The organism is Bifidobacterium sp. CP2, from assembly GCF_018555635.1.
GTDB classification, from domain to species: domain Bacteria; phylum Actinomycetota; class Actinomycetes; order Actinomycetales; family Bifidobacteriaceae; genus Bifidobacterium; species Bifidobacterium saguinibicoloris.
This window is the reverse complement of record NZ_JAFEJX010000001.1, coordinates 115343-230685: the sequence shown is the minus strand read 5'-3', so window position 1 is coordinate 230685 and position 115343 is coordinate 115343. Positions and strand designations below refer to the sequence as shown.

At 66.2% G+C, this 115343-nt stretch carries 87 protein-coding genes, 7 tRNA genes, 1 pseudogene and 1 riboswitch (1 of these 96 cut by a window edge); of the genes and pseudogenes, 56 read left to right on the top strand and 39 right to left on the bottom strand.

All coding sequences use genetic code 11. From position 1 onward, the window contains the following. Window positions 1-50: 50 nt before the first annotated feature. Both JS531_RS00890 and purB read right to left on the bottom strand, forming a co-directional pair. Window positions 51-2570, bottom strand: a complete 2520-nt coding sequence (locus tag JS531_RS00890; protein ID WP_214311294.1) for a lysylphosphatidylglycerol synthase transmembrane domain-containing protein — start codon at window positions 2568-2570, stop codon at window positions 51-53. 70 nt (window positions 2571-2640) lie between these two features. After that, window positions 2641-4077, bottom strand: a complete 1437-nt coding sequence (gene purB / locus JS531_RS00885) for an adenylosuccinate lyase (RefSeq protein ID WP_214311292.1) — start codon at window positions 4075-4077, stop codon at window positions 2641-2643. Window positions 4078-4281: 204 nt separating this feature from the next. On the opposite strand from purB, the gene JS531_RS00880 reads away from it, so the two are divergent. After that, window positions 4282-4950, top strand: coding sequence for an ECF transporter S component (locus tag JS531_RS00880; RefSeq protein ID WP_214311291.1), 669 nt, complete (start codon window positions 4282-4284; stop codon window positions 4948-4950). An 80-nt stretch (window positions 4951-5030) separates the two neighbouring features. Here the strand turns inward: JS531_RS00880 and JS531_RS00875 are convergent, their stop codons facing one another. Then, window positions 5031-5243 carry a hypothetical protein gene (locus tag JS531_RS00875; protein WP_214311289.1) on the bottom strand — a complete coding sequence of 71 codons (213 nt, stop codon included), beginning with the start codon at window positions 5241-5243 and terminating at the stop codon, window positions 5031-5033. 167 nt (window positions 5244-5410) lie between these two features. Next, window positions 5411-6142: a gamma-glutamyl-gamma-aminobutyrate hydrolase family protein gene (locus JS531_RS00870; RefSeq protein ID WP_214311287.1), complete on the bottom strand. Its 732-nt coding sequence runs from the start codon at window positions 6140-6142 to the stop codon at window positions 5411-5413. A 97-nt stretch (window positions 6143-6239) separates the two neighbouring features. On the opposite strand from JS531_RS00870, the gene JS531_RS00865 reads away from it, so the two are divergent. The 3 genes from JS531_RS00865 (at window position 6240) to JS531_RS00855 (ending at window position 10619) form a co-directional block, all read left to right on the top strand. Continuing rightward, the gene (locus JS531_RS00865; protein WP_214311280.1) at window positions 6240-7589 is read left to right on the top strand and encodes a hypothetical protein; all 1350 of its coding nucleotides are present in this window, start codon (window positions 6240-6242) and stop codon (window positions 7587-7589) included. Window positions 7590-7681: 92 nt separating this feature from the next. Next, entirely contained in the window at window positions 7682-8572 is an 891-nt protein-coding gene (locus JS531_RS00860; RefSeq protein ID WP_214311279.1) for an aldo/keto reductase, read from the top strand. A 169-nt stretch (window positions 8573-8741) separates the two neighbouring features. Continuing rightward, window positions 8742-10619 (top strand): oleate hydratase, encoded by a 1878-nt coding sequence (locus tag JS531_RS00855; RefSeq protein WP_214311276.1) that lies wholly within the window; start codon window positions 8742-8744, stop codon window positions 10617-10619. Between the two features lie 102 nt (window positions 10620-10721). Here JS531_RS00855 and JS531_RS00850 read toward each other — a convergent pair whose 3' ends face one another. The 5 genes from JS531_RS00850 to JS531_RS00830 all read right to left on the bottom strand — a co-directional run bounded on the left by JS531_RS00850 (window position 10722) and on the right by JS531_RS00830 (window position 18061). Continuing rightward, complete coding sequence (locus JS531_RS00850) at window positions 10722-11771, bottom strand: bile acid:sodium symporter family protein (RefSeq protein WP_214311274.1); 1050 nt, start codon at window positions 11769-11771, stop codon at window positions 10722-10724. A gap of 132 nt (window positions 11772-11903) precedes the next feature. Next, window positions 11904-15152 carry a glycoside hydrolase family 2 TIM barrel-domain containing protein gene (locus tag JS531_RS00845; RefSeq protein ID WP_214311272.1) on the bottom strand — a complete coding sequence of 1083 codons (3249 nt, stop codon included), beginning with the start codon at window positions 15150-15152 and terminating at the stop codon, window positions 11904-11906. Window positions 15153-15287: 135 nt separating this feature from the next. Further along, window positions 15288-16055 carry an ABC transporter ATP-binding protein gene (locus JS531_RS00840; RefSeq protein ID WP_214311270.1) on the bottom strand — a complete coding sequence of 256 codons (768 nt, stop codon included), beginning with the start codon at window positions 16053-16055 and terminating at the stop codon, window positions 15288-15290. Window positions 16056-16063: 8 nt separating this feature from the next. Then, window positions 16064-17080, bottom strand: a complete 1017-nt coding sequence (locus JS531_RS00835) for an NrtA/SsuA/CpmA family ABC transporter substrate-binding protein (protein ID WP_214311268.1) — start codon at window positions 17078-17080, stop codon at window positions 16064-16066. A 72-nt stretch (window positions 17081-17152) separates the two neighbouring features. Next, complete coding sequence (locus JS531_RS00830; protein ID WP_240541967.1) at window positions 17153-18061, bottom strand: ABC transporter permease; 909 nt, start codon at window positions 18059-18061, stop codon at window positions 17153-17155. Further along, window positions 18051-18200, bottom strand: a riboswitch (TPP riboswitch). It overlaps the preceding gene by 11 nt. Window positions 18201-18467: 267 nt before the next feature. Here JS531_RS00830 and eno point away from each other — a divergent pair. The 5 genes from eno (at window position 18468) to JS531_RS00805 (ending at window position 22203) form a co-directional block, all read left to right on the top strand. Then, the gene (gene eno, locus JS531_RS00825) at window positions 18468-19766 is read left to right on the top strand and encodes a phosphopyruvate hydratase (protein WP_214311266.1); all 1299 of its coding nucleotides are present in this window, start codon (window positions 18468-18470) and stop codon (window positions 19764-19766) included. Between the two features lie 103 nt (window positions 19767-19869). Then, window positions 19870-20445, top strand: a complete 576-nt coding sequence (locus JS531_RS00820) for a septum formation initiator family protein (protein ID WP_214311259.1) — start codon at window positions 19870-19872, stop codon at window positions 20443-20445. Next, complete coding sequence (locus JS531_RS00815; RefSeq protein WP_214311257.1) at window positions 20442-20996, top strand: DUF501 domain-containing protein; 555 nt, start codon at window positions 20442-20444, stop codon at window positions 20994-20996. Before JS531_RS00820 ends, JS531_RS00815 begins: the two co-directional genes overlap by 4 nt. 76 nt (window positions 20997-21072) lie before the next feature. After that, window positions 21073-22095 (top strand): Ppx/GppA phosphatase family protein, encoded by a 1023-nt coding sequence (locus JS531_RS00810; RefSeq protein ID WP_214311256.1) that lies wholly within the window; start codon window positions 21073-21075, stop codon window positions 22093-22095. A gap of 28 nt (window positions 22096-22123) precedes the next feature. Next, a tRNA-Leu gene (locus tag JS531_RS00805) sits at window positions 22124-22203 on the top strand. A 237-nt stretch (window positions 22204-22440) separates the two neighbouring features. On the opposite strand, the gene JS531_RS00800 is transcribed toward JS531_RS00805, so the two are convergent. After that, window positions 22441-23256, bottom strand: a complete 816-nt coding sequence (locus JS531_RS00800; RefSeq protein WP_214311254.1) for an HAD family hydrolase — start codon at window positions 23254-23256, stop codon at window positions 22441-22443. 199 nt (window positions 23257-23455) lie between these two features. On the opposite strand from JS531_RS00800, the gene JS531_RS00795 reads away from it, so the two are divergent. The 17 genes and pseudogenes from JS531_RS00795 to greA all read left to right on the top strand — a co-directional run bounded on the left by JS531_RS00795 (window position 23456) and on the right by greA (window position 45092). After that, window positions 23456-24154 carry a GntR family transcriptional regulator gene (locus JS531_RS00795; protein ID WP_214311252.1) on the top strand — a complete coding sequence of 233 codons (699 nt, stop codon included), beginning with the start codon at window positions 23456-23458 and terminating at the stop codon, window positions 24152-24154. A gap of 251 nt (window positions 24155-24405) precedes the next feature. Continuing rightward, window positions 24406-25767, top strand: a complete 1362-nt coding sequence (locus JS531_RS00790) for a PTS sugar transporter subunit IIC (protein WP_163197497.1) — start codon at window positions 24406-24408, stop codon at window positions 25765-25767. A 169-nt stretch (window positions 25768-25936) separates the two neighbouring features. Beyond that, the gene (locus JS531_RS00785) at window positions 25937-26236 is read left to right on the top strand and encodes a PTS sugar transporter subunit IIB (RefSeq protein WP_033889655.1); all 300 of its coding nucleotides are present in this window, start codon (window positions 25937-25939) and stop codon (window positions 26234-26236) included. 59 nt (window positions 26237-26295) lie between these two features. Then, window positions 26296-26622 carry a PTS lactose/cellobiose transporter subunit IIA gene (locus JS531_RS00780; protein ID WP_033889656.1) on the top strand — a complete coding sequence of 109 codons (327 nt, stop codon included), beginning with the start codon at window positions 26296-26298 and terminating at the stop codon, window positions 26620-26622. A 31-nt stretch (window positions 26623-26653) separates the two neighbouring features. Next, window positions 26654-28090 (top strand): 6-phospho-beta-glucosidase, encoded by a 1437-nt coding sequence (locus tag JS531_RS00775; RefSeq protein WP_214311250.1) that lies wholly within the window; start codon window positions 26654-26656, stop codon window positions 28088-28090. Between the two features lie 29 nt (window positions 28091-28119). Beyond that, complete coding sequence (locus tag JS531_RS00770; protein WP_214311248.1) at window positions 28120-28380, top strand: HPr family phosphocarrier protein; 261 nt, start codon at window positions 28120-28122, stop codon at window positions 28378-28380. Next, entirely contained in the window at window positions 28380-30005 is a 1626-nt protein-coding gene (gene ptsP / locus JS531_RS00765) for a phosphoenolpyruvate--protein phosphotransferase (protein ID WP_214311246.1), read from the top strand. The genes JS531_RS00770 and ptsP overlap by 1 nt, the downstream gene beginning before the upstream one ends. Before the next feature lie 99 nt (window positions 30006-30104). Then, complete coding sequence (locus tag JS531_RS00760; protein WP_214311244.1) at window positions 30105-32300, top strand: FctA domain-containing protein; 2196 nt, start codon at window positions 30105-30107, stop codon at window positions 32298-32300. 117 nt (window positions 32301-32417) lie between these two features. Then, a complete protein-coding gene (locus JS531_RS00755) occupies window positions 32418-33365 on the top strand; it encodes an ROK family glucokinase (protein ID WP_214311242.1) in 948 nt (315 codons plus the stop codon). A 474-nt stretch (window positions 33366-33839) separates the two neighbouring features. Then, window positions 33840-39209 (top strand): carbohydrate-binding protein, encoded by a 5370-nt coding sequence (locus JS531_RS00750; RefSeq protein WP_214311240.1) that lies wholly within the window; start codon window positions 33840-33842, stop codon window positions 39207-39209. Window positions 39210-39334: 125 nt separating this feature from the next. Beyond that, window positions 39335-40540, top strand: a pseudogene (locus JS531_RS10890) (glycoside hydrolase family 3 N-terminal domain-containing protein); the annotation flags it as partial. A 21-nt stretch (window positions 40541-40561) separates the two neighbouring features. Next, on the top strand, window positions 40562-41323 hold the full coding sequence (locus JS531_RS10885; RefSeq protein ID WP_276313065.1) for a glycoside hydrolase family 3 C-terminal domain-containing protein: 762 nt from the start codon (window positions 40562-40564) through the stop codon (window positions 41321-41323). A 117-nt stretch (window positions 41324-41440) separates the two neighbouring features. Further along, window positions 41441-41722 carry a hypothetical protein gene (locus JS531_RS00735; RefSeq protein ID WP_214311234.1) on the top strand — a complete coding sequence of 94 codons (282 nt, stop codon included), beginning with the start codon at window positions 41441-41443 and terminating at the stop codon, window positions 41720-41722. 141 nt (window positions 41723-41863) lie between these two features. After that, window positions 41864-42430: a cadmium transporter gene (locus JS531_RS00730; protein WP_214311232.1), complete on the top strand. Its 567-nt coding sequence runs from the start codon at window positions 41864-41866 to the stop codon at window positions 42428-42430. A 53-nt stretch (window positions 42431-42483) separates the two neighbouring features. Continuing rightward, a complete protein-coding gene (locus JS531_RS00725; RefSeq protein WP_214311230.1) occupies window positions 42484-43947 on the top strand; it encodes an L-serine ammonia-lyase in 1464 nt (487 codons plus the stop codon). A gap of 112 nt (window positions 43948-44059) precedes the next feature. Next, the gene (locus tag JS531_RS00720) at window positions 44060-44464 is read left to right on the top strand and encodes an FKBP-type peptidyl-prolyl cis-trans isomerase (RefSeq protein WP_214311228.1); all 405 of its coding nucleotides are present in this window, start codon (window positions 44060-44062) and stop codon (window positions 44462-44464) included. 148 nt (window positions 44465-44612) lie between these two features. Then, entirely contained in the window at window positions 44613-45092 is a 480-nt protein-coding gene (gene greA, locus JS531_RS00715; RefSeq protein ID WP_214311227.1) for a transcription elongation factor GreA, read from the top strand. 150 nt (window positions 45093-45242) lie between these two features. Here the strand turns inward: greA and JS531_RS00710 are convergent, their stop codons facing one another. Continuing rightward, complete coding sequence (locus tag JS531_RS00710) at window positions 45243-46121, bottom strand: hemolysin III family protein (RefSeq protein WP_214311644.1); 879 nt, start codon at window positions 46119-46121, stop codon at window positions 45243-45245. Between the two features lie 212 nt (window positions 46122-46333). Between JS531_RS00710 and JS531_RS00705 the strand changes: the two genes are divergently transcribed. Next, complete coding sequence (locus tag JS531_RS00705) at window positions 46334-47824, top strand: PAS domain-containing sensor histidine kinase (RefSeq protein WP_214311225.1); 1491 nt, start codon at window positions 46334-46336, stop codon at window positions 47822-47824. An 87-nt stretch (window positions 47825-47911) separates the two neighbouring features. Here the strand turns inward: JS531_RS00705 and JS531_RS00700 are convergent, their stop codons facing one another. The 4 genes from JS531_RS00700 to JS531_RS00685 form a co-directional block, all read right to left on the bottom strand. After that, the gene (locus tag JS531_RS00700) at window positions 47912-48190 is read right to left on the bottom strand and encodes a WhiB family transcriptional regulator (protein WP_003826822.1); all 279 of its coding nucleotides are present in this window, start codon (window positions 48188-48190) and stop codon (window positions 47912-47914) included. A gap of 102 nt (window positions 48191-48292) precedes the next feature. After that, window positions 48293-50179, bottom strand: coding sequence for an FtsK/SpoIIIE domain-containing protein (locus tag JS531_RS00695; RefSeq protein WP_346427744.1), 1887 nt, complete (start codon window positions 50177-50179; stop codon window positions 48293-48295). A gap of 144 nt (window positions 50180-50323) precedes the next feature. After that, window positions 50324-51793 (bottom strand): LCP family protein, encoded by a 1470-nt coding sequence (locus tag JS531_RS00690; protein ID WP_240541966.1) that lies wholly within the window; start codon window positions 51791-51793, stop codon window positions 50324-50326. Between the two features lie 144 nt (window positions 51794-51937). Continuing rightward, window positions 51938-53371, bottom strand: coding sequence for an LCP family protein (locus JS531_RS00685; RefSeq protein ID WP_338024107.1), 1434 nt, complete (start codon window positions 53369-53371; stop codon window positions 51938-51940). Between the two features lie 214 nt (window positions 53372-53585). Between JS531_RS00685 and JS531_RS00680 the strand changes: the two genes are divergently transcribed. The 3 genes from JS531_RS00680 to JS531_RS00670 are packed head-to-tail and all read left to right on the top strand — an operon-like array spanning window position 53586 to window position 58542. After that, entirely contained in the window at window positions 53586-53888 is a 303-nt protein-coding gene (locus tag JS531_RS00680; protein ID WP_214311221.1) for a WhiB family transcriptional regulator, read from the top strand. 23 nt (window positions 53889-53911) lie between these two features. Next, entirely contained in the window at window positions 53912-57037 is a 3126-nt protein-coding gene (locus JS531_RS00675; RefSeq protein ID WP_214311638.1) for a glycosyltransferase family A protein, read from the top strand. Further along, entirely contained in the window at window positions 57034-58542 is a 1509-nt protein-coding gene (locus JS531_RS00670; RefSeq protein WP_214311219.1) for a DUF5719 family protein, read from the top strand. The genes JS531_RS00675 and JS531_RS00670 overlap by 4 nt, the downstream gene beginning before the upstream one ends. Window positions 58543-58545: 3 nt before the next feature. Here the strand turns inward: JS531_RS00670 and JS531_RS00665 are convergent, their stop codons facing one another. Continuing rightward, the gene (locus JS531_RS00665) at window positions 58546-58974 is read right to left on the bottom strand and encodes a metallopeptidase family protein (protein ID WP_214311217.1); all 429 of its coding nucleotides are present in this window, start codon (window positions 58972-58974) and stop codon (window positions 58546-58548) included. 112 nt (window positions 58975-59086) lie between these two features. Here JS531_RS00665 and JS531_RS00660 point away from each other — a divergent pair, with 112 nt between their 5' ends. Continuing rightward, on the top strand, window positions 59087-59935 hold the full coding sequence (locus JS531_RS00660) for an HAD-IIB family hydrolase (RefSeq protein WP_214311215.1): 849 nt from the start codon (window positions 59087-59089) through the stop codon (window positions 59933-59935). After that, window positions 59935-60759, top strand: coding sequence for a phosphoribosyltransferase family protein (locus JS531_RS00655; protein WP_214311213.1), 825 nt, complete (start codon window positions 59935-59937; stop codon window positions 60757-60759). The genes JS531_RS00660 and JS531_RS00655 overlap by 1 nt, the downstream gene beginning before the upstream one ends. Here the strand turns inward: JS531_RS00655 and JS531_RS00650 are convergent. The 3 genes from JS531_RS00650 to glgB are packed head-to-tail and all read right to left on the bottom strand — an operon-like array spanning window position 60728 to window position 64818. Beyond that, window positions 60728-61792 (bottom strand): HAMP domain-containing sensor histidine kinase, encoded by a 1065-nt coding sequence (locus JS531_RS00650; protein WP_214311631.1) that lies wholly within the window; start codon window positions 61790-61792, stop codon window positions 60728-60730. The genes JS531_RS00655 and JS531_RS00650 overlap by 32 nt on opposite strands. Before the next feature lie 8 nt (window positions 61793-61800). Continuing rightward, window positions 61801-62535 carry a response regulator transcription factor gene (locus JS531_RS00645; RefSeq protein WP_214311211.1) on the bottom strand — a complete coding sequence of 245 codons (735 nt, stop codon included), beginning with the start codon at window positions 62533-62535 and terminating at the stop codon, window positions 61801-61803. Window positions 62536-62562: 27 nt separating this feature from the next. Next, entirely contained in the window at window positions 62563-64818 is a 2256-nt protein-coding gene (gene glgB / locus JS531_RS00640) for a 1,4-alpha-glucan branching protein GlgB (RefSeq protein ID WP_214311208.1), read from the bottom strand. 142 nt (window positions 64819-64960) lie between these two features. Here glgB and JS531_RS00635 point away from each other — a divergent pair, with 142 nt between their 5' ends. Both JS531_RS00635 and ispF read left to right on the top strand, forming a co-directional pair. Then, the gene (locus tag JS531_RS00635) at window positions 64961-65557 is read left to right on the top strand and encodes a CarD family transcriptional regulator (RefSeq protein ID WP_214311200.1); all 597 of its coding nucleotides are present in this window, start codon (window positions 64961-64963) and stop codon (window positions 65555-65557) included. A gap of 196 nt (window positions 65558-65753) precedes the next feature. After that, complete coding sequence (gene ispF, locus JS531_RS00630) at window positions 65754-66266, top strand: 2-C-methyl-D-erythritol 2,4-cyclodiphosphate synthase (RefSeq protein WP_214311192.1); 513 nt, start codon at window positions 65754-65756, stop codon at window positions 66264-66266. A 411-nt stretch (window positions 66267-66677) separates the two neighbouring features. Here the strand turns inward: ispF and JS531_RS00625 are convergent, their stop codons facing one another. The 4 genes from JS531_RS00625 to JS531_RS00610 form a co-directional block, all read right to left on the bottom strand. After that, a complete protein-coding gene (locus tag JS531_RS00625) occupies window positions 66678-67631 on the bottom strand; it encodes a hypothetical protein (RefSeq protein WP_214311190.1) in 954 nt (317 codons plus the stop codon). A gap of 438 nt (window positions 67632-68069) precedes the next feature. Further along, window positions 68070-68906, bottom strand: coding sequence for a metal ABC transporter permease (locus JS531_RS00620; RefSeq protein ID WP_214311188.1), 837 nt, complete (start codon window positions 68904-68906; stop codon window positions 68070-68072). A gap of 22 nt (window positions 68907-68928) precedes the next feature. Then, complete coding sequence (locus JS531_RS00615; RefSeq protein ID WP_214311186.1) at window positions 68929-69837, bottom strand: ABC transporter ATP-binding protein; 909 nt, start codon at window positions 69835-69837, stop codon at window positions 68929-68931. Window positions 69838-70132: 295 nt separating this feature from the next. Next, window positions 70133-71290 carry a zinc ABC transporter substrate-binding protein gene (locus JS531_RS00610; RefSeq protein WP_240541965.1) on the bottom strand — a complete coding sequence of 386 codons (1158 nt, stop codon included), beginning with the start codon at window positions 71288-71290 and terminating at the stop codon, window positions 70133-70135. Window positions 71291-71426: 136 nt separating this feature from the next. Between JS531_RS00610 and JS531_RS00605 the strand changes: the two genes are divergently transcribed. The 6 genes from JS531_RS00605 (at window position 71427) to pyk (ending at window position 79536) form a co-directional block, all read left to right on the top strand. Further along, the gene (locus JS531_RS00605; protein ID WP_214311178.1) at window positions 71427-72308 is read left to right on the top strand and encodes a bifunctional methylenetetrahydrofolate dehydrogenase/methenyltetrahydrofolate cyclohydrolase; all 882 of its coding nucleotides are present in this window, start codon (window positions 71427-71429) and stop codon (window positions 72306-72308) included. 129 nt (window positions 72309-72437) lie between these two features. Next, window positions 72438-73910 carry a 30S ribosomal protein S1 gene (rpsA, locus tag JS531_RS00600; RefSeq protein WP_214311176.1) on the top strand — a complete coding sequence of 491 codons (1473 nt, stop codon included), beginning with the start codon at window positions 72438-72440 and terminating at the stop codon, window positions 73908-73910. Between the two features lie 144 nt (window positions 73911-74054). Next, the gene (gene coaE / locus JS531_RS00595; protein WP_214311174.1) at window positions 74055-74708 is read left to right on the top strand and encodes a dephospho-CoA kinase; all 654 of its coding nucleotides are present in this window, start codon (window positions 74055-74057) and stop codon (window positions 74706-74708) included. Then, the gene (gene uvrB, locus JS531_RS00590) at window positions 74708-76819 is read left to right on the top strand and encodes an excinuclease ABC subunit UvrB (RefSeq protein ID WP_214311172.1); all 2112 of its coding nucleotides are present in this window, start codon (window positions 74708-74710) and stop codon (window positions 76817-76819) included. The genes coaE and uvrB overlap by 1 nt, the downstream gene beginning before the upstream one ends. Window positions 76820-76862: 43 nt before the next feature. After that, window positions 76863-77849 (top strand): TerC family protein, encoded by a 987-nt coding sequence (locus JS531_RS00585; protein ID WP_214311170.1) that lies wholly within the window; start codon window positions 76863-76865, stop codon window positions 77847-77849. A 244-nt stretch (window positions 77850-78093) separates the two neighbouring features. Beyond that, on the top strand, window positions 78094-79536 hold the full coding sequence (pyk, locus tag JS531_RS00580; RefSeq protein ID WP_214311168.1) for a pyruvate kinase: 1443 nt from the start codon (window positions 78094-78096) through the stop codon (window positions 79534-79536). 181 nt (window positions 79537-79717) lie between these two features. On the opposite strand, the gene JS531_RS00575 is transcribed toward pyk, so the two are convergent. Next, window positions 79718-79791, bottom strand: a tRNA-Leu gene (locus tag JS531_RS00575). 157 nt (window positions 79792-79948) lie between these two features. Here JS531_RS00575 and JS531_RS00570 point away from each other — a divergent pair. The 7 genes from JS531_RS00570 (at window position 79949) to JS531_RS00540 (ending at window position 88372) form a co-directional block, all read left to right on the top strand. Beyond that, window positions 79949-80554, top strand: a complete 606-nt coding sequence (locus JS531_RS00570; RefSeq protein ID WP_214311166.1) for an NUDIX hydrolase — start codon at window positions 79949-79951, stop codon at window positions 80552-80554. 135 nt (window positions 80555-80689) lie between these two features. Continuing rightward, window positions 80690-81475, top strand: a complete 786-nt coding sequence (locus JS531_RS00565; RefSeq protein ID WP_214311164.1) for a response regulator — start codon at window positions 80690-80692, stop codon at window positions 81473-81475. A 9-nt stretch (window positions 81476-81484) separates the two neighbouring features. Next, entirely contained in the window at window positions 81485-84343 is a 2859-nt protein-coding gene (polA, locus tag JS531_RS00560; RefSeq protein ID WP_214311162.1) for a DNA polymerase I, read from the top strand. A 52-nt stretch (window positions 84344-84395) separates the two neighbouring features. Beyond that, the gene (locus tag JS531_RS00555) at window positions 84396-85313 is read left to right on the top strand and encodes a Nif3-like dinuclear metal center hexameric protein (RefSeq protein ID WP_214311160.1); all 918 of its coding nucleotides are present in this window, start codon (window positions 84396-84398) and stop codon (window positions 85311-85313) included. After that, the gene (locus JS531_RS00550) at window positions 85310-85963 is read left to right on the top strand and encodes an NUDIX hydrolase (RefSeq protein ID WP_214311158.1); all 654 of its coding nucleotides are present in this window, start codon (window positions 85310-85312) and stop codon (window positions 85961-85963) included. The genes JS531_RS00555 and JS531_RS00550 overlap by 4 nt, the downstream gene beginning before the upstream one ends. A gap of 70 nt (window positions 85964-86033) precedes the next feature. Further along, entirely contained in the window at window positions 86034-88175 is a 2142-nt protein-coding gene (glgX, locus tag JS531_RS00545) for a glycogen debranching protein GlgX (protein ID WP_214311627.1), read from the top strand. Between the two features lie 109 nt (window positions 88176-88284). After that, a tRNA-Leu gene (locus JS531_RS00540) sits at window positions 88285-88372 on the top strand. Window positions 88373-88501: 129 nt separating this feature from the next. Here the strand turns inward: JS531_RS00540 and JS531_RS00535 are convergent. Further along, window positions 88502-89050: a type 1 glutamine amidotransferase domain-containing protein gene (locus tag JS531_RS00535; RefSeq protein ID WP_214311156.1), complete on the bottom strand. Its 549-nt coding sequence runs from the start codon at window positions 89048-89050 to the stop codon at window positions 88502-88504. A 132-nt stretch (window positions 89051-89182) separates the two neighbouring features. Beyond that, window positions 89183-89256, bottom strand: a tRNA-Pro gene (locus JS531_RS00530). A 159-nt stretch (window positions 89257-89415) separates the two neighbouring features. Here JS531_RS00530 and JS531_RS00525 point away from each other — a divergent pair. The 3 genes from JS531_RS00525 to JS531_RS00515 all read left to right on the top strand — a co-directional run bounded on the left by JS531_RS00525 (window position 89416) and on the right by JS531_RS00515 (window position 93340). Then, window positions 89416-90693, top strand: coding sequence for an ABC transporter permease (locus JS531_RS00525; RefSeq protein ID WP_214311154.1), 1278 nt, complete (start codon window positions 89416-89418; stop codon window positions 90691-90693). A gap of 186 nt (window positions 90694-90879) precedes the next feature. Further along, window positions 90880-91872: a hypothetical protein gene (locus JS531_RS00520; RefSeq protein ID WP_214311152.1), complete on the top strand. Its 993-nt coding sequence runs from the start codon at window positions 90880-90882 to the stop codon at window positions 91870-91872. Window positions 91873-91951: 79 nt separating this feature from the next. Continuing rightward, on the top strand, window positions 91952-93340 hold the full coding sequence (locus tag JS531_RS00515; RefSeq protein WP_214311150.1) for a 3-phosphoshikimate 1-carboxyvinyltransferase: 1389 nt from the start codon (window positions 91952-91954) through the stop codon (window positions 93338-93340). A 153-nt stretch (window positions 93341-93493) separates the two neighbouring features. Here JS531_RS00515 and JS531_RS00510 read toward each other — a convergent pair whose 3' ends face one another. The 9 genes from JS531_RS00510 to guaA form a co-directional block, all read right to left on the bottom strand. Beyond that, entirely contained in the window at window positions 93494-94723 is a 1230-nt protein-coding gene (locus tag JS531_RS00510; RefSeq protein ID WP_214311148.1) for an acetate kinase, read from the bottom strand. A gap of 149 nt (window positions 94724-94872) precedes the next feature. Further along, the gene (gene pta / locus JS531_RS00505; protein ID WP_214311146.1) at window positions 94873-96543 is read right to left on the bottom strand and encodes a phosphate acetyltransferase; all 1671 of its coding nucleotides are present in this window, start codon (window positions 96541-96543) and stop codon (window positions 94873-94875) included. Between the two features lie 205 nt (window positions 96544-96748). Continuing rightward, window positions 96749-97459: a histidine phosphatase family protein gene (locus JS531_RS00500; RefSeq protein WP_214311144.1), complete on the bottom strand. Its 711-nt coding sequence runs from the start codon at window positions 97457-97459 to the stop codon at window positions 96749-96751. Further along, window positions 97456-97839: a ribosome silencing factor gene (rsfS, locus tag JS531_RS00495; RefSeq protein ID WP_214311142.1), complete on the bottom strand. Its 384-nt coding sequence runs from the start codon at window positions 97837-97839 to the stop codon at window positions 97456-97458. Before rsfS ends, JS531_RS00500 begins: the two co-directional genes overlap by 4 nt. 136 nt (window positions 97840-97975) lie before the next feature. Continuing rightward, a complete protein-coding gene (gene glmU, locus JS531_RS00490; RefSeq protein ID WP_214311140.1) occupies window positions 97976-99367 on the bottom strand; it encodes a bifunctional UDP-N-acetylglucosamine diphosphorylase/glucosamine-1-phosphate N-acetyltransferase GlmU in 1392 nt (463 codons plus the stop codon). A gap of 140 nt (window positions 99368-99507) precedes the next feature. Further along, a tRNA-Gln gene (locus tag JS531_RS00485) sits at window positions 99508-99578 on the bottom strand. A gap of 41 nt (window positions 99579-99619) precedes the next feature. Further along, window positions 99620-100651 (bottom strand): ribose-phosphate diphosphokinase, encoded by a 1032-nt coding sequence (locus tag JS531_RS00480; protein ID WP_214311138.1) that lies wholly within the window; start codon window positions 100649-100651, stop codon window positions 99620-99622. A 107-nt stretch (window positions 100652-100758) separates the two neighbouring features. Beyond that, window positions 100759-102798, bottom strand: coding sequence for an acyltransferase family protein (locus JS531_RS00475; RefSeq protein WP_214311136.1), 2040 nt, complete (start codon window positions 102796-102798; stop codon window positions 100759-100761). Window positions 102799-103093: 295 nt separating this feature from the next. Beyond that, window positions 103094-104656 carry a glutamine-hydrolyzing GMP synthase gene (gene guaA, locus JS531_RS00470; RefSeq protein WP_214311129.1) on the bottom strand — a complete coding sequence of 521 codons (1563 nt, stop codon included), beginning with the start codon at window positions 104654-104656 and terminating at the stop codon, window positions 103094-103096. Window positions 104657-105114: 458 nt separating this feature from the next. Here guaA and JS531_RS00465 point away from each other — a divergent pair, with 458 nt between their 5' ends. After that, the gene (locus tag JS531_RS00465; RefSeq protein WP_214311127.1) at window positions 105115-107592 is read left to right on the top strand and encodes a phosphoketolase; all 2478 of its coding nucleotides are present in this window, start codon (window positions 105115-105117) and stop codon (window positions 107590-107592) included. A gap of 574 nt (window positions 107593-108166) precedes the next feature. Here the strand turns inward: JS531_RS00465 and JS531_RS00460 are convergent. The 3 genes from JS531_RS00460 to JS531_RS00450 all read right to left on the bottom strand — a co-directional run bounded on the left by JS531_RS00460 (window position 108167) and on the right by JS531_RS00450 (window position 108970). Continuing rightward, window positions 108167-108239 (bottom strand) — tRNA-Ala (locus JS531_RS00460). A gap of 32 nt (window positions 108240-108271) precedes the next feature. Continuing rightward, a tRNA-Ala gene (locus tag JS531_RS00455) sits at window positions 108272-108347 on the bottom strand. Between the two features lie 218 nt (window positions 108348-108565). Continuing rightward, on the bottom strand, window positions 108566-108970 hold the full coding sequence (locus JS531_RS00450) for a pyridoxamine 5'-phosphate oxidase family protein (RefSeq protein ID WP_214311125.1): 405 nt from the start codon (window positions 108968-108970) through the stop codon (window positions 108566-108568). 315 nt (window positions 108971-109285) lie between these two features. Between JS531_RS00450 and JS531_RS00445 the strand changes: the two genes are divergently transcribed. Together JS531_RS00445 and JS531_RS10880 are read left to right on the top strand one after the other, a co-directional pair. After that, a complete protein-coding gene (locus JS531_RS00445; protein WP_214311118.1) occupies window positions 109286-110221 on the top strand; it encodes a DMT family transporter in 936 nt (311 codons plus the stop codon). Between the two features lie 129 nt (window positions 110222-110350). After that, complete coding sequence (locus tag JS531_RS10880; RefSeq protein WP_236034408.1) at window positions 110351-111463, top strand: hypothetical protein; 1113 nt, start codon at window positions 110351-110353, stop codon at window positions 111461-111463. Between the two features lie 19 nt (window positions 111464-111482). Here JS531_RS10880 and JS531_RS00435 read toward each other — a convergent pair whose 3' ends face one another. Continuing rightward, a complete protein-coding gene (locus tag JS531_RS00435) occupies window positions 111483-112715 on the bottom strand; it encodes a class I SAM-dependent methyltransferase (protein WP_214311110.1) in 1233 nt (410 codons plus the stop codon). Between the two features lie 226 nt (window positions 112716-112941). On the opposite strand from JS531_RS00435, the gene JS531_RS00430 reads away from it, so the two are divergent. The 3 genes in view from JS531_RS00430 to JS531_RS00420 are tightly spaced (at most 54 nt apart) and all read left to right on the top strand, a layout consistent with a single transcriptional unit that may run on beyond the window. Continuing rightward, window positions 112942-113892: a magnesium transporter CorA family protein gene (locus JS531_RS00430; protein ID WP_214311103.1), complete on the top strand. Its 951-nt coding sequence runs from the start codon at window positions 112942-112944 to the stop codon at window positions 113890-113892. 14 nt (window positions 113893-113906) lie between these two features. Next, window positions 113907-114797 (top strand): transporter substrate-binding domain-containing protein, encoded by an 891-nt coding sequence (locus JS531_RS00425; protein WP_214311101.1) that lies wholly within the window; start codon window positions 113907-113909, stop codon window positions 114795-114797. A 54-nt stretch (window positions 114798-114851) separates the two neighbouring features. After that, on the top strand, window positions 114852-115343 hold the start of the coding sequence (locus JS531_RS00420) for a tRNA (adenine-N1)-methyltransferase (protein ID WP_214311099.1). It continues 567 nt past the right edge of the window; the window shows 492 of its 1059 coding nt (coding positions 1-492); its start codon is at window positions 114852-114854; its stop codon lies off the right edge, out of view.

The window sequence follows — 115343 nt, the reverse complement described above, 5'->3', positions numbered from 1 at the left end:
TTTCCGGATGTTGGTCACGTTGCCGGTCACGCTGTTGGTCACGTTGCCGGTCACACGAGGTTGCGCTTGTCCAGCCACTTCATGGCCAGCGCGCCCAGCGGGATGCGCAGCCAGTAGTAGAGCGCGCGGTAGAGCAGCGTGGCGGACAGGGCCACGCCGGCGGGTACGCCCGCGGCGCCGAACGAGAACGTCAGCGCGGCCTCCACGCCGCCCAGGCCGCCCGGCGTGGGCACGGCCGAGCCGATGGCGTTGGCCACGAGGAAGATGAACAGCGTCTCGAACGGATTGGTCATCTGGCCGAACGCCAGCAGCGCAGCCCAGAACTCCAGGCCCGTCGCCACGTTGAGCACCAGCATGCCCAGTACGCTGAACGCGAGCTGGCGCGGGTTGGTGAGCACGTCGACGAGCTGGCGCGCGTACGCCTTCACCCAGGGCAGCAGGCGGGTCACCGCATAGTGGCGCACCGGCGGGATCATCATGGCCAGCGCCAGCACCATGAGCACGATGCCGACGATGATGATGAGCGTGTTCGTCGGCACCATCGAGCTCAGGGCGTCCGATCCGGTGAACAGGCCGATCAGCACCAGCATGACCACGGTGCCGCCGTAGTAGACCGCCATGACGGCGCTCATGATGGCCGTGGCCGTGGTGTTCCGGTATCCGCTCTTGCGCAGGAACTGCAGGTTCACGAACGCCGGGCCCACGCCCGCCGGCATGGACACCATGGCGAAGCCCTGCGCCACCTGCGACATGAAGATGCCCATGGGCCTGCGCTTGTCCCGTTCGATGAACGCACCCAGCTCGAGCGAGGAGCCGAGCAGCGCCACCAATTCGAACACCAGACAGACGATCGCCATCACCGGGTTGGCGTTGCGCACCGCGGCGATCACCTCGTCCGGCTTGAGCTGGGTGAAGACCACCACCACGGCCACCATGAGCAGCACCATGCCGAGGAAGGAACGCAGGGAGAAGCGGGAGAGCTTCACCGGCGCCAGCGATTCGTTCGTCTCCTCGGGGGCGAGGGCGCGCAGACGGCCGCGCACGTCGTCCACCACATGCTTGTCCCAGCCGTCCAGGGCGCGCGTGTCGGACGGGACGGCGGCCTTCTGTACGAACGGCGTGAGCGCGATCATCGTGTCGTCGCCCCACACGTCGCGGCCCGCGGCCACGGCCCGTTCGGGGCCGATGAGCACGGCGAGCAGGACGAGCAGCTGCACATGGTCGAGCGCCACGTTGGGGGCGGCGCTCGCGTCGTCGCCGTTGTGCCATCCGGCGATGATCGGCGTGCCCGATTCGAGGCGCGCCAGCGTGTCCGGGGTGATGCGGCGGTGCGTGTACCCGCGCCGGTTCGCCACCGACAGGAACCGCATGAGCGCCTTGGCATCCGTGTCCGTCAACGTGTTGAGATTGCATTCGTGCATGATGTCGCTGCCCTGCAGCACGAGGATCGACGTCTCGCCCGTGTCCGCCACGCCCCACACGCGCGGCGTGGGCAGACCGCTGTTCTTCAGCCCCAGGATCATGGCCATGTGGTGCTGGGTGGCCTCGCGCGGGGAGCGGTCGCGGCGCATGGACACGCCGGTGAACCGGATCCACTGCCACAGCTGGCGCATGTATCCGGCCGTATGCACCTGGCTGTCCAACGCGGAGACGACGAACCTGCGGCCCTGACGGTCCACGGCGTCGTACAGGCGGGACCCCTCCACCAGGTCGTCGTCGAGCGAGGCGCGGAACGCGCCGTGGACCGGCTCGAGATCGAACCGTCTGGTCAGCGAGGTGACGTGCAGGCCCACGCCGGCCAGAGCCTGGGCGAGCTCCTCGCCCCATGCGCCCTGGTTCTTCGTGCCGATGGCGAACCGCAGGAGCATGCCGACGAGACGTCCCGCGGCGAACGAGACGAGCACGCCCGCCACCGAGTTCACGGACAGCAGGATGAGGATGGCCGCCACCACGTACAGGACGTTCCAACCCCATTTCACGGTGGAACGCGTGCGGCGGGGGCCGGCCACGGTGAGCAGCGCCCCGGCGCCCGCGTAGAAGTCCGGCAGGAGGCGCGCGCCGAACGTGGAGCTCGGCGAACTCAGCGCGGAAATCAGCGTGATGTTGTCGAACGCCGATATCGCCAGCGAAAGGCCCCAGACGGCGGCGAGCCCCGCGAACATGGCGAGGATCGACAGCACCGACAGCAGCCATTCGCGGCTGGCCAGCAGCTGCGCGATGACTATGAGCACGATGGCCACGATGGCGAGCTGCTGCAGCATGGTGGTGGGCAGGTCCACCATCCAGTTGAGCGCCTGCCCGGCGCTGTGGGCGTCGGATTCGACGCCCATCATGAAGCCGCTGAGATAGGTGGCGGAGAGCATGGCCACGGCGGCGAGCAACACCGCGCCGGTGGCGTGGATGAGATCGCCGAAATCGTGGATGCGCCGCGGCGGCACGTCGTCGATGTGCGGGGCGTCGCCCGTGGTCTTGCCTGGGGCGGCGTCCGGAATGTCCTGGAAACGCGTTTCCGGCGACGCGGGGGTCATCCCGTCGTCGCCGGAAACGGTCGCATGCGTATGTTCGGTCATGAAGAGCCTTTGTGACGCATTGTCATCGAGGGGAGGGGCCGCGGCGCGGCCCCTCCGTTGCGCGTATGGGTCAGCGGTCGAAGTCCACGAGCTTCGAGGCGACGCCCGTGTAGGTGGCGGGCGTGAGGGCCTTGAGACGCGCGGCGGTCTCGGGGTCGAAGGACTGCTGGTCGATGAACGCCTCGACCTGGGCCTGGCTGATCTCGTGGCCGCGCATGAGCTCCTTGACCTTCTCGTAGGGCTTGTCCATGCCGGGCAGGCCTTTGAGCTCGCAGGCGCGCATCGCGGTCTGGATCGGCTCGCCGAGCACCTCCCAGTTGGTGTCGAGCTCGTGGGCGATGGCGTGCTCGTTCGGGTGGATGGACTTCAGGCCGCCCATGAGGTTGTGCAGGGCGAGCAGCGAGTAGCCGAGCGCGGAGCCGATGTTGCGCTGCGTGGTCGAATCGGTCAGGTCGCGCTGCCAGCGGGATTCCACCAGCGTGGCGGACAGGGTGTCGAGCAGCGAGCAGCTGAGCTCGAAGTTGGCTTCGGCGTTCTCGAAGCGGATCGGGTTGACCTTGTGCGGCATCGTGGAGGAGCCGGTCGCGCCCTTGACGGGGACCTGCGCGAACACGCCGCGGGAGATGTACATCCACACGTCCACGCACAGGTTGTGCATGATGCGGTTCGCGTGGGAGACGGTCGAGTACAGCTCGGCCTGCCAGTCGTGGGATTCGATCTGCGTGGTCAGCGGGTTCCAGGTCAGGCCCATGCGGTTGGTGACGAACTCACGGGAGACGGCGATCCAGTCGACGTCCGGGCAGGCGGCGAGGTGGGCGCCGAACGTGCCGGTCGCGCCGTTGATCTTGCCGAGGTACTCCTGGGCCGTGAGGTGCTTCAGCTGACGGTTCAGGCGGTAGACGTAGACGGCGAGCTCCTTGCCGAGCGTGGTCGGCGTGGCCGGCTGGCCGTGGGTGAGGGAGAGGAGCGGCATGTCGCGGAACTCGTCGGCCTTGGCGGCAAGGTGGTCGACGATCTCCTCGAACGCCGGGGTCCACACGCGCTCCATCGCGTTCTTCACGCAGCGGGCGATCGAAAGGTTGTTGATGTCCTCGGACGTGCAGGCGAAGTGGACGAGGGTCTTGAGGCGCTCGTTGATGTTCGTGAGCTCGGCCGGGGCCTTGTCGATCTGGTCGTCGATGTAGTACTCCACGGCCTTCACGTCGTGGTGGGTGACGGCCTCGTGCGCGGCGTGGGCCTTGATGCCCTCGGCGCCGAAGTCCTCGGGGATCGCGCGGAGGAACGCCTTCTCGTCCTCGGTGAACGGGTGGACGCCGTCGATGATCGGCTGGTCGCCGTTGCCTTCGAAGCCGTTGGCCAGGAGGATCATCCACTCGACCTCGACGCGCATGCGCTCGCGGTTGAGGGCAGGCTCGCTCAGGTACTCGACGAGCGGGGCGGTGGCGGAGTGGTAGCGGCCGTCGAGCGGCGTCAGTGCGATTGCGGGGGAGATATCGGTAAGCTTCATAGCTCTTTAGGGTACTTGCAGCCGTGAACCGGGGATGAAGGCGCGATTTGTGCTGTTCTGTGCGGTTTCGCTGTGCGGTGTTGTGCGTTTACATGCCTGTGTTCGATGCTCGTATACTGGCGTGCGGCGTTCCCGCCCGAGCCGCACAGGTCAAGGAGCGTCGTCGTTCGTATCACTGTGTGCGGCCTTTCGGCAGGGGGAACCATGTCCGCGAACACCATCCATACCATCCATCCGTCATCCGATTCCGGCGACGCCCATGCCGCCGACGCGCCCAACCTCAGGTGGCGTCCGCTCGACATCGCCGTCGCCGCGGCGCTCGGCGCGGCCTGTGGCGTCATCTTCTGGGGCTTCGACTTCGCGTACATGCCGATCTCCTCGGTGCTCGGCGCCGTCCTGCCGGGCCTCGCGTCCGTCACGCACGCGATGTGGTACTTCTCCGGCACGCTGGCCCTGCTCGTGCTGCGCAAGCCGGGTGCCGCGATGTACGTCAACGTCGTCGGCACGCTCGTCGAGACGGTGATCGGCAGCCAGTACGGCATCGGGTTCGTCATCGTCTCCGCACTGCTGCAGGGCCTGTTCGCCGAAATCCCGTTCGCGCTGACCCGCTACCGCCGCTTCACGCTGCCGGTCGCCGTCGCCTCCGGCCTGCTCGTCGCACTCGAATACGGCCTCTACCTGCTGTTCTTCCGCTATCAGGGCGTGTCGATCGCAAGCCCGCGCGGCATCGTCCACATGATCTCCGAGCTGACCGGCGGCGCGCTGCTCAGCGGCGTGATGCCGTGGTTCCTCATGCTGGGCCTCGCGAAGACCGGCGTGCTCGACCGCCTCGCCTCCGGCCGCGCCCTGCTCGGGCGCCATCCGGCCGTCTGAGCGGATGAGTGTGAAGCGCGTGAGGGGCGTCCGGCCGTGCGGCCGGACGCCCCTCACGCGTCATGACGACGTACATGCCGTCAGATGCCGAACTCCTTCTCCGCCTCGGACTTGACCGAATCGCCTATCAGCTCGGCGGTGTCGGACTTGGCTTGTTCGATGCGGCCGAAGAACGCGTCGGCCTCCTCATAGGAGAGCGGGTGCCCCGCCTCCTCGGCGATCGCCATCACCTCGTCGATGGTCTGCGCCGCGGCCAGCTTGTCATCCAGTGTCTTCTCGTCAATGTCGGTCATGTCGACTCCTCGACTCGCGTCGCCCGCACATCCGACCCGGCATCATCGACGGCCGGCCGTGCGACGGCGACTGAGGGAACCCCGCCCTCGGAATTCCTTGGCTGGTTTCCGTTCTAGTCGTTTTCCGGCGGGGTGGGTAGCCGTTTCCGACGGCGTGTCCCGCCGGGTCATTCGGATGCGGCAGTGCCGTCGGCGTACCGGCGGCACGCCTCGACGAACGCGCCGGCGAGACGCCGGCTCGGCTCCGCCTCCGGGGTCTGCTCCGGATGCCACTGCACCGCCATGAAGAAGGGACGGTCCGGACGGTACGCGGATTCGACGATGCCGTCCGGCGCGCTCGCCTGCACCACGACGCCCTCGCCCGGATGATGCACCGCCTGATGATGCACGCTGTTGACCTCGAGCCGGTCCGTGCCCATGATCGCGTTGATGGGCGTGCCTTCGGCGAGCGTCACCGCATGCGAGGGCTCGCTGAACGGCGTGCGCTGCCAGTGGTCGAGCGCCCCGGGGACGTCGTCCCTGATCTGCTGGTAGAGGTCGCCGCCCGCCAGCACGCACATCATCTGCAGTCCGCGGCACACGCCCAGATACGGCATGCCGCGCCGGTACGCGGCCTCGAGCATCGTCTTCTCGGCGTGGTCGCGCAGCGGCACCGGCTCGTCCATGCCGGGCAGGTGCTTTCCGCCGTACAGGTCCGGGTCGATGTCGTTGCCGCCGGGGATGAGCAGTCCGTCCGCCCGGTCCAGCATGCCCATGAGATACGCGTCGTCGTCCGAGGGGTCGACGCGCAGCACGTCGGCGCCGGCGAGCTTCAGCATCCGCGGGTAGCCGGGGTCGATGTCGAACGCCCCCGGAACGGTCTCCGAATACTGCATCATCAACGCCACGACCGGCTTCATCAGGCCTCCGCCCCTCTCCGTCCTCTGTTTCGCCCGCACCGCCATGGCGGCGGCCGGATGTACCATGAATGCCACGATTATATGAGCGGAGGCACCCATGGACGAGCGGACAGGCAACACGGCATCCCCCGAAACCCTCAAGGAGAACACCGGCACGAGCGGCGGCGCGTCCCCGTTCCCCGGCGCCGACGCGCTGCTGCGCGAACTCGCAAGCTCCGATTTCCCCGTCTCCGAGGACGTCGTCGAACGGCTGCGCGGCGTCTACGCGCACCTCGCGTCCATCTCGCCGGACGACCCCGCGTTCGAACGCTACCTGCGCGAGAACGTCGTCTCCGCCGGCCTGTTCGACAAGGCCGACGCCATCGACCTGAGCGATTCCGTGCTCGACGTGAGCGTCCGCCACAAAGGCGACGTGGCGCTGCTGCCCGCCTACTTCATCGCCTTCGAATGGTTCCACCGCCGCGAGTTCGACACCGACGCCCGCCTGATGTACTGGCGGCGCTTCGTGCCGATGATGGCCGTGTGCCTCGGCGGCTTCTCCCTCTACCAGTACTCGCTGTCCATGTTCCACCGCTACGCGGGCGACACGGCCAAGGGCGAGGAGGCGGCGCGCCGCGCGCTCGACATCGCCCCCGCGCACATCGGCTTCCTCAACTCGTACACCGAGCAGATCGTGGGCCGCGTGGAGAACGAGCTCATCTCCTCCGGCAGGCAGCGCCCCGAGGACGACGACGAGGCGGCCCTCGAGCGCCTGCTCGAACGCTTCGACGCGCTCACCGACGACCAGTGGCACCCCATCTTCCACGTGAGCCGCGGACGCATCCTCGCATGCCTCGCCCGGTACGACGAGTCCCTCGCCGAATACGACCGCGCCGTCGACCTCGAGAACTCCCGGTACAACGACGAATGCGACGATTCGACCGACCCGCGCGAGACCGCCCTGCGCAACAGCACGTACGTGACCGAGATGAACGAGATCTTCGACGCGCGCAACACCTGCAACGTCCTGTCGAACATGCGCTCGCTGTCCGCCGTCATCGACGGCGCGCAGGAGTCGCAGGAGGAACGCGCCCGCATGCTGGACGACAAGATGGACGAGCTTGGCCGGCGCTTCGACAACGAACGCATCGACATGCTCGAGTTCATCGGCTTCTTCGCCGGCATCATCTCCTTCGTCATCGCCTCCATCCAGTTGGGCGACGGCCTGACGTTCCCCACACGCGCCCTCATGGTGCTCGTCGTCATGGGCTCGCTCCTCGTGGCGTTCGGCGCGTTCTCCGCGCTGCTCGAAAGCGGCAGGGCCGTCCCGCCCGCGGACCGCGCCGGGGAGGCTGCGGGGAAGGGCCGCGGGCATCCGTTCGGCATCCGGGCCGGACTGGTCACGGTCATCGTCGTCGGTCTGGTGGTGATCGCCGTGGCCATGCTGCTGTACCTCGTCATCCGATGACCGCCGTCACGGCGCGGCTGCGCCGACGCGACTAGCATGGATGGCGGAAGCGCGGCCCGCATCGGACCGCGCGCATGAACAGGGGGCATGTCATGACCGAGACGCAACAGACCGTCGAATCGCCGTCCGTCACGCTGGGCGACGCGAACCATACCGAGATCCCGCAGATCGGGTTCGGCACGTTCCAGATCCCGCCCGAGGACACGCAGCGCGCCGTCGAGGAGGCGCTGGAGATCGGCTACCGCCACATCGACACGGCCGCCGCATACTACAACGAGGAGCAGGTGGGCGACGCGCTCGCCGCCACCGGCATGGCCGGCAAGGTATGGGTGACCACCAAGCTGCGCAACTGCGACCAGGGCTACGACGCCGCGCTGGCCGCGTTCGAGGAGTCCCGCCGCAAGCTCAAGGTGGACGTGGTGGACATGTACCTCATCCACTGGCCGTTCACCGCCGCCGGCTTCACCCGCGAGACGTGGCGCGCGCTGCTGCGGCTGCGCGACGAGGGCGCCGTGCGGGTGCCCGGCGTGAGCAACTTCCTGCCCGCCCACCTGCGCTCCATCATCGACGACTCCGGTGAGACGCCCGCCGTGGACCAGGTCGAGGCGCACCCGCGGTTCAACCAGCCGGGCCTGCGCGCCTTCTGCGCGCGCCACGGCGTCACCGTGGAGGCGTACAGCCCGCTGGGACACGGCGCCGACATCGCCTCCGCGCCCGTCACGGCCGCCGCCGAGGCGCACGGCGTGACGCCTGCGCAGGTGGTGCTGCGCTGGCACACGCAGGAGGGACGCATCGTCATCCCGAAGTCGAAGCACGCCGCGCGCATGCGGGAGAACCTCGCCAGCGCCGGCTTCGACCTGACGCCGGCCGAACTCGCCGCCATCGACGCGCTCGACGACCCGCACGCCAACGTGAGCGCGGACCCGGAGACGTTCACGCATTCGCAGTCCTGGGCCGACCAGCACGTGCGCGGCAACATCTGACGCACGTCCCCGCCGCCGTCGAAGGCCGCCCTCCCCGCACGGGGAGGGCGGCCTTCTGGATATCCGACGAAACACGGCGTACTGTCTATGGCGAGAGGGAAGCGAATGCGACAGGATGTCCATCAAGCATGTTGACGCAATGTCAACATCGTCCCCAAGGAGGCGGAACATGTACTATTCCAACGGCAACTACGAGGCGTTCGCCCGTCCGAAGAAGCCGGAAGGCGTCGACGGCAAGTCGGCCTACATCATCGGCACCGGACTCGCGGCCCTGTCCGCCGCATGCTACCTCGTACGCGACGCGCAGATGCCCGGCGAGAACATCCACATCCTCGAGAAGGACTCCGTGCCCGGCGGCGCCTGCGACGGCGCCGAGATCCCCGGCCTCGGCTACGTGATGCGCGGCGGGCGCGAGATGGACAACCACTTCGAGGTCATGTGGGACCTGTTCCGCTCCATCCCCTCCATCGAGACCGAGGGCGTCTCCGTGCTCGACGAATACTACTGGCTCAACAAGGAGGACCCGAACTACTCGCTGTGCCGCGCCACCAAGGAACTCGGCAAGGACGCCGGGACGCAGGGCAGGTTCGGCCTCTCCGACAAGGCCTCGCAGGAGATCATGAAGCTCTTCTTCACCCCGGACGAGGAGCTCTACGACAAGCCCATCACCGACTTCTTCGACGACGAGGTGCTGGACTCCAACTTCTGGATGTACTGGCGCACGATGTTCGCCTTCGAGAACTGGCATTCCGCGCTGGAGATGAAGCTCTACATCAAGCGCTACATCCACCACATCGGCGGGCTCCCGGACTTCAGCGCGCTGCGCTTCACCCGCTACAACCAGTACGAGTCGATGATCCTGCCGATGGTCAGGTACCTGGAGGCGCACGGCGTCAAGTTCCATTACGACACCAAGGTCGAGAACGTCGAGTTCGCAATCGGCGGCGGCGACGGGCCCAGGCGCGAACGCACCGGCGTGGGGCAGGACACGATCCTCAAGATCCAGGCGACGTCCGGCGTGTTCAAGCGCAACCCGTACTCGACGCCCACCAAGAAGCTCGCCGTGCGCATCGACATCGACCACGAGGGCGAGAAGTCGTCCATCGACCTGACCGAGCACGACTACGTGTTCATCACCAACGGCGGCTGCGTCGAGAACTCCACGATGGGCTCCCAGCATGCGCCCGCCCCGTGGAACCCGGACCTGAAGCCCGGCGGCGGCTGGGACATGTGGCGGCGCATCGCCGCCCAGGACCCGAGCTTCGGCCACCCGGACACGTTCTGCTCCGATCCGAACGCCACCAAGTGGATGAGCGCCACCGTGACCACCCTGGACAAGGAGATCCCGCCGTACATCCAGCGCATCTGCAAGCGCGACCCGTTCAGCGGCAAGGTCGTCACCGGCGGCATCGTCACCGTCACCGACTCCAGCTGGCTGATGAGCTGGACCCTCAACCGCCAGCAGCAGTTCCGCGACCAGCCCAAGGACCAGCTGTGCGTGTGGGTCTACGGCCTGTTCCCGGACAAGCCCGGCGACTACGTGAAGAAGCCGATGAGCGAATGCACCGGCGAGGAGATCTGCCAGGAGTGGCTCTACCACATGGGCGTGCCGGCGGACAAGATCGAGGCGCTGGCGAAGAACCACGCCAACACCGTGCCGGTCATGATGCCGTACATCACCGCGTTCTTCATGCCGCGCGCCGCCGGCGACCGCCCGGACGTGGTGCCGGACGGCGCCGTGAACTTCGCGTTCCTCGGCCAGTTCGCCGAAACCCCGCGCGACACGATCTTCACCACCGAGTACTCGATGCGCACCGGCATGGAGGCCGTCTACACGCTCCTCGACGTGGACCGCGGCGTGCCCGAGGTGTGGGGCAGCGTCTACGACGTGCGCAACCTCCTCAACGCGACCGTCAAGCTGCGCGACGGCAAGCCGGTCACGGACATGAAGCTCAACTTCGTGGAGAAGGCCGTGCTGGGCAAGGTGCTGAAGAAGCTCGACGGCACCGACATCGCCACGCTGCTGCGCGAGTACCACGTGATCTGACGGTTGCCGTCTGATACGACGAGGCCCGTTGTGATGTCATCGACATCACAACGGGCCTCGTTCGCGTCAGCGCGGAATTATCGCGGAAGGCGACGGACCGGATCAGGCCACGGCCTTCGCGGCGACGGCCACCGGAGCGGCGGCAGCGGCCTTGGCCGAGCCCTTCTCGCCGTTCTCGGAGTCGTGCGCGATGGCGTGGCGGTCATCGTGGTTGCGCCACCAGCTGGACAGGATGGAGCCGGAGATGTTGTGCCACACGCTGAAGAACGTGGACGGCACGGCGGCCAGCGGGTTCGAGGCGAAGGAGGTCAGGGCGAGGGTCGCGCCCAGCGCGGAGTCCTGCATGCCCACCTCGAAGGTGATGGCCTTCTGCTGCGCGTACTTGAAGCCCTTCGGGTAGATGCGGTACATGAGCTTGGAGAAGCCGAAGCCCAGACCGTAGCCGCACAGGTTGTGCAGCATGACCACCGGGATGGCGAGCAGCGAGGCCGGGGCGAACAGCTTCGGGCCGTTGGCGGCGACCACCACGCCGATGATGAGCAGGATGGCCACCTGGGAGACGATCGGCAGCGCCACGGTGACCTTCTCGATTTTCTTGCCGAAGATCATGTGGCAGGCCACGCCGAGGGCGATCGGGAAGAGCACCACCTTGACGGCGTTGAGGAACAGGGACTCGGCCGGCACGGTCACGTACTGGGAGGCGAGCAGCTGCATGAGCAGCGGGATCATGAACGGCGCGCACAGCGTGGACAGGATGCCGATGGACACGTCGAGCGCCACGTCGCCGCGGGACAGGTAGCTCATCACGTTGGACGAAGTGCCGGACGGGCAGCAGCCCACGAGGATCACGCCCACGGCCAGCGGGCCGGACAGGTGGAAGATCGCGCACAGGGCCACGGCGATGAGCGGCATGATTACGAAGTGCGCCACCGTGCCGACGATCACCATCAGCGGCTGGGTGAGGATGCGCTTGAAGTCGTCAAGCGACAGGGTCAGGCCCATGCCGAACAGCACGATGCCCAGCAGGTAGCCGGTGTAGCTCTTGCCCCACAGCGAGGTCTGGGGCACGAAGTAGTTGAACACGGCCCACACGATCACGATCAGCGTGAACCATTTGGTCAGCCAGTCGGCGAATTTCTTCACATTGTCCATCACGATCACCGATTCCTCTCTTGTTCTCTCGTTGATCTACCGGGCAACGATACGAGGGAATCGGCGAGGGAAACGAAAAGGGTCACATGGCGGACATGTGACCCTTTTCGTGGATGGTCCCGGGGACGTGCGTCAGAGGAGCGAGAGCGTCACGTCGAGCGTGAGCGGCTCGTCGGCCTTGAGCTGGTACGGCTCATGCACGGGCGCGCCCCACGAGTCGTCGCCGCCGACGCCCATCTGCCCGGCGAGCAGACGCAGGAACGTGTGCCGCACCGGCGGCAGCTCGTTCATGTGCGTGGCGTCCTCCAGCATGAGTGAGGAGTAGGGCAGCAGGCTCGCCGCGAACGGCGCGGCCGGCTTGCCGTCGGCGCCGAGGCCCGCGCGGTCGCCCGCGGCGACGCGCATGCCGTGGCCGTGCGCGTCGAGCGCCTCGGCCCAGCGCACGCCCTCATGGTTGCCGGTCTCCTGCGGCACCAGATAGGGGGCGACGTCCTGCCCGGCCGTGCGTTCGAACACGCCCAGCCTGCCGCCGTGCAGGCGGTCCCGGTACGTCTCCTCGGGGCCCAGGCCGTAGAAGCGCAGACGGTCGTAGCGCTTCGGCAGCATCCATTCGAGGCCGAACGCCGGCAGCGACGGCGCGTCCTCGACGCCCGGGTACGAGACGGTCAGATGCACGCTTGCGTCGGCCGCGTCCACGTCGTACGCGACGGTCACCGGCGTATGGTCCGGGTCGGCCAGCGCGTACGTGTACGTGGCCTTGACGCCGGCCTCGGACGGTTCGAACCCGTAGCCGACGCAGCGCGCGTAGCGTCCGGCGGCGAACCAGCGGGCGCGGTCGAAACCGGAGCCGTTGCCGCGGTCGTTGTCCGTCAGCGGGCGGAAGGTGGTCAGCATCGGACGGCGGAGCACCATCTCGCGGCCGTCGCGCGTGAACGAGACCAGACCGCCCTGCGCGCGGGAGAGCAGCACCTCGGTCGAACCGGCGCGCACGCCCACGTTGGAGCGGCCCATCGTCACCACGCCGTCGCGACGCGCGGCGGAACCGTCGGCCGCCTCGGACGCGGCGGGCACGGGCACGACCTGCGCATGCTGGCCGAACGCGAGCTCGAAGCCGGCAGGCGCCCACGCGGTCGCCTCGGCGAGCCGCTGGCTCACCTCGTAGACGACCTCCGCGTGCCCGACGCCCGCGCCGGCGAGCGCGGAGGCCGCCTCGGACGCGTCCGGGAACGGCACCGGGAATTCGGCGCTTCCGCCGGCGGGCACGTCGAAGCGCAGGTCGGCGCTCCAGTACTCCGCGCCGTCCACCAGCATGCGCGCCGTGAACGTGAAGCCGGCGGTGGAGACGAACAGGTTGCCGTTGGCGATGCGCACGCCGTGCGCGTCCGGCGCGATCCGGACCGGCGCGTAGAGGCGCTTCACCTCCTGCAGCTTCGGCGAGGGGGAGTGGTCGGCGAACACCAGGCCGTTGCCGGAGAATTCGTAGTCGCTCGGACGGTCGTCCCAGTCGCCGCCGTACGTGAGCCGCTCGGAACCGTCCTCCAGCCGCTGCACCAGCGCCTGATCGATGAAGTCCCAGATGAACCCGCCCTGGTACTTCGGGTAGCGTTCCAGTGCGGTGTACAGGTGCATGCCGCCCACCGAATTGCCCATCGCGTGCATGTATTCGCAGGAGATGTACGGCTTCGGCGGGTCCGCGGCCACGTACTCCTCGATCTCAGCGGGCTTCGCGTACATGCGCGACTCCACGTCGCTCACGTCGTCGAACTCGCGCTGGTGGAACACGCCCTCGTAGTGCACCGGACGCGTGGGATCCTCGCGGCGCGCATGCGCGGCCATCGCGCGGAACACCTCGCCGGCGTACGATTCGTTGCCGAGCGACCACAGCAGCACGCTCGCATGGTTGCGGTCGCGTCCGATCATCGAGGCGATGCGGTCCACGCACGCGCCCTCCCACTCCGGACGGCTGCCGGGGACCGCCGTGTCCGGCGTCTCCACGTCGCCCGGACGGTCCGGGCCCGGCTTCGACCACGTGCCGTGCGTCTCCAGGTTCGTCTCGTCGATGAGATAGATGCCGTACTCGTCGCACAGCTCGTACCAGCGGGACTGGTTCGGGTAGTGCGAGGTGCGCACCGCGTTGATGTTGTTGCGCTTGCAGGTGACGATGTCCTCGAGCATCTCCCGCTCGCCGACGGCGCGTCCCAGACGCGCGTCGAACTCGTGGCGGTCGGCGCCGCGGAAGATGATGCGTTCGCCGTTGAGCCGCATGATGCCGTCCACGATCTCGAACCGGCGGAAGCCGACGCGCTGCGTGGCGGCCTCCAGCGTCGTGCCGTCGGCAGTGCGCAGGACGAGCGTCAGCGTGTACAGGTTCGGTTCCTCGGCGCTCCACGGGCGCACGCCCGTCAGCGGCGCGTCCGACGTGATGCGCACGTGCGCGGCGTCGCCGTCCGTGCCGTCGACGTCCCGCTCCTGCCGCCAGACGAGCGTGCCGTCCGCGTCGGTCAGGGATGCGGCGATTGTGCCGGCGGGGGCGTTCGACGGCCACGTGACGGACGCGTCCACGTCGAGCGAGCCGGCGTGCGCGTCCGCATCCCAATCGGCCGTGACGTGCGTGTCCACGACGTGCGCCGCCGGGGCGGCCGTGAGCTCCACGCTGCGGAACAGGCCGTGCAGACGCCAGAAGTCCTGGTCCTCGAGCCATGTGGCGCTCGCGAACTCGTAGCAGGCCACGACGAGCGTGTTGGCGCCCTCGCGCAGCTTGTCCGCCACGTCGAACTCGCTGGGCGTGTACGAATCCTCCGCGTAGCCGACGAACGCGCCGTTGAGCCACACGTAGATCGCGGTGGAGGCGCCGTGGAACGTGAGCGTCACGCGCCTCGCCTCGCGCAGCGCCGCGGCGACCTGCGCGCCGGCGGCGAAGACGCGGCGGTAGACGGCCACGTGGCCGCCGCGGGGGATGTCCACGCGCGTCGCGCCGGCGTCGGCGGAGTCGTACGGGGTGAGCGGGCCCTCGTGCCCGTCCCACGGGTACTGCACGTTGACGTACTGCGGCTTGAGCAGGCCTTGCGTCTCCAGCGTGGAGGGGACGGGGATCGCGGCGAACGCGTCGTCCGCGTCGCCGTCCGCCGGCGCGTCCTCCACGGAGGCGGCCACGGCCTGCTCCAGCAGGGCGGGGAAGCCGGTCTGAGGTTGTTCGACGACGGCGACCCGCCACGTGCCGTCGAGGCTCTGCACGAGGTCGGACGATTCGCCCGGCAAGGGATCATGGTCGAAGCAGCGGTGGTCCGAATGCGCCTGGTTGCGGTTGACCGCGAAGACCGTGGGGTCGGTGAGCCAGGCCGGGTCGGCGGCGGCCGCGTGGATGATGGTGGGGGTTGTCATGCGCACTTCCTTATGACGGTAACGACGTTGTCTGCTCCGCCATCATACAGGTCGCCGCCAACGTCTCGTCGCGTTCCGGGCGGATACGGCGAGGCGTTGGCGGCGTGCAGGTCTACCGGTTTACCGGTCCATCGGCTACCGCAGTGCGGCGCGCAGACGGTCCTCGAGGGCGACATGCCCGGCAGGACGGCCCTCGGCGTCCGTCTCCGAGCGGTCGATCGTGATGTCCTGCGCGATGACGCCTCCGGACATCACGAGCACGCGGTCGGACAGGCGCACCGCCTCGGCGATGTCGTGAGTGACCATGAGCACGCCCCAGTCGTGTTCCGCCTCGAGCGAGGCGAGCAGGTCTTGCATGTCGTAGCGGGTGAGCGAGTCGAGGGCGCCGAACGGCTCGTCGAGCAGCAGCAGCTCCGGGGCGCGCACCAGGGCGCGCGCGAGCGAGGCGCGCTGCGCCTGGCCGCCGGACAGGGAGGACGGCCACGAGTCCATGTGGTCGGCGAGCTGCACCTGCTCGAGCGCCTTTCGTGCGATTTCGCGCCGTTCGGCCTTCGATCCGGGCAGGCCGAGCGTCACGTTGTCCCAGAGCCTGATCCACGGCACGAGCCGCGAGTCCTGGAAGCCGATCGCCTGCGAGCCGGTGGCGCGCACGCCGCCGCCGGTCGGCTCCAGCAGGCCGGCGACGATGCGCAGCAGCGTCGACTTGCCGCAGCCGGACCGGCCGATCAGCGAGACGAACTCGCCGGCGTGCAGCGTGAACGAGACGTCCCTGAGGACCGGCCGGCCGTCGAAGGCGAGCGCGGCGTGCGACGCGTCGATGAGCGGCGTACGGTCCGTGGGCGTCGTACCGGTGGGCGTCGTCGTGGGAGCTGTCGTGGGAGCCGGCTTCGTGTCGTCCGTCATCGGCGCGCTCACTTCGTGCAGTCGAGCACGTAGTCGTCGAGGTTCGGCTTCGTCTTGATGAAGCCGAAATCGACGTACTGCTGCGCGATGTCGTCGAGCATCTTCCGTCCCTTGGCGTCGACGGGCAGGATTTCCGGCACGTCGAATTTGCGCACCTGCTTGACGATCGAATCGGACGCGCCGAACTTCTTGTACGCGTCGTAGATGAACTCCGGGTCCTTCTGCGCCTTGTCGGACTCCTTGACGAGCGCCTGGTAGAGCTTCTTGACGATCTCCGGGTGCGCGGTGGCGAACTTGCGGGAGACCATGTGCAGGGTCACGTTCTTCGAGTCGTAGTCCTTGCCGGTGGTGATGAGTTTCGCGCCCGGGGTGGCGATTGCGGAGGCGAGGTTCTGGTCGTACGTGGCCAGCGCGTCGATCTTGCCGGAGGAGAACGCGGCGGCGAAGTCGGTCTGGCTCAGCTCGACCTCCTCGACCTTCGAATAATCGAGCCCGGCGTGCTCGAACGCGGCCTTGAGGATGTAGTCGCCGGTGGCGCCCTTCTTGTCGATGCCGACGCGCTTGCCGTACAGGTCCTTGAGGCTGGCCACGCCGGAGCCGGGGGCGGCGACGAGGCCCTGCGAGTCGCCGTCGTAGTACTCGATCGCGTACGCCACCCACGGTGCCTTCTGGTCGACGAGGTTGATGAAGTAGCCGGTGCCGGTGCTCGACGTGTCGGCCTTGCCGGCGAGGATCACCTTGTACGCGTCGTCCGGCGGGTTGAACGGGCCGGAGAACTCGGCCTTGTACGGCTCCATCGTGGACTTGACGAAGCCTTCGTCCTTGATGGTCGTCAGGTAGTTCGCGGTCGACAGGTACGCGATGCGGATCGTGTCCGTGTCGGCCTTGCCGGAGCCCTGCGACGAGGCGCCGCAGGCGGCGAGCGAGACGACGGCCGCGGCGGCGCACACGGCGGTCAGGGCGTGGCGGACGGCGGCGCGCACGCCTGCGCGGCGTGCGGTGGGGTGGTTGTCGATGATGGTCATGATGGTCCTTCTTTTCCTTCTTCTTGCTTGCGATTGTGCGGAGGCGGTTCCGTCTGACGTGCCGGACGTGCGTCAGGCCGTGCGGCGCCTCCATGGCGTCAGCGCCTTCTCCAGCGCGCCGACGAGCGCCTCGGAGCCGAGGCCGAGCAGCGCGTACAGCACGATGCACAGCACCATCTGGTCGGTGCGGGAGAACTGCTGGGCGCGTGAGAGGATGTAGCCGATGCCGACGGTGGAGTTCACCGTCTCGCAGGTGACGAGCGCGATCCACGCCACGGTGATCGCGAATCTGAGGCCCGTCATGAAGCTCGGCAGGGCGCCGTGGAACAGGATGCGGCGGAAGACGAGCGCGCGCGGCAGATGATAGGCGCGGGCCAGTTCGAGCAGCTTCGGGTCGAGGCCGCGGATGCCGTCGCGCAGGTTCACGTAGATGAGGCCGAACACGCCAACGGCGATGAGCGCCACCTTCATCGTCTCGTCGATGCCGAGCCAGATGATCAGCAGCGGCGAGAGCGCGGGGAACGGGATGGCGCGCAGCATGTGCACCGGCTTGTCGATGACGGCGAAGCCGAGCCTCGTCGCGCCGGTGAGCACCGCGGCCGGCACGGCCAGCGCGATGCCCAGCGCCAGTCCGAGGAGCACGCGCACCAGGCTCATGCCGATCGACGGCCACAGCAGCCCCTCGGCCGCGAGGTCGTTCCACGCGGCGGCGACCTCCGCCGGCGACGGCAACGGCCGCGTGTCCGCGGGGGAGAGGGTGGCGCAATACCACCATATGCAGAGGGCGGCCGTCGAGGCCCAGACGCCGCAACCCCTCAGCACGCGCGCCGCTCCGCCCGGGCGCCGGGTCCGCTGGCTCGCGAACCCCGCCTCGGCGGACGCCGTCCCCGGGATGGAAGCGGGCATGGCTTCGCCCCGGATGGTGTGCTGATGGATGGTCGGCGACCGATGGTCTGACGGACGCACGGACGAATCGTGCATCTGACATTTCCTTCGTTAGTGCTAACTACATCAGGTTCGACGAGTATGATCTCAGCCCAGCCGACCCGCTTTCGCGTCACTTCCGCGCGGCGGTCCAGCATGTTTGAGGCGTTCGGCCCGGGCACCCCGTGTCGTCCACCATTGGAACTCACATGTTGGACAACGTCGCGCCGTCCGCCCGGACGCGCGCCGGAACGCCCTCGTCCCGCGGGACGCGGTCCGTCCGCGGCAGCCGCGGACCGAAGGGTGGACGGCGGGTGTACGCTGGGTGTCCCACAGGTCGCCTTCCGTTCACATACAACGATTGTGAGCGCTCACAACACGCGTGCGGACGGTCTTGCGTGTAGTCCATCAATCACACTATCCTTGACAACGTCATCACAACCCAACGTTTGAAGGAGTAGTTGTGGCAGTAATTGAAAGCGTGTACGCGCGTCAGATTCTCGATTCCCGCGGCAACCCGACCGTCCAGGTCGTTCTGGACACCGAAGACGGCGCCCGTGGTCTGGGCCTGGTCCCGTCCGGCGCCTCCACCGGCGAGGCCGAGGCCTGGGAGCGTCGTGACGGCGACAAGTCCGTCTACGGCGGCAAGGGCGTCCTCAACGCGGTCAAGGCCGTCAACGAGGAGATCGCCCCGAAGGTCATCGGCATGGACGCTTCCGACCAGCGCGCCCTCGACGACCTGATGATCGAGCTCGACGGCACCCCGAACAAGGGCCGCCTCGGCGCCAACGCCATCCTGGGCGTCTCCCTGGCCGCCCTGTACGCCGCCGCCGAGTCCGCCGACGAGCCGCTGTACCGCTACATCGGCGGCACCAACGGCCACATCCTGCCGGTTCCGAACATGAACATCATGAACGGCGGCGCCCACGCGGACTTCGCCACCGACATCCAGGAGTACATGATCTCCCCGTACGGCTTCGACACCTACTCCGAGGCCCTGCAGGCCGGCGTCGAGGTCTACCACACCCTCAAGAACGTCCTGAAGAAGGAAGGCCTGAACACCGGCCTCGGCGACGAGGGCGGCTTCGCTCCGAAGATGAAGTCCAACAAGGACTCCCTGAACTACATCATGGACGCCATCTCCGCCGCCGGCTACGAGCCGGGCAAGCAGATCGGCATCTCTCTCGACGTCGCCTCCTCCGAGTTCTACAACAAGGAGACCGGCAAGTACCACTTCGAGGGCGACGAGCGTGACTCCCAGTACATGCTCGACTTCTACGAGCAGCTCATCGAGGAGTACCCGATCGTCTCCATCGAGGATCCGTTCAACGAGGAGGGCTGGGAAGACTGGACCGCCATCACCAAGCTGCTGGGCGACCGCCTGCAGTTCGTCGGCGACGATCTGCTCGTGACCAACCCGGCCCGCCTGGCCAAGGCCATCGAGCTCGGCGCCGCCAACTCCCTGCTGGTCAAGCTCAACCAGATCGGCACCGTCACCGAGACCCTCGACGCCATTGAGCTGGCCACCGCCAACGGCTACACCTCCATGGTCTCCCACCGCTCCGGCGAAACCCCGGACACCACCATCTCCGACCTGGCCGTCGCCAAGAACACCCGCCAGATCAAGACCGGTGCCCCGGCCCGTGGCGAGCGCGTCGCCAAGTACAACCGCCTGCTCGAGATCGAGGAGGAGCTCGGCTCCACCGCGAAGTACGCCGGCTACAGCGCCTTCAAGGCCTGCAAGAAGTACATCGGCAAGTGAGTCCGCTAGGCCGTAGACCGTCCGGACCCTGCGCCGGCCGGCCGGCCTGACGATTCCGATACCCGCCGCGTTCCGTCGAACGCGGCGGGTATTTTGTTGTCCCATGAGCACACGGAACCGGGGTACGCGGACGGAAGACCGATCGTCGAGCACGAAGAGGCGCAGACGCTCCGGCACCTCCGGACCCATCGCGTTCTTCATCTCCCTGTTCATCGTGGCCGTCGGGCTTATCCAACTCGTCTCCACGTTCAACACCTACGCCACCGACCTCGCCCACCTCAACAGCCTCAAACGCGAGGAGGCGGCGCTCGTCGCCAAGAAGCAGGACCTCGAGAACGACATCTCCCGCTGGGACGACAAGAACTACGTGGCCGCGCAGGCGCGCGAACGTCTCGGATTCGTGTTCCCCGGCGAGCAATCCGTCCACGTGCTCAACCCGCAGGCCGTCACCGGCGACGCCGACGGCGCCGAGACGCAGGACGCGCAGGACTCGCAGAACGACGACACGTCCAACCAGCTGCCTTGGTACAGTGAGCTTTCGTACGCCTTCAAGAAGGCCGACCAGCCCGTCAAGACGGGCTCCGGCGGCACCACGACGAAGAAGGGCACCACGCAGCAGGACGGCACCGCAGGCAGCGCCTCGGAGTCCGACGGCACCGACAAGGAAGGACAGCAGTGACCACCATCGACCCCGCAGCACTGGCGGAACGCATCCTCGCGCAACCGGCGAGCGAGGAGGACATCGCCATCGTCGAACGGCAGCTGGGACGATACCCGCGCGGCATCCTCGCCGTGGGCGCACGCTGCGTGTGCGGCAGGCCCCTCGCCGTCGTCACGCGCCCCGTCCTGCCCGGCGGCGTCCCGTTCCCCACCACCTGCTACCTCACCAGCCCGGAGGCGGTCAAGGCCGCGTCCCACGTGGAGGCCGAAGGCGCCATGCGCGACTACACCGAACTCGTCGAACACGACGAGGACGTCAAGACCGCGTACAGGCGCGCCCACGAGCTCTACCTCGCGTTCCGCCATGAGATCGCGGTCCGCGTCAAGGACTCCGAGGAGCACATCGAAGGCACCTCCGCCGGAGGCATGCCCGTACGCGTCAAATGCCTGCACGCGCTCATCGCCCAGTCGCTGGTGATGGGACCGGGCGCCAACCCCATCGGCGACATGGTCCTCGAACGCGTCAAGGACGAATTCGATCCGGCCGTATGCCGGTGCACCGTGGCGTAGGACGCGCCGGAACGGTGCAGGGGCCGCGGACGGAGACCGTCCGACAGGCAGGGAAACCAGACAAGGAGCCAACATCATGGGCAACACGGTGACCGTCGCGGGCGTGGACTGCGGCACCAACTCGATCCGACTCAAGATCGCACGCGTCGACGAACACGGCATGACCGAGATCGTGCCGCGCCAGCTGCGTGTCATCCGGCTCGGCCAGGACGTCGACAAGACCCACCGGTTCGCGTCGGAGGCGCTCGACCGCGCCTACGAGGCCGCGCGCGAATTCGCCGGCATCCTCGCCGAGCATCCCGTCGACGGCATCCGGTTCGTCGCCACGTCCGCCACGCGCGACGCGGAGAACCGCGAGGAGTTCGAGGACGGCATCGAACGCATCCTCGGCGTCCGGCCCGAAGTCATCCCCGGCACCGAGGAGGCCGACCTGAGCTTCCTCGGCGCCACCAGCGTGGTGGACCGCGGCAGCCTGCCCGCCCCCTACCTCGTGGTGGACCTCGGCGGCGGCTCCACCGAACTCGTGCTCGGCGGCGACGGCGTGGACACGCCCGCCACCAAGGTGACGGCCGCATACTCCATGAACATCGGCTCCGTGCGCATGACCGAACGCCACCTCAGGCACGACCCGCCCACCGAGGAGGAGATCGCCGAGGCCGTCGCGGACATCGACGCGCACATCGACGAGGCGTTCCGCACCGTGCCCGCCGGCAGGACGCGCACCATCATCGGCGTGTCCGGCACCGTCACCACCATGACCGCCCTCGCCCTCGGCCTGACCGAATACGACCACACCGTCGTCGACGGCCACCGGCTGTCCATCGCCGAGGCCGTCGCCGTCGACGACCGGTTCCTCGCCATGACGCGCGAGGAGCGCCGCGCCTACAAGACCATCCATCCGGGCCGCATCGACGTGGTCGGCGGCGGCGCGCTCGTCTGGAACCGTGTGCTCGCCAAGGTGAGCGAAGCGGCGAAACGCACCCACGGCGGCGTCATCGACTCGTACGTGGCCAGCGAGCACGGACTGCTCGACGGCATCGTCCTCGACTACGGCCGGCGCCTGCTCGCTGCGCGGGCCGGCGCGGAGTCCCGCGCATAGTACAATGGGACGGCCGGGCGACCGGCAGGCCCCCGTGGCGGAATCGGTAGACGCAGTCGACTTAAAATCGATCGCCAAGGCGTGCGGGTTCGAGTCCCGCCGGGGGCACTTCATCACCCGGCTTCACGAAATATCGTGGGCCGGGTTTTGTATTTTCGACGATAGGCGATGTTGCGATTGCGTTGGAATCATGCGGCTGTTGGGTGGCGGCCCGGGAGCGGCACGGGACACGGCGCAGGAAGCGAAGACGGAGCGCATGGCTCGGGGCCGCGTTCCCACGCCGATGAAGGAGAGTATATCGAACAGCCCCACCTGGAGCATTCTCTCCTGAAGCGGGGTGGCATGTTAACGGAGCAGCCGGTGCAGTACCGCCGCGAGACCGTTGTTGTCGACGTTTGGCGCAATCATGTCGGCGACTGATTTGACGGCCTCGGTGCCGTTGCCCATCGCCACGCCGATGCCGGCAGTCTGTATCATCTCAAGGTCATTGTCACTGTCGCCGATGGCGATCGTGTCGGACAGTGGAACTCCAAGCCGTTGAGAGACCTTCATGAGCGCCGTGCCCTTGTCCACTCCGGGGATGAGGATCTCGCCGTTGTCGTCGCTGGAAGCGTTGATTGATCCGTGGATAATGGTCGCGTAGCCAGCGAGCTCGCGACGCACGTCTTCCACGGTAAGACTGCCGTTCTCGGGGACGTAGAACGTTCCTTTGCGGACTGGAGGCAGAGGGGCAGAATGGTCGGTGATGGTATGCCAGGAGCTGCGCATCTGCGGATGTCGCAGCAGTTTGCGCCAGATACCGAGCCGGTGCAGGTAGCGTTCGGTGGCGTGCATGCCGTCGGGGCAGTGCCAGGCATACGGCATGGAGTGCGCGATGAAGAACGAGGTCGCCGCGCGGACGGATTCAGCGGGCATGCGCTCGTCGATGATGGTCTCACCGTTGAGTTCGGCACATGCTCCGCCGTCGGATACGATGCCGTCGAACCCAAGTGCGAGCACCGGCGGATCGATGTCCAGCGCCGCACGGCCCGAACAGATGAACAGCCGGTGCCCGGCCTGTTGCGCTCGGCGGCACTCCTCTCGTGCGGAATCGGGAATGCGGTGGCTGCTGTCCAGCAGCGTGCCGTCGATGTCTATGAACACTAGCGTGGGATTTCTCATGCGCGTACTCTCCTATGGAATGTCGACATCAGCGTCTGAACTGTAGTTGGTGTTCCTAAGAATAATTCATTCGAATGAATCATGCAATTGTGGGTGCTGGATGTGTCTGTAATTCGAATGAATATGAGTCATGCGATAATATGGATTATATGTGCTGCGGCGATGTGGCACGGCTGAATGATGTGATTTTGGAGGGTGCATGAAATACCGTGAACTGGCGAAGATTCTCAAGGTGGAGATCGACAAGGGCAAATACCGCGACACGGGAAAGCTGCCCACCGAGCCCGAGCTCATGGAGCGGTTCGGCGCGACCCGGTACTGCGTGCGTAACGCCATTGCCATGTTGGTCGAGCTTGGTGATGTGTATCCGGTGCAGGGCAGCGGCATGTTCGTCCGGGAGAACAGGCGTGAGGGCTGCCTCAACATCAACGGCACGAGAGGCATGACTTCGGAGTTTCCCGGCCATTCCGTGTCCTCCAAGCTGATTAAGCTGGAACAGCGCGAGGCGGGCGCGGATTCCGCGCGCCTCAAGTGCGCCGTCGACGCCAAGGTCTATAGCGTCTCGCGCCTGCGTCTGTTGGATGACGAACCGTTCGCCATCGAGTACGCCCTGTATCTCAAGGAGTTCGTGCCGTATCTCAGCGAGGAGATCGCCAGTGGCTCCATTTACGCGTACATTCGCGAGGACCTGGGGCTGAGTACGGGCTTCGCGGACAAGCTGATATACGCGCGAGAGCTGGATCATGGTCGGGCCGACCTTCTTGGCCTGTCGGCGGGGGATCCCGCCCTGGTGGTCGAGGACGACGCCTATCTGGCCAGCGGCCGCATGTTCAACGCCGGCACGGTCTACTACCACTATAAGAAGGCCACGTTTTTTAATTTCGCCGATCTGAAGTAGTCCCCTATATGCGTGAGACGGCGTCGCCGGTGGGGGAGACGCCGCTTCACGGTATTCCCTCGGGGAGGCGACACGCCGTATCCAAAAATCATTCGAATGAATTTGACACAGACGAATGAAATTCGTATATTGTAGTCAAGTCATTCGGATTATGCCTATTCATTCGAATGACTTGATACTGAACAAGAGAAATCGGGCCGGCAACAAGGATGCCGGCCCGGGGACATCAACCAGTCCAAAGGAGGACGAGAATGAAGGAGTTCGGCAACAAACTGCTCAACGGCTTCATGAAATTCGCGACGACCAAGGCGGTTACCGCTCTGAAGGACGGCTTCGTGCTCACGATGCCGGCCACCCTGGTGGGTTCGCTGTTCCTGCTGCTCGCGAACCTGCCGTTCGAGGGCTACACGGACTTCATGAACAACCTGCTCACCGACAAATGGAACATCGGCCTGAACCAGGTGTCCGCCGGAACATTCAATATCCTGGCCGTCATCATCGCGGTCGGCATCGGCTACGCCTACGCGCGCAACGAGAAGGAAGACGGCATCTCCTCCGGTCTGCTGGCCTTGGTCGCCTTCTTCATCCTCTCGCCGTCCTCGGTGAGCATCGACCACAGCACCGTCGACGCGATCAAGGAGGGCACCACCGCCTCCGTGTCCGGCGCGATCTCCACCTCATGGACCGGCGGCAACGGCGTGATCACCGCCATCATCGTCGGCCTGCTGTCCGGCCTGGTGTTCGTCAAGTGCATGAAGCACAACCTCAAGATCAAACTGCCCGACTCCGTGCCTGAAGGCGTGTCCAACGCGTTCTCCGCCATGATCCCCGGCTTCTTCGTGGTGCTCGGCTCCGCCGTCATCTATCATCTGTGTCAGCTGTTCGGCGGCGTGAGCTTCACCGAACTCATCTTCAAGATCCTGCAGACCCCGATGCAGAATCTCACCGACAACTGGGCCGGCGCGATCATCATCACCCTGCTCATCTCCATCCTCTTCTGGTGCGGCATCCACGGCCCGAACGTCGTCATGGGCATCATGGCCCCGCTGCTGACCGCCAACTCCGTGGCCAACCAGGCCCTCATGGATGCCGGCAAGGCCGTGACCACCGCCGACGGCGGCCACATCCTCACCCCGCAGATCGTCGACTGCTTCGTCAAGTTCGGCGGCACCGGCATCACCCTCGGCCTGCTCATCGCCGGCCTGATCGTGGCCAAGTCCAGCCAGATGAAGGAAATGTCGAAGCTGTCCGTCGTGCCCGGCCTGTTCAACATCAACGAGCCGGTCATCTTCGGCCTGCCGATCGTGTTCAACCCGTTCTTCCTGATCCCGTTCATCGTCGTCCCGCTGATCGCCATGATCATCACCTACGGCGCGATGTATATCGGCTTCCTGCCCCCGTTCGGTGCCGTCCAGGTGCCGTGGACCACCCCGGTGATCATCTCCGGCTTCCTGCTGGGCGGCTGGAAGGCCGCGCTCATCCAGCTCATCATCCTCGTGATCTCCGTGGTCGTCTACCTGCCGTTCGTCAAGAAGCAGGACCAGGCGTGGGTCGCCGAACAGGCCGCCAACGACGCCGACATCGAGACTGCCGCCGCCGCGGCCAAGGCCTGAGCCGCCGCACCGAACGGCCCGACTCTTCCGATCGGCAATGATCGGATGACATGGGAGCCCGGTACGAGCAACCACCCTTGCCGGGCTCCCTCCTTATCAACACTTAAATAACACCCATAACAACCAACCGCCCCACGATCGGTATGGGGCCCACTGAAAGGAAAACACCATGAAGATCGTACTGTGCTGCAACGCCGGAATGTCCACCAGCATGCTGGTCAAGAAGATGCGCGCCGCCGCCGAGGCCAAAGGCATCGAGGCCGAGATTGACGCCTACCCGATCTCCGAGGTCGAGGAGAAGGCCGCGAACGCCGACGCCGTGCTGCTCGGCCCGCAGGTACGCTACGAGCTCGACCACGTCAAGAAGCTACTGCCCGGCAAGCCGGTCGAGGCCATCAACCCGCAGGACTACGGCATGGTGCGCGGCGACAAGGTGCTCGACCACGCCATTGCCATCGCCTCCAAGTAACCGACACCAAACAGACAGACAACACAACCAAACGAACGAACGAACCAAGGGTGGTAACAATGGCAGAAGACAACAAGGACTTCGACTGGGAGACCCTCTGCTTCCAGATGATCACGGCCGCGGGAAGCGCCAAATCCGACTACATCGAAGCATTGCAGGCGGCCAAGGCCGGCAAATACGACAAGGCCGATGAGCTCATCAAGAGCGGCGACCAGAGCTTCGCGACCGGCCACGACCTGCACACCAACCTCGTGCAGCGCGAGGCATCCGGCGAGAAGATCGAGGTCAGCCTGCTCATGACGCACGTCGAGGACCAGATGATGGCCGCGGAGACCGTCAAACTGCTGGTCAACGAGCTCATCGCGTTGTACAAGAAGATCAACTGACCCATACGACTATCAGGAAAAGGAACACAACATGGGTTTCCCAAGCAACTTTCTGTGGGGCGGCGCAGTGGCCGCCCACCAGCTCGAAGGTGCATGGAACGAAGACGGCAAGGGCGTGTCCATCGCCGACGTGATGACCGCGGGCGCGCACGGCGTGCCCCGACAAATCACCGATAGCGTCGAGACCGGCAAGATCTACCCGAACCACTGGGGCAACGACTACTACCACCGCTTCCGCGGCGACGACTCGTTGTTCCAGGAGATGGGCTTCAAATGCTTCCGAACCTCCATCGCCTGGTCGCGCATCTTCCCTAACGGCGAGGAGGACGAACCCAACGAGGCGGGTCTGAGGTTCTACGACGACCTGTTCGACGACCTCAAGGCCAAGGGCATGGAGCCAGTAGTGACGCTCTCCCACTTCGAGATGCCGTTGAACCTGAGCCTTAAATACGGCGGGTTCACTGATCGCAGGCTCATCGACCTGTTCGTCAAGTTCGCGCTCACCGTCATGGAACGCTACAAGAACAAGGTGAAGTACTGGCTGACCTTCAACGAGGTCAACAACCAGATGAACCTCGACAACCCGATCTTCGCCTACACCGATTCCGGCATCCGCTTTTCCGAGACGGACACAATCCATGACCGCAAACGCAAGGTCTGGCAGGCCGTGCACAACGAGTTCGTCGCCAGCGCCTTGGTCGTCAAGCGCGGCCACGAGATCAACCCCGACTTCCGGATCGGATGCATGCTGGCCATCGTGCCGATCTACCCGGCCACCTGCAACCCCGATGACGTGATGCGCGCCGAAGTCGCCATGCGCGACCGGCTCGTGTTCGGCGACGTGTACGTCAACGGCGAATACCCGAACTACGCAAGGAACATGTGGGCCCGCGAGGACATCACCCCTCACATGGAGCCGGGAGACGAGAAGGCCATCGCCGAAGGCACGGTCGACTTCATCTCCATCAGCTATTACATGTCGATGGCCCTGTCCGCCGACGACTCCACCCCCGGCGACTTCGACTCCGGCATCGCCGGCGTGGTGCGCAACACGTACATCCCCGCCACCAAATGGGGCTGGCAGATCGACCCCGTCGGCCTGCGCTACGCGCTGAGCGTCCTGTACGAACGCTACCGCAAGCCGATCTTCATCGTGGAGAACGGCTATGGCGCATACGACACCGTCAACCCGGATGGCACCATCGACGACGACGACCGCATCGACTACCTGCGCGCCCACATCGAACAGGTCGGCAAGGCCATCGACCTCGACGGCGTGGAGGTCATGGGCTACACCGTGTGGGGCTGCATCGACGTGGTCAGCTTCGGCACCGGCGAATTCAAGAAACGCTACGGATTGATCTACGTCGACGCCGACGACGAAGGCCATGGCACCTTCGAACGCCGCCGCAAGAAATCCTTCGGCTGGTACCAGAAGGTCATCGCCACCAACGGCGAACAACTATAAAACGCATAAAACGTATAAGGAGCATCATCATGTCTCAGGAATTCACGTTTACCGTATCCGACCCCGAGGGCATGCACGCCCGCCCCGCAGGCTTGCTGGTCGCCAAGGCCCAGGAATACCAGTCGAGCATCATCGTCGCCCGTAACGGCAAGTCCGTGGACGCCAAGCGCATCTTCGGCGTCATGGGACTCGGCGTCAAGCAGGGCGACGAGGTCACCGTCAAGGTGCAGGGCAACGACGAGGTCAAGGCCGCCGCCGAATTCGAGCGGTTCCTCAAGGCGAACCTGTGATGAGAACGATACAAGGCACCGGCGTCTCCTCCGGCATCGCCATCGGCGCGATCCGCGTGCTCGACACCGTCGACCACACCGTGGAACGCCGCGTGGTCGACGACCCGAAGGTCGAAGTGGAACGCTTCCGCGCGGCCCGCGACACGGCCGTCAACCAGCTCAAGCAGCTGCGCAACAGGACCGCCGCCGAATTCGGCGAAGGCAAGGCCGAACTGTTCGACACCCACCAGCTCATGCTCCAGGACCCGGACTACGTGGAAAGCATCGAGGACCTGATCACATCAAGCAAGGTGAACGCCGAGTTCGCGGTCAACAGCACCGCCGAACAGTTCGCCGCCATGTTCGCCGCGATGGACAACTCCTACATGCAGGCGCGCGCCGCCGACGTCAAGGATGTTTCCCGCCGCGTGATCAACGTGCTCGAAGGACGTCGCGGCGGCACCGCGGCAGACACAGACGGCGATAGCCACATCATCATCGCCGAGGACCTGGCCCCCAGCGAGACCGTGCAGCTCGACCGTGCCAAGGTTTTGGGCTTCGTGACCGCCAAGGGCTCCGCGAACTCGCACACCGCGATTCTGGCCCGCACGATGGGTCTGCCCGCCATCATCGGCATCGGCGACGCCTTCGACCCGGACGACGACGGCCACACCGCCGTGATTGACGGTACCAGCGGCCTGGTGTTCATCGACCCGGACGAAGCCACGCTGACCGAATACCGAGACAAGAAAGCCAAGTACGAGGAACACCTGCGCCTCCTGCAGGAACTCAAGGGCAAGCCCACCGAAACCAAGTCCGGCCAGCGGGTTCGCCTGTACGCCAACATCGGCCGCCCCTCGGACGTGACCGCCGTATTGGCCAACGACGCCGAGGGCATCGGCCTGTTCCGCAGCGAGTTCCTGTATCTGGAGAGCGAGGACTACCCGACCGAGGAGTTCCAGTTCGAGGCGTACCGGGAAGTCGCGCAGAAGATGGGCGACCGGCTCGTCGTCATCCGCACGCTCGACATCGGCGCGGACAAGCAGGTCGGCTATTTCAACCTGGAGCACGAAGACAACCCGGCCCTCGGCTACCGCGCAATCCGCATCTGCCTGACCCGTCCGGAGATCTTCAAGGTCCAGCTGCGCGCCCTGCTGCGAGCCTCCGTGTACGGCAACATCGCCATCATGTTGCCCATGATCACCTCGGTCCAAGAAGTGCGCGACGCCAAGAAGATCCTCGCCGAGGTCAAGAGCGAGCTGCGCGGCGAGCACGTCGACTTCAACGAGCACATTCAGGTCGGCATCATGATCGAGACGCCCGCCTCGGTCATCATGGCCGACGAACTGGCCGCCGAGGTCGACTTCTTCTCCATCGGTACCAATGACCTGACCCAGTACACGCTGGCCTGCGACCGGCAGAACCCGAACCTCGGACGGTTCGCCGACCCGCACTCGCCCGCCGTGCTGCGCATGATCCGCATGGCCACCGAGGCCGCGCATCGCCATGACATCTGGTGCGGCATCTGCGGCGAACTTGGCGCGGACCTGGAACTGACCGACACGTTCCTCGAAATCGGACTCGACGAACTGTCCGTCTCGCCCACCAGCGTTCTACCCCTGCGCAACGCCATCCGCAACCACTGAGCATCAATACTGGTCAGCATATTAGGGCCGCCAAAGGAACGCGGGACGGACGGACTATGTGCCGCCGCCCCGCGTTTTGCATACAAGGAAATTCTGACAATGCGAACAAAGACAACAGCATACGGCATCGCCGGAGCCATAGCGCTGGCGTTGCTGGCCGGAAGCACGACTTGCATCGCCCACGCCGATTCGAAGCCAGCGGATGCAGCCCCATCCACCGATTCCAACGTGGCCACCTACGCGGGCAACGACATGATCGTCGGAGGAACACAGGATTCATCAGGCAAACCGGCCATGGGGTACGCCGCCGAGGCCGAAGGACTCACGGTAGTGAACAGGAACCTGTATGCCAATTCCGGCAACGCCTGGGGCTTCACCCTGGGAGAAGTGGCACTCGGCTCCGGCGTGGCACCGGAACGCAATGCCACCGTCATCGCCGTCGGCGGAGACTCCAAGGCATGGTCCACGCCGTTGCAGTCGATCGGCAATGGCCAATACGGCGGAGAAAACCCGGACATACTCGAACCGATGGAGCCTTGGTACCAGAGGCAGCCGTCATTGCGCGTCTCCCTGGACTCGGACCAGCAACCCGTCGTACCCGGCACGCAGGTCACGAAAAGCGGCGCGCCGTTGATGGTGAACGGCATCGACTACACCAATTTCAATCCTTCCGCGATGTCGGAGGATTATGCCCAGTGGAAGTCCACGGACAGCTCCACGGTGACTAAGGTTAATGGCGCGAACGTTTCCCCAGCCCCCGTCGATAACGCCTACGCGGTCTACGGCTACGACGAGCCGCGCGACGGGGACGAATCATGGACCGGCAATAATGGCGCACAGCGTCGCAAGACCACTTTGAAGCTCGACAAGGAGATGAACGTCACCCTCACCGGGGACGGCACTTCCCGCCAGCAAGTGTTCGAAATCGACTGGACGTCCATCCTCGCCGCATTCGCAAACGGCGGCTACACCGGCATCGACTTCACCTTCCGCAACATCCCGGACAGCGCCTCGGTGCTGGTGAACGCCAAGGACGCCACGGCGGCGACCATACCGGTCGGCTGGCGCGTGTGGTGGAACAACGGCACCGATCCCAAGAATGATGTGCAGGTGGCGGAACAATACTGGAACGATGATTCCGTGACTCCCAATCACGCGGCCCTACGCCACGCGGCATCAAGCGTGATGTGGAACTTCAAGGACGGTGTGACATTGTCCAACAGCGGCACCGTCAATACCGTTGAAGGAAAAGCCATCACCGGCGACGCCGCCGCCGGCTGGATCGGCAGCATCATCACGCCGGAAACCATCACCGCCCAAGTGACGACCAACGGACGCATGTACGCGGGGCGGGATATCTTCCTGTATCAGCCGGTGGCCAGTGAAACCGGCCTCGGCCTGGAACGCCACAACTACCCTTGGAACGGCGACCAGGCCACCGCTCCGAAAGGCGACGGCACCCTGACCTGGACGAAAGTAGGCTCCGATAATGAGAGCAAGCCACTCGCCGGCTCGCAATGGCAATTGACGGCGGACAACAACTACAGCCAGACCATCGACGACAACACCGGCGAGACCGGCTACCAGGGATTGGACGGCAACCCGCATCCGGGCGAGTTCACCGTGGAACATCTGGCATACGGCACCTACACGCTGAAAGAGACCAAAGCCCCCGACGGCTATGAGCTGAACGATGCAAGCTATAGCGTCACGATTACCGCGAACGCCAAGAGCCCGGTGTTCAACAATGGCGAAGCCATCGTGAACCAGCAGACGCCGCCCCCGGCCCCGCCAACGCCGGCGACCTTCACCCTCAAGGCGACGAAACGATTCGTTGACGCCGACGGCAATCCCATAGCGCTGCAGGAGGGACGGTTCTCGTTCCAGCTCAAGGACAAGGACGGCCAGGTCGTCAGCACCGCGAAAAACACCGCCGACGGGTCGGTGACCTTTGATGCGCTCACATTCGACAAGACAGGTGTTTATACCTACACGGTTTGCGAGGTCAACGATGCGCAGCAGGGCGTGGAATACGATCCCAACACCCACCATGTCATCGTGACCGTCACGGAAACCGCAGACGGACGCGAACTGAACGCGACAATCACGCTCGACGGCTCGAACTACACGGACGATTCGCTGACATTCCGCAACAAGCGGACCCCGACGGTGGCCGCCCTGCCCCTCACCGGTTCGGTGACTGGCATGAGCATGCTGGCAGCGTCGACACTGTTCGCCGTCGCCTCCGGACTCATGCTGCTGGCGACAATCCTCCGCAGCAGAAAGACGCGATGATTCGCATTCGGGATGCCGTACCGGCACGCACGAGAGACGAGAACGGGACGTCCGGGCGGCATGCGCGCCCCGACCACAGTTTTCACAACCAACGAACACCACAAGGAGACAAACAACATGGAAACGCTCGGCATTGATATCGGCGGCACAAAGATCGCCGGAGGCATCTGCGACGAGGAAGGCAACATCCGCTGCCTGCAGCGCGTGCCCACACCGGAGGATGCCGCCGACATCAACGCCGTCGTGGCCGACATCTACCAACGGTGCAAAAACGAGGGCGACATCAGGTCCATCGGCATCTCGGCTGCCGGCAACGTGGCATCCGACCGACGCACCGTCAGCTTCGCGGCGAACCTGCCGGCATGGAACCAGTACCCGCTTGCTGATGCCATCGAAGATTTGATCGGAGACGGGGTCAAGGTGGTCGTCGAGAACGACGCCAACGCCGCCGGATGGGGAGAATACCGCTTCGGCGCCGGCCGAGACTCCCAGGACATGATCATGATCACCGTGGGCACCGGTGTCGGCGGCGCCATCATCGTCGACGGCCACCTAGCCAGGGGCGCGTTCGGCATGGCCGGTGAGATCGGCCACATGGTCATGGTCCCCGACGGCGAAGCCTGCGGATGCGGCCTGTTCGGTTGCGCGGAGCAATACGCCTCCGGTTCGGCGTTGGAACGGTTCGCATGGTCGGCCGCCAGGCGCCTACCTAACCAATCACAGCACCTGCTCGAAGCATGCGAATACGACCGCAGCAAACTCATCGGCCCCATGGTGCGTGATGCCGCCCAACAGGGGGACCCCACCGCCATCGAAGCGTTCGAACGCCTAGGCGACTGGCTCGGCCGGCTCATGGCCAACCTGTCTGCCGTGCTGGATCCCGACACCTTCGTCATCGGCGGAGGCGTGGCCGAAGTCGGCAGCATGCTGCTCGGCCCCGCCAGCACCGCATTCAACCGATGCCTACAGGCCAGCATGTACCGCCAGCACGCCAACATCCTGGAAGCCAAGGCCGGCGGCAAGGCAGGCATTATCGGAGCTGCCGATCTGGCGAGAGTCGACTAGATGACCAATACTCACGGGAACCGTTTTCGGCCGGTACTCTACGATAAGCGTGGAGTACCGGCCGTCTTCATATCCGCAGCCACGACGGTTGTTGTACTCGTGACCTGTATTGTCGGTGCCTGGCATTCCGCGACGCAAACGACCGCGCAACTGCAGTGCCTGCTGTGAAATATTGTCAGTCGCTTGCGTGACATCCGCCCAAATTTCATTCGAATGAATTTTGACTTTCCGGTCGCTTTGCGATAAAGTGGCACTATTCATGCGAATGTTTTAATTTCATGCGCATGAAAGGCGTGTCATAGTGAGACGACGAAGCGCATCCGCACATTGGAGTGTTTCAACGGCGACGTGTTCGTGACTCGCAATGGAAAACAGGAAGTTCGAAGGAGAATGATGAAACAACGAAGGCGAATCGGCCTCGCATTGACGGGACTTACGGTCTCGATGGCCATGCTAGTCCCAATGAATGCCGCGTTGGCGGCCGATACTGGCATCGTCATCCGTAACAGCGGAGTCCAGGTCACGATGTCCTCGACGGAACACTCGCAGGAGTCAGGCTGGTTCTGGAACCTGACGGATAAGAACGCATCCAAACCCGACTGGACAGTCAGCAATGCAGTATCGGCCAAGGATGCCATCGACCTGACCAATGTCACCGACACCACCGATGAGAACATCACCGACATCTCAGTGGACGACACGAAAACCTATCAGACCATCACCGGCATCGGTACCTCCGTGGATGGTTCCACCGTGGGCAACTGGTGGAAAATGAGCGAATCCAGGCGCGCTGAATTCATCAGGACGCTGCTCGACCCGGTCAACGGCATGGGGCTGACCTCGTTCCGACTGACTATCGGCGCCGCCGACTTTACCGACAAGAACTTCTACACCTACTACGACGCCCCGAATGCCACATTGAACGGCGCGGAACCCAATTGGGACGGCGATGGTATCACTGGATTCAGTATTCAGAAGGACCGTGACGAACACATCATCGACTTCGTGCATGCGCTCCAATCCGAAGCCAAGAACCTCGGCGTCGACATCAGCTTCTTCGCCTCACCGTGGAGCCCGCCAGGGTGGATGAAGACCCCGACCAGCTCCAGCGCATCCTATGCGGACAATGATCTGCTGCTCAAGGGTGGTGACTTCAACAGCGACTACACCGACGACTATGCCAAGTACCTGGTGCGTTACATTGAGGAATACCAGAAGGAAGGTATCCCAGTCTCTGCGCTTACATTGCAGAACGAGCCCCTGTTGGAAATCAACTACCCCAGTTGTCACATGACCGGTATGCAGGAAGCCAAGCTCGCCACCGCCATCAAAAGACAGCTCGCCGCCAGCACTGTGTTGAATGATAGTGAGAAACAGGTTCAGGTCTGGGCGTTCGACCACAACTTCGACGGCGCAGACTCCTACGTGAGCGAGATGAAGCAAAGTCCCGAGGACTGGGCCAACGTGGACGGCATAGCCTTCCATCCTTACGGCGGCAACGCCAGCACGATGGGCGCACTCAGCCAAGCCAACCCGGACAAGTCCATCCACCTGACTGAACGCTCCTGGTGGGGCACCACCGGTGCGAACTGGATGGTCGACTGGTTCCGCAACGGCTCGCAGAGCTACAACAGCTGGGTCTCCATGCTCGACAGCGAAGGCAAGACCCATCATTGGGTCGGGACTCCCGATCCCACCACATTCGTGCAGAACGCGAAGAACCCCGATGACGTGATCAACACGCCCGAAGTGAACCTTATCAGCCAGTTCGGCCGGTACATCCGCCCGGGAGACGTGCGCGTGGACAGTACGGCCGGCTCCCCGGACACGCTCACCAATGTGGCGTTCAAGAACCCCAAGACCGGTGAGGTCTCCATGGTGGTCGTCAACCGAACCGACAAGGAACAGCAATTCAAGGTCGTCAACAATGGTGCACAGTTCGTGTCCAGCGTGCCGGCCAAGAACGTCGCCACTTACCGGTGGCGGCCCATCGACCAGACCAAAGTGAAGGACGTGACCGCCGACCTGACCTTGGCCGACGCCACCCTCGACGGCGCCGGCACCAAAAATGACACCGCCATCACCGGGCTCGACAAAACCAGCACCGTGGAATACCTGGTGAACGTGCGCAGAGCCGGCACTTACAAGGTGGTGTACGCCCTCTCCGCCGCGAGCGGTTCTACACGCAACGCGCCAGTCATGCTGTCCTCTGGCGGCAACGAACTCGGCACGGCGCACTACTCGTCCGACAACGCCGCCATCTCCACCGCCCAGACCACGGTGACACTCGGCAAGGGCATCCAGATTCTACGCGTGGCCTTCCCTGAAGGCGGCGTGAACTATGCCGGCATCGCCTTCACCAAGACACAGGACACCGTAGGCATTCCCGGACGACTCGACGCGACGAACTACACCGATCGCTACGGAGTCCGCATCGCCGACGGCAAGGCCGTTGCGATAGCCGATGGCGATCATCTCGATTACGCAGTGAACGTGCAGAAGACCGACACCTATGACGTCATGGTCAGCGGCACCGGCGCGAACGTTTCAGGGAACGATGCAGAAGCCGTCCCCGATGCGGGCGGTGCCGGCGCGGACTCCAAGACCGAGACAGGCGGCGATTCCACCCGGCAAGAATCCGGTGATGGAACGCCTGATGAGGATTCATCGAAGAACGGCACGAACCAGAAAGGCGGCAACGCCGCCAATCCCGCCGAGCCTTACATGGACGATGAGTCTGAAGAACCGTCGCGCGACAACGGCTCCACCGTTCACGAATCCGCATACGTCACCACAACCACGGACGTGGTCACCGGGCATGTACGTACCGTAGCCGACACCACCACGGCCGACGTGAGCCTGTACTCCGTGGACGGTAATGGCACGGAGACCAAGCTCGGCGACTACGCCTACGGAACAAAGGCCGCTGTCCAGCTCGCCAAGGGCACCGCCACCCTGCGCATCAAGCTCGACCGCGCCGCGCAATCGTTCTCGGCGATGGTCATCGGCAACGCCATCACGGCTGAACAGGAGCAACTGACCGAAGGATCGCTCACCGGCAAAAGCGTCACCCTTACACTGGCCGACGGCCAATTCGTCCAGACGTTTGATCCCGCGAAGTGGACGTTCGACAACGCGCCCCACGGCATCGCATACACCGTCGATCGCGTAAACGATACCACGGCGCGCGTCACCTTCACCACGGAATCGGACGTCGACTTCGATAGCGACATGACCGCCATGATGAACGTGGATGCCAGCCAGTACTCCGGTAAGGCGGGCACCGCAATCAGTGCGCCGATCACGTTCACCGCAGTGAACGACCCTGAATCGCTATCCGCAGGTGAGATCGGCTATCAGGCCAAGTCCGTGGACGTGACCATCACGGGAGGCACCTTCAACGACCACGTCGCCGACGACGGTGTGGTCTCGCTCACCGGCGATATCGCCGCATACGCGACGCTGACAAAAGCCGAACGCAAAGACGCCCACACCATCACCCTTACCCTCGACTGGACCGGGAAAACGCTGTACGGCAGCACCGCCGGCAGCTTGACGGTCGCAGCGAACGGATACGACGACAGCGACGGCCAAGGCGCTTTGTCCGCCGATCTGACCTTCAACGGTACCAACGACATGCCCTCCGGCATTACGGTCGGCGAGCAGGAGGTGACGCTTGGCGGCGAGAACGCCAAGCCATATCGCGGCGTCGAATCGCTGAGCGACAACCAGAAGAAAGGCGACTATCAGGACTACTACCTGAACGTGACCGAGGAAGGCGACTACACCATCACCTTCGGAGTATGGGACAACGGCGCCGTACCGAACGCCATCAAACTCTCCGGAGGCACCGGTTTCGCCACCGACAACCTCGCCAGCATCTCGCTGCCGAACATGTACAACGGCACCGGCGAATACAAAACGGGCCTGCACCTCAAGGCGGGCGGACAGACGCTGCGCTTCGAGCTCAACGCCGAAGGCGCGAGCCTATGGAACATCCGCATCGCCAAAGCAAACGCGGTGAAGACGAACGCCGATTCCCCGGCTACACTGGCACCCTCAGATGTCATCAACGGTTCCACCGACAAGGCATGGGCCATCCAAGGCTCCAACCCGAGCAACATCGGATGGGGCGAGGTCGACTCCTATCAGGATTACCTGGTGAACGTCGCCAAGACCGGCACGTACGTCATCACCCTCGACGCGGCCACCGGATCCGACGGCGCCGTTGCACACATCCAAACAATCGACGGCTCCACGGCAACCGATCTAACGCAGCTCAACGTGCCGAATACCGGCTGGGACAATTACAAGACGCAGACCGCCACCGTGCAGCTGACCCAGGGCGAACACCGCATCCGCGTGCTCACCAAGGGGACCAGTCTCAACTACCGCAGCCTGAAGCTCACCCTGTCCAAGGCGATAACGCCCATCGCCGTCGGTGGTGACACCGTCTCCCTGAACGAAGACAAGACCTCTGACTCCAACGGTAGCCTCAGCAACAACCAGAAGAACGGCAACTACGCGGAATACACGCTGAACGTCGCCGAGGAAGGCGACTATACGCTGACCTACGGCTTCTGGGTGAACGCCAAAGCCGTGCCGAACGCGATCAGGATCTCCGGCTCCGGATTGGAACCGGTATCGGTGAGCTTGCCGAACACCTGGGATGTGGCGAACACCGGAGAAAGACGTACGCGGATCCGCCTCGCCGCAGGCGAGCAGACGCTGCGCGTGGCACTGACCGCCGATGACGCCAGCATCTGGGATCTGCGACTCACCAAAGTCCATGCCACGGACGTCGGCACTGCAACCGGAACCTCCGGCCAGGTGAGACTCGCCACCGATGCGATCATTGGCGGCTCCGACGACAAGGCCTGGGGTCTGCAAGGAACCGGCAGTACGCGTAACGTCGGATGGGGCGAGGAAAATTCCTACCAAGAGTTCTCCATCAACGCCAAGCAGGGTGGAACCTACCAGTTCAGCCTCAACGCCGCCACCAACGACCAGAGCGCATCGACCGTGATCGAAGAGGTCGCGGCGGACGGCACAATCACCGAACTGGCCGCGCTGGACGTGCCCCAATACGGCTGGGACAGCTACGCCACCACCGGCCTGAAGAAAATCCCACTCACCGCAGGCGAACATCTGCTTCGCATCGTGGCCAAAGGAGGCGCGGTCAACTACCGGTACGTCAATCTCACGCTCCAAAGCGCAGACCAACCCACGCCGCCGACAGTGGACAAGACCCAGCTCAACAAGCTGATCGAACAGGCTCAGAACCGTAAGCCCGCAGACGGTAAGCAGTTCACCGCCGAATCGAAGGCCGCACTGGATGAAGCACTATCCAACGCGCTCAAAGTCTCCGCCGACGGCACGGCCACCCAGCAGACCGTTGACGACGCGGCACGGGTATTGCAGTCCGCGCTCGACGGACTGAAGGAGGAGGACAAGCCCACCAAGCCGACCGTCGACAAGTCCGCGCTAGAAGCACTGGTCGAAAAGGCCGAATCGCTGAAGCCAGATGACGGCAAGCGTTTCACCGCCGCGTCAAAGACGAACCTCGATAAGGCTATTGCCGCCGCGAAGTCCATCCTTGACTCGGATAACGCCACAAAGGAACAGGTCGAGGCGGCAAAATCCGCCCTCCAACAGGCCATCGACAGGCTGGAACAGGAAGTCATTCCGTCCAGCGGCAACGGTGCGTCCTCGGATCGCAAGCCGAACACAGCGCTGAGCAAGACTGGCGCGGCCATCGGTGTCGCCTTGGCCGTCGCCCTCGCACTCGTTTGCGGTGGCGTGACGCTTCTGCTAGCCAAGCGCGTCCGCAGCCGCCGTCGCTGATAGGGGAACGGGCGCCCGGAGGCCTGTAAGAATACAGGTCTCCGGGCGTTCCCTTCAGCCGCGGCCATGAGCCGCATCCAAACTCGATATGAATATCCAAACGTTCTATAGATAAGGAACAAGGGATGACCATGCACAACCGTATCCGACGCCGCAACGCAGTGGCGACCACATTGCTTTCGATGGCGATCTCAGCATCGCTGATGTTTGCCGCAGTGCCATTGGCCTCGGCAGACGACGACGGAAGCCCTCATCGGAAACCCGCATCTTCACAGGCGGAACCGGCCGTCACCATGGTGGCCGCCCGGAACGACCGCGTCGCACGATTACTGGCCTCGATGTCCCTGGAAGATAAAGTCGGTCAGATGATGCAGCCGGACACCCGGCACATCACGCCGCAACAAGCCGCCGAATACCATATCGGCTCCATACTGAGCGGCGGCGGTGCCGCCCCGGAATCAGGCAACAGCGCATCCGATTGGGCGAACCGCGCCGATTCCTACCAGCACGCCGTCATCAACGAGACCGGCATCCCGCTGCTGTACGGCGTGGACGCGGTACACGGCCACAACAACGTCGCCGACGCCACACTGTTCCCGCACAACGTCAACCTCGGCCAAACCGGAAACGCCGAACTCGTGAAGCAGATCGGAGCAATCACGGCAAGCGAGGTACGAGCCACCGGCTCCAACTAGGTATTCACGCCCACGCTGGGACTGCCCAAAAACGAACGATGGGGCCGCACCTATGAGGCATACGGTGAGAACGCAGATCTCTCGGCCAAACTCGGCGCCGCCTATATCGAAGGCTCGCAGGCGGGCGAAAGCGGCAGCGGGCTGGCCGGCTCGGACTCCGCCATCGCCACCGCGAAGCATTTCATCGGCGAGGGCATCACCAAAGACGGCGTCAACCAAGGTGACGTGCCTCTCGACTACGACAGCGAAGCATTCCGGAAGATTCTCGACAGCGAACTGCTGGTACCCTACCGGGCGGCCGTCCAGGACGCGAACGTCAGATCGGTGATGGTCTCCTATAACTCCATCGGCGGTGTAAAATGCCACGGCAACGCCGACCTGCTCACCAACGTGCTGAAACGAGGACTTGGATTCACCGGCATCGTCATAACCGACTACAACGGCATCGATCAGATCGAGGGCAACCTGAACTACGCCCAGAAAGTGGCGAAGGCCGTGAACGCCGGCGTAGACATGCTCATGGTGGACGAACACGAGGGAACCCAACCCAAGTGGATCGCGGCACGCCAGGCCGTCATCGACGGCGTGAACTCCGGGGATATCGCCATGGCGCGCGTCGATGATGCGGTGACCCGTATCCTCAACGTGAAGGATGAGATGGGTCTGCTGGAGAACCCACAGCTGGCCTACTCAAATAAGGAACTGCTAGCGCAATTCGGCGGCGAGGCACATCGCGCCGTGGCCCGCGAGGCCGTCGCGCAGTCATTGACGCTACTCAAGAACAGGTCGACCGATGATGGCTCCACGCTGATGGACAGCCTGCCGTCCATGAAGCGCATCGTCGTGGCGGGGTCGTCCGCCAACGACATCGGCATGCAGTCCGGCGGATGGACGATCACCTGGCAGGGGTCGGCTGGCGACATCACCAGCGGCACCACCATCTATGAGGGCCTCAAGACGGCCGGCAAAGAGAACGGACAAACCGTCGATCTCAAGGAAGACGGTTCATTCACCGGAAACTATGATGCGGCCATCGTCGTCGCCGGGGAAAGCCCATACGCGGAATACGCCGGCGACCGCACTGCGGATCAACTAACACTACAGCAGAAGGATATCAATACGATCTCCAGCATCCGCAAAACGCATCCGAACCTGCCCATCGTCCTGGTACTGACCACGGGCCGAGCGCTGACCATCACCGACCAGCTCAAGCAGGTGGATGCGGTGGTCATGGCCGGGTTCCCCGCTTCCGAAGGAGAGGGCGTGGCCGATGTGCTGCTGTCCGCAGATCGGGACTTCAGCGGGCACCTGACGACTACCTGGCCGAAAGAAGCCAACAACATCACCAAGAAATATATCGATCCCAACACGGTACTGTTCCCGTACGGAACCGGGCTGGTCAAAAGCCAAGTGAACTAGTCCGCGAAGGAAACTGGTTGGAAGTGCCCGTGCCAAGTGGGCGGGCACTTCCGTGACATCTGGAATAGGAAGCGGGATTGTTTCTTATGCTCCGTCCTTGACCAATATGGGGAAGGCATGAGAGGATTCTGCCAGAGCCAAGGCTCTCTCCAGTTCAATCTTGGATTCTTCCAGCTTCGAAGTCTGCATGGCGATTTCCAGAATGGCCTGTTGCAACACGTAAGCATCATGCTGATCGGGAAGGAAATCGAAAGCCAACAGATCAGCAATTCGAGTTCTGTGTTCAGGGACGATCCTCTGATAATGATGGTCAGGAAACCGAATGGCAGGATGTTGCCGGTCAGTGTGAGTACATCTGTCTGGCCGCAAGTATGGAGCTTGGCGGTGTCTGTTGTCTGAAGCTCGATATGCTCGAATCCCTGCGGGGGCACTTCCATCGTCCGCCATCGTTCGTCATCATCCGGAAACAAACCGCTGAAACATACGGCATATAGGCTTGTCCCTCGTTTCGACCACAGGAACGCGAAGGAGAGGAACGCCATGCCGTCCAGCTGGACCCACGTCGACAAGGACACCGCCACCGGAATCCCGGTCATGCTCGCGCAGAACGTCATCATCGGCACCGCCCTCACCGTCGGCGCCATCGCATGCTCCGGCTTCTACCTGTCGATGATCGGCAACGTCGCCTCCCTCCTGCCGTGGGCCCTGCTCGTCACGCTCGTGGCCGTCGCCTACACGTACGTCGTGGGATTCGCCCTGCTGTGGTGCGTGGAATCGTTCACGCTGCGCATGCGCGACAAGTTCAAGCCGTTCGCCTACGGCGTCGTCGGCGCGATCGGCTACGGCATATGGGGCCTGTTCGTCATGAGCTCCCTCATGAACTCGCTCGACCAGCCGCTCAACGGCGTGGTGCTCTCCAACGGCGATGTGCTCGCCGTCGCCGCCAACTATGCGGCGTTCGGGTTCGTGGCCTACCTCCTCGGGAAGCTGTACGCGGGCAAGGTCGCCGCGCGGAAGGGCCTCGCGTTCGGCCTGCTCGCCGCACAGCTCGTCCTCGCCGCGCTCGGCCTCGTCGTCGGCGTCATGATGTTCTCCGCCCTCGGCTGACGGGCCGGCGGGAAGCAGACGGTAAGACGGTACAGACGGAAAGGAGACCGCCAATGTTCAGCGTCCTCGACATGTTCACCATCGGCGTGGGCCCCAGCTCCTCGCACACCGTGGGGCCGATGGTCGCGGCGCACGCCTTCGTCGCCTCGATGCGCGACGCCGGCCTCGTCGAACGCACCGACCGCGTCAAGGTGACGCTCTACGGCTCCCTGTCCCTGACCGGCCTCGGACACGGCACCGACCGCGCCGTCATGGCCGGACTCGAAGGCAACCTGCCCGCCACCGTCGACACGCAGCACATGCTGCGGATCCGCGAGACGTGCGCGCTCGACAACACGCTCAACTTCGCCGGCACCAGACGCATCGGCTTCGACTACGACCGCGACATGGTCTTCGACAAGTGGCGCCGCATGGCCGCCCACCCCAACGGCATGCGCTTCCAGGCGTTCGACGCGGCCGGCAGCCTCGTCGACGAACAGGTCTGGTACTCCATCGGCGGCGGATTCATCCGCAAGGGCGCACCCGACGACCTGATGATCGGCATCCACGAGCGTCCGCCGGAGGGCAGCACGTTCGCCGACGAGGACGGCGGCGACTCGGGCACCGACTTCGGTCCCGACGCGCCCTACCCGTTCTCCTCCGGCTCCGAGCTCGTGGCCCTGTGCCGCGAGCATCATCTGAGCATCGCCGAACTCGTCTGGGCCAACGAGACCGCCACCCGCTCGGCCGTGCAGGTCAGGACCGACATCGACAAGGTGTGGCGCGTCATGCGCGCATGCGTCGAACACGGCTGCACCTCCACCGAGACCGTCCTGCCCGGAGGCCTCGACGTGCCGCGCCGCGCCCCGCGCATGTACGAGCGCCTCGCCTCCAACTCCGACGTGCTCAAACGCGGCCGTTCCCGCCGCGACGCCGTCCTCGAATCCTCCGACTCCGCGTGGGTGAACCTGTTCGCGCTCGCCGTGTCCGAGGAGAACGCCGGGGGAGGGCGCATCGTCACCGCCCCCACCAACGGCTCCGCCGGCATCATCCCCGCCGTGCTCCACTACTACTGGCACTTCATGGACGACGCCAACGAGGAGGGCGTCGTCACGTTCCTGCTCACCGCGGGCGCCATCGGCTACCTGTTCAAGCGCAACGCGTCGATCTCCGGCGCGGAGGTCGGATGCCAGGGCGAGGTCGGCTCGGCCTGCTCGATGGCGGCCGCCGGACTCGCCGCCGTGCTGGGCGGCACGCCCGAACAGGTGGAGAACGCGGCCGAGATCGGCATCGAGCACAATCTCGGACTCACCTGCGACCCGGTCGGCGGCCTCGTGCAGATCCCGTGCATCGAACGCAACGCCATGGCCGCGAACACCGCCATCAACGCGGTGCGCATGGCGATGCTCGGCGACGGATCGCACATCGTCACGCTCGACCAGGCCATCGAGACGATGCGCGAGACCGGCGAGGACATGATGGCCAAGTACAAGGAGACGTCCAAGGGCGGCCTCGCCGTCAACGTCGTCGAATGCTGAACACGGGCGCGGCGGCACGTCGCGCAGGGCGGACGGGCCATGCGGGCCGCGCGGTTCGGTGCTAATATGAGCGGCATTATGTCCGTAAGCAGCATGCGTCAAGGAGGCAACCATGGCTGATATGCCCATCGTGCAGGCCGAATTCGGCACCACGCCCGTCATCGAGTTCCCGACCGCCGAACCGCCGGCCGGTCTCAAGGCCGTCGAGATCGTCGAGGGCGACGGCCCGATGGTGCGCCGCGGCGACACCGTCACCGTGAACTACCACGGCGTGGTGTGGGGCGGCGACAAGCCGTTCGATTCCAGCTTCGACCGCCACCAGCCGGCCAGCTTCGGCATCGGCGTGGGCCAGGTCATCAAGGGCTGGGACCAGACCGTGCCGGGCCACAACGTCGGCTCCCGTCTCGTCGTCTCCATCCCGCCGGAGTACGGCTACGGCTCCCGCGGCGTGCCCCAGGCGGGCATCGGCGGCGGCGACACGCTGGTGTTCGTCATCGACATCATCTCCACGCGCTGACCGGACGCACACCGTCCGTCACATGACCGCCGCAGGCGCCGGAGCTCCGATCCGGCGCTTTCGCATATGGCGGCGCAAGGCCGTCCGGCGTCGTCCGACGTCGTCCGGACGGTTATGACCATCCGAACCAACGAGAGGAAAACCGATTATGAGCGAAGAGAAGACCATCCTGCTCACGCAGGAGGCATACGACAAGATGAAGGAGGAGCTCGCCTGGCGTGAGGGCGAATACCGCGACGAGATCCTCTCCAAGGTGTCCGCCGCGCGTGCGGAGGGCGATCTGAGCGAGAACGGCGGCTACCAGGCCGCCCGCGAGGCGCAGCGCGTCAACCAGGGGCGCATCGACGAGCTCACCGTCAAGCTGCGCAACGCCAAGATCCTCACCGCTCCGCCGGCCGGCAAGGTGGGCGACGGCTCCCTCGTCACGCTCGAGGTGATGGGCCGTGAACGCGTCTTCGTGCTCGGCACGCGCGACCTGTCCATCGCCACCGACCATGACATCATCAGCCCCGAATCGCCGATGGGCGCGGCCATCAACGGCGCGTCCGCCGGCGACACGGTGACCTATCAGGCCCCGAACGGCCGCGAGATCTCCGTGACCATCAAGGAGTCCAAGCCGCTGGTGTGAGCCATCGGCCGTTCCGGGCGTTCCGGGTCTCCCGGGCGTTCGGGAAGATATGACGAAGCCCTCCGCATCCCAGTGAGGAGGGCTTCGTCATATATGGGTATAGGGGCCGCCGGCGGACCGTCCGCGGCCGTCAAGCGGCGTCCGCGGACGCTACATCCACAGCGCCACGATCACCATGTAGATCGCCACCATGTGGCAGGCGTATCCGGCCACCGTGCCGCAGTGGAAGATCTCATGGAAGCCGAACACGCGCGGCCATGGATCCGGCTTGCGCAGCGCGTACACGATGGCTCCGAGGATGTAGCAGGCGCCGCCGGCGCACAGCAGGATCACCACGGCGGGGCCGGCGTACGGCGAGGTCCAGAACAGCGCCATGAACGCGAGGCCGTAGATGCCGAACACGATGTACACCACCGTGTACAGCCATCGCGGGGCGTTGATCCAGATCACGTGGATGACGAGCGCCACCGCGGTGCACGCCCACATCGAGATGATGATGAAGTCGCGCCAGAACGGCTGCAGGGCGAACGAGACCGGCGTGTACGTGCCGGCGATGAGCAGGAAGATGTTCACATGGTCGATGCGCCGCAGCACGTCCGTGACGCCGGGGCTCCAGTCTCCCAGATGGTAGCAGGCGGAGTTGGTGAACAGCACCAGGGAGCTCGTCATGAACACGGCGCACGCCCATTTGAGGCCCGCGCCCTGCGCCAGGCAGATGAGCACGATGCCGGCCGCTAGGGACAGCGGCGACGCCACGGCGTGGATCCAGCCACGCATGGCCGGCTTGGGACGTCCATGCACGTCCAGACGGACCTTGCGCGCCACCTTCTCCGGGGGGACGCCCTCCAGCTTCGCGGCCTTGGCCTCGCCCTTGGCGATGACGCGCTTGGCCTTGGCCTCGGCCTTGAGCCGGATCTCCTGCGCCTTGAGCTCGGCGCGGGAGCGCGCCGCGTCCGCCCTGGCCTTGAGCGCCTGCTCGCGCGCGTCGACGACCGCCTGACGCTTCCGTTTGATATCGTCGTCCGTCATCATGTCTGACATCCCCTCCGGACTCGTCCCGGCCCTCCGGCCGTCTTGACGAAAGACTAACTTACGTTACCGTAACTTACGATAGCGTAAGCATGGGCAAAGTCAAGCCCCACCGTCAACGGACGCCCCGCGGCGTCGCCGGCGACGCCGTCCGGAAGGGCGGTCCGCCGGGCCTCGGACGCAAGACCCGTGCCCTGCGTATGATGGAGACCATGGCAGATTTCTCACAGATCCTCGCGACGCGGCCCGACCTCGATGACCGGGACCGCGAATGGCTGCACCAGCTCGTCGCCGACTGGCAGGTGATCGCCGACCTGAGCTTCGCCGACCTGCTGCTCATCATGCAGAACGGTGACGGACGCTACGTGGTGGCCGAACAATGCCGCCCCTCCACCGTCATGACGCTGCGCACCGACGACGTCGTCGGCGACGTCATGCCCGAGGCCATGACCGGCGAACTCGACGCCGCCATGGAATCCGCGGTGGTGTTCCGCTCCACCGTGCTGCGCACCGTCGGCAAATCCACCGTGTGCAACGTGTACGCGCCCGTGCGCCACAACGGCAAGACCCTCGGCCTGGTGGTGCGCGAGACGAACATGGCCACGCGCGAATCCAACGGCCGCTACGAATCCGAAAGCATCAACGCCGGCAAGCAGCTCTACGAGATGATCCCCCGCGGGCAGTTCCCCTACTCGGACTCCGTCATGAGCCAGCGCCACATGGCACGCGTGGCCGACGGCTTCATCGTCCTCACCCTGGACGGCATCGTGCGCTACGCCTCGCCGAACGCGATCAGCTGCTTCCGCCGGCTGGGACTGCTCACCACCATGCAGGGCCACTACCTGAGTGAGCTCGGCGCCGACCTGCTGCACGAACACGACGAGATCGTCGACGAGCAGCTGCCGCTCGTGCTCAGCGGCAAGGCGGCCGTGGACTCCGAGATCACCACGAACCGCTCCGCCGTATCCGTGCGCTCGCTGCCCCTGTGCGACATGAACGGGCGCACCGGCGGCATCGTGCTGTGCCGTGACGTCACCGAACTGCGCCGACGGGAGCAGGAGCTGCAGACCAAGGACGCGGCCATCTCCGAGATCCACCACCGTGTGAAGAACAACCTGCAGGCCGTCTCCGCCCTGCTGCGCCTCCAGGCGCGCAAGACCAAGTCGGAGGAGGTCAAGAAGGAGCTCAAGGAGGCGCAGCGGCGCGTGCAGACCATCGCCATGGTGCACGAGGGGCTGAGCCAGACGGTCGACGAGGTGGTGGACTTCGACAACGTGATCGCCGGACTGCTCAAGATGGCCGTGGACGTGGCCTCCATGAGGGACCAGCATATCGACATCGACTTCGTCGGCAAATTCGGCATGATGCCCGCCCAGGACGCCACGCCGCTGTCCCTCGTGCTCACCGAGCTCATCACGAACTCCGTGGAGCATGGGTTCGAAGGCCGCAAGGAGGGGCGCATCACCATCTCCGTGGGCCGCTCCGGCTCCAACCTCAACGTGGTGGTCGAAGACAACGGCACCGGCCTCGACACCGAGGCGCAGGGCGGCATGGCCCGCTCCTCGGGCTCGGGACTGGGCACGCAGATCATCAACACGTTCGTCACCAACGACTTCGGCGGCACCGTGCACTGGGAGCCGCGTCGCGGCGGCGGCACCCGCGTGGTCCTCGACATGACGCTGCGCGCCGCGCAGTCGGAGTGACGCGCGGCACGGAGTGACCGCGCACTACGAGAAAAGCCTCGGCCCTGAACAGGGCCGAGGCTTTTTCCTTCCGAAAGACCGGAATGGTCAGATCTGCATCTGCATGGCCTGGGAGCGGCGCAGACGCATGGCCTTGCGCTTGAGCTGACGACGCTCATCCTCGCTCAGGCCGCCCCACACGCCGTAATCCTGGTTCGTGTCCAGAGCGCACTTGAGGCAGGCGTCGATCACCTTGCAGGTGCGGCACACGGCCTTGGCCTCCTCGATCTGCTGGTAGGCGGCGCCGGTGTTGCCCACCGGGAAGAACAATTCCGGATCCTTGTCACGGCACGCAGCCTTGGCACGCCAATCAAATGCACTGCTCATCGTCGTCATACTCCAATCCGATACCAACAATCGTGTCCTGTACTACATAAGCACGTTCGATGGTCTTTTTCAAGACTTTCGCGCAAAGAAGACGCCGGCGGTTCATGGCGCCCCCGCGCGGGCGGGCGTGCCGGACGCGCATTGCACGGCCCACGCCCTGGCGCCGTCGACCAGCACCGCGCGGCCCGGCAGCGCCATGTCGTCAGGACCGAACGACGACCACAGGTCGCCGGGCACGCCGTTCATCATGTCGACGGCGCGGTCGCCGGTGGGGAACACCACGCGCACCGCGCAATGCTCCGGAACCCGCACATGACGGGTCGTCTCCGCCGCGAACACCACGGTGACCCGCCGGTCGGACAACGCCTCCCGCAGCTCGGCGCACAGCGGGTCGTCCCCGAACGGATCGAACAGCGGGCCGGCGTCGTCGACGATCCACACGCGACGTGGCGGAGACGGGGGCGGGCCGCCGGACGGGAACGCGCCTTGGACCGGGGCGACATGCACGTCGCGGGTGACCGGACCGCAGGGACCGCATGACGTGACCCGCACCGCGAACCCGCCGCACTCGCGCGCCAGCGCCACGATTCGATGCTCCACATGCGACAGCAGCGTGGACTTGCCACGGCCATGCTGCCCGAACACGCCCACATTGCCGCGCAGCAGCGGCAGGAACGCCGTCGACAGCCGCACGCCGTCATCGCGCAGCGCGAACGGCACCGCATCCCGCGCGGAAGCCGCCTCCAACGCTCGCACCACGCGGGGCAGGGGAGCGGTGAACAACGCAGGCGGCGGCACCGACCCCTCGAACACGGCGGCGGCCCGCACCGCATCCACGATGCATCCGATGTCGTCCGCGGCGGCGCACCGCCACGCCGTCACCCGCTCGCCGTCGTTCGCATACGCCACCCCGGGCAGGGACGGCGGGATCGCCGCCGCCTTCGCCGAACCGATGAGCTCCGTCGACTGCAACGCGTCGCGCACGCGCAGACACAGCCCCAACGACATGTTCGCCTTCATATCCGCACCCACCTGGCCGGACGGATGCTGCGTGCACGCCACCACATGCATGCCCAGCGCGCGCCCCAGCGAGGCGATGCGCACCAGCCGGTCCACCACGTCGGGCAACTGGTCGCGCAGCGCGTGGAACTCGTCGGCCACGACCACCATGCGCGGCGGCGCCAACCCCTCCGGCATCGACGCCACATCCGGCGCACCGCTCGACGCCACCAGACGCTCACGGCGTCGCAGCTCCTCCTCGATGGCATGCAGCGCCCGTTTCGCATGTGCCAGATCCAGATCGCACACGTTGCCCACGCAATGGGGTAGCCGCGCCAACGGCCTGAACGCCGCACCGCCTTTGAAATCGAGGAACACGAACCGCAGCGCATCCGGCGGATTGCGGCACGCCATGGCCAGGCACCAGCTCTGCAGCAGCACCGACTTGCCCGAACCGGTGGTTCCCGCCACCAGGGCGTGCGGCCCCTGTCTGCCCAGATCGAGACGGAACACGCCGTCGAGATCGACGCCCACGGGGACGTCCAATCCCGGAGGCTCCAGCCATCGCCGTACCACGGTGCGCCAAGGCAGCGGATCGCGCGCCGCGTCCAGTCCCAGCAGATCCTCCAGCACGCATGGATGCAGGAGATCCAGCCGCGTATGGTCGTCGAGGGGAGGCCCGGCACGGCCCGACGACCCTCCCGTTCCGCCCGCCGTCGCGGAATCCGGCGGTCCGGAGCCGGAGGCGGACGCGGCGCGCATCCGCTGGAGCAGCAGCATGGCGGCGCAGCCGATGATCATGGGCGCCAGCATGGCGGCATACAGCCACCGGCGCATGGCCAGCAGCATGACGAGCATGACCGCCTGCGCGGCCAGTGGCACCGCGGCTGCGAGCATGGCGAGTGTGCGCTCGCGGTCGCGTGGCGTGGTCCGGTCGCGTGAGGCGCGTGTCCGATTGCGTGGAGTGCGGTTCTTTGGTTCCCGTGTCATGGCGTCCACTGTGACCGCCATGACACAGGCGGCGCAAGGCCGAACGGGTGATGTGGATAGAGCCCCCGGGAATCTTCACATCCTCGTGGGGCGGCATATGAGGGACGGCGTATGAGGGGAATGCGGCGGAACGGGTCGCCGCCGTCAGGACGACTGTTGGGATTCGGCGAGCGTGCCCACCGTCCCCGCCGCATGCGTGCCGGCGGCGAGTTCGGAGAACAGTTCGGTGTTGCGGCTGTCGTCGAGCAGCACCGAGGAACCGACCCCGCTCACCTGATAGTCCGGGTTCGTCCAGTACACGGAGCCGGTGATGCCCTTGGACCCGGTGGCGGCCTTGAACGCCAACGCCATGTCCAGCAGCGTGAGCGGATTGGTCTTGTCGTCGACGGTCAGCGCGGCCAGGCCGGCGTCCGCGGTCTTCGTGACGGTCGGCGGGCTCGCCAGCACCTCCTTGGACGACGCCTTCTTCACGATGGCGGCGATGACCTGGCGTTGGCGTTGGGCGCGTCCGAAGTCGCCGTTCGCGTCCGAGTAGCGCATGCGGGAGAACGCCAGGGCCGTGTCGCCATCCGCGACATGGCATCCCGCGGTCCAGTCGAGACCGGATTTCGCGTCGTTGACGGTCTGGTCGTAGCACAGCTCGACGCCGCCGATCGCGTCCACCACGTGCTTGAGGCCGCCGAACTTGATCTTGGCGATGTGGTCGATGTTCTGTCCGGTGATCCGCTCCACGGTGGAGACCAGCGCCTTGCCGCCGTCCATCTGCGCCACGGCGTTGATCTTCATGTACGTGCCGTCCACCTGGACGAGGGAGTCGCGGGGGATGGAGATCAGTGAGCTCGCGCCGTTGTTCGGCTTGGTGAGCACCAGGATGGTGTCGGTGCGGAAGCCCGGCGTGTCGTCCGCGCTGCCGCCCGTGGTGCCGTCGCGTTCGTCCGATCCGAGGATGAGCCATGATTCGCCGTGCGTGTTCGCTGAGCCGGTGAGCCAGCCCGACTCCTTGTTGAGGCGGGAGTCCACCCAGTTCCATGCGCCGAACACGGCCAGCGCCAGCGCGACGAGGAGCAGGGCCACTGCGACGAGCGCCGTCCGTCCCGCATGCCGCGGCCTCATCGGACGTGCCGTGCGGCGTCGGGGCAGACGGGAATCGGCATCCGTGGGTATGGAGGCGACGCTGGTGGAGCCGGCGGAGCGTCGGGTGGGGCGGGCCGGAAGCGCGTCTTCGAGGCCGGCGCCGCGCTGCGATCCCGCTACGCGCGGGTTCCGGGTCCGTGCGGAGACGGCCGCGTCGCGATGCGACGACGACGTGCGCGGCGTGAACGACGCCGGTTGCGCCGCGCACGTCGGCTGCGACGGCTGCGGCACGCGGCGTTCGCCGGCACGACGCTGCGTGGGCGGCGTGAAGCTTGGGGGGACGGCGGTCTCGCGACGGGAGGCCGCCGACGATGAGCGGGGGACGGCGACGCGGCGCATGTCGCCGTCACCGGTATCGGCGTCGGAGGAGATTCCGACGTGGGGGACGGACGGGGCGGCGGGCGGACGTCGACGCGATCCGGCGGGAATGAAGCTGGGCGGAGTCGCCTGCGAGCCCATCCCATCGCCTTCCAGAGTCATGCCGCCTCCCGATCAGTCACAGTCGCTTGAAAACTTCTGCAACTGTTGCACATAACCGGCCCCGTGGTGGCGGGGCGTCGCGGATTTTCTCATTTCCGGCACATGACCGGCGCAGGACCGGTGCCGGTCATGTGCCCGGGCGGGTCAGCTTGCCTTGCACGCCACGTTGTTGAGGTAGTCCTCGGAGATGCCGATCACCAGGCCGGTCGTGGCGTCCTTGATGATGCCGGTGTCCTTGTCGATGACGCCGCCGGTGCTCGCGTCGATGTAGTTGCCGGAGGCGTCCTCGGTGATGGTGGAGCTGATCTGCTTGGAGGATTCGGACTGCTGCCCGGAATTGTCCGTGGAATCCTGGGAGCCGGACGTCTGGGAGGAGGTGTCGGACTGCTGGTCGGAACCGTTGGCGTCGGACGAGTCGTTGGCGTCGGAGGAGGAACCGGAATCCCCGGAGGACGCCTGCTGCTCGACGAACGGCGTGTCGTTGCGCATCTTCGCCCACAGCGTGTCCGCGTCGGCGGTCCACACCACGCGGTTGCGGTCGCGGGCCCATGACGTGACGGGCACGGTGCGCGCATACAGGTGCGAGGTGTCGAGGCTCTTCATGCTCATGGCGAGACCGGCCAGCGTGGTGGTGTTGGCGAGGCCCTTGGAGATGTTGAGCGACTTCAGCGCGGCCTTGGCGAGCTGGTAGAGCTGGCCGGACTGGGTGAGCATGTTCTTGTTGAGCGCCTGCTGGAGCAGCTGCTTGACGAGATACTGCTGACGCGTGGTGCGCTGGATGTCGGACCCGTCGCCGGCGCCGTGCCGCAGACGTGCGTACTGGGTGGCGGCCATGCCGTCCAGGTGGTGCCATCCCTTGGCGAGGTCCACGCCGGTGTTGGGGTCGTTGACGTCGGACGGGATGCACAGGTCCACGCCGTCCACGGCGTCGATCATGGTCTTCAGGCCGTTGAAGTCCACGACGATGAAGTTCTGGATGTCAAGACCGGTGAGCGAGTTCACCGCGTTCATCGTGCAGCTGGCCGCGGAGGAGAGGTTGCCGGCGCGCTGGTAGGCGGTGGCGAAGATGGAGTTGAACATCACGTCGTACTGCGCGCCGATCGTGCCGTTCGTGGTGGTGCAGCTGGGGACGTCGACGATGGAGTCGCGCGGGATGGAGACCAGGTTGACGTACGAACGGTCCGCCGCGATCTGCACGACCATGGTGGTGTCCGCCTGATGGTTCGCGGCGAGGTCCGCGCCTTCGCCGCCGACCGCCGCGTTGCCCGCGCCCTCGCGCGTGTCCTGGCCGAGCACGAGCACGTTGATGGGCTTGCCCGCGTTCGGGTCGACCACCGAGACGTCGGCGGTCTTGCCGTCCTGCCCGATCACATCCGTCGACCTGCTGTTGATCGTGTGCTGGATGTCCAGGAGCGTGGACGCCGAGGCGGTGCCTGCGAACGTGAGCAGGGCCGCCACCACGCACACGATGACGTTGCGCACGCGATGCTGCACGCGGTACGCGGTGCCGTGCCGGGGCGCGGCGTCCTCCCATCCGTTGAGATTGGGCACACCTGCGGCGGATCGTCTCGAGCTCACGCTGAATACCTTCCTGTAGGGGCTGGAACATGACGATTGTACGGCAGGCAAGCGAAAAGAAACCTGAACGCGGTGGACCCGGCGTCCGGACACATAGCACAAGTCGCTCCGAAGCGTGGTATTGACACGGCATGACTTGACAAAAAGGAAAACGCAAGTGTGTAATCTAGTGGCGAAGGACGGCGAAACACCGACGGCAGGAAGGAAGACGCGCATGAGGGGGATGTCGGACGATTCCGCCGACGGCTCGCTGGGGGAGCTGCTGTGGGGGCTGTTCCCGCCGGACGAGGATGTATCGTGGCAGCATAAGGCGTTGTGCTCGCAGACCGACCCCGAGGCGTTCTTCCCGGAGAAGGGTGGATCCACCAGGGACGCGAAGCGCGTATGCGCGCAGTGCGAGGTGCGCGAGCAATGCCTCCAATGGGCCATCGACCATGACGAACGCTTCGGCATCTGGGGCGGCATGAGCGAACGCGAACGGCGAAGGTACAAGAAGATGCGCAAGGAGCAGGTTTGAGCCAGGAACCGGACGAGACAACCATGGAGACGGGCGGCGTGCGTCAGGTGTTGGCCGACGCATTGTCCGCCCGTCCCTATTCCCACAGCCAGGGCGTGGAACCCGGGGTGGCAGCCGTCATCTGCGTGGAGGACGACCTGCGCTTCCTGCCGGACACGCTCGCCGCGGTGCTGCGGCAGACCACGCTGCCCGGCGTCATCGTGGTGGCGGACTGCACGGGCGGCACCGCCCAGCCGGTCCAGACCTCGTTCGAGGTGATCGCCGCCTCCCATGAGCCGCTCGAGCGAGTGCCCGAGCCCATGAACGTCAGCGTGCGGCTGGTGCGCGCGCAAGGGGCGCGGTCGTTCGGCGACGCCGTGCGCCGCGCGCTCGCCTATGCGCATCTCGACGCCTCCACGCGCGCCCTGTGGGTGCTGCACGACGATTCACGCCCGGCCGACGAGCGCTGCCTCGAGCGGCTCGTCGAGGCGATGCGCAACACGCCCGGCGCCTCGCTGCTGGGCGCCAAGCAGCTCGACTGGTCCGGGGAGAATCTGCACGGCGTGGGCGCCTACGCCTCCGGACACGGCATCAACACGCTGGTGGTGGACGGTGAACCGGACCAGGAGCAGTACGACGGACGCGCCGACGTGTTCGCCGTCTCGCTGGCCGGCGCGCTGATCCCGGTGGAGACCCTCGCGGCCACGTCCGGGGTGACCGCCTGGCTGGGCACGTTCGCCGAAGGGGCCGACCTCTGCCGCAGGATCTGCCGCGGAGGCGGACGCGTGGTGGTCGTCCCCGGCGCCCGCGTGGCGCATCGCCGGGCGCGGTACGAGGGGCTGCGCACCCGGGCCGGCAGGCCGGTGGACGCCGACGACGCCGTGAACCCGGCCATGCGCGTGATGGACGCGTGGCAGCGCTACCGCTACACCGACATCCCCATGGCCATGTGGCCTCTCACGTGGCTCTGGTCGCTCGTCGCCTCGCTGGCCGGCGCGCTGGCGCTGCTCGTCGGCAAGCAGCCGTACGAGGCCTGGTGCCGCCTGTGCATGCCATGGCGGGCCCTGGCCGGCATCCCCGGCTCCGGCAGGGCGCGCCGCGCCGTGGCCCGCGGCAACGCCGCCTCCCGCGCGCAGATGGCCATGCTCACCGCCGGCCGTGACCAGATCGCGCGGTGGAGGGAACGCCGCCGCGCGCTCCTCGACCAGCGCGGCACCGTGCTGCTCGGCCCGCTGGTGCGCGCGCATCTGCGTGGAAGGCTGCTCAGACGTTGGCTGCTTGCCGTGCTCATGGCCGCCGTCGCCTTCGGCACCGTGGTCGCGTTGGATTGGACGCTGTTCCGTTCCGCCCTGTCCGGCGGATCGCTGGTCTCGGACCGGTGGTGGCCCACGGACGCCACGCTCGGCCAGGTCGCGCAGGCCGCCACCACGCAGTGGCTGTGGGGCGTGGGCACGGGCGTGTCCGTCCCGCCCGCCCCCTGGCTGTGGGTGCTGCTCGTCGCCTCGCTGCTCACCGGCGGCCATGTCGCCGCCGCCACCTCGCTCATCCTGTTCGTCGCGGCCCCCGTCTCGGCGTTGTCGTTCTGGGCCCTGGCCGGCGTCTTCACCCGCTCCGACGCGGTCCGCGTGACCTGCGGCCTGCTGTGGGCGGCGTCCGGCATGGCCGCCGGACTGACGACGGACGTGGACCTGCCCATGCTCACCGTGATGATGTTCCTGCCGGCCGCGTTCGCGTTCACGTTCCGCGCCGTCGGCCGCTACCGCACCGAGGATCCGGTGCGGCCGCGCCCCTCGGTGCAGGCGGCCGCGGCCGCGTCCCTGTGCTTCATGCCAGTCGTGGCCGCCGAGCCGCAGCTGCTGCTGCCGCTCGTCGTGATCTTCGTCGTGTTCCTCCTGTTCGTGCCGCGGCACCGCGCCATGCTCCTGCTCATGCCCGTCCCCGCCGCGCTCCTCGTCGCTCCGACGCTCGCCAACGCCGTGCGGCGTTTCGGTTCGGGGGAGTGGCGCCAGCTGTTCGGCGACATGACCGTCCCGTCCGTCGCCTCGAACGGTGAGCCCGACTCGCTCAACCTCTACGGCGTGACGGCCCGCGCGTTCGGATTCGATACGCTTGCGCAGCCGTTCGGCATGGTCACGATGGCGGTGCTCGCCGTGATCGTCGTCCTTGCCGTCGTCGCGCTCATGCTGCCGTCCGTGTTGCGCATCTCCCGCATGATGTGGGTGGTCATCGTCGCCGGCGGCGCGTTGAGTCTCGTCTCGTCCCGCGTGGCCATCGCCGTCGGCGTGGATGGCGCCATCGCCGGATCGGTGCTGCCCGGCCTGTCCCTCGCCCTGATGGGGGCCATCTCCTGCGTGTGCCTGACGGCCGGCGGGGCCGTCACGCCGTTCGCCGAGATCGCCGCCCGGGCCGGAAGGCCGGAAGCGGCCGACGACGCTGGGAAGCGGCGCAGGAAACGTCCGTCCGCCGGACGGTCGCGGACGATGTTCCGCATCGGCAGGATCGCGATGTGCGTGGTCCTGCTCGCCGGCACGGTCGCATGGAGTGGCCTCGCCGCCGCCCACCATCCGGCCGGCGGCGCGTCCGTCACCTCGTCCGGTCTGCCGATGGTGGCCATGGATGCGCTCCAGCGCGACCCGGACCAGCGGGTGCTGGCCGTCTACGCCGATTCCGCCAACGAGGTGGACTACGCGGTGATGCACACCTCGCGCGGCGACCTCATCGACTCCTCGCCCGCATGGCGCGCCCGCCAGGCCTCCGGGCAGGGCAGCGAGGAGGACGCCAAGCTCGGCGACGTCGCCGCACGCCTGCTGTCCAACGAGGACGGCGAGGCCGTGGACCAGCTCGTCTCGCTGGGCTTCGGCGGCATCTACGTCGTCGCGGGCGGCAGCGGATCCGACCGTCTCATGACGAACATCACCGCCTCCGAGGGCACGCAATCCGTCGTGGCCTCCTCCGAGGGGACCTACTATCGCCTCGTCGCCGCGGAAGGCAACACCGTCTCGGTGGACACCGCATGGCAGCGGCGCATGCAGCGGAGCCCCTGGCGTACGGCATGGCTGTCCTGCCTGGGGATCGTCGTCATCCTCTACATGCTCGTGGCCGTACCCCGAAGGCACCGCACGCCGCTGCGCGAGGACGGGCATGACGATGAGGAGAGGAAGGAAGCATGAGCAACACCATGACCACGGCGAAACGCGTGATCCGCGTGATCCTCGCCGTCATCTCCAGCATCGTCCTCATCGGCGCGTTCGCCGTGCTGGCCGTCGTCGACCTGCCGCACGTCCTCGTCGACGCCCCCGGGACGTCGCTCGCCGCGGACCACGACATCGTCCAGCAGCGTCTGACCGCGTACTGCCCCGCGCGCATGCGGCTGTCGGATTCCACGGACTGGGGCGACAGCGACTACCGCGCCTCCGAGGGAGACCTCGCCACCACCGCCACCTACGCGGCGTTCGGTTCCGTCTACGCCTCGACGGCGTCGTCGTTCGATGTCGGCTCGGGCGACGACGTCACGCTCGAGGCACCGGCCAACGCCGGACGCGAGGACGCCATGGTGGCCAAGGACGCCGACGGCGTCTCCCGCACGCTCTCCACGAACCTGCTCCAGGCGGGCGTCGGCTCCGGACACGCCGGCGTCATCGCCTCGCACGCCTCGGACGGCGACCTCCGGGGCATCTCCGCGGGCACCTGCACGACCCCCGCGGTCAGCCAGTCGTTCCTGCTCACCGCCACCACCACCGGCGTGACGCAGCAGCTCGTCATCGCCAACCCCTCCTCCAAGGCCACCGGCGTGACCATCGCCGTGACCGGCAGCGAACGGTCCGGACGCATGGGACTCGCCACCGCCGGCTCCACGACCGTCGAGGCCAACGCCGAGACCACCATCGACCTGTCCGCCGCCGCGTCCGGCCAGAACGGCCTGTACGTCACGGTGACCAGCGACGCGACGCCCGTCGCCGCCGTGGTGCGCACGCTCGCCGCCGACGGGCTGACGCCCAAGGGCTCGGACTTCGCCATGCCGCTCGAGCGGCCGTCCGGGACCGTCGCCATCCCCTCCGTCGCGGAAGGCGACCGGACGACCCTCTACCTTCACGCCGCCAAGGCCACCCGGACGCGACTGTCCTGGATGACCGACGACGGGCCCGTCGCCATCCGCACCGTCAAGACGGACGCCGACCGCGTGGACGTCATCGACCTCGGCGCCGCGCCCAAGGGCGCGCACGCCATCCTCGTCGAAGCCGGGGCGAAGGTCTCCGCCATGACCAAGGCCGTGAGGGCGGGGGCGTCCGGACAGGAGGACTTCGCGCTGCTCGGCGCGCCGGCCGCCTCCGCCTCCACCGGCACCGCCCTGCCGGACGGCTACGACGCCGACGTGGTCCTCGCCAACACCGGCGACGCGGACTCCACGGCGCACGTCACCGTCATGGACGCCGACGGCAACGCCGGAGACGTGCATGACGTGGCCGTCAAGGCCCACGCCGCCGTCACCATGAAGGCGTCCGGATCGGCGGTGGTCGTCGCCGACGCCGACGATACCGTCGTCTGGGGCGTACGGCTCACCGGCGCCGGACTCGACACGGCGAAGACCGCCGGTCTCGCCGCCGTCACCCCCACGGCATTGGCCGTGCGCGAGGAGAACGTGGCCTCCGTCGAGAACCACGGCATCGTCCGCTGACCGTCACCATTCGAAGTCGGGGTCGATCTCCTCGGGCCTGCGCCCGTACAGTTCGCCCAGACGGATCACCAGTTCGTCGCGGATGGCCCACTGAAGCTCGTCACGCCCCCGCGTGCGGGACTGCAGCGGCATCCGATACAGCACGATGCGCGCGGGCGCGCCGTGCGTGGCCGGGAACAGCCGTGAATTGACGTTCGGCTCGACCTCCCACGGGGCGGGATCGGACGGCGGCACATCCTCCACCGCGAACTGCACCGGGCGCACCAGCTCCGGCCAGGCGTCGGCCAGCCGACGGATATGCGAGGCGACCAGATCGTCGAACATGCCGGAACGGGTGCGGTAGCGTGGCAGACGGGTGCCGAACATCGGCGTGCGCACGCCGCGCCCATGACGGTTGCGGTAGACTCTGGCGTTCCAAGGGGCTTCAGGCATGCCTCCCACTGTAGGCCAAGGAGGCGGCATGGACCGCGCGGCGGGACCGGCCGGCGCGCCCGTGCGATAGGATACGTACCATGCGGGCTGTTCGGACCGGCGGGAGGCGACGATGATCAGAGCATGGAACGACTGGGACATGGACGTCCTATGCCGTCGCGCGCGGCTCATCGGATTCGACCTGGACAACACGCTGGCCAACTCGAAACGGCCGATGCTGCCGGAGATGGCGGCGCGGTTCAGCGAACTCACCCGACGCATCGACGTGGCGGTGGTCACCGGAGGACGGTACGAGCTCGTCATCAGCCAGATCCTCGACGTGCTCGATCCGGACGCGGATCTCGGGCGTCTGCATCTCATGCCCACCAGCGGCACCTGCTACCGGCGTTGGGACGGCGAGGAATGGCGCACGGTGTTCGTCCACGACCTCACCGACGACCAGCGCGTCCGCGCCCGTGCCAGCCTCGAACGCCGCGCGAGGGAGCAGGGCCTGTGGTTCGAACGCGTATGGGGGGAGCGCATCGAGGACCGGGGATCGCAGATCACGTTCTCCGTGCTGGGCCAGCAGGCGCCGTTGGAGGAGAAGCGCCGGTTCGACCCGTCCGGCGTGCTGAAGGCAGCCTTGGCGGAGGCGGTGGCGGGCGACCTGCCCGACCTCAAGGTGCATGCCGGCGGATACACCAGCGTGGACGTGGCCGGCAAGGGCATCGACAAGGCGTATGCACTGCGTGAACTCTCCGCCTGCACCGGCGTGGATGTGGGCGACATCGTGTTCGTCGGCGACCGTATGAGACCCGGCGGCAACGATTATCCCGCGGCGCAGGCCGGCGCCATGGGTGTCGAGGTCACCTGCCCGGCGGACACGCTGCGGTTCATCGACGGCCTGCTCGCGAGGCTGCCGCGGATACCGCGGTCCGTGCGGGCCGCACGGACCGCGGCGCATGACGGCGACGGTGCGTGATGTCCGCGGCCGGGGCCTGGTGGCGGGACGTGGTGGGGCTCGTCCTGCCGCGCGGATGCGCCGGCTGCGATCTGCCCGATGAGGTCCTGTGCCCGTCATGCGCCGGCATGTTCCACGGAACGGTCGTCGTCGGGACCGCGGCCGGTCTGCCGTGCCGCGTTTACGCCTGCGCCGTGTACGAGGGCGTGGTCCGGCATGCGGTGCTGTCCTGGAAGGACCACGGCGACGAGGAGTGCGACCGGCCGTTCGCCCGGCTGCTGCGGGAGCCGTTGCGCCGTGCGCTCGGGGACTGCGGATACGGATCGTGCGACGACGCCGGGCACGGTGGAGTGGGTGATGACGGTGATGACGGTGACGTCGGCGGAGCGGGCGGTGACGGCGTCGGTGGCGTCGGCTGCCACGTAGCGGCCGGCGGGCCGTACAGGCCGCTGCTCGTGCCCGCGCCCTCGTCGCGCGCCTCGCTGCGGCGTCGCGGCCGACGGCACCTCGATCCGCTGGTCCGGTCGCTTGCGCGTTCCGTGGGCCGTCCCGACGTCCGTCCGCAGGTCATGCGCGCGTTGGAGTACCGTCGCGCAGGCGTCCTGTCCGGGCGCAAGTCGGTGGAGACCGCGGGCGCGACCGACCGCGCCGCGCGCGTGGAGGGGCGGATCCGCGTCCGGCAGGGGGCGATGGTGCGCGGGCGCGACGTCATCGTCGTCGACGACATCATCACCACGGGCGCCACGATGCGCGCCTGCATGACGGCGTTGGAGCGGGCCGGCGCGCATGTGGCGGCGGGCCTCGTGCTGGCCGCTACGCCTCGATATGGTATTTCGGCAGGGTGATCTCGAAATCGGCGCCGCGCATGTCGTCGACCACGCGCACCGTGCCGCCGTGCAGCTGCGCGGCCCAACGCGCGATGGACAATCCCAGGCCGGTGCCGCCGGATTCGGTGCCCGGGCCGGTCTTCCCCTTGACGAACCGGCGGAAGATGTCGGAGCGTGATTCCGGGGCGATCTGCGAGCCGAAGTTCACGACGTTCGTCACGACGGTGCCGTGCACCTTGTCCTCATGCACCTCGATGAGCACCGCCGTGCCGTCGGGGGAGTGCTTGAGCGCGTTGCCGATGATGTTGGTGAACAGCTGGCGCAGGCGGTTCTGGTCGCCTTCGATCATGATGCCGTCGTCCACCCGCACCTGGATGTCGTGCGCGTGGCCGCCGTCGGCGATCTCCAACGGCTCGATGGTGTCGTCGAGGAATTCCGCGAAATCGAAGCGCTCGATCTCCAGGCTGGCGGCGCCCGCCTCCATGCGGCTCAGGTCGAGCAGGAACGCGATGAGGTCGCTCAGCCGGTGCGTCTGGTTGAGGATGCCCTCCAGATTGGCGGGCGTGGGGTCGGTGACGCCGTCCGCCATGTTCTCCACCTGCGCTTGCAGGGCGGAGACTGGGGTGCGCAGCTCATGGCTCACGTTCGCCACCATGTCGCGGCGCATGCGGTCGGCGTGTTCGAGCTCGGCCGCCATCTCGTTGAAGGAACGGGCCAGCTGTCCCACCTCGTCATGGCTGGTGTCATCGATCGGCACGCGCACGGTGTAGTCGCCGTCCGCCATCGCCTCGGCGGCGTCACGCAACTGACGCAGCCGGGCGGTCAGACCACGGGAGAAGCCGTAGGTGATGCCCAGGGCCACGACGAGCGTGACCGGCATGGCGACCCAGCCGCTCCATCCGAACTTGAGCAGGAACCAGCACATGGCGAACGCGATCGCCGTGGACATGACGATGAGCGCGCCCAGCTCGAGCTTGAGCGAGGAGAACATGCCGAGCGGCCGCACGCCGGTGTGGCGTGCGGCCGCTCGCTGCGGTTTCCGGGAGGACATGCCGTCGCTCACTCGGCGTCGTTCCCGGCCGGCGGTTCGAACGCGTAGCCGACGCCGTGCACGGTGCGGATCATGCTCGGGCCGAGCTTATGACGCAGCGCCTTGACATGGCTGTCGACGGTACGCGTGCCGGAGGCGTCCACCCAGTCCCAGACCTCCTCGAGAAGCTTCTCCCTGGTAAGCACGGACTTCGGCTTGCGTGCGAGGGTGGCGAGCAGATCGAACTCCGTGGGGGTCAGGTGCACGAACTCGCCGTCGAGGCTCACCGTGCGCTGCGCGGGGTCGATGACGAGGGAGCCGAAATCGAGGATCTTCTCGTTCTCGGCGTTCTTCGCGATGACCTTGGCGCGTTCCACGCGGCGCAGCAGCGCCTTGCAGCGGGCGATGAGCTCGCGCATCGAGAACGGCTTGGTCATGTAGTCGTCCGCACCGGCGCCGAGCCCGATGACCTTGTCCGCCTCGTCGTCCCGGGCGGTGAGGATGAGCACCGGCACCGGGCGCGCCGCCACGATCCGCTTCGTGGCCTCGAGACCGTCCATCACCGGCAGCATGATGTCCATGATCACCAGATCGGGCTTGAGCTGCGTGGCCGCCTGGACGGCGCTGGCGCCGTCACCCGCGACGCGCGCCGTCCATCCTTCGGCGGTGATGCGCTGCGCGATGGCGGTGGCCAGCGTGGGTTCGTCCTCGACGACCAGCACCGTGCGCGGCGCGGCCTGCTGACGTGCGGTGGAGTTGAGCATGTTCTTGTTGCCGCCTTTCGACCGGGGTCACTCTTCCGGCTTCAAGAATACAGCGCCCAACGCGGGGATGGTGAGTTTCGCGGAGGCGGGGCGCGAGTGGTACTCGCCGGCGTCGGCCTCGAACGTGCCGTTGGTGATGCCCGAACCGCCGTACTTCTTCGCGTCCGTGGAGAAGACCTCGGTCCACTTGCCGCCCTGCGGCAGGGCCACCTGGTAGTCCTGCCACGCCTCGCCGGAGAAGTTGACGACCACGACGCACTCCTCGCCGTGGCTGCCGATGCGCACGAAGCTCAGGGTGTTGTGGTCGGCGTCGTCGCTGGTGAGCCACTGGAAGCCGTCCGGGGTGAAGTCCTGGCTCCAGATGGCCGGCGTCTCCTTGTAGAAGGCGTTGAGGTCCGCCACCATCTCCTGCACGCCGACATGGTCCTGCCAGTCGAGGCAATCCCAGTCGATGGAGGTGTTGTGGTTCCATTCGCCCCACTGGGCCAGCTCGTTGCCCATGAACGTGAGCTTCTTGCCCGGGTGCGCCCACTGGTAGGCGAACAGGGCGCGCACGCCGGCGTACTTCTGCCAGCCGTCGCCCGGCATCTTGCCGTACAGGGAGCCCTTGCCGTACACGACCTCGTCATGGCTCAGCGGCAGCACGTAGTGCTCCGAATACGCGTACACCATGGAGAAGGTGATCTCGTTGTGGTGCCACTTGCGGTTGATGGGCTCCTCGTGCAGGTACTCGAGGGTGTCATGCATCCAGCCCATGTTCCACTTGAGGCCGAAGCCGATGCCGCCGGCGCTCGTGGGCGCGGTGATGCCCGGGTACGCGGTGGACTCCTCGGCGATCATCATGATGCCGGGGTTGTTCTTGTACGCGGTGGCGTTGGCCTCCTTGAGGAAGTCGATGGCCTCGAGGTTCTCGCGGCCGCCGTAGATGTTCGGATGCCACTGGCCGGGCTCGCGGCTGTAGTCCAGATACAGCATGGAGCTCACCGCGTCGACGCGCAGGCCGTCGATATGGTATTCGTCCAGCCAGAAGCAGGCGTTCGCCACGAGGAAGTTGCGCACCTCGCGACGGCCGAAGTTGAAGATGTAGGTGCCCCAGTCCGGATGCTCGCCGCGCGTGGGGTCCGGGTCCTCGTACAGCGGGGTGCCGTCGAAGCGGCCCAGCGCGAACGCGTCCTTCGGGAAGTGCGCGGGCACCCAGTCCATGATCACGCCGATGCCGGCCTCGTGCAGACGGTCCACGAGGTACTTGAAGTCGTCCGGGCCGCCGAGGCGGGAGTCCACCGCGTAGTAGCCGGTGACCTGGTAGCCCCAGGAGCCGGTGAACGGGTACTGGGCCAGCGGCATGAACTCCACATGGGTGAAGCCGAGCTTGGAGACGTACGGCACGAGCTTGTCGGCCAGCTCGCGGTAGTTCTTGACATCCTTGCGCCAGCTCAGCGCGTTCATCTCGTAGATGGCGACCGGCTTGGACATGGGGTCGGACTGCTCGCGGTTCTCCATCCACGCCTCGTCGCCCCATTCGTGCGTCGAGTCGACGACGATGGAGCCGGTGGCGGGCGGCACCTCGTGCGAGCGCTCCATCGGGTCGGCCTTGTCGACCCACTCGTGGTTCGCGTTGAGGATCTGGTACTTGTACACCTCGCCGGCGCCGATGCCCGGGATGAAGATCTCCCACACGCCGGACGAGCCGAGCGCGCGCATGGCGTGGCGGCGGCCGTCCCAGGAGTTGAAGTTGCCGATCACGCGCACGGCGTGCGCGTTCGGCGCCCAGACGGCGAAGGAGACGCCGACGACCTGCTCGCCGGGGGTGCCGTCCGCGCCGCCCATCGGGTCGTCATAGCGGCGCACATGCGCGCCGAGCGCCTCCCACAGACGCTCGTGGCGGCCCTCGCCGAACAGGTAGGTGTCCATCTCCCCGATGGTGGGCAGGTAGCGGTACGGGTCGTCCTCCACGACGGTGGTGCCGTCGGCGTAGGTGGTGCGCACGCGGTAGTCCGGCACCGTGTATCCGTGCTCGCCCTGTGCGGCGGGCACGACGGTGACGAACACGCCGTTGAACTCGTGGATGGCGGGGTATTCGCCGTCCTGGGTGAGGACGGTCACGCTCTCGGCCATCGGCCGCAGCACGCGGATGGTGGTCTCCCCGGCATGGTCGCCTTCGGCGAGATGCCCGCCGAGGATGCCGTGGGGGTTGTAGAACTCAGCGTTGCTGACTTGGTCGAGGTCGCCCTGATTCACAGGCACGGCGAACGTATCTTCGTTGATCTTCGTGTTTGTAGCCATGTCCATAGTGTACGGCTACAAACGTTCTCATCGGGGTTGTGGCGCGTCGCTGTGGACGTCCGGGCGGCTCCAGGAGGCACGTCCATGGGGTATGGCATACTTTTTCAGGTTTTTTGTGTGTGTCAGCTCCAGCGGAGGTCTCATGGGTTACAAGGTCGGGGATATGGTCGTCTATCCGCGTCACGGCGCGGCGAGGGTGGAGGCTGTCACCGAACGCACGGTGAGGGGCGTCACCCGCGAATATCTCCAGCTTTCGGTGCTCTCCTCCGACGGTCTGGTGATCAACGTGCCCGTCGACAACGCCAAGAAGGTCGGTGTGCGCGACATCGTCGACGCCAACGAGGTGGCCACGGTCTTCGAGATCCTGCGCACCCCGATCGTCGAGAAGGAGATGAACTGGTCGCGCCGGTACAAGCTGAACGTGGAGAAGATCGCCACCGGCGACGTCAACAAGATCGCCGAGGTGGTGCGTGACCTCGCCCAGCGCGACGTGGACGACCACGGCTTGTCCGCCGGTGAGAAGCGCATGCTCACCAAGGCGCGCTCCATCCTCACCTCCGAGATCGCCCTGTCCGAGAAGATCGACGAGACCGAGGCGCAGCGTCTGCTCGACGTGAACCTCGGATACAGTGATCCCGAACCCGGTGACGACAAGCATCATACGCAGGCCCCCGAGGAGCCCGCTAGCAGGACCATGGAGCGTCTCGACGCCGAGAAGAAGGGCAAGAAGAAGCGCTGACCGGCGGTGTCCGGCGGCCGGCCGATGGCGGGCCGCCGGAATCGGGCCGGGCGCATGTCCGTGAATGGGCCGCATACCATCGTCGTGCCGAAGTATTTCGGATTCCGACGGACGGGATGCGGCTTTTTCATATCCGGGAGGTGTGTGCGCCATGACGGCGCCGGCTGTGACCGATAATCGATGAAGATAATAAGGTATGCGTCAAGGAGGCGCCATGCGCATAGGACAAGGATTCGACGCCCATCGGTTCTCGGATGATCCGGAACGGGAGTTGTGGCTTGCGGGACTGGTCTGGCCGGACGACGGTCCCGGCATCGAAGGCGATTCCGATGGCGACGTCGCCGCGCATGCGCTGATCGACGCGTTGCTCGCGGCGGCGGGACTCGGCGACATCGGATCGTTGTTCGGTGTGGGGCGGCATGCCCGCGGGGCAGGCATGCACGGCGCCGCCATGCTGCGTGAGACGGCGGACCTGCTGCGCCGGAACGGGTTCGTTCCATCCAGCGCCTCCGTCGCCGTCATCGGCAACCGTCCGAAGATCGGTCCCCGGAGGGACGATGCCGCCGAGGCGTTGTCCGCGGCGGTGAGATGCCCGGTCTCGGTGACCGCCACCACCACAGACCGCATGGGGTTCACCGGACGGGGCGAAGGTATCGCGGCCGTGGCCAGCGCTCTGGTGGACGAAGAAGCCTCGGACTCCCGTCGATGATCGCTCGATAACCGCCGGAAGATGCCGGATCGTCCGGGTCTTCCGGGCTTTTCGTCCGGGAATTCTTGTGCTGACAGGTTCTCGGTGCAAGGAATCCCGGACAATGTGCCCGGTTTCCGGGATTTCTTACGCTGACTGGTTCCCAGTGCAATGATTCCCGGAGGTTCGTCCCGGTTTCCGGGTTTTCTTGTGCTGGCGGTGTCTCAGCGCAAGAAATCCCGGAGGTTCGTCCCGGTTTCCGGGATTTCTTACGCTGACTGGTTCCCAGTGCAATGATTCCCGGGGTTCGTCGTTTGTTCCGGGAATCCTTGTGTTGGCGGTGTCTCGGTGCAACAAAACCCGGAGATTGAAGCTGTGCTCCGGGAAACCTTGTGCTGGCGGTGTCTCAGCGCAACAATTCCCGGACGTTGTTCAGCGGATTTTCGGCACGCCGGCTTCGGAAAGTCTGGCCTCCAGACGTGCGGTGGTTCTCACGTCCTCGAAGAACAGATGCATGATGGTGGAGACGCCTTGCTCTGTGAGTGAGTGCTCTCTTCGACGCTCGTAGTTCAATTTCGCTTGCAGACTCGCACGATGGGGATTGCTGGCGTCAACGTATTTCGCCATGCCATCGTATTCCGCTACGATGATACGCCCATCGGCGAGTCGCCAGCAGAAATCGACACGGTACGGCATCCCGGGGTTATCGGGGTTGGTGAATTCCACTTGGAGTGACGGTTCGGCATATCCCAGTTCGATGATGCTGGCGTAGGTCCAGGATTCGCCGCCGTTCTCCCGTCGTGGATCGGCATGTTTCAACAGCTTCGCCACCGATGCCGTATCACAGTTTGTCGTGGGCATCAGCGTTTCGATGTCGGCGATGGCGACATGACCGGCTCGCAGTGCGGAATCATAGATTGCCAGCGCATTGGAGAACGGCATGGCGGCGCAGTCGATAAGCGTTCGTGATGGGGAAGTGACCGCGATTCCGCGAACCTTCTGTCGGGGAACGACGTGCATATAGAGTCGGCGCAATTGTTCGGCGGACCCGTGTCCGGAACCTTTCGGCGATGCGATGATGACCGATCCGTCATGCAGCGCGTAGGAATGCTGATACCCATAGACGCATGCGGCGCTGAGTCCGGCGAACGTCCATTGAGGATGCAGTTCCGCCAACGCGCGAATCATGTGCAGGGAGCATTCCTCGGGGTTGAGCGAGTCCCAATACCTGACATCCGCGAAGAGGTTCGGATACGGTGAAGCCAATTCCAGGGCTTTCACCCGTCTGCGCAAGGCGTGGTAGATTGCGCCTCCGTCTCCTATCGCACAGCGTCGTTCCTGTTCCGCGGCCCTCAGCAGCGCGGTGACTCCTTTGTGTTCTTTCATACCTCGACGCTATGCGCGATCGAATCCCGGTGACAAGCCGATTCGGGCAATGTGGATAACACCCCCCGTATTCGTTGATGTCATTATGGGGGTAGATGGGGGTGTTGCCCGGCCGTATGATGGCTTCCATATGAAGCATTGCGTCTCGGCCTACCTGGGATTGTGGCCGTTGAGCGCCGTGATTCCAGGTAGGCATCCATACCGGTTCCGGTTTTTCTTGTGCTGGTGGTGTCTCAGTGCAAGAAAACCCGGAGATTGAAGCTGTGCTCCGTGAATCCTTGTGCTGGTGGTGTCTCGGCGCAACAATTCCCGGAGGTTCGTCCCGGTTTCCGGGAATTCTTGTGCTGACAGGCTCTCAGTGCAAGGAATCCCGGACAATGTGCCCGGTTTCCGGGATTTCTCGCGCCGAGGGGCTTCTGGTACGTGGAACCCGGACGGTCACCGCCGACGCAGCGAGTCGAACACCTTCGCCACGGCCCAGAACAATGTCGAAATCGTCACGATGACGAAGCTCGGGGGAGCGGGGAACATCGACGCGAACACCAGACCGCCCCAGATGGACGCCAGACAGATTACGGACGCGATGACCATCGCCTTCAGCGGCGAGGCGGCGATGATGTTCGCGGCGGCCGCCGGCGTGATGACCAGCGCGAAGATGAGCAGCGTGCCCACGGCGGGCACGGCGATGGTGATGACGCCCGCCATGATCGCCATGAACGCGACGTTCATCCAGCCGATAGGCACGCCCTTGGCCTGGGCCACCTGTTCGTCGAGCGAGCTGAACAACAGAGGGCGGTAGATCACCGCCAACACCGCCAGCAGCAGGACGTCGAACACGGCGAATCCGGCGATCTGGGCATCGGTGATGGTGAGGATCGAACCGAACAGGATCGACTGCATCTGCTGGGACGCGGACGAGGAGAGTCTCGCGAAGAAGAGGCCGAGGCCTGTGGCGAACGCGAGCACGGTGCCGGTGGCGATCTCGCGTTCGGAGACGCGTTTGCCGAGCGCGCCGATGACGAGCGCCCCGCCCAGGGCGAACGCGCCGAGTCCGAGCGAGACCGGAAGGCCCAGCAGCACCGCCCCGGTGGCACCGGGCAAGCCGATGTGCGCCAGCGCGTGCGCGGCGAACGTGGAGTGTCGGGCGATGGTGAAGTAGCCCATCACGCCGGCCGCGAACGCGATGCACAGGCCGGCGAGGAACGCGTTCGTCATGAACGGCGCGGTGAGCGTGTCCAGCCAGTTGGGGTCGAAGCTGAAATCGATATGGCTCATGTCGTCTTCTCCTTGCCGTTCCCTATCGTTCCTGCGGGCCGTCCGCCGTGGGGGCCGCCGTCGTCCCGGCGTGATGCATGGACGGCGTGTGCGCATGGTGGTGCAGCTCCGCCACTTCGGATGCGGGATGCATGTCCATCGGCTGTCCTTCGGGCTCGTCGGACGACGGTGTGACGAACATGTCGCCCTGGGGCGTGGTGACGACCTGCACGTTCGTGCCGTACAGGTGGGTGAGCAGCTTGGAGTCGAGCACCTTGCGCATGTCCGCGTAGTGGGGGTGCCCGTCGAGCAGGTAGACGGCGCCGGTGAGGATGGGCAGCAGCATGTTGAGGTCGTGCGCCACCACCTGGATGGTCATGCCGAGTTCCTGGTTGAGGCGGGCGAGCAGGTGCGCCACCGCGCGCTGTGAGGCGAGGTCGAGGTTGGCGAGCGGTTCGTCGAGCATGAGCAGCTGCGGATCGGAGACGATGGCCTGCGCGATGGCGACGCGTTGGCGCAGGCCTCCGGAGAGTTCGGAGAGGCGGTAGCGCGCCTTGTCGTCGATGCCGACGAACGCCATGGCCTGCCGTGCGCGGGCTTTCTGCGCCTTGGTGACCGGATGGATGCCGAACCGCGTGCCGGTCAGCCCCAGCAGCACCGACTGCTCCGCGGTGAGGTTCGAGTCGATGTCTGAGGTGTAGCTCTGCGGCACGTATCCGATGAGCCGGTTCGCCTCGCCGGCCGGACGTCCGAGCACCGTGACCGAGCCCGAAGCGAGCGGCAGCAGTCCCAGTTCCGCCTTCATCATCGTGGTCTTGCCGGTGCCGTTCGTGCCGACGATGGCCGTGACCGAGCCGGTGGGGATGGCGAAGTCGCCATGCTGCCAGATGGTCCTGTCGCCGCGGCGTACGGCGGCGTTGCGAAAGACGATGGCGTCGCGCGTCCCGTCCATGTGCGGTCCTTCCCGAGTGATGCTGCTTATCGCCTCGGATTATCGCAAATGATGTTGACAACCGTTCTCAATTGTGGGCCGATGGTCGCGTGGCGCCCATGCGTGCCGATGGGTCATGGGTCCAACGGGTCATGCGGCGATTGCATTGGGTTCCATCGCGGCCATGCGCTGGACCGACGTCGGTTCCGGTATGTCATGCGGTCCCGGGGGACTGTACGGGCGACTTGACTCGCCGTGCGGCGGATTTTCCGGCAAGTCGACGCACGGCGCCCCGATGTCGTAGGCCCTCGGTCCGTCACTTGCCGGGATCGGTCTGTCCGGCGTTGGAGCCGTCGTCGCCCGTGGTCGTGCAGTCTCCCGTGCCGTCCCCGTTGGAGCAGCCGGAGCCGTCGGCGTCCGCGGTCGAGCCGTCCGTGCCGTCCGATTCGGTCGATTCGTCCTGTGTCGTGCCGTCGTTCCCGCCGGTGTCGGCGTCGTCGCCGTCCTGCGTGGTGCCGTCCGGATCGTCCATGTCGTAGTCCGGGTCGACGGCGGTGAAGAGCTCCTCGACGAGCTTTCCGATCCAATCGGTGAGTGTGTTGTACTTCGCGGGCATCTGCTCGCTCACGTCCACCACCGGCACGTCGGAGCGTCCGGCCGTGCCGACGAGCATGTTCGTGGCGTCCGAGGCCTCCTGCGAGTTGTTCACCAGCACGTCCATCCCGTGGTCCTCGATGAGCGACTGGAAGGTCTGCAGGTCAGCGGGCGCTATCTCGCCGCCGTTCGCCACGGCCTGGGCGTACGCCTTCGGCGTCCGGTCCTCGAACGACATGTCGCTCATCAGGTAGTAGACCACCGCCTCGGTGGCGCCGTACGAAAGGTCCTTGTGGCGGGAGCTGAAGTCGTCCATCGCCTGGTCGAGCGCCTTCTCGCGCTTCTGCCATGCCTTGAGACGAGTCTCGAACGCCTTGCGCTTCTTCGGTCGGGCCTTGGAGAACGCGTTCGCCAGTTCCTTCGCCATGCCTTTGCGCGCGTCCTTCGAGAACCACAGGTGCGGGTTGTCGCCGTCCATGGCCCCCACGATCTGCGCTGCGGAGACCAGCGTGGAGTCCGGCCCGCGCGTCTTCGTGGCCCAGGAGTCGTATCCGGCGCCGTTCGCCACCACGACCTCCGCCTTGCTCAGCGTGGCCAGATCGGAGGTTTTCGGTTCGAAGTCATGCGCGTCCACGCCGGTGGAGGACAGTATGGAGGTCACCTTCACGTCCTTGCCGCCGATCTCCGCGGCGAGCGAGCCCCACTGGTTCACGGAGGCGACCACGTCGATCGCGCCGGTCTTCGCGGCGACGTCGTCGCCGGTATCGCCGGACGTGCCCGCTCCGCATGCGGCGACGGCGAACGCCATCGCGGCGGACAGCAGCAGGGCGGCGCCCCGTCTCGCCGCGCGGCCGATCCCCGTATGCAACCGTCCGTCCATGGATCCCGCCTTTCATCGTCCGCGGCCGGCCGTTCCCGCCTCCGCGGCCCGTCCTCGTCGAAACCGATACGTTACCTCATCGTAGTACCGTCCGGACCCATCACGCACATCCGACGACCTCGTGAAGGAGAACCGCATGTCCACGAAACTCGACGGCAAAGCCGTGTCCGCACAGATCAAGGCCGACCTCAAGGAGCGGGTCGAACGGCTCAAGGCGGCCGGCATCGAACCCGGTCTGGGCACGCTGCTGGTCGGATCCGATCCCGGATCGGTCAAGTACGTGGCCGGCAAGCACGCCGACTGCGCCGAGGTGGGCATCCGCTCCATCAAGCACGAGCTGCCCGCCGACGCCACCTTCGAGGACATCGCGGCCGTGGTGAGGGACATGAACGAGGACCCGGCGTGCACCGGCTACATCGTTCAGCTGCCGCTGCCCAAGGGCATCGACGAGAACGCGATCATCGATCTCATCGACCCGGCCAAGGACGCCGACGGCATGCACCCGTACAACCTGGGCGAGCTCGTACTGCATGTGCGCGAGGACGTGACGACCCCGCTGCCGTGCACGCCGCGCGGCTGCATCGAACTGCTCAAGGCGTACGACATCGACCTCGACGGCAAGGAGGTGTGCGTGCTCGGCCGCGGCATCACCATCGGCCGCACCGTGGGACTCATGCTCACGCGTCGTGCCGTCAATGCCACCGTCACCCTGTGCCACACCGGCACGCGCGACGTGGTCGACCACATGCGCCGCGCCGACGTGATCGTCGCCGCGATGGGCTCCGCCGGGTTCGTCAAGCCGGACATGATCAAGGACGGCGCCGTCCTGCTCGACGTCGGCGTCTCCCGCGTCTTCGACGAGGAGGCCGGCCGCTGGCGAGTGAAGGGCGACATCGACAAGGCCTGCCATGAGAAGGCCTCCGCCTACTCGCCGAACCCTGGCGGCGTCGGCCCGATGACCCGCGCGATGCTGCTCGCGAACGTCGTCGAGATGGCGGAGCGGCGGCTGAAGGCCTGAGGGTGCGACACGCCTGAAATTTTGGGCATGGCTGAAGGTATGGTTAGAGCTCGTATGTCTGAAGGGGCATGCGGGCATAACTGAATATCGAGTAACTATCCATCCAACTATTAGAAACCATATATCTACATGGCAGAGAACAACACTGAGGTCACCAAGGTCGCCATCAACGACATCGGCACCGAAGAGGACTTCATCAAGGCAGTCGATTCCACCATCAAGAACTTCGATGATGGTGATCTGGTCGAGGGTACCGTCGTCAAGATCGATCACGACGAGGTCCTCCTGGATATCGGCTACAAGACCGAGGGTGTGATTCCCTCCCGCGAGCTTTCCATCAAGAAGGACGTCGATCCGGACGAGGTCGTCGAGGTCGGCGATACCGTCGAGGCCCTTGTCGTCACCAAGGAAGACAAGGAAGGCCGTCTGATCCTGTCCAAGAAGCGCGCCCAGTACGAGCGCGCCTGGGGCGACATCGAGAAGATCAAGGAAGCCGACGGCGTCGTCGAGGGCACCGTCATCGAAGCCGTCAAGGGCGGCCTCATCGTGGACATCGGCCTGCGTGGCTTCCTGCCGGCCTCCCTGGTCGAGATGCGTCGCGTGCGCGACCTGTCCCCGTACATCGGCCAGAAGATCCAGGCCAAGATCCTCGAGCTCGACAAGAACCGCAACAACGTGGTCCTGTCCCGTCGCCAGTACCTCGAGGAGACCCAGTCCGAGGTGCGCGAGACCTTCCTGTCCCAGCTCAAGAAGGGCCAGATCCGCGAAGGCGTCGTGTCCTCCATCGTCAACTTCGGCGCGTTCGTCGATCTCGGCGGTGTCGACGGCCTCATCCACGTCTCCGAGCTGTCCTGGAAGCACATCGACCACCCGTCCGAGGTCGTCAAGGTCGGCGACAAGGTCACCGTCGAGGTCCTCGACGTCGATTTGGACCGCGAGCGCATCTCCCTGTCGCTCAAGGCCACCCAGGAGGATCCGTGGCAGCGCTTCGCCCGCACCCACGTCCCCGGCCAGATCGTCAAGGGCAAGGTCACCAAGATCGTCCAGTTCGGCGTGTTCATCTCCGTCGAGGACGGCATCGAGGGCCTGGTGCACATCTCCGAGCTCGCCAACCGTCACGTCGAGAACCCGGAGACCGTGGTCAAGCCGGGCGAGATCGTGTTCGTCAAGGTGATTGACGTCGATCTCGATCGTCGCCGCATCTCCCTGTCCCTCAAGCAGGCCAACGACTCCGTCGATCCGGCCTCCGAGGACTTCGATCCGGCGCTCTACGGCATGCCGGCCGAGTACGACGACGAGGGCAACTACAAGTACCCCGAAGGCTTCGACCCGAACACCAACGAGTGGATCGCTGGCTACGAGAAGCAGCGCGAGGAGTGGGAGTCCCAGTACGCGGCCGCCCACCAGCTGTGGGAGGAGCACAAGGAGTTCGTGGCCAAGGAGCTCGAGCACGCGGAGGAGTCCGCCGCGGCCGACGGCCAGGGCCCGAAGGAGGAGAAGGTCGAGGAAGTGTCCAACTACTCCTCCGACAACACCTCCACCGGCACGCTCGCCGACTCCGATCAGCTCGCCGCCCTGCGCGACCAGCTGCTTGGCAAGTGAGTCCTTCCCCCACGGGATTGATCTCACGGCGTAACGCCTGATGCGAAGGTCCCCGGTTCCCCTGTGGAGCCGGGGACCTTCGTCGTTGTCGTACGAGGGTTCGGTTCGTAAGGTTCCGTGTTTCGAGAGGAGAGGCATGCGGAAATGATCCGCATCGGATTGACGGGCGGGATCGCCGCCGGCAAGAGCACGGTGGCGGCGCGGCTGCGGGATTTAGGCGCCGTGCATATCGACTACGACGCGATTGCCCACGCGATTACCGCGCCCGGGGGAGCGGCGCTGCCGGCGATCGCGCGCGCGTTCGGCGCCGACGCCATCGCCGCGGACGGTTCGCTCGACCGCGCATGGATGGCCGCCCATGTGTTCGGCGCCGAGGCCGCCCCGGGCGCGCGCGAACGGCTCGACGCCATCGAACACCCGATCATCTACGACGAGGCGCGACGGTGGGAGGAACACGCCGTCGCGGCGGCCCGGGACGTCGCGCGGGAATCGGGGGAACGACCGATCGTCGTCGTGCACGACGTGCCGCTGCTCGCCGAAGTGATTGACGACATCCCGTTCCGCTTCGACCACATCGTCACCGTCGAGGCGCCGGAGGCAACCCGCATCGCACGCATGGAACGCACGCGCGGCATGACGCGAGGACAGGCCGAAGCGCGCATCCGCCACCAGTCGACGCGCGCCGAACGCGAGGCGATCGCCGATACCGTCATCGACTCAACGCAATCCATCGAACGGATGTTCGACGAGGTTGATAGGCTGTACGCGGCATGGAGCGCCGAACGGAAGGGGCAGTGATGGGATTCGACATCGAACGCACGAACAGGCCGTTCGTCGTCAAATCACCGTACCAGCCGAGCGGCGACCAGCCGCAGGCCATCGATGAGCTCGCCGCACGCATCGAGAACGGCGAGAACGACGTCGTGCTCATGGGCGCCACCGGCACCGGCAAGACCGCCACCACCGCGTGGCTCATCGAACGGCTCCAACGCCCCACGCTCATCATCGAACCGAACAAGACGCTGGCCGCGCAGCTGTGCGCCGAATTCCGCGAGCTCATGCCGGACAACGCCGTCAGCTACTTCGTGAGCTACTACGACTACTACCAGCCGGAAGCCTACATCCCGCAGACCGATACGTACATCGAGAAGGACTCGAACATCAACGACGACGTGGAGCGTCTGCGCCACCAGGCCACCGCCAACCTCCTCACCCGACGGGACTGCGTGGTCGTCGCCACCGTCTCCTGCATCTACGGCCTCGGCACCCCCGAGGAGTACGCCGGGCGCATGCTGCTGCTCAAGGTGGGCCAGCAGATCGATCGCGACGACCTGCTGCGCAGATTCGTCGCCATGCAGTACAAGCGCAACGACATCGCGTTCACGCGCGGAACGTTCCGCGTGCGCGGCGACACCGTCGAGATCATCCCCGTGTACGAGGAGCTCGCCGTGCGCATCGAGTTCTTCGGCGACGAGATCGACCGCATCTCCACCCTCCACCCGCTCACCGGCGACGAGATCGACGAGGAGAACGAGGTCCACATCTTCCCCGCCTCGCACTACGTGGCCGGACCGGAGCGCATGGAACGCGCGCTGAAGACCATCCGCGAGGAGCTCGACGAACGCGTCGCGGAACTGAGGAAGCAGGGCAAGGAGCTCGAGGCGCAGCGTCTCACCATGCGCACCACCTACGATCTGGAGATGCTCACCCAGGTGGGCGTCTGCTCCGGCGTGGAGAACTATTCGCGGCACTTCGACGGGCGCGCGCCCGGCACGCCGCCGCACACGCTGCTCGACTTCTTCCCCGACGACTTCCTGCTCGTCATCGACGAAAGCCACGTGACCGTCCCGCAGATCGGCGCCATGTACGAGGGCGACGCCTCGCGCAAGCGCACGCTCGTCGAGCACGGGTTCCGTCTGCCCTCCGCGATGGACAACCGTCCGCTCAAATGGCCCGAGTTCCTCCAGCGCGTGGGCCAGACCGTCTACCTGTCCGCCACGCCCGGCGACTACGAGCTCGGCCTGTCCGACGGCGTGGTCGAGCAGATCATCCGCCCCACCGGCCTGCTCGACCCGAAGGTGGAGGTGCGCCCCACCGAAGGGCAGATCGACGACCTGCTCGCCGAGATCAAGGACCGCGTAGCCAGGCATGAGCGAACGCTCGTCACCACGCTCACCAAGAAGATGGCCGAGGACCTCACCGACTACCTCATCGAGCAGGGCGTCAAGGTCGAATACCTCCACTCCGACGTGGACACGTTGCGCCGCGTGGAGCTGCTGCGCATGCTGCGCGAAGGCAAGATCGACGTGCTCGTCGGCATCAACCTGCTGCGCGAGGGCCTCGACCTGCCGGAGGTGTCGCTCGTGGCGATCCTCGACGCCGACAAGGAGGGCTTCCTGCGGTCCTACCGGTCCCTCATCCAGACCATCGGCCGCGCCGCCCGCAACGTGTCCGGCACCGTCATCATGTACGCGGACGACGTCACCGAGGCGATGCGCAAGGCCATCGGCGAGACCGAACGCCGCCGCGCGAAGCAGATCGCGTACAACAAGGAGCATGGCATCGACCCGAAGCCGCTCATCAAGAAGATCAGCGACGTCAACGACATGCTCGCCAAGGAGGACGTGGACACCGCCACGCTGCTCGAAGGCGGCTACCGCAACGCCGGCAAGGCGGGCAACACGCATCTCGGCGTGCCCGCGTTCGACGCCGGCGAGGCGGACAGGCGGCATGAGGAGATCCTCAAGGCGGGCCTGCCCGCACAGGACCTCGCCGACCTCATCCGCCAGCTCAGCGAGCAGATGCACACCGCCGCCGAACAGCTCCAGTTCGAGCTCGCGGCGCGTCTGCGCGACGAGATCCGCGACCTCAAGAAGGAGCTGCGGCAGATGACCGAGGCGGGCAAGTAGGGGAGACGGTAGAAGTAGAGGCGTCATTTTAGGGTAGGGAACCATGGCCGAAACCCCACTTGCATTTGAAATCGCCACGTTCGTGGTGCTTGCCCTGTTCTTCATCGTCGACCTGTTCATCATCGGGCGCCGACCGCACGTGCCCTCCACCAAGGAGTGCGTGCAGCACATCGCCTTCTTCGTGGTGATGGCGTTGATCTTCGGCGGCTGCATCTGGTACTTTGCCGGGTCGAAGCCGGCCATCGAGTTCTATTCCGGATGGCTCACCGAATACTCGCTGTCCATCGACAACCTGTTCGTGTTCGTCATCATCATGGCGAACTTCGCCGTGCCCAAGCAGATCCAGAAATACGTGCTGTCCGTGGGCATCACCATCGCGCTGATCTTCCGCGGCTGCTTCATCCTCATCGGCGCCGCGCTCGTCAGCCGGTTCACCTGGGTGTTCTTCATCTTCGGCGCCTTCCTCATCTACACCGCCGTCAAGCTCGTGCTCGGCGGGGACGATGACGAGGAGTACCAGGAGAACGGCATCATCCGGACCCTGCGCAAGGTGATCCGCATCACCGACGAATACGACGGCGAGAAGCTCAGGACCACGCGCAACGGCATGCGCTACTGGACGCCGATGCTCATCGTGTTCCTCACCATCGGCACCACCGACGTGATGTTCGCGTTCGATTCGATTCCGGCCATCTTCGGCCTGACCAAGGACCCGTTCCTGGTGTTCACCTCGAACGTGTTCGCCCTGCTGGGCCTCCAGCAGCTGTACTTCCTGCTGGGCGCGCTGCTCGACAAGCTCGTCTACCTGCCGGTGGGCCTGTCCATCGTGCTCGGCTTCATCGGCGTCAAGCTCGTCATGGAGGCGCTGCACGGCAACACCCTGCCGTTCATCAACGGCGGCCATGGCGTGCATTGGGTGCCCGAGGTGCCGACGTGGCTGTCCCTCGCGGTGATCGTCGTCGCCATCGGCGGGGCCGCGCTCGCCTCGGTCGTCAAGATGCGTGCCGTGGAGGGCTCGAAGGCCGAGTGACGCCGGCGTGCGGGCGCGTGCGGAGAACGCCGCCCGCATATTAGTGAACGGACTGGGAACGCTCACGGAACACCCTGTGAAAAGGGTTGTTCCGTGAGCGTTCTCAGTATTGGGGAACTTGGGGTGTGAGCGCTAACAACACACCGGCGGAAAAAGTGGAACGAAACGACGAACGCGGGTACACTGATGCATGGAAATCGGAGCCAATCCGGCCCCGTCCGTTGCAAAGTTAGGAATAGGCAACATGCGCAAAGCCAAGATCGTCGATACCATCGGCCCCGCCAGCGAGTCGCTCGAAGGCATCACCAGCCTCGTCGAAGCCGGCATGGATGTGGCCCGTCTGAACCGCTCTCACGGCACGCCGGAGGACCACCTCAAGGTCTACAACAACGTGCGTCAGGCCTCCAAGGCCGCCGGCCGCAACGTGGCCGTGCTGGTCGACCTGCAGGGTCCGAAGATCCGCTGCGGCTGGTTCAAGAAGAACGCCGAGGGCGAGGACAAGGTCGAGCTCAAGGAAGGCCAGGAGTTCGTCATCACCACCGACGACGTCGAGGGCGACGAGCACATCACCTCCACCACCTTCAAGGGTCTGCCGGGCGACTGCCACCCGGGCGACCCGATCCTCATCGACGACGGCAAGGTCCGTCTCGAGGTCACCAAGGTCGAGGGTAACAACGTCCACACCAAGGTCGTCGTCGCCGGCCCTGTGTCCTCCCACAAGGGCATCAACCTGCCGGGCGTTGCCGTCTCCCTGCCGGCCCTGACCGAGAAGGACGAGGAGGACCTGCGCTGGGCCATCCGCACCGGCGCCGACATCATCGCCATGTCCTTCGTGCGTTTCGCCACCGACATCGACCGCGCCCACGAGATCATGGACGAGGAAGGCCGCCGCATCCCGATCGTCGCCAAGATCGAGAAGCCGCAGGCCCTCGAGAACCTCGAGGACATCGTCAAGACCTTCGACGGCATCATGGCCGCCCGTGGCGACATGGCCGTCGAGTGCCCGCTCGAGGAGGTCCCGCTGGCCACCAAGCGCATCATCGAGCTGTCCCGCCAGTACGCCAAGCCGGTCATCGTGGCCACCGAGGTCCTGGGCTCCATGGTCCACTCCCCGGTCCCGTCCCGCGCCGAGGCCTCCGACTGCGCCAACGCCGTCCTCGACGGCGCCGACGCCACCATGACCTCCAACGAGACCGCCGTCGGCGAGTACCCGGCCGTCACCGTGGCCACCATGTCCCGCATCTCCGGCTTCGCCACCGAGCACGGCTTCGACCGCATCCCGGACCTCAAGAACCTGGACATGTCCTCCACCGGCGCCGTCTCCTCCGCCGCCGTCGACCTGGCCGACAAGCTCAACGCCAAGGCCATCGTCGCCTACACCCAGACCGGCAACACCGTGCACCGCGTCTCCCGCGAGCGTCCGGCCGCCCCGATCTACGGCATCACCAACAACGAGCACACCTACCACTGGCTGGCCCTCTCCTGGGGCACCGAGGCGTTCCTGCTCGACGAGGACTACCACGACAAGTCCCGCAAGGACCTGATGATCTTCACCGACAAGCTGCTGCGCGACACCGGCAAGGTCGTCAACGGCGACAAGATCGTCATCCTGAGCTCCGCCCAGGGCGAGCACCAGCCGGGCAGCACCGACTCCATCTACGTCCACACCGTGGGTGCCTGCGACTGATTCCGTCAGTCCGGTGCATGAGCCGGTGAGGGCCGGAGCCGGGTGAATCTCGGACCGGCCCTCCTATGCGAGACCCCTCTCCGCGACATGTCGCGGAGAGGGGTCTCGCCGTATGCGCGGAGCACACGGAAAGGATACGAATAATCCCCGCAATCATTGGAATCGCGGGGATTGTCAGTCGTGCCCTCGGTGGGACTCGAACCCACACTGCGCAGATTTTGAGGCTGCTTCCTCTACCAATTGGGATACGAGGGCATCCGTGCCTTCCAAGGAACGCACCCGACATACATTAGCACATGATCCGCGGCCGTCGACGTCGGCATGCCATCAGCGTGGCACCGACGCGGAAAGACATCGCGACCTACAATGAGAAAGGGGTTTCCGACAACAGGAACGACCGTCAGGAGGGACCATGACCGACAAGACCCATCGCCCGTTCGACCCGTGGCGTCCGGCTCCGCTCAAGGAGGAGTCGCGTACGCAGGTGCTGACGAGCCACTACTTCAACGTCGACCGCGTCAATTTCGAATCGCCGCAGGCCGGCAATATCCAACGCACCGTCGTCCACGTGAACAACGGCGACGCCGTCGCCGTCGCCGCCCTCACCGACGACGGACGCATTCCGCTGGTCGAACAGTACCGCATCCCCATCCACCGCTGGACGCTGGAGATCCCCGGCGGACACGCGAACACCCCGGACGAACGGCCCCTCGACATCGCCAAGCGCAAACTCCGCGAGGAGGTCGGCTACGAGGCCGCCGACATCCGCCAGGTGGCCCGGTACGTGAACACCCCTGGATTCTCCACGCAGTACACGTCGCTGTACTATGCCACCGGACTGACCGCGGTCCCGGACGACCTGACGCAGATCGGACCGGAGACGCCGCGCTCCGAGGTGCGGCTGTACACGATCGACGAGGCGTACCGGATGGTCGTCAACGGCACCATCGTGGACGCGAACTCCACCATCGCCATCCTGCGGCTGCGCTGCGGGTTGCCCGACGTGGAAGGACGCTGAACATACACGGACCCGCGTCGCGGGTCCCGGACGGCGATGGACGCACCGCATCCCGTGTCGAAGGGCGATGCGGCCATCGCCGGTATGCGTTAAAATCGCCAAAGGACAATCGAACGACAAGCGAAAGGGACTGGCATGGCCGCTAGGAAGACCGACGATACCGAGCACATGGAGCCCGTGCTCACCGCAGAGGAGCTGGAAGCCGTGGCGCAGGGCGACATCGAACCCAAGACCGAGACCGAGGAGGCCCCCGCCGAGGACCGCAAGCGCAGGGTCGTCGTCGCCGAGGACGAATCGGTGAACCGCATGGACCTGGTCGGCATGCTCGAGGACAACGGCTACGAGGTCGTCGGCGAGGCCGCCAACGGCGAGGAGGCCGTCGAACTCACCCGCGCCAAGCGCCCCGACGTGGTGTGCATGGACGTCAAGATGCCGCGCATGGACGGCATCACCGCCGCCGGCATCATCTGCGACGAGAACATCGCCCCCGTGGTGATGCTCACCGCGTTCTCCCAGCCCGACCTGGTGAAGAAGTCCACCGGCGCCGGCGCCATGGCCTACGTCACCAAGCCGTACGAGGAGTCCAAGCTCATCCCGGCGCTCGAGGTGGCCATGGGCCGCTTCGCCGAGATCAACGATCTGCTCGACAACGTCGAACGCAGCGAGAGCAAGCTCAAGGAGACCAAGGAGGAGCTCGCCAAGGCCCAGGCCGACCTGCAGAAGGCCCAGGACACCCTCGAGGAGCGCAAGCTCGTCGACCGCGCCAAGGGACTGCTCATGGACAAGGCCGACTTCTCCGAGCAGGGCGCCTTCCGCTGGATTCAGAAGACCTCCATGGACCAGCGCATCCCCAAGAAGCGCCTCGCCATGGCCATCATCGCGAAGTACGGCGATCCGAAGCCGGCCCGGGACGAACACTGATTGGGCTCCATGGCGGATACCGAATCCAATAACTCCAAGAAGACGCGCGGAACGCTGCTGGTCGTCGACGGCCACTCGCTGGCGTTCCGCGCGTTCTTCGCTCTGCCCGTCGAGAACTTCTCCACGGCCTCCGGACAGGCCACCAACGCCGTCTGGGGATTCGCCACGATGCTCTCCCAGGTCATCGACGCGGAGAAGCCGGACCACCTCGCCGTCGCCTTCGATGTGAAGGGCGGCACCTTCCGCAACACGCTGCTGCCGCAATACAAGGGCACGCGCGACGCCGCACCCGAGGAGCTGCTCACCCAGCTGCCCCTCATCCAGCGGATGCTCGCCGCGCTCGGCGTCACGTACATCGAGAAGCCCGGCTATGAGGGCGACGACGTCATCGGCACGCTCGCCACGATGGGCGAGCATGCCGGCTACCACACGCTCGTACTGTCCGGCGACCGCGATGCGTTCCAGCTCATCGACGACGACGTCACCGTGCTCTACCCGGGGCACCATTTCAAGGACCTCAAGCACATGACGCCGGAGGCGGTGGTGGCCAAATACAAGGTGACCCCGCAGCAGTACCCGGACTTGGCCGCGCTGCGCGGCGAGACCGCCGACAACATCCCCGGCGTGCCCGGCGTGGGCGACGGGTTCGCCGCCAAATGGATCAACCTGTACGGGTCGCTCGACGGCATCGTGGAGCACGCCGACGAGATCGGCGGCAAGAAGGGCGAGGCCCTGCGTGCCAACATCGACCAGGTGCTGCTCAACCGCAAGGTCAACGCGCTCGTGCGCGACGTCGACCTCGGCGTCGACATCGACGACCTCACCTTCGGCACGCCCGACGCCGGCAAAGTCGACGAGCTGTTCCGCGAACTCGAATTCGGTTCGCGCACGAAGAGCCGCATCCTCAAGACGTTCAACGGCGGACGCCCCGCATCCGCGAAGGCGACCGGAGCCCCGGGCACCGCCTCGGCATCCGCCGATGCAACCGCAGCACCCACGGAATCCGCGCTCGACGTCCCCGAAGCGGAGCATGCCGCGGACCCGGCAGCCATCGAGGCGTGGGAACACACGATTCCGCCGTCCGCGCGCGTGACGCTGCAAGCGGAGGGCGACGCCCGTCCGGGCCGCGCCTCGCTCAAGGCGATCGCCCTGCTCGCCGACGCGGCCGGGGACGACGCACCGGCGTCCGCGCTGGTCGTCGAGGCGCCCTTCGGCGAGGACGTCGCCGACGCGCTGTCGCAACTGCTGAAACGCCATGCCGGCACCCTCGCCGTGCACGGCTACAAGGAGCACCTGCACCTGCTCGCCGCAGGCGGGGCGGACCTGCCTCGGCCCGCGTTCGACACCAAACTCGCCGGATACCTGATCCGACCCGACTTCCACGCCGACACGCTCGAACAGGCCGCGGCCCAGTTCCTCGACCTGCACGTGGAGGACGAGGAGAAGCCCAAGGCCACGCAGGGACTGCTCGACTTCGACGCCGAACCCGACGGCGGGGACGCCGAGGCCGGCGACGGGAACGACGACGGCCGCGCGGCCGCCGACCGCATCCTGCTGCGCCACGCCGCCATCGTCAGAGCGCTGGCACGCGACCTCGCGCCCAAGCTCGCGGAACGCGAGCAGACCACGCTCCTCGCCGACATCGAACTGCCCGTCTCCGAGGTGCTGTACGGCATGGAGAACGAGGGCGCGAGCGTCGACATGCGCCGCCTCGACGGCATGCGTGACGCGTTCGCGGCCGACGCCGAGCAGGCGCAGCGCATCGCATGGGACAACGCCGGCTCGCGCGTCAACCTGCAGAGCCCCAAGCAGCTCGCCAAGGTGCTGTTCGAAGACATGGGCCTCAAACCCACCAAACGCACCAAGTCCGGCTCGTACACCACCAACGCGGACGCCCTGCAGACGCTCTACGTGCGCAACGCGGACGACGAGCGCGCCAGCGGGTTCCTCGGCGCCCTGCTGCGCCACCGCGAGACCAACAAGCTCAGGCAGATCGTCGCCACCCTCCTCGACGCCGTCAACCCCACGGACGGGCGCATCCACACCACGTTTGAACAGACCGTGGCCGCCACCGGGCGTCTGAGCTCCGTGGACCCGAACCTGCAGAACATCCCCAACCGCAACGCGGCCGGTCGTGAGATCCGCTCCGCGTTCGTGCCGGGGGAGGGCTTCGTCTCGCTCATGAGTTGCGACTACTCGCAGGTCGAGCTGCGCATCATGGCGCACCTGTCCGGCGACGAGGCGCTCATCGAGGCGTTCAGAAGCGGCGCCGACTTCCACCGGTACGTGGCCAGCCTCGTCTACCAGCTGCCCGTCGACGAGATCAGCGCCGACCAGCGCAGCCACGTGAAGGCCATGAGCTACGGGCTCGCCTACGGATTGAGCACCTACGGCCTGTCCCAGCAGCTCAAGATCAGCCCCGGCGAGGCGGAGGCCCTCAAGGCCAAGTACTTCGCCACGTTCGGCAAGGTCCACGACTTCCTCGAATCCTGCGTGGCCCGGGCGCGCGAGCGCGGCTACACCGAGACGATGTTCGGCCGCCGCCGCTACTTCCCGGCGCTGAGGTCCACGAACCGCGTGGCCAGGGACGCCGCCGAGCGCGCCGCCCTCAACGCGCCCATCCAGGGCACGGCCGCGGACATCATGAAGATCGCGATGGTCAGGGCCGACGGCGCGCTGCGCGGGGCCGGACTGGCCAGCCGCATCATCCTGCAGATCCACGACGAACTCGTCGTGGAGATCGCGCCGGGCGAGGAGGAGCAGGTCACCAGACTCGTACGCGACGCCATGGAGGGCGCGGTCCGGCTCGACGTGCCGCTGGACGTGTCCACCGGCATCGGCCCCGACTGGCAGCTCGCCGCCCACTGACCGCGCCGCCGCGTCCAGACACGTCCCGGCGCATGAAAGGAGCATGACACCCATGCCGAACCTCAACCAGGTCGTCGACGTCCTCCAGACGCTGTACCCGCTGCGGTACGCCGAGGAATGGGACGAACCCGGCCTCATCGTGGGCGACCTCACGCGGCCCGTCACGCGGATCGCGTTCGCCGCCGACCCCACCATCGGCGTCGTCGACGAGGCGATCCGGTGGGGAGCCGACCTGCTCGTCACCCACCATCCGCTGTTCTTCCGCTCCGTGCACCAGGTGTCCGGTCTGGGGCCGCGCGGCGACATCGTGAACCGGCTCAACCGCGCCGGATGCGCCCTGTGGGTGGGACACACCAACGCCGACGCCGCGGTGCGCGGCGTCGCCGAGGCGGCCGCCGACGGCTTCGGCCTGACCGACACGCGCCCGCTCGTGCCCATCGCCGACGACACGGCGCCGCACGCCGTGGGATTGGGCCGCGTGGGCCGGCTCGCGGAACCGGTCACGTTCGCCGCGTTCGCGCGGCGCGTGTACGACGCGCTGCCCATCGCCACCGCGCTCGGCGTGCAGGCGTGCGGCGACCCCGACGCGCAGGTCCGCACCGTGGCCGTGCTGCCCGGATCCGGCGACTCCATGTTCGACGACGTACGCGCCAGCGGCGCCGACGTGTACGTGACCAGCGACCTGAGACACCATCCCGTCACCGACGCCATCGAACAGGCGCGGTACGAGGCGCGGATGCGGGGCGAGGGCGTCGCGCTCGGACACGGCGACGCCGCCGTCCGGCCGATGTTCGTCAACACGCCGCACTCGGCCATCGAATCGATGTGGTTCCGGTACGCCGTCGACGACGTCGTCGACGCCGTCGAACAGGCGACCGGCGTACGGCCGGACGTCAACTGGATACGCCGCAACACCGATCCGTGGACGTTCGCCATCCACGACGACGCGACGGGGGAGGGGCGCGCATGAGCGGGCGCGGACCGGCGCGACACGACGGGACGGACGCGGTCCCTCGCACCCTCGACGCCAGCTCCGACGGCATCGACATGGACGTGCCCGCCATCGTGCTCGACAGTCGCGAGGTGTACCGTGGCGCCATCTTCCACGTCGACGACATGACCATCGGTCTGACACGCAACGACGGCGGACTGACGCGCATCAGACGCCAGGTGCTCCGCCACGCGCCCTGCGTCGTCATGCTCGTGCACGACGTCGCCACGGACCGGTACCTCATCGAACGCGAATACCGGGCCGGCAGTGACATCTACGCCTACGGCCTTCCCGCGGGGCTCATGGACGACGGCGAGACCGTCCGGCAGGCGGCCCTGCGCGAACTCGCCGAGGAGACCGGCGTGACGCCCGCGGACCCGCAGGCCATGCGCATCGACCACGTCGGCGACTACTACTCGTCCGAGGGCATGACCGACGAACTCGCGCACATCATGGTCATCCACCTCGACGCGTGGACGAGCGTGCCGCGACGGTTCGACCCCGACGAGCACGTCGAATCCGCATGGGTGGACTGGGACACGCTCACGGCGACGCGCGTCACCGCATCCAACTCGATCATCGCCATCCAGCACGAGACCATCAGACGGCTCGCCCGTAACGCCGCATGACGGCGAACCGATACCCAAAATTCATGCAACAATACGAATCCGCACATATGGAGGTGCGATACTGGTGAACATGCAGATACGACCAGGTCTAACCTATCCGTTCGGCGCCAGCTACGACGGCGCCGGCGTGAACTTCGCCCTGTTCTCCCAAGTGGCCGACAGCGTGGAATTGTGCCTGTTCGACGAGGACGACAACGAGACGCGCATCCGGATGACCGAGCAGAACTCCTACATCTGGCACAACTACATCCCGGGCATCCAGCCCGGACAGCGCTACGGCTACCGCGTGCACGGCCCCTACGACCCCGACCAGGGTCTGCGCTGCAACCCTGCCAAGCTCCTGCTCGACCCCTACGCCAAGGCCATCGAAGGCAACATCGACGGCGACGAGAGCCTGTTCTCCTACCGGTTCTCCTCACCGGACGACACCGGCATCATCAACGACCTCGACTCCGCCCCCCACACCATGAAGTCCGTGGTGGTCAACCCCTACTTCGACTGGGGCAACGACCAGCATCCGCGCATCCCCTACCACGATTCCGTGATCTACGAGGCGCACGTGCGCGGCATGACCAACCTCAACAAGGACGTGCCGCCGGACATCCGCGGCACCTACGCGGGCCTCGCCTACCCGACGGTCATCGAATACCTCAAGAAGCTCGGCGTGACCGCCATCGAGCTCATGCCGATCCACCAGTTCGTCAACGACTCGTTCCTCCAGGAGAAGGGACTGTCGAACTACTGGGGCTACAACACCATCGGGTTCTTCGCGCCGCACAACGCGTACTCGTCGGCGGGGGAGCAGGGACAGCAGGTCAACGAGTTCAAGTCGATGGTCAAGGCCTATCACCAGGCCGGCATGGAGGTCATCCTCGACGTGGTGTACAACCACACCGCCGAAGGCAACCACATGGGCCCCACGCTGAGCTTCAAGGGCATCGACAACCGCGCCTACTACCGTCTCGTCGACAACGACCAGCGGCACTACTTCGACACCACCGGCACCGGCAACTCCCTGCTCATGCGCTCGCCGCACGCGCTGCAGCTCATCACCGACTCGCTGCGCTACTGGGTGTCCGAGATGCACGTCGACGGGTTCCGCTTCGATCTGGCCGCCACCCTGGCCCGCCAGTTCCAGGAGGTCGACAAACTCTCCGCGTTCTTCGACATCGTCGAACAGGACCCGATTATCAGCCGCGTCAAGCTCATCGCCGAGCCCTGGGACCTCGGCTCCGGCGGCTACCAGGTGGGCGGCTTCCCCTCCAGCTGGTCCGAATGGAACGGACGCTACCGCGACACCGTGCGTGATTTCTGGCGCTCGCAGCCGTCCACGCTGCCTGAATTCGCCTCGCGCCTCATGGGCTCGTCCGACCTGTACCAGATGAACGGACGCCGACCGGTGGCCTCGGTCAACTTCATCACCGCGCACGACGGTTTCACGATGAACGACCTCGTCTCCTACAACGGCAAGCACAACGACGCCAACGGCGAAGGCAACCGCGACGGCGAAAGCAACAACCGTTCGTGGAACTGCGGCGTGGAGGGTCCCACCAGGATCCCCGACGTCAACGACCTGCGCCAGCGCCAGATGCGCAACATGTTCTCCACGCTGCTGGTCAGCCAGGGCATCCCCATGATCTGCGGCGGCGACGAGGTGGAGCGCACGCAGCAGGGCAACAACAACGCCTACTGCCAAGACAACGAGATCTCCTGGACCGACTGGGACCTCGACGGCGACCGCAAGGACATGCTCGAGTTCGTCTCCAAGCTCATCCACCTGCGTCTCGAGCATCCGGTGCTCCACCGGCGCCGCTTCTTCTCCGGACGCGAGCAGGGCGACGGCCCCGAGAAGATCCCGCAGGTCGAATGGTTCGACCACACCGGCTCCATCATGGACATGGCCGACTGGCAGAACACGCACGCGTTCTCGATGATGGTGTACCTCAACGGCTCCGACATCCCCGAGCTCGACTACTACGGCAACCCGATGGTCGACAACGACTTCATCCTCATCTTCAACGCGCACTACGAGCCCATCCAGTTCACGCTGCCCGACGAGCACTACGGGCACAAGTGGAAGCTCATCGTGGATACGCACAACCCCAAGGGCCCCGTGCTCAACTATGAGGCGGGCTTCTCCATCACCGCGCAGTCGCGCAGCTTCATGCTGCTCATGAGTGCACAGAAGCCGGAGCAGCCTCGCAACTTCTGACGGCCGGATGGCGTCGGCGGCGCGTCCGAGCCGACGCCATCGGCGTGTCACCGGTTTGACGTCGGCCGAAGCTGTGGTAATGTACTCACTCGTTGCCTCAGCGACACCTGCCCGGGTGGCGGAATGGTAGACGCGCTAGCTTGAGGTGCTAGTGCCTATTTTTAACAGGCGTACGGGTTCAAGTCCCGTCTCGGGCACAAATTGAGACCCCGTGGTTCCGAAGGGAGCCACGGGGTCTTTCGTCATATCCTCGCCATATCCGTGCGTGGAATTGCCACCGGCGGGTGGCGACGCCCATTCCACGCCGGCGGCCGGCATACGGCCCGTCAGGCGAGCGCGTCCTTGATGCCGCCGACGAAGTCGTCGAGGTCGTCGGGCTTACGCGAGGTGATGAGACGCCAACCGTTCGCGTCGTCGACGGTCAGCGGCCTGTCGACGTACCTGCCGCCCGCGTTCTCGATGTCCGCGGCGATGTAGCGGCACGGCGACGCGGTCTTGCCAGCGATGAGCCCCGCGTTGACGAGCAGCCATGCGCCGTGGCAGATCGCGGCGATCGGCTTGCCTTCGTGCGCGAACTCCTGGGCGAGCGCGATCGCGTCCTCGTTCACGCGGATGCGGTCGACGTTGCAGGTGCCGCCGGGCACGACAAGCAGGTCATAGTCGGCGGCCTGCACGTCGGACAGGCGCGTGTCCGGCGTGAGCGTCTCGCCCTCGTAGCGGTCGTGCTCCACGGTCTCGCACGGGTCGAGCGTGGTGGCGGCGAGCGTGACCTCGGCGCCCGCGGCCTTCAGGTCGCGCAGCGGGCGGGTCAGTTCCGTCTCCTCGATGCCCCAGTTGTTCACGATGATCAGCACCTTGGCATTCTCCACTGCCATGGGTTCCTCCTTGACGACGATGTTCGCTGATGCGTCTCCATTATGCCGCGTCCGAACGGGCCCGGGCGGAATCGGCGTCACATACGGCAGAGGTCCCGCATCCGTTCGGATGCGGGACCTCTGCAATACAGGTCGGGCCAGCGGGATTTGAACCCGCGACATCCTGCTCCCAAAGCAGGCGCGCTACCAAGCTGCGCTATGGCCCGTCGTGCCGGCATCGCGCAGGCACAATCAGCCATTGTACAATACAGGTGGCCGCGACGCCACGGAACGGCGCCACGGAACGGCGCCACGGAACGACGGCACGGCACGTCGGCGCGGCACGACGACGAAACGACGGAAGAGGCGGACAACCGATGGAACGCATGGCGGAACGCATGGCGGAACGCATGGTCATGGGACGCCACCAGCGCGCCGAAACCGGCGGCCTCATCGCGTTCATCCTCTGCGCGTTCGCCGGTGCGACCGGCATGAACCTCTATCTGGAATACGCGTCCGCCATCTGGCAGGTCTCCCAGCGGCGCTTCACCGTCTGCGCCGGCATCGTGGCCGGATGCGCCGTCCTGTCCTTCTGCATCGGTTACATCAGCAATTCCCGTTCCATGACACTGAGGAACGGGTGGTTCGCCCCCATCCGCCGCATCATCGAGACGCTCGCGTTGTCCACCGTGTACGCGGCCACCACGTTCCTTTCCACGTTCGCGCTGCTCGCCGCCATCAACGCGGTGATGGGCACCCTGTTCGCCGGCTACATGTCGTCCGTGTGCGCCGCGTTCGCCGGCATGGTGGGATACATGACGTTCGTGCAGGCGCAGATGATGAGCGCCAAGACGCTCGCCTCCCTGCTGCCGTTCTTCGTGGTGTCCGGCGTGAGCGTGGCGGGCCTGACCACCGACGACCCGTACTGGTATCACAACAACTTCTCCCAGTTGGGCGACCGCACCACGTTCGCCGCGACCATGTTCAACTCCACGCTCATGCTCGCCGGCGTGTGCGTCATCATCGTCAGCTACTTCGCCGTCTCCGAACTGCTCACCATCGAACGGCTCATGCGCCTGTGGCATGACCGCACGCGTGACGATCCGAACCGCGGCTACGACATCCCGCACTTCGCCGCGCGCATCGTCATCCTCAGCGTGCTGCTCACGCTTTCCGGCATCTGCTTCATCGGCATCGGCGCGTTCCGCTACACGCCCCACAACCTGCTGCACAACGTGTTCGCCAAGGGACTGCCGTTCGTCATGCTCGCCCTGTTCCTGCTGCTGCCGTGGCTTGCGCCGCGCATCAGCAGGGTCGTCATGGTCGGCTCGGACCTGGCGGCCCTGCTGTGCGCCGTGTTCTGGGGGAACATGATGCTCGGCCGCAACACGCTCACCAACGTGGAGGCGCTCGCCGGCATGCTGTTCCTGGGCTGGTTCATCGTGTTCTCCCGGCAGATCGCCGCCATCGAGGCGGACCGTGTGGCCATGGAGCTCGCGCACGCGCAGGTCGGGGGAGGCCCCGCGCCCGCCGACGTCGGGGGGCCGTCCGCCACGGATGTCCGGGATGTGGCGGACGCGGCGTCGGACGTCCGTGGAACGGTCCGGGCTGCGGGCCGTACGACGGAGCCGCTGCCGGAATCGCGCATCGCCTCCGACCGGTGACGGCGAACGGGACGGCCGCCGTCGGCGCCGTCCGCCCATGACATCCGCCGGTCATTCCCGTCGCCTATCCTTGACGGTGGTTTGTTTCGTTGACGACGGACGGGAGACCGCGGGCGCACGTCGGTGCCCTCCGCGCGGGTGGTCCGTCGGTTCCGCACACGTACGATGAGGCAGTAGGGAGATCGTATGACCGACGTGAAGTCGCCGTCCGCCTTCGAATCCGACGAGTGGCGTTCCGGCATGCCCGATGGGGAGACGACGTCCGTGGAGGAGACCCCCGATGCGGGTCCGGGCTCCCGTCTGTACGTCCCCGATTTCGACGAGCTCGTCGCCCCGGTCGACCTGCCGCGCAGGCGTCCGCCGCTGCCGTGGGTGGTGGGGGCCGTCATCGCCGTCATCGTCGTGGTGGCCGTGGTCGCCGGCGTCATCGTGGTCCGTCCGTTCTCCGCCGTCCGCGCCGCCGACTATTCGGCAGGCACCAGCCAGACCTCCGCCCTGCAGAAGAAGTACGTCGCCGCCTCCACGGCGGTGGATGACGCGTTGTCGTTCCTGTACGCGCAGGACGGCTCGTATGACGCCGACAAGGCCGTCGCGCTCAAGCAGAAGGCCGTGGCCCTGCGCAAGGCGGTGAAGGCGTTCGGGAGCGAACGCGCCATGCGGGACCAGAACGTCGCGGACGCGTACGACGCGTACTCCCGTCAGGCGTTGCATTTCGTGGACCTCGCCACGAATCTCGCCGACTCCGCCAAGCCGCTCTCCGATGCGCTGTCCGTCTGCAACGCCACGCCCAGCGCCACCATCTACGACGACGACTTCACCTCCCAGTACGAGCAGTACATCAGCGCCTGCGGGGAGTCCGTGAAGACCCTCAACAAGGCGCCCGCCAAGGTGGTCACCGACCTGGCCGACACCATGGCCTCCAACCTGAGCTCCATGACCGACATCATCAACCAGATGAAGGGCATCGGCAACGCGTCCTCCCTGTCCTCCGGCTCCTCGCAACTCCAGCAGCTCCAGGACCTCTCCTCCCAGCTCGTCGACCTCGACCTGTCGAGCGGCGCGCTGACCGACTTCAGCGACAAGCTCCGGCAGGCGCGCGACAACGCCGACCCCACGGCGCTGCTCAAGAAGCTCAACACCGTGCTCAAGCAGGGGTACGAGGAGAAGTCCAAGCACTGATTCCCACGACCGGCACCTTGCCGGACGGTTCTGGACGTCATGGCGCCCTCCGCACGCCCGTCCCGATACGATGGGTGGCATGAGCGATACCATGAACTCCCTATGGGCCGCGCCGAAGGCGGACGGCCCCCTTGACTCCACCGTGACCATCCCGGGCAGCAAATCGCTGTCGAACCGGTATCTCATGCTGGCGGCGTTGGGCACGAAGCCCGTCACCCTCGTCGGCCTGCTGCGGTCGCGCGACACCGAACTGATGATGGGGGCGCTCGAAGCGCTCGGCGTCACCTGCACGCCCGATTCCGACGACGACACCACGGTCACCGTCACACCGCCCGCGGACGGCCGCTTCCACGGCAACGTTGACGTCTACTGCGGTCTCGCCGGAACGGTGATGCGGTTCGTGCCCGGACTCGCCCTCCTCGCCGACGACGTCGTCCGCTTCGACGGCGACGAGCAGGCGTACGCGCGTCCGATGAAGCCGGTACTGGACGGACTCGAACAGCTGGGCGCCACCATCACGTACCACGGCGAGGAGGGATTCCTGCCGTTCAGCGTCACGCCGCCGCGGCACGACCGTGGGGACGACGGGACGGACGCGACGGATGCCTCGACGGACGGCGAGGGAGCGCCGCGACAGGCGCACGTCGCCATCGACTCGTCGCAGTCGTCGCAGTTCATCTCCGGACTGCTGCTCATCGCCTCGAGACTGCCCGGCGGCCTTACCCTCACGCACACGGGGGAGAAGACGCCGAGCCTGCCGCACATCCGCATGACCGTCGCCGACGTCGCCGCCGCCGGCGGACACGTCGACGCCGACGAGGACGCGCGCACATGGACGGCGGCGCACGCCGACCTCCAGCTGCCCGGACGGGTCGTCGTCGAACCGGACCTGTCGAACGCGGCGCCGTTCCTCGGCGCGGCGCTCATCGCCGGCGGCACCGTGCGCGTGCCCCACTGGCCCGCCTCCACCACACAGCCGGGCGGCCTTCTGCCCGGATATCTCGAACGGATGGGCGCGACCGTCACCTTCCCCGAGGAGGATGGCGTACGCACCTGCCAGGTCACGTCCGACGGCACCATCCACGGCCTCGGCGACTTCGACCTGACCGCCGCCGGGGAGATCGCCCCCTCGCTGGCCGCCATCCTCGTCTTCGCGGACGCGCCCACGCGCATGATCGGCATCGGGCACCTGCGCGGGCACGAGACGAACCGTCTGGCCGCGCTCGTCGCCGAGATCACGCGCATCGGCGGCGCGGCGCGCGAACTCGAGGACGGCATCGAGATCACGCCGGTGCCGCGCGCGGAGCTGCACGGCGCGGTGATGGAATCCTACGCCGATCATCGCATGGCCACGTTCGCCGCCATGATCGGACTGTCCGTGCCGGGCGTGCACGTCGTGGACGTGGAGACCACGCGCAAGACGCTGCCGGACTTCGTGGGCATGTGGACGAGGCTGCTGGAACGCTGACCGGGTCGCTTCGGCGATCGAGAGCGCGCCCGCGGCGGCGAGACGACGAGGGCGCGCCCGCAACGACGACGAAGGCCGGGCACCGACGATGTCGGTGCCCGGCCTTCGTTCATGTCCGGTCGCCTATCAGGCGACGGGACGGTCCCATCGGACTCACTTGGTGAACGTGTTGCCGTAGGTGTCCTCGCCGGCCTCCGCGATCGCGGCGGACTTGCGGGCGATGGCCAGCTCCTCGTTGGTCGGGATCACGGCGATGACCACGGAGGAATCCGGGGTGGAGATGACGCGCGGCTCCTTGGAGCGCTTCGCGTTCTTCTCCTCGTCGAGCTTCACGCCGAACGGGGCGAGCTTGTCGCACACCATCTTGCGCACGATGTCGTCGTTCTCGCCGACGCCGGCGGTGAAGGTGATGACATCGCAGCCGCCCATCTGGTAGGTGTAGTTGCCGATGTAGCTCACGATGCGGTGCACGTAGACGTCGAGGGCCAGCTTGGCGTCCTCGTTGCCCTCGGCCACCAGACGGTGGACCTCGCGCAGGTCGCCGAAGCCGGTCATGCCCATCATGCCGGAACGCTTGTTGAACAGGGCGTCGAGCTCGTCGACGTTCATGTGGGCGTTGCGGATGAGGTGGAAGACGACGGCCGGGTCGATGTCGCCGGTGCGGCCGCCCATGACGAGGCCCTCGAGCGGGGTCAGACCCATGGAGGTCTCGACCGGCTTGCCGGAGATCTCGGCGGAGGCGGAGGCGCCGTTGCCGATGTGCAGGACGATCTGCTTGAGGCCTTCGGCCGGCTTGCCGACGACCTCGGGCACCACGGAGGAGATGAACTCGTGGGAGGTGCCGTGGGCGCCGTAGCGGCGGATGTGGTACTGGTCGGCGATCTCCTTGTTCAGCGCGTAGGTGCTGGCGGCCTTCGGCAGCTGGAAGAAGAAGGAGGAGTCGAACACGAAGATCTGCGGCACGTCCGGCAGCAGGGAGCGCATGACCTCGGCGCCCTTGGCCTCCGGGCCGTTGTGCAGCGGGGCGAGGACGGCCAGATCCTTGACCTGGTTGATGGTCTTGTCGGTGACGAGGGCCGGCTTCGGGAAGAGGGAGCCGCCCTGGACCACGCGGTGGCCCACGGCCACGATGCCCGCGTCGGACAGCTTCGGGCCGTACTCCTCGAAGAAGCCGAGGACGCGCTTCAGACCCTGCTCGTGATCGTGGATCGGCTCCTCGAGCTCGTGCTTCTCGCCGTTGTACTCGTGCTTGTAGTGGCCGTCGATCGGCTCGCCGATCTTCTCGACGAGGCCGGAAGCCAGGCCTTCGCCGGTTTCGAGGTCGACCAGCTGGTACTTGATCGAGCTGGAGCCGGAATTGATGACAAGGACGGTTTTCGCCATTGTGGGCATCCTCCATTGTGATTCGTCTGTCCCGCTTCAAGACGGCGGGCTACCGTGATTAGATTACTCGTTGCTTGCTACAAAGACGTGCCGTCCCCCGATGCGGGCGCATCGGGGGACGGCACGGGACGGCACGACGGGAACCGGCCTTACTGCGCCTCGATGGCGGTCAGGGCGATCGTGTTGATGATGTCCTGCACGAGGGCGCCTCGCGACAGGTCGTTGACCGGCTTGTTGAGGCCCTGGAGCACCGGGCCGATGGCCAGCGCCCCGGAGGAGCGCTGCACCGCCTTGTAGCCGATGTTGCCGGCGCACAGGTCCGGGAACACGAACACGTTGACATGTCCGGCGACCGGATCGCCCTTGGCCTTGGTGGCGGCCACGGTGGGCGACCATGCGGCGTCGAACTGGATGGAGCCGACGACCGGCAGGTCCGGCGCCTTCTCCTTGAGCAGGCGGGTGGCCTCCTCGACGACGTCCACGTCCGGGCCCTTGCCGGAGCCGAGCGTGGAATAGGAGAGCATGCCCACCTTCGGCTCGATGCCGAACGCCCGGGCGGTCTCGGCGGACTGCAGCGCGATCTCGGAAAGCTGCTCGGCGTCCGGGTTGAGGTTGATGGCGCAGTCGGCGAACACGGCCACATGATTCTTGAAGCACATGAGGAACGCGCCGGAGACGAGCTTCTGGCCGGGCTTCGTCTTGATGACCTGCAGGGCGGGGCGCACCGTGTTGGCGGTGGAGTTGACGGAGCCGGAGACGAGGCCGTCGGCGTAGCCGAGCACGACGAGCATCGTGCCGAAGTAGCTGGCGTCGGCCAGCTGCTTGCGGGCCTGCTCCTCGGTCATGCCCTTCTTCGCTCTCAGCTCGCACAGCTTCGCCACCATGGGCTTGAGGATGTTCTCGTCGTCCTTGGCCTGGAAGCGGGCGCGCTCGAGGTACTTGAGCCCCAGTTCGCGGCCGCGGGCGAGGATCGCGTCCCTGTCGCCCACGATGATGAGGTTGACGATCTCACGTTCGAGCAGGAAGTCGGCCGCCTTGATGATGCGGTCCTCCTCGCCCTCCGGCAGGACGATGGTCTTCTTGTTGCCCTTCGCCTTGCCGAGCAGGCCGTACTGGAACGCGTACGGGGTGACCGGCGGCTCGATGTCCGCGTCGAGCGCGGCGAGCACCTGCTCGGTGGGCGCGTTGCGGCGGAACGTCTCCAGGGCGAGGTCCTTGGTGGTCTCGTCGGTGAACGGGACCTGCGGGATCGTCCAGACCGGCAGGCCGTACTTGGCGAGCGTCTCCTTGACGGAGACGGCGTGGCGGGGCTCGCAGCCCGTCACGAAGATGCCCAGCACCTTGTTGCCGGCGGCCTCGACGCCCTCGATGGACAGCTTCACAGTCTCGTCCAGCTCATGCGGCCAACGGTCGATGGTGCACACGGCCAGGAACACGCCGGCCTGCAGGTCGGCGGCGACGTTCGCGTTGAACTCGTAGGAGGTCGGGTCGTTGACGTGCGACTTGTCCGTGCCGACGATGAGCGCGGCCTCGGCGCGGGAGACGTCGAGCGCGTCGTTGAACCGGCCGACGATGTCGCCGCGGGCCGTGTCCTTGTCCGCGCGGACCGTGTGCACGTCGAGGCCGGTGGACAGCGCCACGCCGAGACCGGCGTTCGAGGCGGACAGCAGGATCGGGGTGAAGTCGTCGTGGTTGGACACGGCGGGACGGAACACCATCGTCTTGTACTTGGAGGTCAGCGCGTTGAGGACGCCGTAGGCGACGACGTTGCGTCCGTTGGCGCCCTCCGGGCTGGCGATGTATACACGGGTGACGGTCACGATGTCTTGTCTCCTTTGATAGCAACACTGAAAGTGGGACCATCACTCATTCTAACGACGTTCGTCGCCGGTGCCGTGAATTGTTGCCGGTTCTTTCCCGTGAAGGGTCCCAGGCGTGCAAAAACAGGCAAACCATGCAAAACGCCCGCCGGGGATCCCGACGGGCGTTATGCATGGGGTGACGGCGGGCGCGCGTGTCGCCGGATCAGCGTTCGCGCTCCCATTCCGGGGTGTCCGCCTCGGCCGGTCCGTGGTTGTAGTCCACAAGCCGCCAGCGCACCTCGTCGTCGGACAGGTCCATGGGGGACAGGCGCACCCAGTGCGCGTTGCGCATCGAGACGACGGACGCGAACGTCGGATCCACGCCGGACAGGCCGAGCAGCGTCTGCACGGTCTGCGAGATCCACGCGCCGTGCGAGAACATGTACAGGTCGGTGTCGTCGCCTGCGCGCGTGGACCAGTCGAGCAGCGCCTCCACGCCGCGCTCGCCCACATGCTCCTTCGGTTCGGCGCCGTACTTGAGCTCGCCGCCCGTATGGCGCATCCACGAGCGGAAGTCCTCCGGGTAGCGTTCGGCGAGCTCGGAGACTGCATGCCCGTCCCAATCGCCGAAGCTGCGCTCGCGCACGCGGGCGTCGTCATGCACCTCGACTCCGGCGGCCGCGCCGCCGAGCACGTCGGCGAACGCCTGCGCGGTGGCGTGTGCGCGGGAGAGGTCGGAGCAGACGATGAGACGGTCCGTCACGCCGGGACGCTGGTCCACGTACAGCGATTTGAGGGCCTCCGCGGTCCGGCGGACCTGCCATTCGCCCACGGCGTCGAGTGGGATGTCGACCTGTCCCTGCAGACGGTGCGCGGCGTTGTACGAGGTGCGGCCGTGGCGGATCAGGAAGATGGAACGGACGTGGCGCATCATCGCACGCTTTCCGGATGCTCGAGCTCCAGGTCGATCTGCGGGCAGTCGCGCCACAGACGCTCCAGACCGTAGAATTCGCGCGACTCCTCCTGCATGACGTGGATCACGTAGTCGCCGTAGTCGAGCAGCACCCACTGGCCTTCGGTCAGTCCCTCGCGCTGGCGCGGCTTGCGGCCGCCGCACTTGAGGTAGAGGTCCTTTTCGATCTCCTCGGCGACGCCGAGCACCTGGCGCTCGTTGGAGGCGCCGGCGATCATCATGACGTCGGTGATGCCGAGCGGTCCGGTCACGTCGAAGGCGACGATGTCGGTGGCCTTGACGCGGTCGGCCGCCTCGGCGGCGATGCGGATGTCGTCGATGGATGACTGCAAAGCGGGCATGTGGCTCCTTGTGGTGTCTTGTCTTGTGGTGTCTCGTGGGTGCTCGTGGGGAGGCCGTGCGTCGGACCGTCCGGACGGACGCACGGCCGCGGAGGTGGGGAGGAGGGGAGAGAGGAGAGAGGACGCCGGGCGGCGGTCAGCGCTCCCAGGCGGGCTTCCAGCCCTCGACGTTGTGCTGCGTGTTCTCTGAGTAGACCATCGTGTCGTCCGGCACGGCGTGGCGCACCACGGAACCGGCGCCCGTGGTCACGTTGTCGCCGACCTCGACGGGCGCGACGAACAGGTTGCCGGCACCGACGTGGCAGCCCGCGCCGATATGCGTCTTGTTCTTGTGCACGCCGTCGTAGTTGGCGGTGATGGTGCCGCCGCCGATGTTCGTGTGGTCGCCGAGCGTGGCGTCGCCCATGTAGCTCAGGTGCGGCACCTTCGTGCCGTTGCCGATGTGCGCCTTCTTCATTTCGACGAACGCGCCGGCCTTCGCCTCCTCGCCGAACTCGTTGCCCGGGCGCAGGTACGTCCACGGGCCGATGTTGGTGGCGCGGCCGATGTGGGACTCCTGCACGCGGGAGCGTTCGACGACGGCGTCCGCGTCGACGACCGCGTCGATGAGCGTGCTGTACGGTCCGACGACGGCGTTCTCGCCGATGACGGTATGGCCCTGCAGGAAGGTGCCGGGCAGGATGACGGCGTCGCGTCCGATCTCGACGTCGTCCTCGATCCACGTGGTGTCCGGGTCGAGGATCGTGACGCCGTCGCGCATCCACGCCTCGCACACGCGGCGGTTGTGCGCCTTGGCGAGCGCCGCGAGCTGCACGCGGTCGTTGACGCCCTCGACGCTCAGGGGGTCGGGCGCGGTGAACGCGCCGACCTTGCCGTTGGCGCGGGCGGTCTCCAGCGCGTCGGTGAGGTAGAACTCGCCCTGCGCGTTGTTGGACTTGAGGTCGGCGATGGCGCGGGTGAGCAGTTCGGCGTCGAACACGTACACCGACGTGTTCACCTCCTGCACGGCCAGTTCGCTGCGGTTCGCGTCCTTCTGCTCGACGATGCGCAGCACGTCGCCCTCGCGGTCGCGGATGATGCGGCCGTAGCCGGTGGGGTCGTCGAGCACGGTGGTGAGCACCGTGGCGCCGTCGCCGGAGGTGTTGTGGAAGTCGATGAGGCTGCGCAGCGTGCGCGCGTCGAGCAGCGGCATGTCCGAGGCGGCGATGAGCACGGGGCCGCTGATCGGCCCGTGCTGCGTCAGCTGCGCCATGGCGCACTGGACGGCGCGGCCGGTGCCGGGGATGTCGTCCTGGTTGACGATGGTCACGTCCGGGTCGTAGCTGCGTGCCGCCTCGGACACGCGCTCCGCCTGGAAGTGCACGACCACGGCGAGCGTGTCCGGGTCGAGGGCCCTGACCGAGTCCATCACACGGTTGAGGAAGGTGCGCCCCGCGAAGGTGTGCAGCACCTTGGGCTTGTTCGAACGCATGCGGGTGCCCTCGCCCGCGGCGAGGATGATTGCGGCTGTCACTGCCGAGGATGCCATATGTGTGTCGTTCCCTTCACTGGCGTTGGTTGTTCGCGTTTCCACGCGACTAACAATAGACGGCCGCCGGGATGTGCCGGACGGCCGTCAATGGTTCCGCCCCCGTGACGGAGGACCGTGCGCGAGGGCGGAATGGCGTGTTCCCCCACCTGGATTCGAACCAAGACAAAGGGTTCCAAAGGCCCGTGTGCTGCCATTACACCATGGGGGAGCGGCGGCTTCCACCGCCAAGTGTTCATTTATACCATAAGGTCAGGCGAAAAGGAAACCCTGCCCATGGTGCTCGGGGTACGTCTCGAACAGCTCGGCCACGGAGCCGTCCTCGAACACGGCGCGGATGGCGCTGGCCAGCAGCGGCGCGATCGACAGGACGGTCAGGCCGTCCCAACGCTTCTCCTCCGGAATCGGCACGGTGTCGGTGAGGACCACCTCGCGCGCGCCGCACTCCTTGAGACGGTCGACGGCGGGACCGGAGAGCACGCCGTGCGTGGCGACCACGGTGACGGAGTTGGCGCCGGCCTCCTTGAGCACGTTGCAGGCGCCGACAATGGTGCCTGCGGTGTCGATGAGGTCGTCGACGAGCACGCAGTCCTTGCCCTTGACGTCGCCGACGACGCGGTTGGCGACCGCCTGGTTCGGACGGGTGATGTCGCGCGTCTTGTGCACGAACGCGAGCGGGCCGCCGCCGAGGCGCTGTGCCCACTGCTCGGCCACGCGGATGCGGCCGGCGTCCGGGGAGACGACCGCCACGTTGTCCAGATGGCCCTGGAAGCGGTCGCGGATGTAGTCGACGAGCACCGGCATCGCGATGAGATGGTCGACCGGGCCGTCGAAGAAGCCCTGGGACTGGGCGGCGTGCAGGTCGACGGACATGATGCGGTCCGCGCCGGCGGTCTTGAGCAGGTCGAAGACGAGACGGCAGGAGATGGGCTCGCGGCCGCGGTGCTTCTTGTCCTGGCGGGAGTAGCCGAGGAGCGGGCAGACGGCGGTGATGGAGCGGGCGGAGGCGCGCTTGAGCGCGTCGATCATGATGAGCTGCTCCATGATGGCCTTGTTGATGGGCTTGTAGTGGCTCTGCAGCACGAACACGTCGGCGCCGCGCACCGATTCGGTGTAGCGCACGTACATCTCGCCGTTGGCGAAATCGTATGCGGTGGTCTCGAGCACGTCGATGCCGAGCTGGTCGGCGACGTCCTGCGCGAGTTTCGGATGAATCCTTCCAGTGACGAGAATGAGGTTCTTGTCTGGCTTTCCTTCGAGGATTGCGCTCACCGTATCTCCCATGCGTTGTGATTGTCCGGTTGTCGCCTTCAGTGTAATGTGTCTCGCCGACCTGCGGACGGGCCGGGCGTCGGCGGACCGTCCGCAGGGGGAGAAGGCGCACAGCGACGTCAGTCCGCGGCTCCCACCCAGCGCTCGATGGCCGCCTTGATGGTCTGCGCGTACAGGTCGCTGCCCTTGTTCGGATGGATGCCGTCCGAACCGAACACGCCGGGGTTCGCCTTGGCCGCGGAGTCCCAGTCGACGAGCAGCACGTTGTCCGGATGCGCTGCGGCGAAATCGGCCATGACCTTGTTCGTGCCGGGGATCCAGGCGCGTTCGCCGTGCGCGTTCACGAGCACGAGCATCTGGTCGGGGCCGATGAGCTCGTAGACCCGCTGCAGCTGCGCGGTGGTCATCTCCGAGTTGGTGCCCAGACCGATGATCACCCATTGCCGCATGGTCCCGGCGTCCATGGCCGTGCGCATGATGCCCGGGGCCACCATGATGGACCGGGACACCGAGGCGTCGATGCTGATGCCGGGGAAGACGGAGTTCAGGCCGCCGGAGGAGGCGAGCATCACGGAATCGCCGATGGCGGTGATCTGATCGCCGGTGGGCATCTGACGCGTCCGGCGGGGCTGCGGCACCGCGTTGCGCGGCAGCTCGCCGTTGAGACGCGCCTCGCGCTCCATGCGGGCGAGCTCGCGCGCCTGCTCCTCCAGCTGGATCTGCGTGGAGGTCTTCTCCGGGGCGTTCGTCACGCCGACCACGCAGCCGGAGACCACCGCGATGAGGATGATGTCGACCACCATGGCGCGCAGGACGTGCGCGGCCGTGGGATGGGGATGCGGGAAGACGACGAACAGGGACGAATGCCGGGCGGCGGGCTTCTCGACCAGCAGCCAGGAGAGCGTTGCGGCACACGCGGTGAGCGCCAGCGTGGCCACGAGAATCCATCGGCGGTCGGCGCCGGGGACGAGCCGGGGAAGCTCCGCGGTGACGAGGATCCACAGCGGCCAATGCCACAGGTACACGCCGTACGAGTATTTGCCGAGCGCGGCGAGCGGCTTGAACACCATGAGGTCGCGCATCCACGAGCCGGGGGCGATGGTGCCGGCGATGAGCGCCACGGACAGCACGCTGGCGAGGATGATGCCCCCGTGGAACGCGGTGGCGTCCTGACGTCCGAGCGCCGCCATGAAGCCCAGGGCCACGAGGGCGACGAACGCGACGGTCGGGGCCGCGGCGGCGGCCAGCCTGGACGGCAGCGACGCATCGGACGGGCGCGCGTTCACCGCATCCGAGTGTGCGGTTCGTAGCATCCGACGGGACATGGGGGAAACCGACGGCGGCATGGTCGTCGCGGGCAGCGGAACGGGAGCCGGGACGTTGCCGAACGACGGCACATCCCGCATGGCCGGCATCGGTACCGGAGCGGACGCGGGAGACGGGACGGCGGGGGCGGCGTCCACGCCCGCCGTACGCGTCCTGCGCGGACCGGAATGGGGTGCGGCGACGAACCATGCGAGCGCGACGCCGAGCAGCAGGCCCACGGCGTGCGTGTCGGCGCCGAAGTAGACGCGGGTGGCGTCGGCCTTGGAAGCGTAGAGCGTCCACATGGCCCAGCCGCTCGCGGCGGCGAGCCCCAAGGGGATGACGGCGGACAGATGGGTGCGGCGGATGCGCCACATGAGCCAGGCGATGAGCGGCACGACGACGTAGAACTGCATGAGCACGCCCACGAACCACAGGTGACGCAGGATCTGCGGGTTCATCTGGTTGAAGTAGTCCTGGCCGTTGACGATGGCGTACCAGTTGTAGCAGCCGAGCAGCGTGGTGACGACCTGGTCGCGGATGCCGACGAGCGCGTCGCGGTCGGTCATCCAGGCGAGGGTGACCACCGCGGGCACCAACATGATGAGGGCCGGATAGAGGCGCGCGGCGCGACGCGGGATGTACCGCGCCAGATCGGGGCCTCCCGTGCGTTCCAACGAACGGAACAGGCTCAGCGCGATGAGGAACCCGGACACGGTGAAGAACACGTCGACGCCGTAGAAGCCGCCGGGCATCGCCGACTGCGCGCAATGGTAGATGATGATCGCGATGAGCGCGAACCCCTTGATGCCGTCCAGGCCCACATAGCGACGGCGTTGTTTCGTTACAGCCACTTCCGATACCGCTTACTGCTCAGACTTCTCTCTCTTCGCCCGTTCCCGGAATGGGACGGACGGGGGAAGAGTGTACCAACGACCCTCGAAGTGGCGGCGTCCCACGGGAGCCTCCGGCTCGGAGGGTGCATGGCTCGGGGGTGTCCGTGTCGCGGGTCGGCTTCCCGGGTCCGCAGGACGGTGAGCGGCGGAGAACGACGAAAGGGCATCCCGTGCGGCTGCGGGATGCCCTTTCGGTCAGGTCAGAGACCGGATCCGGATGGTCGGATGATGCGCGCGGAGACCGCCGCCCGCATCACTCCCATTCGATGGTGGCCGGCGGCTTGGAGGTGCAGTCGAGCACCACGCGGTTGATCTGACGGCACTCGTTGGTGATGCGGGTGGAGATCGTGGCGAGTACGTCATAGGGGACGCGCGACCAGTCGGCGGTCATGGCGTCCTCGGAGCTGACCGGGCGCAGCACGATGGGGGAGCCGTAGGTGCGTTCGTCGCCCTGGACGCCCACCGAGTGGACGTCGGCGAGGAGCACGACGGGGCACTGCCAGATGTCGCGGTCGAGGCCGGCCTTGGTGAGCTCCTCGCGGGCGATGGCGTCCGCCTCGCGCAGCACGTCGAGGCGCTCGCGGGTGATTTCGCCGACGATGCGGATGCCGAGGCCCGGGCCCGGGAACGGCTGGCGCCAGACGATCTCGTCGGGCAGGCCGAGCTCGGTGCCGATGGCGCGCACCTCATCCTTGAACAGGGTGCGCAGCGGCTCGACGAGCTGGAACTTGATGTCCTTGGGCAGGCCTCCCACGTTGTGGTGGCTCTTGATGTTGGCCGCGCCGTCGCCGCCGCCGGACTCGACGACGTCGGGGTAGAGCGTGCCCTGCACGAGGAACTTCACCTCCTTGCCACGGGCGCCTGCCTCCTCGAGGACCTGGCGTTGGGCCTTCTCGAAGGTGCGGATGAACTTCTCGCCGATGATCTTGCGCTTGCGCTCCGGCTCGGAGACGCCCTTCAAGGCGTCGAGGAAGTCGTCGGCGGCGTCGACGGTGATCAGGCGGATGCCGGTGGCCTCGACGAAATCGTGCTTGACCTGCTCGACCTCGCCCTTCCTCAGGAGACCGTGGTCGACGAACACGCAGGTGAGCTGGTCGCCGACGGCCTTGTGGACGAGGGCCGCGGCGACGGCGGAGTCCACGCCGCCGGACAGGCCGCAGATGACCTCGGCGTCGCCGACCTGCTCGCGGATCTTCCTGACCTGGTCGTCGATGATGGAGGAGGCATCCCAGTCGGAGCCGAGGCCGGCGCAGTCGTGGAGGAACGTCTCGATGAGCTTCTGGCCGAGCGGGGTGTGCTTGACCTCGGGGTGCCACTGCACGCCGTACAGCCTGCGGGACTCGTCCTCCATCGCGGCGACGGGGGCGCCCTCGGTGTGGGCGAGGACCTTGAAGCCCTCGGGCGCGGTCTTGACGGCGACGCCGTGGCTCATCCACGTGCTCTGCTCGGCGGGGGAGCCGGCGAGGATGCCTTCGGCCGAGTCGATGACGGTCTCGGTCTTGCCGTATTCGCCGAGGGCGGCCTTGTCGACGTCGGCGCCGAGGGCGTAGGCCATGGCCTGGAAGCCGTAGCAGATGCCGAGCACCGGGACGCCGGCCTCGAACAGCTTCGGGTCGACTCGCGGGGCGCCGGGCTCGAACACGGAGGCCGGGCCGCCGGAGAGGATGATCGCCTTCGGATCCTTGGCCAGCATCTCGTCGACCGGCATGGAGTGGGGCACGAGTTCGGAATAGACGTTGGCCTCACGCACGCGACGGGCGATGAGCTGGGCGTACTGGGCGCCGAAATCGACGACGAGCACAGGACCTGTTGCCATGGAAATTCCCCTAACGTTTATCGTGATGTAACTTGGGTGGTGTCGTGACGATTATCGCCGTCGAGCCAGACAAGGCCATATGGCCAAATTCATGTGCGGAAAACGAACAAACAACGCCGGGTGACCCCACCAACACGCCGGGAGCGAACACAATGAAACGAACGTGGCCGCATCCGGTTGACGCGGCCTATCCGGCCGTATTCCAACGTTTTCATGTCTTGTCGTCAAAAAAGGGATGCGCACAATCGGCCGGCGAATTCACACAAAACCAGCAATTTTTGCAACATTTCCGAACATACTCGCAAGAAATCGTTCAAAAGTCGCGTTGTCCTCGTACCATATCGAGTGATTGGGAGCGGGAAACCGCGTAACCGCAAGGTTATGGGGCCTCGCGACCGAAACAGAAATAATCAATCGCGCGCGATCCCCCGATCGTGTGCAGGAGTACAGGAGTACACATGACGAGTCCTGTTATTGGCACCCCCTGGAAGAAGCTGAACGCTCCGGTTTCCGAGGAGGCCCTCGAAGGCGTTGACAAGTACTGGCGCGTTGCCAACTACCTCTCCATCGGCCAGATCTACCTGCGTAGCAACCCGCTGATGAAGGAGCCCTTCACCCGCGAGGACGTCAAGCACCGTCTGGTCGGCCACTGGGGCACCACCCCGGGCCTGAACTTCCTGATCGGCCACATCAACCGCTTCATCGCCGACCACGGCCAGAACACCGTGATCATCATGGGCCCGGGCCACGGCGGCCCGGCCGGCACCTCGCAGTCCTACCTGGACGGCACCTACACCGAGACCTTCCCGAAGATCACCAAGGACGAGGCTGGTCTTCAGAAGTTCTTCCGCCAGTTCTCCTACCCGGGCGGCATCCCGTCCCACTTCGCTCCGGAGACCCCGGGCTCCATCCACGAGGGTGGCGAGCTCGGCTACGCCCTGTCCCACGCCTACGGCGCCATCATGGACAACCCGTCCCTCTTCGTCCCGGCCATCGTCGGCGACGGTGAGGCCGAGACCGGCCCGCTGGCCACCGGCTGGCAGTCCAACAAGCTCGTGAACCCGCGCACCGACGGCATCGTGCTGCCGATCCTGCACCTCAACGGCTACAAGATCGCCAACCCGACCATCCTGTCCCGCATCTCCGACGAGGAGCTCCACGAGTTCTTCCACGGCATGGGCTACGAGCCGTACGAGTTCGTCGCCGGCTTCGACGATGAGGACCACATGTCCATCCACCGTCGCTTCGCCGACCTGTTCGAGTCCATCTGGGACGAGATCTGCGACATCAAGGCGACCGCCAACACGGACAACGTGCACCGTCCGTTCTACCCGATGATCATCTTCCGCACCCCGAAGGGCTGGACCTGCCCGAAGTACATCGACGGCAAGAAGACCGAGGGCTCCTGGCGTTCCCACCAGGTGCCGCTGGCCTCCGCCCGCGACACCGAGGCCCACTTCGAGGTCCTCAAGAACTGGCTCGAGTCCTACAAGCCGGAGGAGCTGTTCGACGAGAACGGCGCCGTCAAGGACGACGTCCTCGCCTTCATGCCGAAGGGTGAGCTGCGCATCGGCGCCAACCCGAACGCCAACGGCGGTGTGATCCGCGACGACCTGAAGCTCCCGAACCTCGAGGACTACGCCGTCAAGGAAGTCGAGAAGTACGGCCACGGCTGGGGCCAGCTCGAGGCCACCCGTCGTCTCGGCGTCTACACCCGCGACATCATCAAGAACAACCCGCACGACTTCCGCATCTTCGGACCGGATGAGACCGCCTCCAACCGTCTGCAGGCCTCCTACGAGGTCACCAACAAGCAGTGGGACGCCGGCTACATCTCCGATGAGGTCGACGAGCACATGCACGTCTCCGGCCAGGTCGTCGAGCAGCTGTCCGAGCACCAGATGGAAGGCTTCCTCGAGGGCTACCTCCTGACCGGCCGTCACGGCATCTGGAGCTCCTACGAGTCCTTCGTCCACGTGATCGACTCCATGCTCAACCAGCACGCCAAGTGGCTCGAGGCCACCGTTCGTGAGATCCCGTGGCGCAAGCCGATCGCGTCCATGAACCTGCTGGTCTCCTCCCACGTCTGGCGCCAGGACCACAACGGCTTCTCGCACCAGGATCCGGGTGTCACCTCCCTGCTGCTGAACAAGTGCTTCCACAACGATCACGTCATCGGCATCTACTTCGCCACCGACGCGAACATGCTGCTGGCCATCGCCGAGAAGTGCTACAAGTCCACCAACAAGATCAACGCCATCATCGCCGGCAAGCAGCCGGCCGCCACCTGGCTGTCCCTCGACGAGGCTCGCGCCGAGCTCGAGAAGGGTGCCGCCGCCTGGGATTGGGCCTCCACCGCGAAGTCCAACGATGAGGCCGAGATCGTGCTTGCCGCCGCCGGCGATGTCCCGACCCAGGAGATCATGGCCGCCTCTGACAAGCTGAAGGCCATGGGCATCAAGTTCAAGGTCGTCAACGTGGTTGACCTGCTCGCTCTGCAGTCCGCCAAGGAGAACGACGAGGCCCTCTCCGACGAGGAGTTCGCCGACATCTTCACCGCCGACAAGCCGGTGCTGTTCGCGTACCACTCCTACGCGCACGACGTGCGTGGTCTGATCTACGATCGCCCGAACCACGACAACTTCAACGTCCACGGCTACGAGGAGGAGGGCTCCACCACCACCCCGTACGACATGGTCCGCGTGAACGAGATCGATCGCTACGAGCTGACCGCCGAGGCCCTGCGCATGATCGACGCCGACAAGTACGCCGACAAGATCAACGAGCTTGAGGCCTTCCGCCAGGAAGCCTTCCAGTTCGCGGTCGACAACGGCTACGATCACCCGGACTACACCGACTGGGTGTACTCCGGCCTGAACACCTCCGAGAAGGGCGCCATCACCGCTACCGCCGCCACCGCCGGCGACAACGAGTGATTCGTCTGATCACGAGGTGTGATCGTCCTCTGAGAGGATGATTGCAGCCCAAGGGGCCCGGGAAGCGATTCCCGGGCCCCTTTCGCATGCTTTGACGCATATCTCAAGCAGGTGTACGCAAGATAGCTGAGACACGGTGGCGGTTGAGACACGGCGGCGAAGGGCCCAAGCGCGTTCCGCGTGGGAATGATGCCGTGTGGCGTCCGATTCTATAGGAACGGACGTTTGAGGGTGCCAGTTGGCGGTGCATACGTCCGTTTCTATAGGAACGGACGTATCGCTTAGGAATCGGGACCGTGTGGCGTCCGATTCTATAGGAACGGACGTATCGCTTAGGAATCGGGACCGTGTGGCGTCCGATTCTATAGGAACGGACGTTTGAGGGTGCCTGTAGGCAGTGCATACGTCCGTTTCTATAGGAACGGACGGCTCGCCTAGGAATCGGGACCGTGTGGCGTCCGATTCTATAGGAACGGACGTAACTGCCGCTGGGAGATGTCCCTGGTGCCTATTGTTCTTTCGAAAAGATACGAAAAAGACCCATGCAATGGAATCACACGGGTCTTGCCGTTCGTGGAGCTAGGGGGATTCGAACCCCCGACCCTCTCCATGCCATGGAGATGCGCTACCAGCTGCGCTATAGCCCCGTATTCTGTTATTCGGCAACCATTCGGATGCCTGGTGGAGCTAGGGGGATTCGAACCCCCGACCCTCTCCATGCCATGGAGATGCGCTACCAGCTGCGCTATAGCCCCGTATTCATTTGTTGTGGCCGCTTTTTGAGCCTCGTATACATTACGACGAGCTGCCGAATCATGCAACTACGGCATGTCGCGCGGAATTCCGCCATTTTCGTCGTCGCCATTCCGCCGTCTTTCGCAACGGCCATGACGAAGGCCGGGAACCATGCCGTCGCGGGACGGCATGGTTCCCGGCCTCAGGTCGCGGGAGATTCGGCGTCTTCGCTTAGGCGTCAGTCCTTGGTGATGGTCTTGCCGGCGGTCGGGCCGGAGGCGAGGTTCTGGATCTCGGTGACCTCGAGGACCGGGATCACCGCCGGCTTCTTGGTGCCCTTCTCCTCGGCGACCTTCACCTGCTCCTCGTAGATGGCGTCGTCGGAGTGCAGGGTGACGGTGCCGCGGAAGCGGTAGCCCTTCTTCTCGGCGAGGTTCGCGAACGCGATGACCAGCGGGGAGCCGTCCTTGAGGTTCTCGTAGGCCTGGCCGGCGGTGCGCTCATGGTAGGCGATGTGGTTGTCGTCCAGCACGAACAGGCTCATCTTCGGGCCGAGGTCCAGCTGGCCGTCCTTGGAGACGGTGGAGATCCAACCCAGGTTGTTCTCGATGAATTCCTTCATTTCCGCGGTAATCGTTGCCATATCGGTGTCCTTTCCATACGATGGGGTATCCGGTTCCACATTACCCAATCGGCCGGGGACGTGCGCCGGGCCCGCGCCGGATTCGCTGTGAGCATGCTCACCTTGTCCCGCGGTGTCCTTGTCCCGCGGTGTCCCGCCGATCCGCTCCGTCCTTCCGTCCCGTCGGTCCGCCCCGTCCTTCGGTTCCATTCGTTCGGTCCCGTCCGTTCCGTGCATGCCGATCGGCGCCGTATGCCGCATGTCGCGCGCCGGTCGGGCCGTATCGTGGTAACGATGCCGGACGCCGGTCCGGCGACGATTGCGAGGTGATGGCCCATGGATGTGCGCGGATGGTTCGGGACGTTGCGTTCCCGATGGTCGCGCTCCTTCCCGCCGAACCTCGCCCGTCTCATGCTGCTCGCCTGCGCCGCGCTGTGGGGCGGCAGCTACCTGCTCGCCAAGGTGGCGATGGAGGCGATTCCGCCGCAGTGGCTCATGGGCCTGCGCATGTTCGGCGCCTGCACATGCATGCTCGCGCTGTTCCATCGGCACATCCTGCCTGCGCTCCATCGGGGCATCGTGGTCCCCGCGCTGGTGGTGGGCGTCACCTATTGGGGGACGATGGTCACGCAGACGATCGGTCTGAAGACCATCGACCCGGGGCGCAGCGCGTTCCTCACGGCCGCCTACTGCGTACTCACCCCGTTCGCCTCGTGGATCGTGGCGAAGGTGCGTCCGCGCGCCGTGAACCTGGTGGCGGGCGTGATCTGCCTCGTGGGCGTGGGGTTCGTCTCGTTGAAGAGCGGGATGGGGCTGTCCCTGTCCGTCGGCGACTGGTTGACAATCGGCACCGCCGTGGTCTTCTCGTTCAACCTCACCTGTCTGGGCGTGTACACGAAGCGGTTCGATCCGATCGCGGTGACGTTCGTGCAGTTCGCCGTGGCCGGCGTGCTCTTCCTCGTCGGCGCCGCGTTCACGGAGCCGACGCCGGACGCCTCCTGGCTGGCGCCACAGGTGGTGGCCAGCGTCTGCTACCTGTTCCTGGGGGCCACGATGGCCGCGCAGATCATGCAGAACATCGGGCTCGCGCATGTCCCGCCCTCGCAGGCGTCGATCATCATGTGCACGGAGAGCCTGTTCGCCGTGTCCTTCTCCGCGCTGTTCTGGGGTGAGCGCATCACATGGAGCTCCCTGGTGGGCTTCGCGCTCATCTTCGCGGCCGTGCTGCTGTCCGTGGTGCATCCCACGAGGCATTCGCTCCACCGCAACTGAATGCGTGGGGAAGCGTCCGGACGTCCCTTAAGGATGCGATGTGTGGAGATTTCGCCATGACCGTGTGGGCATTCTGCACCTTTGCGGAAAGCTTCGGCGCGCGTCCAGCCAAAACGGTTATCTTCGACGATGATGAAGTTTCTCAAAGGTCTTTCCGTCTCCCAGATCGTCGCAGGTTCGCTGGCGGCGGTCACCTCGTTCCTGTTGTCCGCGAAGATCGGCGTCGCCGGCTCGGTGATCGGCGCGGCGGCCAGCTATGTCATCTCCACGGTCGCGGCGAACGTCTACCAGAACGTCCTCAAGGCGTCCGGGGAGAAACTGCAGTCCGTGAACCCGCTGTCCGGCGACGGCGACGCGGGTGCGGCGTCCGAAGACGGGGAGGGGGCCGCCTCGGATGACGAGGCTCCCGCCTCCGCCGAATCGTCCGCGGCGGCGTCCGCCGTGGGGCCGGTCCCGTTGCCGCCTCGTCCGGGCGCCGCGGACACGTCCGCCGCTCCCACGGGCGACGACGTCGACCCGGAGGCCACGCAGATCGGACGGCTGCCCCACGTGGCCGCGCCGCGCACCATCGGTTCGCGCGACGTGCGCAGCGGGGAGGATATGCTGCCCCGCACCAACACCACCGCCTACACCGTGGATTCGATCCGCAAGGAGCGCCGGCGCCGCATCAGCCCCAAGCATATGGCCATCATCGTCTCCGTGGTGTCCGGCCTGCTCGGCGTGGCGTTCGCCGCCGGCCTGGTGCTGCTGTTCACCAACGGCAACGGCACCGACACCGTGGTGAAGGACACGCTGAACCGCACCACCACGACGCAGACCACCACGGGCGGCGACGGCTCCACGACGCCGAAGGCCCCGTCCAAGCCGGAGACCTCCGACGACGGATACGATTACGGCACCGGATCCACCGGCAAGGACAAGGAGTCCTCCGGCTCCTCCCAGTCCGGTTCGACGTCCTCCGGCACCTCTTCGTCCGGCTCGACGTCCGATTCCACCGGTTCCGGTTCGACGGGCTCGTCGTCCGGTTCGTCCGGTTCGTCCTCGTCCGGTTCGTCGGGTTCCTCCTCGTCCGGTTCCACCGGTTCCGGTTCGACGGGCTCCACGGATTCGTCGACGGGTTCCTCCTCGTCCGGTTCCACCGGTTCCGGTTCGACGGGCTCCACGGATTCGTCGACCGGGTCTTCGTCGGGTTCGACGGATTCGTCCGGCTCCTCGTCCGGCACCGGTTCCTCGGGCGAGTGAACGGCGCGGGATCGGGGCGTCACGCCTTGACGGCGCGGATGACGATATGCCGTCCCGTGTGGTCCGTCGTGGCGAACAGGTAGGCGTCCCCGCCGTCCTTGAGCTTCAGCCTGCGCCGCAGCGCCTCCACGGACATGGGGAAGTTGCGCACGGCGATGTTCGCGTGCGTGAGGTCGGACAGCGCCGCGCGCAGCTCCTTCCTCCCCATCGTGGAGGTCCTCTCCACCACGAAACGCCGTCCCGGGAACCCGGCGACGTCATGGCCGGCGAGGAACAGATGGCTGTTGCGGCCCACGGCGTGCACGTCGAAGCGCTCCTCGAGCAGGCTGAAGCATCCTGCCTTCATGACCGAGGCGTTCGGTTCGAACAGGTATGTCCGCGCCGGGACGCCGTCCCCGTCGCCCGTGACGGTCGCCGCGTCCGGCCCGGACCTGCCGTCTGTCTCGGACGCGTGGCATTCCAGCCGCTGGTCGTCGTTCACGCACACGAGCAGCGGGTCGTCGCACGTCCCCCGTCCCACGACGAGCAACAGCTCCTTGCATTCGTTGCCCGTGGATACCAGATGCACCTGCTCCACGTGCCCCCGGAAATCCTCCACCGTCTTGCGCCAGTCGAGCATGGGGGAGAGCTTGACCATGAGATGCGGCGTGACGGCGAGGATCGCGTCCAGCATGCCCAGCACGTCCGGCGTGCAGTCGGCGATGGCGTAGGTGCGTCCGCCGTGCCCGTCGCGGCGTGCGGGGTCGATGAAGACCATGTCCGCCCGATCCATGGACGCCACGTAGTTGGACGCGTCCGCCTGCACCACGTCCACATGGCCAAGCCCCAACGCGGCCATGTTGTGGCGGGCCAGCGCGCACAGGTGCGGCTGTCGCTCCACATAGACGGCGCGGGTGAACGCCCGCGACATGTACGAGCAGTCCACGCCGAAGCCTCCGGTGAGATCCACCAGCACGCCGGCCGGCCCTTCCGCGCCCGCCTCCGGGGCGACGATCCGGCGGGCCAGCGCCTCCTTGTAGCGCGCGGTGAACTGGGACGAGCACTGCTCCATCGACAGGTGCGGCGGGTAGAGCACATCGTCGCATGCCGCCCACTCCGGCAGCTTGCGCGACGCCGTCCGCCATCCGGCGATCTGGTCCAGCGCCATCGGCATGTCCACGTCGGCGTCGCGCCGTGCGTGCAGGGCCAGGTCGCGGACGTCGTCGTGGCGGTGCGCGGCGACGAACGCACGCGTCGAATCGGAAATCATCATCCTGCCATTCTACGGTCCGCGCCGTGGGCCGGTGCCACGGACGGTTCACCGCGAATTCACCGTGGCCGGGGCCGGCGGGGTGGCGCAAGTCCCCGCCATGGGACTAGACTTGACGACGTTTGGCCGGACGAGGATCCGGGCCAGGGCGTCCGCGGGGTCCGCCGGCGCCCATGCAACGGGACGGCGGGAGCCTCCCACGTGGGATGCGAAAGGCGGGTGAGAGACGATGTTGAGGATGTTCAGCACCATTAACGGCCAGGTGGAGCGTGTGGACAAACCGGAGAACGGCTCCTGGCTGTGCCTGAGCGAACCGACCGACGTGGAGCTCGCCACCGTCGCCTCGGAGACCGGCATCGACCTCGCCGACCTCAGGGCCCCGCTGGATGACGAGGAACGCTCCCGCGTGGACGTGGAGGACGACTACACGATGGTCATCGTGGACATCCCCACCGTGGAGGAGCGCGGCGGCCGCGACTGGTACGAGACCATCCCGTTGTCGATCATCGTCACCGAGAACCTCATCATCACCGTGTGCATGCAGGACACGCCCGTGCTCCACCCGTTCATGGAGGGCACCATCCGCAACTTCTACACGCACATGCATTCGCGGTTCATCCTGCAGATCCTGTACCGCAACGCCACCATGTACCTGCGCTACCTGCGCATCATCGACCGCGAGAGCGACAAGCTCGAGCTCAAGCTCCGCCATTCCATGCAGAACCGCGAGATCGTGATGCTCATGGAGCTCTCCAAGACCTTGGTGTACTTCACCACGTCCCTCAAATCGAACGAGATCGTGATGGAGAAGCTCAACACGCTGCAGCGCATCAAGCAGTACCCGGACGACGCGGACCTGCTCGACGACGTCATCACCGAGAACAAGCAGGCCATCGAGATGGCCAACATCTACAGCGGCGTCCTCGCGAACATGACCGACGCGTTCGCCTCCATCGTGTCCAACAACCTGAACAACGTGATGCGCATCTTCACCATCATCTCCATCACGCTGTCCATCCCCACGCTCATCTTCTCCATGTACGGCATGAACTTCCAGGAGGGCATGCTCGGCATGCCGCTGACCGGCAGCCCATGGGGGTTCACCATCATCATCGTGCTGTCCATAGCCCTGTCCGCCGTGGTCACCTGGTTCCTCACCCGCTCCCGCATGTTCAAGTGACGTGGATGACGGGCATGGGGAAGCGGACGACGGCGCGCGCCATGCGCCACGCCCCGGGACGGGCCCTGCGCAGGGCCGTCGCGGCGCTCGCCGTCGCGGCGGGCGTCATGCCGCTGGCGGCGTGCGGCGAGGCCCCCTCCACCTTCACCCAGCCGGAGGGACCCACCATCGCGATCGGCGTCGCCGCCGACGAACCCGGGCTCGCGTTGTGGCACGACGGATCCTACGACGGGTTCGAGGTTGACGTGGCCCGCTACGTGGCGGGCAGGCTCGGGTATGCGAACAAGCAGATCGTCTTCAAGCAGGTGCTACCGTCCGACAGGGCCTCGCTGCTGGACGACGGCACGGTGGACATGGTCGTCGCCGGCATGCCGATGCCCGACGGACAGGATACTCAGGACGACGGTTCCGCGCCCGCCTACGCCGGACCGTACCTCACCGTCGCGCAGGGCCTGCTGGCGCGCGTCGGCGACGGGGACGACGCCGACGCGGCGCATCCGGACGCGGACGGGATCCGGGACATGCGATCCCTCGCCGGCCGGAACGTGTGCGTGGTCGCCGGCGCGGGCGCGCGCGAGGCGCTGCTCGCCGAACAGCCGAAGGCCCGGGTGCGCGAACGGGACACCTATCCCCAATGCGTCACCGACCTCATGATCGGCACCGCGGACGCCGTGGCGGGGGATTCGGTGGTGCTCGCCGGGCTCGCCAGGGCCGTGGGCCGGGCGCTCGTGACGCGCGTGCCCGGCATCTCCTACGGGACCGTGCGGTACGCGGTGGCCGTCGCCCCGGGGGCGGAGACATTGGCCGACGACGTCGCCGACGCCATCGCCGACATGCGCGCCGACGGAACCTACGCGGAGGCGCTGGCCGGGCTGACGGACGCCACCGGATGGCGCGCCTCCTGACCGTCGGATAGGATGGACGGGCCGAAGACACTCGAAGACCGAAGGAGAGACGCGATGCGACGTGGGCCGCTTACGGCGGGGGAGAAGGTGCAGTTCACCGACCGCAGGGGCAGGAAGATCACCGAACAGCTGATCGCCGGCGGCTCGACGCAGACCGAACACGGCCTCATCCTGCACGACGACGTCATCGGACGGACCGAAGGCGTCGTCGTCACCACCGTCACCGCCAAACGGGACGCCCAGACCAACCCGCTCCACCCGGAGCGCGACGCGGGCAAGCCGTGGAAGGCGGCGCGCGCCATCGGAGGATGGCAGTACGCCGTGATGCGCCCCCGGCTGGCCGACTACGTGCTCTCCATGCCGCGCGGCGCGCAGATCATGTACCCGAAGGACATCGCCCAGGTCATCCAGCTCGGCGACATCCGCACCGGCCACCGGGTGCTCGAATCAGGCGCCGGCTCCGGAGCCATGAGCCTCAACCTGCTCGACGCGGTGGGGGAGGAGGGCTCCCTCACCACCATCGAGCTCAGGCCCGACTTCGCGCGC

What these genes read in the sequence shown, in the direction of transcription:
- JS531_RS00450 (WP_214311125.1), bottom strand. Translation starts at nt 108,970, where the DNA reads ATGGCAACGATTACCGCGGAAATGAAGGAATTCATCGAGAACAACCTG.
- JS531_RS00850 (WP_214311274.1), bottom strand. Translation starts at nt 11,771, where the DNA reads ATGGACAATGTGAAGAAATTCGCCGACTGGCTGACCAAATGGTTCACG.
- JS531_RS00725 (WP_214311230.1), top strand. Translation starts at nt 42,484, where the DNA reads ATGTTCAGCGTCCTCGACATGTTCACCATCGGCGTGGGCCCCAGCTCC.
- JS531_RS00780 (WP_033889656.1), top strand. Translation starts at nt 26,296, where the DNA reads ATGGCAGAAGACAACAAGGACTTCGACTGGGAGACCCTCTGCTTCCAG.
- JS531_RS00655 (WP_214311213.1), top strand. Translation starts at nt 59,935, where the DNA reads ATGTCCGCGGCCGGGGCCTGGTGGCGGGACGTGGTGGGGCTCGTCCTG.
- JS531_RS00830 (WP_240541967.1), bottom strand. Translation starts at nt 18,061, where the DNA reads ATGCACGATTCGTCCGTGCGTCCGTCAGACCATCGGTCGCCGACCATC.
- JS531_RS00760 (WP_214311244.1), top strand. Translation starts at nt 30,105, where the DNA reads ATGCGAACAAAGACAACAGCATACGGCATCGCCGGAGCCATAGCGCTG.
- JS531_RS00735 (WP_214311234.1), top strand. Translation starts at nt 41,441, where the DNA reads ATGAGAGGATTCTGCCAGAGCCAAGGCTCTCTCCAGTTCAATCTTGGA.
- JS531_RS00520 (WP_214311152.1), top strand. Translation starts at nt 90,880, where the DNA reads ATGACCGACGTGAAGTCGCCGTCCGCCTTCGAATCCGACGAGTGGCGT.
- JS531_RS00635 (WP_214311200.1), top strand. Translation starts at nt 64,961, where the DNA reads ATGGGTTACAAGGTCGGGGATATGGTCGTCTATCCGCGTCACGGCGCG.
- JS531_RS00660 (WP_214311215.1), top strand. Translation starts at nt 59,087, where the DNA reads ATGATCAGAGCATGGAACGACTGGGACATGGACGTCCTATGCCGTCGC.
- JS531_RS00770 (WP_214311248.1), top strand. Translation starts at nt 28,120, where the DNA reads ATGTCTCAGGAATTCACGTTTACCGTATCCGACCCCGAGGGCATGCAC.
- JS531_RS00845 (WP_214311272.1), bottom strand. Translation starts at nt 15,152, where the DNA reads ATGACAACCCCCACCATCATCCACGCGGCCGCCGCCGACCCGGCCTGG.
- uvrB (WP_214311172.1), top strand. Translation starts at nt 74,708, where the DNA reads ATGGGATTCGACATCGAACGCACGAACAGGCCGTTCGTCGTCAAATCA.
- JS531_RS00535 (WP_214311156.1), bottom strand. Translation starts at nt 89,050, where the DNA reads ATGGCAGTGGAGAATGCCAAGGTGCTGATCATCGTGAACAACTGGGGC.
- JS531_RS00790 (WP_163197497.1), top strand. Translation starts at nt 24,406, where the DNA reads ATGAAGGAGTTCGGCAACAAACTGCTCAACGGCTTCATGAAATTCGCG.
- JS531_RS00610 (WP_240541965.1), bottom strand. Translation starts at nt 71,290, where the DNA reads ATGGACGGACGGTTGCATACGGGGATCGGCCGCGCGGCGAGACGGGGC.
- JS531_RS00785 (WP_033889655.1), top strand. Translation starts at nt 25,937, where the DNA reads ATGAAGATCGTACTGTGCTGCAACGCCGGAATGTCCACCAGCATGCTG.
- JS531_RS00880 (WP_214311291.1), top strand. Translation starts at nt 4,282, where the DNA reads ATGTCCGCGAACACCATCCATACCATCCATCCGTCATCCGATTCCGGC.
- JS531_RS00795 (WP_214311252.1), top strand. Translation starts at nt 23,456, where the DNA reads ATGAAATACCGTGAACTGGCGAAGATTCTCAAGGTGGAGATCGACAAG.
- JS531_RS00755 (WP_214311242.1), top strand. Translation starts at nt 32,418, where the DNA reads ATGGAAACGCTCGGCATTGATATCGGCGGCACAAAGATCGCCGGAGGC.
- JS531_RS00430 (WP_214311103.1), top strand. Translation starts at nt 112,942, where the DNA reads ATGTTGAGGATGTTCAGCACCATTAACGGCCAGGTGGAGCGTGTGGAC.
- JS531_RS00820 (WP_214311259.1), top strand. Translation starts at nt 19,870, where the DNA reads ATGAGCACACGGAACCGGGGTACGCGGACGGAAGACCGATCGTCGAGC.
- JS531_RS00525 (WP_214311154.1), top strand. Translation starts at nt 89,416, where the DNA reads ATGGCGGAACGCATGGCGGAACGCATGGTCATGGGACGCCACCAGCGC.
- JS531_RS00875 (WP_214311289.1), bottom strand. Translation starts at nt 5,243, where the DNA reads ATGACCGACATTGACGAGAAGACACTGGATGACAAGCTGGCCGCGGCG.
- JS531_RS00625 (WP_214311190.1), bottom strand. Translation starts at nt 67,631, where the DNA reads ATGAAAGAACACAAAGGAGTCACCGCGCTGCTGAGGGCCGCGGAACAG.
- JS531_RS00840 (WP_214311270.1), bottom strand. Translation starts at nt 16,055, where the DNA reads ATGACGGACGACACGAAGCCGGCTCCCACGACAGCTCCCACGACGACG.
- glgB (WP_214311208.1), bottom strand. Translation starts at nt 64,818, where the DNA reads ATGGCTACAAACACGAAGATCAACGAAGATACGTTCGCCGTGCCTGTG.
- JS531_RS00775 (WP_214311250.1), top strand. Translation starts at nt 26,654, where the DNA reads ATGGGTTTCCCAAGCAACTTTCTGTGGGGCGGCGCAGTGGCCGCCCAC.
- JS531_RS00555 (WP_214311160.1), top strand. Translation starts at nt 84,396, where the DNA reads ATGCCGAACCTCAACCAGGTCGTCGACGTCCTCCAGACGCTGTACCCG.
- JS531_RS00515 (WP_214311150.1), top strand. Translation starts at nt 91,952, where the DNA reads ATGAGCGATACCATGAACTCCCTATGGGCCGCGCCGAAGGCGGACGGC.
- JS531_RS00835 (WP_214311268.1), bottom strand. Translation starts at nt 17,080, where the DNA reads ATGACCATCATCGACAACCACCCCACCGCACGCCGCGCAGGCGTGCGC.
- JS531_RS00465 (WP_214311127.1), top strand. Translation starts at nt 105,115, where the DNA reads ATGACGAGTCCTGTTATTGGCACCCCCTGGAAGAAGCTGAACGCTCCG.
- JS531_RS00720 (WP_214311228.1), top strand. Translation starts at nt 44,060, where the DNA reads ATGGCTGATATGCCCATCGTGCAGGCCGAATTCGGCACCACGCCCGTC.
- JS531_RS10885 (WP_276313065.1), top strand. Translation starts at nt 40,562, where the DNA reads ATGGGTCTGCTGGAGAACCCACAGCTGGCCTACTCAAATAAGGAACTG.
- rsfS (WP_214311142.1), bottom strand. Translation starts at nt 97,839, where the DNA reads ATGCCCGCTTTGCAGTCATCCATCGACGACATCCGCATCGCCGCCGAG.
- JS531_RS00510 (WP_214311148.1), bottom strand. Translation starts at nt 94,723, where the DNA reads ATGGCGAAAACCGTCCTTGTCATCAATTCCGGCTCCAGCTCGATCAAG.
- JS531_RS00680 (WP_214311221.1), top strand. Translation starts at nt 53,586, where the DNA reads ATGAGGGGGATGTCGGACGATTCCGCCGACGGCTCGCTGGGGGAGCTG.
- JS531_RS00800 (WP_214311254.1), bottom strand. Translation starts at nt 23,256, where the DNA reads ATGAGAAATCCCACGCTAGTGTTCATAGACATCGACGGCACGCTGCTG.
- JS531_RS00570 (WP_214311166.1), top strand. Translation starts at nt 79,949, where the DNA reads ATGACCGACAAGACCCATCGCCCGTTCGACCCGTGGCGTCCGGCTCCG.
- JS531_RS00865 (WP_214311280.1), top strand. Translation starts at nt 6,240, where the DNA reads ATGGACGAGCGGACAGGCAACACGGCATCCCCCGAAACCCTCAAGGAG.
- greA (WP_214311227.1), top strand. Translation starts at nt 44,613, where the DNA reads ATGAGCGAAGAGAAGACCATCCTGCTCACGCAGGAGGCATACGACAAG.
- purB (WP_214311292.1), bottom strand. Translation starts at nt 4,077, where the DNA reads ATGAAGCTTACCGATATCTCCCCCGCAATCGCACTGACGCCGCTCGAC.
- glmU (WP_214311140.1), bottom strand. Translation starts at nt 99,367, where the DNA reads ATGGCATCCTCGGCAGTGACAGCCGCAATCATCCTCGCCGCGGGCGAG.
- JS531_RS00810 (WP_214311256.1), top strand. Translation starts at nt 21,073, where the DNA reads ATGGGCAACACGGTGACCGTCGCGGGCGTGGACTGCGGCACCAACTCG.
- JS531_RS00650 (WP_214311631.1), bottom strand. Translation starts at nt 61,792, where the DNA reads ATGTCCTCCCGGAAACCGCAGCGAGCGGCCGCACGCCACACCGGCGTG.
- JS531_RS00585 (WP_214311170.1), top strand. Translation starts at nt 76,863, where the DNA reads ATGGCCGAAACCCCACTTGCATTTGAAATCGCCACGTTCGTGGTGCTT.
- JS531_RS00480 (WP_214311138.1), bottom strand. Translation starts at nt 100,651, where the DNA reads ATGGGAGATACGGTGAGCGCAATCCTCGAAGGAAAGCCAGACAAGAAC.
- ispF (WP_214311192.1), top strand. Translation starts at nt 65,754, where the DNA reads ATGCGTCAAGGAGGCGCCATGCGCATAGGACAAGGATTCGACGCCCAT.
- JS531_RS00700 (WP_003826822.1), bottom strand. Translation starts at nt 48,190, where the DNA reads ATGAGCAGTGCATTTGATTGGCGTGCCAAGGCTGCGTGCCGTGACAAG.
- JS531_RS00445 (WP_214311118.1), top strand. Translation starts at nt 109,286, where the DNA reads ATGGATGTGCGCGGATGGTTCGGGACGTTGCGTTCCCGATGGTCGCGC.
- JS531_RS00645 (WP_214311211.1), bottom strand. Translation starts at nt 62,535, where the DNA reads ATGCTCAACTCCACCGCACGTCAGCAGGCCGCGCCGCGCACGGTGCTG.
- JS531_RS00855 (WP_214311276.1), top strand. Translation starts at nt 8,742, where the DNA reads ATGTACTATTCCAACGGCAACTACGAGGCGTTCGCCCGTCCGAAGAAG.
- glgX (WP_214311627.1), top strand. Translation starts at nt 86,034, where the DNA reads ATGCAGATACGACCAGGTCTAACCTATCCGTTCGGCGCCAGCTACGAC.
- JS531_RS00425 (WP_214311101.1), top strand. Translation starts at nt 113,907, where the DNA reads ATGGGGAAGCGGACGACGGCGCGCGCCATGCGCCACGCCCCGGGACGG.
- JS531_RS00690 (WP_240541966.1), bottom strand. Translation starts at nt 51,793, where the DNA reads ATGACTCTGGAAGGCGATGGGATGGGCTCGCAGGCGACTCCGCCCAGC.
- JS531_RS00890 (WP_214311294.1), bottom strand. Translation starts at nt 2,570, where the DNA reads ATGACCGAACATACGCATGCGACCGTTTCCGGCGACGACGGGATGACC.
- JS531_RS00665 (WP_214311217.1), bottom strand. Translation starts at nt 58,974, where the DNA reads ATGCCTGAAGCCCCTTGGAACGCCAGAGTCTACCGCAACCGTCATGGG.
- rpsA (WP_214311176.1), top strand. Translation starts at nt 72,438, where the DNA reads ATGGCAGAGAACAACACTGAGGTCACCAAGGTCGCCATCAACGACATC.
- JS531_RS00705 (WP_214311225.1), top strand. Translation starts at nt 46,334, where the DNA reads ATGGCAGATTTCTCACAGATCCTCGCGACGCGGCCCGACCTCGATGAC.
- JS531_RS00695 (WP_346427744.1), bottom strand. Translation starts at nt 50,179, where the DNA reads ATGACACGGGAACCAAAGAACCGCACTCCACGCAATCGGACACGCGCC.
- coaE (WP_214311174.1), top strand. Translation starts at nt 74,055, where the DNA reads ATGATCCGCATCGGATTGACGGGCGGGATCGCCGCCGGCAAGAGCACG.
- JS531_RS00500 (WP_214311144.1), bottom strand. Translation starts at nt 97,459, where the DNA reads ATGATGCGCCACGTCCGTTCCATCTTCCTGATCCGCCACGGCCGCACC.
- JS531_RS00675 (WP_214311638.1), top strand. Translation starts at nt 53,912, where the DNA reads ATGGAGACGGGCGGCGTGCGTCAGGTGTTGGCCGACGCATTGTCCGCC.
- guaA (WP_214311129.1), bottom strand. Translation starts at nt 104,656, where the DNA reads ATGGCAACAGGTCCTGTGCTCGTCGTCGATTTCGGCGCCCAGTACGCC.
- JS531_RS00710 (WP_214311644.1), bottom strand. Translation starts at nt 46,121, where the DNA reads ATGACGGACGACGATATCAAACGGAAGCGTCAGGCGGTCGTCGACGCG.
- JS531_RS00870 (WP_214311287.1), bottom strand. Translation starts at nt 6,142, where the DNA reads ATGAAGCCGGTCGTGGCGTTGATGATGCAGTATTCGGAGACCGTTCCG.
- pyk (WP_214311168.1), top strand. Translation starts at nt 78,094, where the DNA reads ATGCGCAAAGCCAAGATCGTCGATACCATCGGCCCCGCCAGCGAGTCG.
- JS531_RS00860 (WP_214311279.1), top strand. Translation starts at nt 7,682, where the DNA reads ATGACCGAGACGCAACAGACCGTCGAATCGCCGTCCGTCACGCTGGGC.
- JS531_RS00670 (WP_214311219.1), top strand. Translation starts at nt 57,034, where the DNA reads ATGAGCAACACCATGACCACGGCGAAACGCGTGATCCGCGTGATCCTC.
- JS531_RS00730 (WP_214311232.1), top strand. Translation starts at nt 41,864, where the DNA reads ATGCCGTCCAGCTGGACCCACGTCGACAAGGACACCGCCACCGGAATC.
- JS531_RS00605 (WP_214311178.1), top strand. Translation starts at nt 71,427, where the DNA reads ATGTCCACGAAACTCGACGGCAAAGCCGTGTCCGCACAGATCAAGGCC.
- JS531_RS00550 (WP_214311158.1), top strand. Translation starts at nt 85,310, where the DNA reads ATGAGCGGGCGCGGACCGGCGCGACACGACGGGACGGACGCGGTCCCT.
- JS531_RS00620 (WP_214311188.1), bottom strand. Translation starts at nt 68,906, where the DNA reads ATGAGCCATATCGATTTCAGCTTCGACCCCAACTGGCTGGACACGCTC.
- JS531_RS00435 (WP_214311110.1), bottom strand. Translation starts at nt 112,715, where the DNA reads ATGATGATTTCCGATTCGACGCGTGCGTTCGTCGCCGCGCACCGCCAC.
- JS531_RS00565 (WP_214311164.1), top strand. Translation starts at nt 80,690, where the DNA reads ATGGCCGCTAGGAAGACCGACGATACCGAGCACATGGAGCCCGTGCTC.
- JS531_RS10880 (WP_236034408.1), top strand. Translation starts at nt 110,351, where the DNA reads ATGATGAAGTTTCTCAAAGGTCTTTCCGTCTCCCAGATCGTCGCAGGT.
- polA (WP_214311162.1), top strand. Translation starts at nt 81,485, where the DNA reads ATGGCGGATACCGAATCCAATAACTCCAAGAAGACGCGCGGAACGCTG.
- ptsP (WP_214311246.1), top strand. Translation starts at nt 28,380, where the DNA reads ATGAGAACGATACAAGGCACCGGCGTCTCCTCCGGCATCGCCATCGGC.
- JS531_RS00615 (WP_214311186.1), bottom strand. Translation starts at nt 69,837, where the DNA reads ATGGACGGGACGCGCGACGCCATCGTCTTTCGCAACGCCGCCGTACGC.